Origin of the sequence: Ascidiaceihabitans donghaensis, assembly GCF_900302465.1 — a bacterium.
GTDB classification, from domain to species: domain Bacteria; phylum Pseudomonadota; class Alphaproteobacteria; order Rhodobacterales; family Rhodobacteraceae; genus Ascidiaceihabitans; species Ascidiaceihabitans donghaensis.
In genome coordinates this window covers 3,639,889-3,729,116 of record NZ_OMOR01000001.1, presented here as the reverse complement: position 1 = coordinate 3,729,116, position 89,228 = coordinate 3,639,889, and the positions used below count along the sequence as shown (strand labels likewise).

At 54.8% G+C, this 89,228-nt stretch carries 86 protein-coding genes and 1 pseudogene; 41 read left to right on the top strand and 46 right to left on the bottom strand.

The features are described from left to right. Positions 1-145 (top strand): annotated as a pseudogene (locus tag ASD8599_RS20465) (S41 family peptidase); the annotation flags it as partial. 134 nt (positions 146-279) lie between these two features. Here ASD8599_RS20465 and ASD8599_RS18545 read toward each other — a convergent pair. The 4 genes from ASD8599_RS18545 to ilvD form a co-directional block, all read right to left on the bottom strand. Continuing rightward, positions 280-645, bottom strand: a complete 366-nt coding sequence (locus ASD8599_RS18545; RefSeq protein WP_108829922.1) for a hypothetical protein — start codon at positions 643-645, stop codon at positions 280-282. 10 nt (positions 646-655) lie between these two features. Continuing rightward, positions 656-1,429 carry a DUF6478 family protein gene (locus ASD8599_RS18540; protein ID WP_245926100.1) on the bottom strand — a complete coding sequence of 258 codons (774 nt, stop codon included), beginning with the start codon at positions 1,427-1,429 and terminating at the stop codon, positions 656-658. Between the two features lie 128 nt (positions 1,430-1,557). Continuing rightward, positions 1,558-2,202: a hypothetical protein gene (locus tag ASD8599_RS18535; protein ID WP_108829921.1), complete on the bottom strand. Its 645-nt coding sequence runs from the start codon at positions 2,200-2,202 to the stop codon at positions 1,558-1,560. Then, positions 2,183-3,946 carry a dihydroxy-acid dehydratase gene (ilvD, locus tag ASD8599_RS18530; protein ID WP_108829920.1) on the bottom strand — a complete coding sequence of 588 codons (1,764 nt, stop codon included), beginning with the start codon at positions 3,944-3,946 and terminating at the stop codon, positions 2,183-2,185. The genes ASD8599_RS18535 and ilvD overlap by 20 nt, the downstream gene beginning before the upstream one ends. 150 nt (positions 3,947-4,096) lie before the next feature. On the opposite strand from ilvD, the gene ASD8599_RS18525 reads away from it, so the two are divergent. The 5 genes from ASD8599_RS18525 (at position 4,097) to ASD8599_RS18505 (ending at position 11,080) form a co-directional block, all read left to right on the top strand. Further along, a complete protein-coding gene (locus tag ASD8599_RS18525; protein ID WP_108829919.1) occupies positions 4,097-7,186 on the top strand; it encodes an ABC transporter transmembrane domain-containing protein in 3,090 nt (1,029 codons plus the stop codon). Between the two features lie 3 nt (positions 7,187-7,189). Beyond that, positions 7,190-8,092 carry a CPBP family intramembrane glutamic endopeptidase gene (locus ASD8599_RS18520; protein ID WP_108829918.1) on the top strand — a complete coding sequence of 301 codons (903 nt, stop codon included), beginning with the start codon at positions 7,190-7,192 and terminating at the stop codon, positions 8,090-8,092. A gap of 60 nt (positions 8,093-8,152) precedes the next feature. Further along, positions 8,153-9,076, top strand: a complete 924-nt coding sequence (gene accD, locus ASD8599_RS18515) for an acetyl-CoA carboxylase, carboxyltransferase subunit beta (protein WP_108829917.1) — start codon at positions 8,153-8,155, stop codon at positions 9,074-9,076. Continuing rightward, on the top strand, positions 9,073-10,347 hold the full coding sequence (locus tag ASD8599_RS18510; protein WP_108829916.1) for a bifunctional folylpolyglutamate synthase/dihydrofolate synthase: 1,275 nt from the start codon (positions 9,073-9,075) through the stop codon (positions 10,345-10,347). Before accD ends, ASD8599_RS18510 begins: the two co-directional genes overlap by 4 nt. A 94-nt stretch (positions 10,348-10,441) precedes the next feature. Beyond that, the gene (locus ASD8599_RS18505; protein ID WP_108829915.1) at positions 10,442-11,080 is read left to right on the top strand and encodes a hypothetical protein; all 639 of its coding nucleotides are present in this window, start codon (positions 10,442-10,444) and stop codon (positions 11,078-11,080) included. Between the two features lie 10 nt (positions 11,081-11,090). Here ASD8599_RS18505 and zapE read toward each other — a convergent pair whose 3' ends face one another. Continuing rightward, on the bottom strand, positions 11,091-12,152 hold the full coding sequence (gene zapE, locus ASD8599_RS18500) for a cell division protein ZapE (RefSeq protein WP_108829914.1): 1,062 nt from the start codon (positions 12,150-12,152) through the stop codon (positions 11,091-11,093). 126 nt (positions 12,153-12,278) lie between these two features. On the opposite strand from zapE, the gene ASD8599_RS18495 reads away from it, so the two are divergent. Then, the gene (locus ASD8599_RS18495; protein ID WP_108829913.1) at positions 12,279-13,520 is read left to right on the top strand and encodes an MFS transporter; all 1,242 of its coding nucleotides are present in this window, start codon (positions 12,279-12,281) and stop codon (positions 13,518-13,520) included. Here ASD8599_RS18495 and ASD8599_RS18490 read toward each other — a convergent pair. The 7 genes from ASD8599_RS18490 to ASD8599_RS18460 form a co-directional block, all read right to left on the bottom strand. Further along, the gene (locus tag ASD8599_RS18490) at positions 13,517-14,443 is read right to left on the bottom strand and encodes an alpha/beta fold hydrolase (RefSeq protein WP_108829912.1); all 927 of its coding nucleotides are present in this window, start codon (positions 14,441-14,443) and stop codon (positions 13,517-13,519) included. The genes ASD8599_RS18495 and ASD8599_RS18490 overlap by 4 nt on opposite strands. Beyond that, the gene (locus ASD8599_RS18485; RefSeq protein WP_108829911.1) at positions 14,440-15,357 is read right to left on the bottom strand and encodes an ornithine cyclodeaminase family protein; all 918 of its coding nucleotides are present in this window, start codon (positions 15,355-15,357) and stop codon (positions 14,440-14,442) included. The genes ASD8599_RS18490 and ASD8599_RS18485 overlap by 4 nt, the downstream gene beginning before the upstream one ends. Further along, positions 15,354-15,974 (bottom strand): HAD family hydrolase, encoded by a 621-nt coding sequence (locus ASD8599_RS18480; protein WP_108829910.1) that lies wholly within the window; start codon positions 15,972-15,974, stop codon positions 15,354-15,356. Before ASD8599_RS18480 ends, ASD8599_RS18485 begins: the two co-directional genes overlap by 4 nt. 38 nt (positions 15,975-16,012) lie before the next feature. Then, positions 16,013-16,462 (bottom strand): YaiI/YqxD family protein, encoded by a 450-nt coding sequence (locus ASD8599_RS18475; protein ID WP_108829909.1) that lies wholly within the window; start codon positions 16,460-16,462, stop codon positions 16,013-16,015. Next, positions 16,459-17,889: a Si-specific NAD(P)(+) transhydrogenase gene (gene sthA, locus ASD8599_RS18470; protein ID WP_108829908.1), complete on the bottom strand. Its 1,431-nt coding sequence runs from the start codon at positions 17,887-17,889 to the stop codon at positions 16,459-16,461. Before sthA ends, ASD8599_RS18475 begins: the two co-directional genes overlap by 4 nt. A 3-nt stretch (positions 17,890-17,892) precedes the next feature. After that, positions 17,893-18,726: an S-formylglutathione hydrolase gene (gene fghA, locus ASD8599_RS18465; protein ID WP_108829907.1), complete on the bottom strand. Its 834-nt coding sequence runs from the start codon at positions 18,724-18,726 to the stop codon at positions 17,893-17,895. Positions 18,727-18,820: 94 nt separating this feature from the next. Next, the gene (locus ASD8599_RS18460; RefSeq protein ID WP_108829906.1) at positions 18,821-19,750 is read right to left on the bottom strand and encodes an AEC family transporter; all 930 of its coding nucleotides are present in this window, start codon (positions 19,748-19,750) and stop codon (positions 18,821-18,823) included. A gap of 164 nt (positions 19,751-19,914) precedes the next feature. On the opposite strand from ASD8599_RS18460, the gene ASD8599_RS18455 reads away from it, so the two are divergent. Continuing rightward, positions 19,915-20,535 carry a TetR/AcrR family transcriptional regulator gene (locus ASD8599_RS18455; RefSeq protein WP_108829905.1) on the top strand — a complete coding sequence of 207 codons (621 nt, stop codon included), beginning with the start codon at positions 19,915-19,917 and terminating at the stop codon, positions 20,533-20,535. Between the two features lie 82 nt (positions 20,536-20,617). Next, on the top strand, positions 20,618-22,279 hold the full coding sequence (locus ASD8599_RS18450; RefSeq protein WP_108829904.1) for a Y-family DNA polymerase: 1,662 nt from the start codon (positions 20,618-20,620) through the stop codon (positions 22,277-22,279). Positions 22,280-22,333: 54 nt separating this feature from the next. Here the strand turns inward: ASD8599_RS18450 and ASD8599_RS18445 are convergent, their stop codons facing one another. Then, complete coding sequence (locus tag ASD8599_RS18445) at positions 22,334-24,355, bottom strand: putative bifunctional diguanylate cyclase/phosphodiesterase (RefSeq protein ID WP_181364536.1); 2,022 nt, start codon at positions 24,353-24,355, stop codon at positions 22,334-22,336. Between the two features lie 308 nt (positions 24,356-24,663). Between ASD8599_RS18445 and ASD8599_RS18440 the strand changes: the two genes are divergently transcribed. Further along, entirely contained in the window at positions 24,664-25,011 is a 348-nt protein-coding gene (locus ASD8599_RS18440) for a DUF2794 domain-containing protein (protein WP_108829902.1), read from the top strand. Between the two features lie 31 nt (positions 25,012-25,042). Here ASD8599_RS18440 and ASD8599_RS18435 read toward each other — a convergent pair whose 3' ends face one another. The 3 genes from ASD8599_RS18435 to ASD8599_RS18425 form a co-directional block, all read right to left on the bottom strand. Continuing rightward, positions 25,043-25,825: a C40 family peptidase gene (locus tag ASD8599_RS18435; protein ID WP_108829901.1), complete on the bottom strand. Its 783-nt coding sequence runs from the start codon at positions 25,823-25,825 to the stop codon at positions 25,043-25,045. Continuing rightward, on the bottom strand, positions 25,822-27,204 hold the full coding sequence (locus ASD8599_RS18430) for a leucyl aminopeptidase family protein (RefSeq protein ID WP_108829900.1): 1,383 nt from the start codon (positions 27,202-27,204) through the stop codon (positions 25,822-25,824). The genes ASD8599_RS18435 and ASD8599_RS18430 overlap by 4 nt, the downstream gene beginning before the upstream one ends. A 70-nt stretch (positions 27,205-27,274) precedes the next feature. Further along, the gene (locus tag ASD8599_RS18425; protein WP_181364535.1) at positions 27,275-27,655 is read right to left on the bottom strand and encodes a hypothetical protein; all 381 of its coding nucleotides are present in this window, start codon (positions 27,653-27,655) and stop codon (positions 27,275-27,277) included. Positions 27,656-27,809: 154 nt separating this feature from the next. Between ASD8599_RS18425 and ASD8599_RS18420 the strand changes: the two genes are divergently transcribed. Together ASD8599_RS18420 and ASD8599_RS18415 are read left to right on the top strand one after the other, a co-directional pair. Continuing rightward, positions 27,810-28,460, top strand: coding sequence for a carbonic anhydrase (locus tag ASD8599_RS18420; protein ID WP_108829898.1), 651 nt, complete (start codon positions 27,810-27,812; stop codon positions 28,458-28,460). A gap of 125 nt (positions 28,461-28,585) precedes the next feature. Then, entirely contained in the window at positions 28,586-29,143 is a 558-nt protein-coding gene (locus tag ASD8599_RS18415; RefSeq protein WP_108829897.1) for a hypothetical protein, read from the top strand. Here ASD8599_RS18415 and ASD8599_RS18410 read toward each other — a convergent pair. Then, positions 29,120-29,995: a LysR family transcriptional regulator gene (locus ASD8599_RS18410; protein WP_108829896.1), complete on the bottom strand. Its 876-nt coding sequence runs from the start codon at positions 29,993-29,995 to the stop codon at positions 29,120-29,122. The two genes, ASD8599_RS18415 and ASD8599_RS18410, sit on opposite strands and share 24 nt — an antisense overlap. A 96-nt stretch (positions 29,996-30,091) precedes the next feature. Here ASD8599_RS18410 and ASD8599_RS18405 point away from each other — a divergent pair, with 96 nt between their 5' ends. Further along, positions 30,092-31,066, top strand: coding sequence for a sodium-dependent bicarbonate transport family permease (locus ASD8599_RS18405; protein WP_108829895.1), 975 nt, complete (start codon positions 30,092-30,094; stop codon positions 31,064-31,066). A 3-nt stretch (positions 31,067-31,069) separates the two neighbouring features. Further along, positions 31,070-31,381, top strand: coding sequence for a P-II family nitrogen regulator (locus tag ASD8599_RS18400; protein WP_108829894.1), 312 nt, complete (start codon positions 31,070-31,072; stop codon positions 31,379-31,381). 328 nt (positions 31,382-31,709) lie between these two features. Here the strand turns inward: ASD8599_RS18400 and ASD8599_RS18390 are convergent, their stop codons facing one another. The 3 genes from ASD8599_RS18390 to ASD8599_RS18380 form a co-directional block, all read right to left on the bottom strand. Beyond that, the gene (locus ASD8599_RS18390) at positions 31,710-33,338 is read right to left on the bottom strand and encodes a DUF4139 domain-containing protein (protein ID WP_108829892.1); all 1,629 of its coding nucleotides are present in this window, start codon (positions 33,336-33,338) and stop codon (positions 31,710-31,712) included. A gap of 105 nt (positions 33,339-33,443) precedes the next feature. Then, the gene (locus ASD8599_RS18385; protein WP_108829891.1) at positions 33,444-34,466 is read right to left on the bottom strand and encodes an aspartate-semialdehyde dehydrogenase; all 1,023 of its coding nucleotides are present in this window, start codon (positions 34,464-34,466) and stop codon (positions 33,444-33,446) included. Between the two features lie 121 nt (positions 34,467-34,587). Next, positions 34,588-35,760, bottom strand: coding sequence for an MFS transporter (locus tag ASD8599_RS18380; RefSeq protein ID WP_108829890.1), 1,173 nt, complete (start codon positions 35,758-35,760; stop codon positions 34,588-34,590). Between the two features lie 120 nt (positions 35,761-35,880). Here ASD8599_RS18380 and ASD8599_RS18375 point away from each other — a divergent pair, with 120 nt between their 5' ends. Then, a complete protein-coding gene (locus ASD8599_RS18375) occupies positions 35,881-37,023 on the top strand; it encodes a DUF3095 domain-containing protein (RefSeq protein ID WP_108829889.1) in 1,143 nt (380 codons plus the stop codon). Between the two features lie 4 nt (positions 37,024-37,027). Here the strand turns inward: ASD8599_RS18375 and ASD8599_RS18370 are convergent, their stop codons facing one another. The 3 genes from ASD8599_RS18370 to ASD8599_RS18360 form a co-directional block, all read right to left on the bottom strand. Further along, positions 37,028-37,795 (bottom strand): HpcH/HpaI aldolase family protein, encoded by a 768-nt coding sequence (locus ASD8599_RS18370; RefSeq protein ID WP_108829888.1) that lies wholly within the window; start codon positions 37,793-37,795, stop codon positions 37,028-37,030. Between the two features lie 155 nt (positions 37,796-37,950). Continuing rightward, complete coding sequence (locus ASD8599_RS18365) at positions 37,951-38,652, bottom strand: winged helix-turn-helix domain-containing protein (RefSeq protein ID WP_108829887.1); 702 nt, start codon at positions 38,650-38,652, stop codon at positions 37,951-37,953. Next, positions 38,624-38,908: a hypothetical protein gene (locus tag ASD8599_RS18360; protein ID WP_108829886.1), complete on the bottom strand. Its 285-nt coding sequence runs from the start codon at positions 38,906-38,908 to the stop codon at positions 38,624-38,626. The genes ASD8599_RS18365 and ASD8599_RS18360 overlap by 29 nt, the downstream gene beginning before the upstream one ends. Before the next feature lie 168 nt (positions 38,909-39,076). Here ASD8599_RS18360 and ASD8599_RS18355 point away from each other — a divergent pair, with 168 nt between their 5' ends. The 4 genes from ASD8599_RS18355 (at position 39,077) to ASD8599_RS18340 (ending at position 43,047) form a co-directional block, all read left to right on the top strand. Beyond that, positions 39,077-39,553: a hypothetical protein gene (locus tag ASD8599_RS18355; RefSeq protein ID WP_108829885.1), complete on the top strand. Its 477-nt coding sequence runs from the start codon at positions 39,077-39,079 to the stop codon at positions 39,551-39,553. 134 nt (positions 39,554-39,687) lie between these two features. Beyond that, positions 39,688-40,305: a ribonuclease HII gene (locus ASD8599_RS18350; RefSeq protein ID WP_422664770.1), complete on the top strand. Its 618-nt coding sequence runs from the start codon at positions 39,688-39,690 to the stop codon at positions 40,303-40,305. Positions 40,306-40,407: 102 nt separating this feature from the next. Then, on the top strand, positions 40,408-41,508 hold the full coding sequence (locus ASD8599_RS18345) for a site-specific DNA-methyltransferase (protein ID WP_108829883.1): 1,101 nt from the start codon (positions 40,408-40,410) through the stop codon (positions 41,506-41,508). 192 nt (positions 41,509-41,700) lie between these two features. Then, a complete protein-coding gene (locus ASD8599_RS18340) occupies positions 41,701-43,047 on the top strand; it encodes an adenylate/guanylate cyclase domain-containing protein (protein ID WP_108829882.1) in 1,347 nt (448 codons plus the stop codon). 21 nt (positions 43,048-43,068) lie between these two features. Here ASD8599_RS18340 and ASD8599_RS18335 read toward each other — a convergent pair whose 3' ends face one another. From ASD8599_RS18335 to mutY, 3 genes are read right to left on the bottom strand one after another with little or no spacing between them, the layout of a single operon-like run. After that, a complete protein-coding gene (locus tag ASD8599_RS18335; RefSeq protein WP_108829881.1) occupies positions 43,069-43,485 on the bottom strand; it encodes a response regulator in 417 nt (138 codons plus the stop codon). 59 nt (positions 43,486-43,544) lie between these two features. Continuing rightward, positions 43,545-44,681 carry an alkane 1-monooxygenase gene (locus tag ASD8599_RS18330; protein ID WP_108829880.1) on the bottom strand — a complete coding sequence of 379 codons (1,137 nt, stop codon included), beginning with the start codon at positions 44,679-44,681 and terminating at the stop codon, positions 43,545-43,547. A gap of 52 nt (positions 44,682-44,733) precedes the next feature. Next, a complete protein-coding gene (mutY, locus tag ASD8599_RS18325; protein WP_281261561.1) occupies positions 44,734-45,786 on the bottom strand; it encodes an A/G-specific adenine glycosylase in 1,053 nt (350 codons plus the stop codon). A 95-nt stretch (positions 45,787-45,881) separates the two neighbouring features. Between mutY and ASD8599_RS18320 the strand changes: the two genes are divergently transcribed. The 3 genes from ASD8599_RS18320 to ASD8599_RS18310 are packed head-to-tail and all read left to right on the top strand — an operon-like array spanning position 45,882 to position 48,213. Beyond that, positions 45,882-46,394 (top strand): DUF721 domain-containing protein, encoded by a 513-nt coding sequence (locus ASD8599_RS18320; protein ID WP_108829879.1) that lies wholly within the window; start codon positions 45,882-45,884, stop codon positions 46,392-46,394. Positions 46,395-46,411: 17 nt separating this feature from the next. Beyond that, complete coding sequence (locus tag ASD8599_RS18315; RefSeq protein ID WP_108829878.1) at positions 46,412-47,101, top strand: thioredoxin domain-containing protein; 690 nt, start codon at positions 46,412-46,414, stop codon at positions 47,099-47,101. Beyond that, on the top strand, positions 47,101-48,213 hold the full coding sequence (locus tag ASD8599_RS18310) for a CaiB/BaiF CoA transferase family protein (RefSeq protein ID WP_108829877.1): 1,113 nt from the start codon (positions 47,101-47,103) through the stop codon (positions 48,211-48,213). The genes ASD8599_RS18315 and ASD8599_RS18310 overlap by 1 nt, the downstream gene beginning before the upstream one ends. A gap of 55 nt (positions 48,214-48,268) precedes the next feature. Here the strand turns inward: ASD8599_RS18310 and lpxK are convergent, their stop codons facing one another. The 5 genes from lpxK to ASD8599_RS18285 form a co-directional block, all read right to left on the bottom strand. Then, a complete protein-coding gene (gene lpxK / locus ASD8599_RS18305; protein ID WP_108829876.1) occupies positions 48,269-49,252 on the bottom strand; it encodes a tetraacyldisaccharide 4'-kinase in 984 nt (327 codons plus the stop codon). Positions 49,253-49,255: 3 nt separating this feature from the next. After that, a complete protein-coding gene (locus tag ASD8599_RS18300) occupies positions 49,256-50,473 on the bottom strand; it encodes a 3-deoxy-D-manno-octulosonic acid transferase (RefSeq protein WP_108829875.1) in 1,218 nt (405 codons plus the stop codon). Between the two features lie 128 nt (positions 50,474-50,601). Further along, positions 50,602-51,381, bottom strand: coding sequence for an inositol monophosphatase family protein (locus tag ASD8599_RS18295; protein ID WP_108829874.1), 780 nt, complete (start codon positions 51,379-51,381; stop codon positions 50,602-50,604). Continuing rightward, positions 51,368-52,714: a TldD/PmbA family protein gene (locus ASD8599_RS18290; protein WP_108829873.1), complete on the bottom strand. Its 1,347-nt coding sequence runs from the start codon at positions 52,712-52,714 to the stop codon at positions 51,368-51,370. The genes ASD8599_RS18295 and ASD8599_RS18290 overlap by 14 nt, the downstream gene beginning before the upstream one ends. 145 nt (positions 52,715-52,859) lie before the next feature. Next, the gene (locus ASD8599_RS18285) at positions 52,860-54,398 is read right to left on the bottom strand and encodes a DUF2125 domain-containing protein (RefSeq protein WP_181364534.1); all 1,539 of its coding nucleotides are present in this window, start codon (positions 54,396-54,398) and stop codon (positions 52,860-52,862) included. 155 nt (positions 54,399-54,553) lie between these two features. On the opposite strand from ASD8599_RS18285, the gene ASD8599_RS18280 reads away from it, so the two are divergent. From ASD8599_RS18280 to ASD8599_RS18255, 6 genes are all read left to right on the top strand, one after another. Further along, entirely contained in the window at positions 54,554-55,303 is a 750-nt protein-coding gene (locus ASD8599_RS18280) for an SDR family oxidoreductase (protein ID WP_108829871.1), read from the top strand. Beyond that, positions 55,300-55,911: an enoyl-CoA hydratase/isomerase family protein gene (locus tag ASD8599_RS18275; RefSeq protein ID WP_108829870.1), complete on the top strand. Its 612-nt coding sequence runs from the start codon at positions 55,300-55,302 to the stop codon at positions 55,909-55,911. The genes ASD8599_RS18280 and ASD8599_RS18275 overlap by 4 nt, the downstream gene beginning before the upstream one ends. Continuing rightward, positions 55,908-56,399 carry a hypothetical protein gene (locus tag ASD8599_RS18270; RefSeq protein WP_108829869.1) on the top strand — a complete coding sequence of 164 codons (492 nt, stop codon included), beginning with the start codon at positions 55,908-55,910 and terminating at the stop codon, positions 56,397-56,399. The genes ASD8599_RS18275 and ASD8599_RS18270 overlap by 4 nt, the downstream gene beginning before the upstream one ends. Before the next feature lie 67 nt (positions 56,400-56,466). Continuing rightward, on the top strand, positions 56,467-57,801 hold the full coding sequence (locus ASD8599_RS18265; protein ID WP_108829868.1) for a mechanosensitive ion channel family protein: 1,335 nt from the start codon (positions 56,467-56,469) through the stop codon (positions 57,799-57,801). Then, positions 57,798-58,985: a TIGR03862 family flavoprotein gene (locus tag ASD8599_RS18260; protein ID WP_108829867.1), complete on the top strand. Its 1,188-nt coding sequence runs from the start codon at positions 57,798-57,800 to the stop codon at positions 58,983-58,985. The genes ASD8599_RS18265 and ASD8599_RS18260 overlap by 4 nt, the downstream gene beginning before the upstream one ends. Positions 58,986-59,074: 89 nt before the next feature. Further along, a complete protein-coding gene (locus ASD8599_RS18255; RefSeq protein ID WP_108829866.1) occupies positions 59,075-59,503 on the top strand; it encodes a GFA family protein in 429 nt (142 codons plus the stop codon). Positions 59,504-59,613: 110 nt separating this feature from the next. On the opposite strand, the gene holA is transcribed toward ASD8599_RS18255, so the two are convergent. The 4 genes from holA to ASD8599_RS18235 form a co-directional block, all read right to left on the bottom strand. Continuing rightward, positions 59,614-60,615: a DNA polymerase III subunit delta gene (gene holA / locus ASD8599_RS18250; RefSeq protein WP_108829865.1), complete on the bottom strand. Its 1,002-nt coding sequence runs from the start codon at positions 60,613-60,615 to the stop codon at positions 59,614-59,616. Further along, positions 60,612-61,094 carry an LPS assembly lipoprotein LptE gene (gene lptE, locus ASD8599_RS18245; RefSeq protein WP_108829864.1) on the bottom strand — a complete coding sequence of 161 codons (483 nt, stop codon included), beginning with the start codon at positions 61,092-61,094 and terminating at the stop codon, positions 60,612-60,614. Before lptE ends, holA begins: the two co-directional genes overlap by 4 nt. Next, positions 61,081-63,729 (bottom strand): leucine--tRNA ligase, encoded by a 2,649-nt coding sequence (gene leuS / locus ASD8599_RS18240; RefSeq protein ID WP_108829863.1) that lies wholly within the window; start codon positions 63,727-63,729, stop codon positions 61,081-61,083. The genes lptE and leuS overlap by 14 nt, the downstream gene beginning before the upstream one ends. Before the next feature lie 87 nt (positions 63,730-63,816). Continuing rightward, on the bottom strand, positions 63,817-64,314 hold the full coding sequence (locus ASD8599_RS18235) for a DUF3576 domain-containing protein (protein ID WP_108829862.1): 498 nt from the start codon (positions 64,312-64,314) through the stop codon (positions 63,817-63,819). Between the two features lie 280 nt (positions 64,315-64,594). Here ASD8599_RS18235 and ASD8599_RS18230 point away from each other — a divergent pair, with 280 nt between their 5' ends. After that, the gene (locus ASD8599_RS18230) at positions 64,595-65,569 is read left to right on the top strand and encodes a porin (protein ID WP_108829861.1); all 975 of its coding nucleotides are present in this window, start codon (positions 64,595-64,597) and stop codon (positions 65,567-65,569) included. 137 nt (positions 65,570-65,706) lie between these two features. Further along, entirely contained in the window at positions 65,707-66,357 is a 651-nt protein-coding gene (locus ASD8599_RS18225; RefSeq protein ID WP_108829860.1) for a YggS family pyridoxal phosphate-dependent enzyme, read from the top strand. On the opposite strand, the gene ASD8599_RS18220 is transcribed toward ASD8599_RS18225, so the two are convergent. From ASD8599_RS18220 to ribA, 3 genes are read right to left on the bottom strand one after another with little or no spacing between them, the layout of a single operon-like run. Next, positions 66,354-66,848, bottom strand: coding sequence for a L,D-transpeptidase family protein (locus ASD8599_RS18220; RefSeq protein WP_108829859.1), 495 nt, complete (start codon positions 66,846-66,848; stop codon positions 66,354-66,356). The genes ASD8599_RS18225 and ASD8599_RS18220 overlap by 4 nt on opposite strands. Beyond that, positions 66,845-67,462 carry a LysE family translocator gene (locus tag ASD8599_RS18215; RefSeq protein WP_108829858.1) on the bottom strand — a complete coding sequence of 206 codons (618 nt, stop codon included), beginning with the start codon at positions 67,460-67,462 and terminating at the stop codon, positions 66,845-66,847. Before ASD8599_RS18215 ends, ASD8599_RS18220 begins: the two co-directional genes overlap by 4 nt. Next, on the bottom strand, positions 67,462-68,550 hold the full coding sequence (ribA, locus tag ASD8599_RS18210) for a GTP cyclohydrolase II (RefSeq protein ID WP_108829857.1): 1,089 nt from the start codon (positions 68,548-68,550) through the stop codon (positions 67,462-67,464). The genes ASD8599_RS18215 and ribA overlap by 1 nt, the downstream gene beginning before the upstream one ends. Before the next feature lie 158 nt (positions 68,551-68,708). Here ribA and ASD8599_RS18205 point away from each other — a divergent pair, with 158 nt between their 5' ends. After that, positions 68,709-69,395 (top strand): response regulator transcription factor, encoded by a 687-nt coding sequence (locus tag ASD8599_RS18205; RefSeq protein ID WP_108829856.1) that lies wholly within the window; start codon positions 68,709-68,711, stop codon positions 69,393-69,395. 248 nt (positions 69,396-69,643) lie between these two features. Here ASD8599_RS18205 and ASD8599_RS18200 read toward each other — a convergent pair whose 3' ends face one another. Further along, the gene (locus tag ASD8599_RS18200; protein ID WP_108829855.1) at positions 69,644-71,836 is read right to left on the bottom strand and encodes a methyl-accepting chemotaxis protein; all 2,193 of its coding nucleotides are present in this window, start codon (positions 71,834-71,836) and stop codon (positions 69,644-69,646) included. A gap of 260 nt (positions 71,837-72,096) precedes the next feature. Here ASD8599_RS18200 and ASD8599_RS18195 point away from each other — a divergent pair, with 260 nt between their 5' ends. Both ASD8599_RS18195 and ASD8599_RS18190 read left to right on the top strand, forming a co-directional pair. Then, positions 72,097-73,071, top strand: coding sequence for a zinc-dependent alcohol dehydrogenase family protein (locus ASD8599_RS18195; protein WP_108829854.1), 975 nt, complete (start codon positions 72,097-72,099; stop codon positions 73,069-73,071). Between the two features lie 111 nt (positions 73,072-73,182). After that, positions 73,183-73,971, top strand: coding sequence for an exodeoxyribonuclease III (locus tag ASD8599_RS18190; RefSeq protein WP_108829853.1), 789 nt, complete (start codon positions 73,183-73,185; stop codon positions 73,969-73,971). Between the two features lie 11 nt (positions 73,972-73,982). Here the strand turns inward: ASD8599_RS18190 and ASD8599_RS18185 are convergent, their stop codons facing one another. Together ASD8599_RS18185 and ASD8599_RS18180 are read right to left on the bottom strand one after the other, a co-directional pair. Further along, positions 73,983-74,498, bottom strand: a complete 516-nt coding sequence (locus ASD8599_RS18185; protein WP_108829852.1) for a DUF4334 domain-containing protein — start codon at positions 74,496-74,498, stop codon at positions 73,983-73,985. Between the two features lie 48 nt (positions 74,499-74,546). After that, the gene (locus ASD8599_RS18180) at positions 74,547-75,068 is read right to left on the bottom strand and encodes a DUF6653 family protein (RefSeq protein ID WP_108829851.1); all 522 of its coding nucleotides are present in this window, start codon (positions 75,066-75,068) and stop codon (positions 74,547-74,549) included. A gap of 84 nt (positions 75,069-75,152) precedes the next feature. On the opposite strand from ASD8599_RS18180, the gene trxA reads away from it, so the two are divergent. The 3 genes from trxA to ASD8599_RS18165 are packed head-to-tail and all read left to right on the top strand — an operon-like array spanning position 75,153 to position 76,927. Continuing rightward, the gene (trxA, locus tag ASD8599_RS18175) at positions 75,153-76,067 is read left to right on the top strand and encodes a thioredoxin (protein WP_108829850.1); all 915 of its coding nucleotides are present in this window, start codon (positions 75,153-75,155) and stop codon (positions 76,065-76,067) included. 27 nt (positions 76,068-76,094) lie between these two features. Beyond that, a complete protein-coding gene (locus tag ASD8599_RS18170; RefSeq protein WP_108829849.1) occupies positions 76,095-76,739 on the top strand; it encodes an LON peptidase substrate-binding domain-containing protein in 645 nt (214 codons plus the stop codon). Then, positions 76,736-76,927: a Trm112 family protein gene (locus tag ASD8599_RS18165; protein ID WP_108829848.1), complete on the top strand. Its 192-nt coding sequence runs from the start codon at positions 76,736-76,738 to the stop codon at positions 76,925-76,927. Before ASD8599_RS18170 ends, ASD8599_RS18165 begins: the two co-directional genes overlap by 4 nt. 11 nt (positions 76,928-76,938) lie before the next feature. Here ASD8599_RS18165 and trhA read toward each other — a convergent pair whose 3' ends face one another. Then, complete coding sequence (gene trhA / locus ASD8599_RS18160) at positions 76,939-77,595, bottom strand: PAQR family membrane homeostasis protein TrhA (RefSeq protein WP_108829847.1); 657 nt, start codon at positions 77,593-77,595, stop codon at positions 76,939-76,941. Positions 77,596-77,702: 107 nt separating this feature from the next. Beyond that, on the bottom strand, positions 77,703-78,953 hold the full coding sequence (locus tag ASD8599_RS18155) for a UbiH/UbiF/VisC/COQ6 family ubiquinone biosynthesis hydroxylase (protein ID WP_108829846.1): 1,251 nt from the start codon (positions 78,951-78,953) through the stop codon (positions 77,703-77,705). Between the two features lie 55 nt (positions 78,954-79,008). Between ASD8599_RS18155 and ASD8599_RS18150 the strand changes: the two genes are divergently transcribed. The 4 genes from ASD8599_RS18150 (at position 79,009) to ASD8599_RS18135 (ending at position 85,368) form a co-directional block, all read left to right on the top strand. After that, positions 79,009-80,337 carry an amidase gene (locus ASD8599_RS18150; protein ID WP_108829845.1) on the top strand — a complete coding sequence of 443 codons (1,329 nt, stop codon included), beginning with the start codon at positions 79,009-79,011 and terminating at the stop codon, positions 80,335-80,337. 184 nt (positions 80,338-80,521) lie between these two features. Continuing rightward, positions 80,522-81,724 carry an aminotransferase class I/II-fold pyridoxal phosphate-dependent enzyme gene (locus ASD8599_RS18145; protein ID WP_108829844.1) on the top strand — a complete coding sequence of 401 codons (1,203 nt, stop codon included), beginning with the start codon at positions 80,522-80,524 and terminating at the stop codon, positions 81,722-81,724. Positions 81,725-81,729: 5 nt separating this feature from the next. After that, positions 81,730-84,639: a DNA translocase FtsK 4TM domain-containing protein gene (locus ASD8599_RS18140; protein WP_108829843.1), complete on the top strand. Its 2,910-nt coding sequence runs from the start codon at positions 81,730-81,732 to the stop codon at positions 84,637-84,639. 129 nt (positions 84,640-84,768) lie between these two features. After that, positions 84,769-85,368, top strand: coding sequence for a LolA family protein (locus tag ASD8599_RS18135; RefSeq protein WP_181364533.1), 600 nt, complete (start codon positions 84,769-84,771; stop codon positions 85,366-85,368). Between the two features lie 3 nt (positions 85,369-85,371). Here the strand turns inward: ASD8599_RS18135 and ASD8599_RS18130 are convergent, their stop codons facing one another. Next, the gene (locus ASD8599_RS18130) at positions 85,372-85,962 is read right to left on the bottom strand and encodes a transglycosylase SLT domain-containing protein (protein ID WP_108829842.1); all 591 of its coding nucleotides are present in this window, start codon (positions 85,960-85,962) and stop codon (positions 85,372-85,374) included. 87 nt (positions 85,963-86,049) lie between these two features. Continuing rightward, entirely contained in the window at positions 86,050-86,931 is an 882-nt protein-coding gene (locus tag ASD8599_RS18125; protein ID WP_108829841.1) for an AEC family transporter, read from the bottom strand. An 85-nt stretch (positions 86,932-87,016) separates the two neighbouring features. Here ASD8599_RS18125 and hspQ point away from each other — a divergent pair, with 85 nt between their 5' ends. Further along, positions 87,017-87,343, top strand: coding sequence for a heat shock protein HspQ (gene hspQ / locus ASD8599_RS18120; protein ID WP_108829840.1), 327 nt, complete (start codon positions 87,017-87,019; stop codon positions 87,341-87,343). 13 nt (positions 87,344-87,356) lie between these two features. Here hspQ and ASD8599_RS18115 read toward each other — a convergent pair whose 3' ends face one another. Beyond that, positions 87,357-88,934 carry a gamma-glutamyltransferase family protein gene (locus ASD8599_RS18115; protein WP_108829839.1) on the bottom strand — a complete coding sequence of 526 codons (1,578 nt, stop codon included), beginning with the start codon at positions 88,932-88,934 and terminating at the stop codon, positions 87,357-87,359. Positions 88,935-89,228 lie beyond the last annotated feature (294 nt).

Genomic DNA, 89,228 nt, shown 5'->3' with positions numbered 1-89,228 from the left:
CAGCCTGACAGAAGACGAGATCCGCCAGATTGAAGCGGATCGTGAAAAGGCAGAAGCTGCGGCGGCGTTGCGTGAAGACGATTATCAACTGGCCTATGCCATTGATATTCTTAAAGGTCTCAGCGCTTTGGGGCCAAAGGATTAAGGTGCGCCAAGGCACACCTTACAAAAGGATGTGCCACTTCTAGTGCCCATAAAAAGCAAAGGCGGGGATTTATCCCCGCCTTACGTGTTCTGAAGAAATCCGGTCACGTGTTGCCCGGCAGCCAGACCAAACGTCTATGATGTTTCAATGCAATGGCGCCGAAACGCACGTTTCAACATATCGAGTTCCGCCCGCAACAGCTCCATTTCGGCGCGCATATCATCCCCTAGCGCTTCACCTGCGATCAGGGTGAAATTCCCAATCCGGCTGCCGTCGCTGGTGTCGGTGATCAAAAAGGTCTGCACGCCGTCAGCAATTGCATCCGCGGGGATCGTCACACGCAAAACCCAGGTTTCACCGTTTTCCTGCAGGTCGATATCGGGCACCGGTTTGTCCAAATGCGTGACGGCAATCTGCGGCACACCTTGTCCTGTTTGTGTGATGACGCCTTCCCATACGCCGCGGCGCATTTTGGTGGCTGTCAGGGTCAATGTGGTCATGGTGTGGTCCTTACAGCTGGGCGCGGGGGCGGCGCGAGAACGTCAAATCACGCAGCACGACCTGGTTCATTTCGGGGCCTTCAAAGATCAGATCAATCCAGGCTTTTTCAACCCGCTTTTCGTTCAAATTTGAATACGCCAGATCGAATTCTACAAGAATATCCTCTTCGTGAAGGGGCAATTCACGCACGATTTGTTCAGTGTTAGGACCATTTTTGATGTTGAGCCGCGCAAAAATTTCCAGTGGCTTTTCCATCTCGACGATGCAATTCATTCCAAGCAAATGGGTTTTTTTCAGCCCGCGTGTCGCGTCTGTCGGCAGGTCCACGACAAGAGACAAAAAAGAGCCGTCGAATTTGAAAACATCCATCCGTAGGCCGTAAGGCGCAAGATCCTGTTCACGCAAATTGCGCAATTGCCGCAAAGTAAGCTCGCTTAGGCGGCAATCATGAAACAAAGTGACTTCATCGCCCAGCATCGACTTGGTGCTCACCGAGGACATGCCCGGTTTAGACAATGGGCCGCGCCACAGTTCCGGGCGCCATGCCCAGTCGGCATTGTGAGGTTTTGGAAAGCTGGTGGACCCGATGGCGGGCAAAGCCAACCGTTCGTCTGCTTTGTGGATCAAACGATCCAGATGCGTCCGCAGCAGGCGGGCTGCGGCCCTGTTCTGGCGCAGGATCGGCAGCTTCAAATCTTTCGCATTCCGCGCAGCGCGGGCCCAACGACGCATCGCACGCCTATGCGTTAGCTTGTCGACTAGCCCAATTGATTTGTCACCCATTCGCTCGGTTCGCCTTTGTTTTTATGGCACAATTCATAGGCGGCCTTACGTTTTGGCTGCCAGAGGTGCTTCAGACTTGTGTACTATCTAACGAAAACCTTGCGCACAGATAAACCTGTAATTGAATTTCAGAACAGCTTTTTTGGTTTGGCCTTAGGTCGTAGCGTACGGGTGGCGACATCATTGGCCACAGACGCACCTTCCGAACCATCAAGCAATTGCTGCAAAATGCGGGGTCCGCGGGTGCCCAACGCGGGGCTGCCATCGGGTGCATAAAGGGCGACGGCCACATCGTATCCGTTCAATTGATCCACCGCATGCCAATGCACATCCGACAACCCGTCAGACGGAGCTTGCGCCCTGACACGCAAATAGGACAAACCGCCCAGTGTTTCGGTTGCGGTGACTTTACCGCCTTCGATGTTGTCGCCAAAGACGCTTGCAGAAATGGTGTCTGGCGTTGTCGCTTTGGCAAAGCTGATCGTGACGACACTTAGGGGGGCATCCAGTGCGCCATCGCGCCCGCCAAGAACGTCACAACGCGCGAGAATTGCAAAGGTTTGTGTAAGACTGGCGGGGTCCACACAAAAACCCGCAGGGGGCACCAGTGTGACATCGCCCTGAACCATCTCGACTTGCGTGAATGGTTTCGCAGGCGTCTCCGACTGAGGGGCAAGCCCATCTTGGAGAAACCCCAATGCGGCGCCGTCGCTGCACCCCGAAAGGGCAACAGCACCGGCAAGTACCAGACCTTTACAGATCCCAGTATTCATGACCCTCGTCTTTCGCACCGGGATGCGTGACCGCACCTTTGTAAGTTGATCCGACAAGCTGCGCATATTTCCATAGCGCACCCGCGCCATAGATTGTGTCGCGTGCGCCTTTCCATTCGGCCTTGCGCGCCGCTAGTTCGTCGTCGGTCAACGCCACATTCAACGTACCTTCGATTGCGTTCAACGTGATGACATCCCCGTTTTGCAACAAGGCAATGGGGCCACCGTGCGCGGCTTCAGGCCCGACGTGCCCCACACAGAACCCGCGAGTCGCACCCGAAAAACGACCGTCGGTGATCAGCGCAACTTTCTTGCCCATCCCTTGACCTGACAAGGCCGCCGTGGTCGCCAGCATCTCGCGCATACCGGGGCCGCCGGATGGACCTTCGTTGCGGATTACAAAGACGTCGCCTTCTTCATAGGTGCGGTTTTGGACTGCATCGAAAGCATCCTGTTCGCATTCAAACACACGTGCCGGGCCTGTGAAAATCTGGTGCTGCGCTTCCATGCCAGCGACTTTCACAATGGCACCTTCAGGTGCGATATTGCCTTTCAGACCCACAACGCCGCCCGTCTTAGTCAGTGGTGTTTCGATGGGGTAGATGACTTTGCCGTCTGCTTCCAAGCTGACCTTGTCCATCTCTTCGCCGATGGAATAGCCTGTTGCGGTGATGCAGTCTTCGTGGATCAGACCCGCTTTGCGCAGCTCTTTCATCACAACATAAATGCCGCCCGCCTCATAAAGGTCCTTTGCCACATATTGCCCGCCGGGCTTGAGGTCGACAAAGTAAGGCGTGTCGCGGAAGATCTCGCAGACGTCTTCGAGGAAGAAGTCGATGCCGGCCTCATGCGCCATGGCGGGCAGGTGCAGGCCTGCGTTGGTAGAGCCGCCGGTGCAGGCAACCACGCGCGCTGCGTTTTCAAACGCTTCGCGTGTGCAGATGTCGCGGGCGCGGATGTTCTTTTCGATCAGGTTCATCACGGCGGCGCCGGATGCTTCGGCGTATTGATCGCGGGATTCGTAGGGTGCTGGCATACCGGCGGAGTTCGGGATCGCAAGTCCAATCGCCTCGGACACGCAGGCCATGGTGTTGGCCGTGAACTGGCCGCCGCAGGCACCTGCTGATGGGCACGCAACGCGTTCCAACACATCCAATTCGGCTTCGGTCATTGTCCCGTTTTGCTGATGGCCCACGGCTTCGAACATGTCTTGAACAGTCAGATCGCGGTCGCGGTACTCTTCTGGCACCTGCGCGCCCTTCTGGACACGACCGGGCAGGATGGACCCACCATATAGGAACACAGACGGTACGTTCAGGCGGATCATCGCCATCATCATGCCGGGCAAGGATTTGTCGCAACCCGCAAGGCCCACAATCGCGTCGTAGCAGTGGCCGCGCATGGTCAGCTCAACCGTGTCAGCAATCGCTTCGCGTGATGCCAAAGATGAACGCATTCCTTCGTGGCCCATCGCGATGCCGTCGGTGACGGTGATCGTAGTGAATTCGCGGGGTGTGCCATAGGCAGATTTGACACCCATTTTCACGGCTTGGGCCTGACGGTTCAACGCGATGTTGCAGGGGGCTGCTTCGTTCCAGCAGGTGGCGACACCGACCAAGGGCTGGTGAATTTCCTGCTCTGTCATGCCCATAGCGTAGTAATAGGACCGGTGCGGGGCGCGTTCCGGCCCTTCGGTCACATGTCGGCTTGGCAGCTTGGATTTGTCAAATTTACCCTTAAGCATGGCTATCTCCCGCGAAAACAATTTCAACACGGATACCCAAGGGCCTGACGCCGCGCAAGAAGCGATGCTTGAAATGAAGCGCTTTGGGGCCTAAATCTTTGGGCCTGTGCCAGTATTCCCTGACCGTACAGGAATTTGAGACGCCCCATTATGGATCGCACACTTTTTACCTTCATTTGGAAACACTCCAAACGAGAGCAGTTTACGCTGCTTTTGGTGACATTGATCACCTTCCCGTTTTTGTACGCGACACTGGAACTGCCCAAGCGGATCATCAACGATGCGATAGGGGCCGAGAAGGCAGTTTTGGATGTGTTCGGTTATGAGCTAAGCCAGACGCAGTTTCTTTTGGCGCTTTGCGTTGGGTATCTGTTGGCTGTGCTGTGCCATGGGCTGCTGAAAATGCGCCTGAACACAATGAAGGGTATCACGTCCGAGCGGCTGCTGCGGCGGTTCCGCTATTCGCTGATCTCGCGCATGATGCGGTTCCCACGCAGTTATTTCCAACAAACCAGTCAGGGCGAATTGGTGGCGATGGTCACATCCGAAGCGGAACCAATGGGCGGCTTGATGGGTGACGCGGTGGCGCAGCCATTGTTTCAAGCGGGACAGATGTTGCTGATCGTGACGTTCTTGTTTTTGCAATCCGTTTGGTTCGGCTTGGCCGGTATCGCGCTGATCCCGTTGCAGGCCTGGCTGATCCCGATGATCCAACGCCAGATCAATCAATTGAACAAACAGCGCATCACGCAAGTTCGGGCGCTGGCATCTGAAATCGGGGAAAGTGCGGCAGGTATCACGGATTTGCGCACGAATGGTGGCGTTCGCTATCGTTTGGCAGGGTTTACAGATCGTTTGGGCCAGCTTTTCGAAATCCGTTACAAAATTTATAACAAAAAATTCTTCATGAAGTTTCTCAACAACTTCATCACCCAGCTGACGCCGTTCTTTTTCTATGCCGTGGGCGGTTACCTTGCCATCCAAGGCGAGATTACGGTGGGCGCTTTGGTCGCTGCACTTGCCGCTTACAAAGATCTGTCGAACCCGTGGAAAGAACTGTTGACCTACTACAACCAAGTTCAGGACATGTCCTTGCGGTGGGAAATCGTTGTCGACCGGTTTAACCCAAAGGGCATTATCGACGAGACACTGTTTGAAGGTGAACCTTCTTCGATTCCGCATCTGCGCGGCACAATTGAACTGGATCATGTGACGGTGCGCAGCGCGTCTGGGAACCCGGTGCTGGAAGACATCAATCTGACGATTCAGCCAGGTGCGCGGGTTGCGATCAAAGTGCCGAACGGGACGGAACGCACCGCGCTTGCAGAGCTGTTGACCCGCGAGATATTGCCGGTGCGCGGCAACGTGCGTGTGGATGGACAAAAGCTGTCCGAACTGCACCAAGCGGTGATTGCAGCGCGTATCGGTTATGCCCATTCGCGGCCGTATCTGTTTGATGGCACACTGGGCAGCAATTTGATGATGCCCCTGATGACCAGCCCGAAAACTGTGTTGTGGGATCCAAGCAAACGGGACCGTTTCACCAATGAGGCCGCGCGATCGGGCAACAGCGCTGATAGCCTTCGCGCCGACTGGGTGGATCCGGCCCTTGCCGATTTGAAAGACGGTGATGATATCCGCAGCTGGTGGTTTGAATTGGTGCAGGCCATGGGCATCGACGAATTCATGTTCCAGCGCATGCTGACAAGTCGCGTTGACCCCAAAATGCACCCCGAGTTGGCCAAGGCCGTGGTTGGGCTTCGAGACGAGGTGTTCGACAGGTTGAAGGCAAAAGGGCTGGATAAGGCAATCAACCGGTTTGACCCTGACAAGTTCAACCCGTCGGTGCCTTTGGGGGGCAACTTGTTGTTTGCGGCACCTGCCCGCGAATTGAGCCCGGAAGAACTGGTGGCCGAAAAGAGCTTTCTGGCGCTGATTATGGAACAGGGCTTGGCCGAAGAAGGCATCGCCATTTCGCAAACCGTTGTTGAAACGCTGCACCAGACTTTTGGTCGCGATGGCACAAACCACCCGCTTTTCACGGCTTTGGGCATTGAAGAAACGCTGTATGAACAATTGGTGGATATCGCAGCAAGGCGTCGTGAAGTTGGTGACAAAGCCCTGAATGCGGAAGAATTCGCACTGTTTTTGACGGTTCCGTTTGCCTTCACAGCCGAACAAATTGGTCCAGCCTTTCCGGACAGCTTTAAACAAGAAATTTTGAACATCCGCCGTACCAAAGCTGCCGAATTGCGGGAACGATCGGGGGATTTGTTTGTGCCTTTGGCCCCGGAAAATTATTTGCCGCGGCTGACGCTGATGGAAAATCTGATGTACGGCCTGGTATCTGCCATGGCGGGGGCCAAGGCGGAGAAAGTACGTGAAGTGATTTCTGATCTGCTGACAGAAAAAGGTCTGCGCAGACTTGTGGCTGAAACGATTTTCGACATTCCCGCGGGCCTTGCTGGATCACAGCTGCCGCCCGTGTTTCAAGAACGCGCGGCCTTCAGCAGGGCCGGGATCAAAAAACCGGATATCTTGGTGTTGGATAAAGCGCTGGCCAGCCATGACGCAGACAGCCGGCGTAAAACACGCACGGCGTTGCGCAAATTGATGCCTGATACAACGCTGATATTCATGGAAGACAACTTCGAAAACCCAAGTGAATATGACCTTTTTGTCGAAATCAAAAACGGCAGAATAGACGGCATTCAAAAGCAAGAAATCGATTTGCTCCCTGACGGTGGATCGGACGATCTGCGCAGCAAAATGCGCGAGATTTCCCGCACCGATACCTTTGCAAAACTGGACGTTCGCAACCAAAGATTGCTGGCGTTTGCCGCGCGTTGGTACACGGCCCCTGCGGGTCAGAAAATTTTCAGCAAAGGTGATGTAGCAGATGCCGCTTGGCTTTGTGTCAAAGGCAGCGCGCGCATGTTCTTTGATGACGGGGAAGGGGCTCGGCGTGTTGTATCGACGGTACTGCCGGGGCGTTTGATCGGCGATTTGGCCGTGCTTTTGGACGAAACCCGACAAGTCGATTTGATCGCCGAGGAAGAAACGGTATTCTTGCGGATCGGGGCACGGGAATTCAAGGCAGTGATTGAAAGTGACACCACCGCTTTGCTGACGTTGTTGCAAACCGTCGGGGGGCATTTGCAGGGTGCTGCGGAATTGTTGGCAAAGGCGCAAGTCGATGTGCCAGAAGATTTCGGTGATCCAGAGCCAGAGGCGAAATAGGAAATGCGCCGAGACTTTGCTTATCGTGCGCATAGGTCTTTTGTGGCACCCGCCAAAAGCCACATGCAGCTGTGGCGATTGGCCTTTGGTATTTTGCTGGTTGTGGTTGTCTTCTCGGCGCTTGGGCAATTGTTTGCAGGGCTGATCATGGTAGCGGCAGAGGCCACGGGCTTGGACGTTGGCCAGTTGCAGATGGGTACAGGCGAAACGCCGGGCGCAATTCTGACAACGCTGTTTGCTTACGGACTGCTGGTGCCCTCTGTCTTTTTGGTGTTGTGGGTCCTTCATGAGCGATCTGGCATGACCGTGTTTGGTGATCTGAAGGCGATGAAGGGTCAATTTATCATCGTCGTGCTGGCGCTTGTGATTGTGAATGTCGCGTTGGAAATTCTGCCGCCTTGGGGATACGGTGCAGACCTTGTGTCCAATGTTCCATTGTCTCAATGGTTGGTTCTGTTGCCGCTGTCTTTGGTGGCAATTCTGGCCCAGACCAGTGCAGAAGAGGTGGTGTTTCGCGGCTATATCCAGCAGCAACTGGGTGCACGGTTTCAATCCCCTTGGGTCTGGATGGTGCTACCATCGGTGCTGTTTGGTCTTTTGCACTACGATACGGCGTCAGCCGGGGAAAACGCCTGGTACATTGCGCTTTGGGCGATGCTGTTTGGCATGGCGGCGGCGGACTTAACGGCGCGGTCTGGCACGCTGGGACCCGCCATCGCGTTGCATTTTGTGAACAATGTGATTGCGATGCTGTTCGTGACACTGCCCGACAACTGGCATGCGCTGGCGCTTTATGTGACGCCCTTTGATGCATCCAATACCGAAATCGTCCGCGCTTGGTTGTGGGTGGATCTTGGGTTTTTGGGGGTCAGTTGGCTGACAGCGCGTTTGGCGTTGCAGCGTTGATTGCAATTGTGGTCCACGCAGATTATCTGAGACAGAACCAAAGACAGTAGGGAACCGGTAATGAACTGGATCACAAATTACGTCCGCCCACGTATCAACTCCATCTTCTCGCGCCGCGAGACGCCGGACAACCTGTGGACCAAGTGTACCGAATGCGGCACGATGCTGTTCCATCGTGAGCTTTCGGACAACCTGAACGTCTGCACAAACTGCAACCACCACATGGCAATCACGCCACGTGACCGGTTCGTTTCCCTATTTGATGGCGGCATTTTTACGGAAGTTGATGTGCCTGCACCCATCGCGGATCCGCTCAGCTTTCGGGACCAGAAGAAATATCCCGATCGTATGAAAACCGCGCAAAAGACGACGGGCGAAAAGGATGCGATGTTGGTGGGGCGTGGCGAAATCGGCCGTACGCCGATCATTGCAGCGGCTCAGGATTTTTCGTTCATGGGTGGATCCATGGGCATGTATGTCGGCAACGCCATCATCGCGGCGGCTGAAGAAGCAGTGAAACTGAAACGCCCGCTGGTCCTGTTTTCCGCCGCAGGGGGCGCGCGTATGCAAGAAGGCATTTTGTCTTTGATGCAAATGCCGCGCACCACGGTTGCGATCCAGATGCTGAAAGAAGCCAACCTGCCTTACATCGTTGTTTTGACGCATCCCACCACAGGCGGAGTGACTGCCAGTTATGCGATGCTGGGCGATGTGCATATTGCGGAACCCAATGCCTTGATCTGTTTTGCGGGTCCACGTGTGATTGAACAAACCATTCGTGAACAGCTGCCGGAAGGTTTCCAACGCGCCGAGTACCTGCTGGATCACGGGATGTTGGACCGTGTGACATCACGCACGGAAATGCGCGACGAGTTGATTACAATCACGCGCATGTTGATGGGGCTGACGCCGCCGGTGAAAGGTGATCTGCCGGCGCCGGACACAAGCCCTGATGCAGAATCCGAAGCAGCCGACGCAACATGAGCGCCCAAACATCGGACGCGGTGTTGGCGCGGATGATGGCGCTGCATCCCAAGATCATCGATCTGACGCTGGATCGTGTGTGGCGATTGCTGGAGGCTTTGGGCAATCCGCAGAACGATTTGCCGCCTGTGATCCATATCGCGGGAACAAACGGCAAAGGGTCAACGCAGGCAATGATCCGGGCAGGGCTTGAGGCAGAAGGCAAGCGTGTGCATGCCTACACCTCACCGCACTTGGCCCGTTTTCATGAACGCATTCGGCTTGCAGGTGAATTGATTTCCGAACAGGCGCTGACGGACATTCTGGACGAATGTTATGCGGCAAATGATGGTGGCAATATCACGTATTTCGAGATCACGACCTGCGCGGCATTGCTGGCTTTTGCGCGGACTCCTGCTGATTACACGTTGCTTGAAGTTGGTTTGGGCGGGCGTTTGGATGCAACCAACGTCGTGGCAACACCCGCGTTGACGGTGATCACGCCTGTGTCGATCGACCACGAACAGTTTCTGGGTGATACGCTGACAAAAATCGCAGGCGAGAAGGCGGGGATCATCAAGCGATCCGTACCGTGCATTGTAGGCCCGCAACCGGAAGAAGCGCTTGAGGTCATCGAAGATGTTGCTGCACGCCACGGGGCACCGTTGATGGCTTATGGGCAACAGTGGCGCATTGAACCTGACGCAGGGCGTATCGCGTTTCAGGACGACAACGGGCTGCTTGATTTACCTGTTCCAAATTTGCCTGGGGCGCATCAAATACAGAACGCGGGTGCTGCAGTGATGGCGCTGCGCCATCTGGGGTTTGGGGAAACGGCGTGCGAAGGCGCAGTCACGCAAGCCGATTGGCCTGCACGTATGCAACGGTTGAAATCGGGGCCATTGATAGACTTGGCAAATGGCGCAGAGCTTTGGTTGGATGGTGGTCACAACCCTGCAGCGGGCCTTGCCTTGGCAGCGGTTTTGAAAAGCTTACCCAAGCGGAAAACCTACCTGATCTGCGGTATGCTTAACACCAAAGACGTTAGCGGTTACCTTGCGCCTTTGGCTGACCACGCAGAGCATCTGACGGCCGTGTCTATTCCGGGCGAGGCCAACACGCTCAGCGCTGCGGACACGGCGAAAGCCGCGCAAGGCGTAGGGATGCAAGCACAAACGGCAGAAGACGTGGCAGGGGCTTTGACGCAAATTCTGACGACGGCGCCTGATGCACGCGTCCTGATTTGCGGATCGTTGTATCTGGCGGGGGCCATTTTACGCGAAAACGGCTAACTCAAGCTGCTATGATCCGGTCTGCACCGCATCATGTTGACGGGGCTTGGACCTTGCGCGTATATGTTGCGGTAATCAACAAAGGGTAGGATGCGTGGCATCACTGCCTTCGTATCTTGGGGGATGCAGCATGTTCGGGCGCATGGATTTTGCGGCTTTGGTGAAAGGGTTGAAAGACCCTGAAACGGGCGAATTTTCTTCAAATGTTCAACTGACGGCCATTGGATCGGCGTTTATGGCGATTACCATAGGTCTTATCGTGTTGCAGCCGGGCTATCCTGCAGATCAATTTGCAAATGGTGAATTATTGCCACAAGACTTGACGGACGCGCCATCGGCAGTCGTGATTTCCGCAGACAGGGCGGCCCATAACGGGGCCGACGATGGGGTTGTGACGCGGTCCAATACGTCGCTGTTTTCTGTTGGCCCGGACCCTGTGCAACGTGATCCGATCCGTCTGAGCAGCGGCGATATCATCACCTATGATTTGCGTGGGCTGACAGCGACTGTTCTGACTGATTTTGGGCATGTGACGCGTCCTGGCGACCGGCTGCATAGCTTGCTTGTGGAAACTCTTTCGGCGCAAGAACCCGAAAGCTATATCGATACGGTTTTGAACGCAGCCGCCGGGCGCGGAGAGTTTCTGGTGCCTGTGTCTTTGCAAACTGCTGATGGTGGCTTGGACACGGAAACGCTTTTGCAAGCCATCAAAGTACGATCAAAATTGAATTGAGGTCGCCTCGCTAAGATTGCGCCCAATCGCTGGACTGCATTTCGCGCAAACGTGACGCGGTGCGTTCGAATTCAAACGTCCCTTCGCCTTCAAGATACAACATTTCCGGCTGCGCTGCGGCCGAGCAAATCAGGCGTACTTTGGCTTCGTAAAGCGCATCGATCAGTGTGACAAAGCGTTTTGCTTCGTTGAAATTCGAGCGCGACAAAGTGGGGATATCATCTACCAAAAGTACTTTCACAGCCTCGGCTATCGCAAGGTAGTCGGCGGGGCCCAAGAACGCACCACACAGGTCAAAAAAGTTGGCACGTGCGACGCCGTTGCGAAACTTGGGCAGCACAACATCACGCCCTTTGACGTTTAGCGTCAAAGGGTCTGCAGGGCCGCCGCTTAGGTCTGTCCACACGGCGTCCATGGCCGCACGGGCATCAGGCCCTACGGGGCTGAAATACACCGGTGTGCCTGACAGCCGGTCTTGACGGTAATCGGTGGGGCTGACCAATTCCCACAGCTGCATCTTGTCTTCAATCAAGGCGATGAAGGGCAAAAACGCTTCGCGGTTCAGCCCGTGTTTGTACAAGTCCGATGGAACGCGGTTCGAGGTTGTGACAACCACCACTCCGCCTTCGAATAAGGCCTCGAAGAGGCGGCCAACAATCATGGCATCCGTGATGTCCGTGATTTGCATTTCATCGAATGCCAACACTTTGACCGACGCCACAATATCGGCGGCCACAGGTGCGACCGGGTCTTTCACCCCTTGGGCGCGCGCTGCGTGCATGGCGGCCTGGACCTCTTGCATGAAGGCGTGAAAATGGACGCGGCGGGCGGGAATGTCGCCAAGGTTCTGAGCGAACAAATCCATCAGCATGGATTTTCCACGGCCGACACCGCCCCACAGATACAAGCCCTTTGGCGGTTCCGGTGCTTTGCGAAACCATCCGCTTTTGACAGGTTCTGCCAAAGCCGCCCGAATGCGTTCGAACTGCGGCAGAACTGCTTCTTGCGCGGGATCTGCCGTCAATGCGCCTGAAGCCACAAGATCAGCATAGATGCGGGTTAAGTCGGTCATAGGTTTGGCATATCTCGCGCGATGCGTGGTGAAAAGATCAGTCTTTGTGATGGATTATGAATAAACGCTGAATTGACCAACAGATATTTGCAGTTAATGTGCCCGAATACCACGGGGAAGGCGATCATGGGCCAGCGCAGCACGATATTCACTCCGGTTTTGATCGTGGGGTGCGCAATCATCATGGTCAGCTTCGCGATACGAGCGTCCTTTGGTGTTTTTCAGATCCCGATTGCTGAGGAATTTGGATGGTTGCGTGCAGAGTTTTCTCTGGCCATAGCCATTCAAAATCTGGCGTGGGGTGTGGGGCAACCGATTTTTGGTGCGGTTGCGGAAAAAGTTGGCGACCGCAAAGCCATCGTGATCGGCGCTGCGACCTATGCGTTGGGTATGGTATTATCTGCCAATGGAACGTCCCCGATTGAACATCAGACCTATGCCTGGCTGGTGGGCTTTGGAATTGCAGGCACCGGCTTTGGCGTCATTCTGGCTGTTGTCGGACGTGCGTCCAGCGACGAGAACAGGTCGATGTCGTTGGCTATTGCAACGGCTGCGGGCAGTGCAGGACAGGTATTTGGGGCACCTTTGGCAGAATGGTTGTTGACCATGATGACATGGCAATCCGTCTTTTTGGTGTTTGCCGGTGCGGTATTGGCGATGATCTTTACGTTGCCGTTCATGCGCGTGCCACACATGGCCAGTAAAGCGGAACTTGAGGAAAGCATGGGCCAAATTCTGGTCAAGGCGTTCAAAGATCCATCATACACGCTGATCTTCTTGGGCTTCTTTTCTTGCGGCTATCAATTGGCGTTTATCACGGCCCACTTTCCCGCCTTCGTCACCGAAGTCTGCGGCCCGATCCTGCCCGGAGGTGCGCTGCATAGCATCGGAATCACCACAACATCAGCTTTGGGTGCCGTTGCCATTTCGCTTATCGGGCTTGCCAATATAGCAGGCACTTTGATCGCGGGATGGGCCGGCAAACACTATTCCAAAAAGTACCTGCTGGCGGGTATTTACGTCGCTCGTACTGTTGTGGCTGCCTTGTTTATTATGTTCCCCATGACGCCTGCGACGGTTTTGCTTTTCTCTGTTGCCATGGGGTCGCTTTGGTTGGCCACTGTGCCGCTGACCTCGGGCCTTGTCGCGCATATTTACGGGCTGCGGTATATGGGAACGCTGTATGGCATCGTATTTTTCAGCCACCAACTGGGCAGTTTTCTGGGTGTGTGGCTTGGCGGGCGGATGTACGATTTGTATGGCAGCTATGAAACGGTTTGGTGGATTGGTGTCGGTGTCGGCGCCTTCAGCGCGATCGTGCATTTGCCGATCCGTGAAAAACCGTTGAGGCAGGCGCAGGCGGCTTAACGGGCCCCGGGCAGGTTGTCATGGATCAGACGCAACACGGCATCTGTGTGTGTATAGGTCAATCCGTGCCCCGCACCGTCCACAATTTCCTGGGTCGCATTGCGGGACCATTCTGCCAAAGTTCCTACAGCGGCGATCGGGATCACGGTATCTTCGCGGCCCCAGATGGCCAGCACGGGAATGCCGGCGCGGTGAATGATCTGATGTTCTTCTTTCAAAGCCCGCCACAACACACCGCGTAAACTTGCCAGAACGGCGGGCAGATAGCCCCGAAACTTCAGTTCGTTTTCTTGCAAATCCGCCATGCCTTCGATGCTTTTGGGCAAATCCGCTTCTGCTTTGATGCCTTTGCGCAATTGTCCGGGGTAAAATGCCAGCATCAGCCAGTCGCCAATAACAGGCGTTTTGACGATGAAGTTCCCAAGTCGCCCGGCCACGATGCCCATACCTGCAGGCGCCAACAAAATTAATTGCCGCACACGCGAAGGGTTTTGGGCCGCAAACAAAGTCGAGATCGCACCACCCATCGAGTATCCGACAATGGTGATATCATCCGAAACACCTTGGTCGGAAAGAAGTTCGTTCAGTTGGGTCAGGAAGAAGTCTGCATCCTGCTTGCCTTTTGGTTTGTCTGAATAGCCGCGCCCGTACAAATCATATGTCAGACACCGAAAGCCCATAACAGCCAAACCCCGAACCATGCTGCGCCAAACAAAAGAGGGCGTCGTCAAGCCATGCACACACACGACCACGGGGCCGCGCGCGGGGCCATACCAATTGTAATGCGTCACGCCCTTCGACAACTGCGCAAATTCACCGGGCGCCGTATTGCGTGTGTCTTGCGCCATAACGCTACGCGATTTTTCTATAACCAAGGGGATGGCAATCAACGCGATCAGAATGAGAACGGCAAAAACAGTCATCGGGTGCGCCAGCGTTCAAGAATGTAACGGCTGGTCATCAGATCAAGATGGGCGCCACCGCCATTTTTGAACAAGGTGATTTCGTCGTCAGAGCCGCGTTTGAACGTTTCAATATCGTAGTAGTCGGCGACGATATCACTTTGGGCAAACTGACCCTGTTCGATGGGAATTTTGATTTCGCCGATGTGGCCCACAGTTGTGTCGTAGCTGTCGACAAACACGCGCGCACGGTGCAGTGCGTCATCGTCCACTTCGCGCATGTCCGGGCGGTATGCACCGATAAGGTCGACGTGCTGTCCGGGCCGCAGCCACGCGCCTTTGATCAAGGGGCTGGTGGACATGGTGGCCGAGGTGATGATGTCTGCGGCGCCAACTGCGGTTTCCAGATCGTCAGCGATGCGCAGGCCCGGCAAAGCATCTGCCATGGCTTGCGCGTTGGCAGGGGTACGGTTCCATACAGTGAAGTGCGCGTCTGGAAATGCAGCGGAATAGGCGCTGTGCAGATTGCGCCCCACGGTGCCAGCGCCCACAATCAGGATGTTGCGACTGTCCGGGCGGGCCAGGCGTCGCGCGGCTGTCAGGCTGTCCCCTGCCGTTTTCCATTTTGTCACCAGATGGAAATCGACGATGGCTTCCAGCGTGCCATCAGCATCCGAATACAGATTAACGCCACCGTTTATCATTGGCGCATCTTTGGCGGGGTTGCCGGGGAATACGGTTGCGGTCTTCACAGCCATTCCAAGGCCATCAATCCACGCTGCACGGCTTAGCAATGTATCGGGGTCGCGGTACAAAAACGTGTCGCCAATTTCGGCTTTGGGCAGGGCGTGACCCGCCGCCAATGCGTCTGTCAGGCCGATCCAGTCCAGCAGGGCTTCGCCTTCGGCAAATGGAATGAAGGGGATCTGTGTCATGTGGCCTCTTGTGCCGTCAGCAGGCCTTCCGCCACAAGCCTGTCCGCCCAGCCCTTGGGGTGCTCAAATACATGGGTTCGCCAGCCGCGGGCCTTTGCCGCGTCGATGTTGTCCTGACGATCGTCTGCAAAGATCAAAGCATCCCCTGACAACCCGCTGCCGTCTTCCAGCATCTGGTAAATGGTAGGGTCTGGCTTGATTACACCCATGTGGCCCGAGATGAAATCGCGATCAAATTTGCGCATAAAGGGATAGACTTCGGCAGCGATGTCGTAGGTCTGGATGCCAAAGTTTGTCAGGGAAAACACCGGAATGCCTTTGGCTTGCAATGCATACATAAGGCGTTCTGAATGGTCGATCAGAGGGGCAGCCAAATCAATCCAACGATCATGCCAGATGTTAATCTCTGTGGCCCAATCGGGATTGTCCTGCGCGGTTTGACGCAAGACATCGTGAAAGTTTTCGCCTGCATCAATGCCATCGTTCATGCCATGCAGATCCACGGCCGCAAAGAACGCGCGTCTGCGATCTGCCCCAATCACGCTGTCGAAAAACTGTTCTGGCTGCCAGCCGATGAGGACGTTGCCTATGTCGAAAACAACAGCTTTGATAGTCATTCGATGTTCCTTGTCATTCTGCTTTTCGCGCCTTTAAGTCACTGCCGCGCTGCGGCCCGCATTTCACGTTCTAACGCTTCCAGAAAACGCGACCTGTCGGCTTTGGTAAACCCTTTTCCTCCGCCTTGGCGAAAAGGGTCAGCTGCCCGCAAGTCTGTCATCAGGTCGCGCGTGGCCAAGACGTTGCCGATGTTTGCTGCTGTAAGCGCTTCGCCATTGTGTTTCAGGACGCGTGCACCCGCCTCGACGCATTTCGCGGCCAGTGGGATGTCACCAGTCACCACCACATCGCCGCGGCCACAACGATCCGCGATCCACATGTCAGCCACGTCTGGCCCTGCATCAACGATGATGTTTTCCACCAGCGGGTTTTGCGAAGGCCGCAAACCGCCGTTGGACACCACAAACATCTGGCATTTGTGCCGGGTTGCGACGCGTTCCGCTTCCTCTTTGACAGGGCAGGCGTCGGCGTCGATATAAAGGCTCACTTCTTTTTCTTCATTTTGTCCGGCGCTTTGAATTCTTCGGGGATCGGCATGCGGTTGAACGCATCCAACCCTGCGATTTTATAGGCCTCGGCCAACGTGGGGTAATTGAAGGTGTTCTGCACGAAATAATCCACCGTGCCTTTGAGGTTCAGCACGGCTTGCGCGATGTGGATCAGTTCTGTCGCCCCTTCACCGACGATTTGCACACCCAGCACGCGGCGGGTTTTCAAAGACACCAGCATTTTGAGCATGCCGTGTTCCAGCCCCATGATGTGCCCGCGTGACGTTTCGCGAAAGCGTGCCTCGCCCACTTCATATGGGATTTCGCGTTCCTGCATTTCCTCTTCGGACATGCCGCATGTCGAAATTTCGGGGACGGAATAGATGCCGTATGGGAACCACGCGCTTTCGCCCAGTGTTGGCGTATCCAGCGCATGGCAGGCCGCGACGCGACCCTGTTGGGTTGAGGTCGAGGCCAGCGACGGGTGCCCGATTACGTCGCCTGTGGCATAGATGTGTTTGACGGAGGTTTGGTAAGATTTGCGGTCCACGTCCAGCCGACCACGATGATCCGTTTCAAGACCCGCTGCTTTGGGATTTAGCTTGTCAGTGGCCCCCATGCGCCCTGCCGCGAACAATAGCATTTCGGCGCGTACATGGCGGCCATTGTCCAACGCGACTTCAACGTGTTCGCCTGCGTCTTCGACTTTTTCGATGGACGATCCCAACCGCAGATCAACACCGTTTTCTTTGATCTGATGGGTGAAGTCGCTGATGATGCCTTTGTCGATGAAATCAAGGAAGCTGTCGCGTGGTTCGATCAGGGTCACGTTGATGTCAAGGGCGGCAAACATCGACGCATATTCAACCCCGATGACGCCTGCGCCGACAACGATCAGGCTGCGCGGTAGGTGATCCATTTCGAGGAATTCGTCGCTGTCCACAATCGTTGTGCCATTGAACGGCATATAGTCGGGGCGGTAGGTTTTGGTGCCTGTGGCGATCAGGAATTTGTCTGCCGTAATCGTGGTCGTTTCACCCGCTTCAGTTTCGACTTCAACGGTTTGCGCGTCAATGAAATGGGCGGTGCCGTTCAGGGTTTCCACATGGTTGCGGTTGAATTGGTGTTCCAGCACGTCGACCTCATGATCGAGGGTTTGGTGCAAACGACCTTTCAGGTCATCGGCGCTGATTTCCTGTTTCACGCGGTAGCTGCGGCCATAAAAAGACCGTTCGCGCCAGCCGGACAGGTTCAGCACGGTTTCGCGCAGGGTTTTGGAGGGAATTGTGCCGGTGTGCACCGAGACGCCGCCAAGGCGGTCCTTGCGGTCGATGACCAGAACCTTGCGTTTCAGCTTGCCAGCCTGGATCGCGGCGCTGCGGCCAGAGGGGCCGGAGCCAATGATGATCAGATCGTAATGGGCCATGGATTACTCCGCATAAAGGGCGTCGGCGTGGAAGGCGACGTGGTCTTCCATGAAGGTGGATACAAAGAAATAGCTGTGGTCGTAGCCCGGTTGCAGGCGCACGGTGGCTTGTTGGCGTTTGGTGGCGATGGCGGCTGCCAGTGCTTCGGGTTTCAGCAGGTCGATGAATTGGTCATTGGTGCCTGTATCGATCAGGATGGGGCCGTCGAACCCTTTTTCTGCCATCATAAGTGTCGCGTCGTGGGCGGCCCATTTGGTTTCATCATCGCCAAGGTAGGCGGCCAGCTGTTTGCGGCCCCAGTCGGCGGCGGTGGGATTGCTGATAGGTGCAAAGGCGGAAACCGATTTGAAACGACCGGGCAGGCCCATGGCCATGGTCAACGCGCCGTGCCCGCCCATTGAGTGGCCTGTGATGCCTTGGCGGTCCATATCTATGGCGAAGTTTTCACCGATCAGGGCGGGGAGCTCGTCGGTGATATAGGTCCACATCTGGAAGTTGGGGGCCCAAGGATCTTGGGTCGCGTCCACATAAAAGCCTGCCCCTTTGCCAAGGTCGTACGCCTCATCATCTGCCACATCATCGCCACGTGGGGAGGTGTCGGGGAAGATCAGCGCAATTCCGTGCTCTGCCGCCCATGCCTGTGCACCGGCTTTTGTCATGGCGTTTTCGTGGGTGCATGTGAGGCCCGAAAGATACCACAGCACCGGCACCGGGCCGTCTTTTGCTTCTTCCGGCAAGAAAACCGCAAATGTCATGTCGCAGGCGCATGAGGTCGACGCATGACTGTAGACGCCTTGTGTGCCGCCAAAGCAGGCATTTTCGGATAGGGTTTTCATCGCGGATCTCCTTTGTTGTTTCATCGCTAGCGCCCGTCGGGGCATGCGTAAAGGGGGGGAGCCTCTGGCGGGGATTTTTTTAGGAAAAAGACACCTAACCGGGGCTGACCCATGCGATTACAAAACTGACTGTCAAAATGCTTATGGCCGTTGAAACAAGGATGGCCGCTGATACCCTTTGTGGTGCGGCGCCATAGTGTTGCGCCAGCATGTAAACATTTCCTGCCACAGGTAAGGCCGCGGCGGCGATCATCACGCTTGCGGCGTAGGGTTCGACTGAAAAAAGATACAGTGCCCCAAAGGCCACAAATGCCGGGTGCAGCACAAGTTTGCAGAAGGTGAGCCAGCCTGCCACTTCGAGACGTTCAGCGGATTTTGATGCCAATGATGCGCCGATCGCAAACAGTGCCCCTGGCGTTGCGGCCCCGCCCAGGATTGCAAGAAATTCGTTGGCTGGCGTGGGCACCGGAATACTAAAGCCAGACACCAAAAGCCCCAATGTCATCGCCACAATCATCGGATTTTTGAGCAACCCGATCCCGACGGTTTTGAGCATCTCTATGGATACACGGCCATCCCGTGATGCCGTTATCAAGATGACAATCAGGGATGAGAATACAATCAGATCCACCGCAAGCATCATCATGATTGGTCCAACGGCGGCCTCGCCCATCAGCAGTGTCAGCATTGGAATACCTAGAAAGCCGATATTTCCGATGACAGCACATTGTGCTTCGATGGCGGCGGTGGGCACGTCAAGCTTGCGAAAGAATGCCACCAGTGTCGCTATGCCATATACGAATGTGGTTCCCCAGAGGTAGGCCGCAATCAATCGCGTGTCCCAGACTTCGCTTAGGGACAGGTTGGCTGCAAATCGGAAGATCATTGCGGAAAGTGCAAAATAGAAGACGAACTTTGTGAGATAAGCTGTGGCTTCTTCGGAAAAAAACTTGGTGCGTCCCGCCATGTACCCAAGCGCAATGATCGCAAAGAAGGGCAGTGTTTTGAGGAAGATAGCCAGCATGCTTTCTCGATAGCCCTGTAAAGGACGCCAATCAAGCCGCCCGAGGGCACAAAAGGCGCCCCGATGCGGTGTTACGCCATACGACAAGTTTTGGGTTTGGGTTATTTTTGCTGTGGAAAGTGAACCAATCGGTTTATGTTACTCATCTGAAGGTTGGAGACCATATGACTGAAACTGTTCAAATCGTGCGCAAAGGCCGCAAATTTACCCAAGTGCTAGAGGGTGCGCGCGATGTCTTTATGGCGGACGGCTTTGAGGGCGCAAGTGTTGACGATATTGCTAAGGCGGCAGGTGTCAGCAAAGCTACGTTGTACAGCTATTTCCCAGATAAACGGTTTTTGTTCGTGGAGGTAGCAACGACTGAATGCTTGCGTCAGGCGGATGATGCCATTCACAACATCGATAGATCTGCACCACCGCGTCAGGTGCTGTTTCAGGTGGGAATGCATTTTTTGCGGTTTATCACATCCACTTTGGGGCAACAGATTTTCCGGATTTGCGTTGCTGAATCGGACCGGTTTCCAGATATTGGCCAAGCCTTCTATGCGTCTGGCCCTGCTGTGATGCGGCGCGAGATGGCGGAGTATTTCGAGCAGGCCGTGGGGCGCGGCGAATTGCAGATAGATGATTTGACTTTGGCCGCCGACCAATTTGGCGAATTGTGTAAAGCCGATGTCTGGCCGCGTCTGATGTTTGGGGTGAGTAAAACTGTGACAGATGCAGAAGTCACCCGCGTCGTTGAAAGTGCGGTGGACATGTTCATGGCACGGTATGGCGCACAATAGGGTCTCGACTCGGGCGTCCGACTCACGCTAATTGAATAAGAACAAATAAAGAACATTTAGAAGGTGGGGAAGTGGTCCGGCGATGGCAGATCGACGTATCCTATCGTTGTGGTTTCCAAGACTTGGGGCGGAACGGATGATCCGTTTGGAGCCAGAGCTTGGGGATCAGGCTTTGGTCATTGTGGCTGAAGAAGGAAATACACAAACCGTTTGTTCTGTGAATGTTGAAGCACAAGGTCGTGGGGTACATGTGGGACAGCCGATACGGGACGCACATGCCATGTGCGACGGCTTGGTTGCGAAATCTCGTAACGTTTTGGCAGAAAAGAGATTCTTATCTATTTTACGACGCTGGGCAGGTAAGTTCAGCCCTTGGGTGTCTGAAGAAGGCCGGGACGCTTTGGTGGTGGATCTGACTGGATGCGCCCACCTTTTTGGCGGCGAAGACGCGCTGGTTGCGGTGGTGCAGGATGACTGCACGGATCTTGGATTAAGCGTGCATTTGGGATTGGCAGACACACGCGGGGCGGCTTGGGCTTTGGCACGGTATGCAGGGCAAGCAGCGCAATCAAACCGGTCCGGAGACGCCATCGATCAAGAGGCGCGTGCGACCAGATCGCGCGCTGGCAAGCGACGACATTGGACCAAAGGCGGTGCTGCGCCTGTGGCCGACATGTCGCGAGAGACGCGGCAGAATAGGATCGCAGGAGCAGGGCAGACGTATTCTGCTTTAAGCCCTTTGCCGGTTGCCGCGTTGCGTCTAGATGCCGAAACCACGGCACAATTGGGGCGTTTGGGGTTGCGTTGTGTGGGGGATGTTCTGGGGCAACCGCGCGCAGCTTTGGCCCGTCGGTTTGGGCGCGGTTTGGTGCTGCGTCTGGATCAGGCGATGGGCAGTGCGCCTGAGCCGATTTCTCCTGCTCGTCCTGCACATCACTTTGCAGTCCGCATGAGCTTGCCTGAACCAATTGGGTTGGCAGATGATGTAATGGCGGGTGTGGACCGGCTTTTGCCGAATTTATGTCAGTCACTTAAGGACAAAGGACGCGGTATGCGTTGTCTTCAGGTGCAGGCATTTCGCACTGACCATGCGGCGGAAATGATTGAAGTTGGTTTGGCCCGCCCCACCCATGATCCTGTACGAATACGCCCGCTTATTGCCTTGAAGGTCGGTGATATTGATGCGGGGTTTGGAATTGATATGTTGCGTTTGGAAGCGGTGCAGCACGAACCCTTGCATGAAAGAACTGCGGTCGGGCATTTGGGAGCCGGCGCACAGGCGCGTGCACGACATACCAAAGCGCAAGATATAGAAGATCTTATTGGGCGTTTGGGCGCACGTGTGGGGTTGGACAGCATCACGCGTTTGCACCCCGCGTCTAGCCATATTCCTGAAAAATCAGCCCAGATTATGTCGGCGGCTTGGTCGGGGACTTACGATGGCCCTTGGCCCAAAGCACAAGGGCCGCGTCCTGTGTTGATGTGGAAACCCGAACCTCTTGGCGCACAAGACAGTCCTCAACTACCACATGTCTTCCGGTGGCGAGGTCGTGAGCATCGCCGTATCCGTGCATTCGGCCCCGAACGTGTGGCTCCCGAATGGTGGTTGGACGATCCGAATTGGCGCAGTGGACAACGCGATTATTGGGTAACAGAAACCGACCGGGGAGACAGGCTTTGGTTGTTCTTCGGCCATGGGGCCACGATGTCAGCGGGGTGGTTCTGCCAAGGGCATTTTTTGTAACTTACCCTGCATCCATGCATCGAAATGTCTGTTTCCAACACATTTAGAACTGCTTTAACCCGCCTTGTCGCCAAGGGTGTACATTGCATTTTGGCGTAAAACCAATGCAGGCACCTGTGCTGCAGATACAGGTTTGCTGAAATAATATCCTTGGGCCAACACGAAGCCCATATCTTTCAGGAAATTCACTTGATCGACGGTTTCCATGCCTTCCAAAACAAGCTTGAAATTCATGGAATGACTCATGCCAAGCAATGCGCGGATGATTGATTTATCATCTTCGTTGTCTAGAATATTTTCCACAAACGACTTGTCGATCTTTACCGAGGATACCGGCAATTCTTTCAGTTGTGTAATTGACGAATACCCAGTTCCAAAATCATCCAGGGCAATAGAACAACCCGCTTCGCGCAGGGTTTCAAGATGAACAAGAAACGCAGCCTTGTCGCGGCCGAACAAGCAGTTTTCGGTGACTTCAATAACCAAATTTGAAGGAGACAATCCGCGCTGGGCCAGACCGGTTAGCAAAGAATGTGCAAATTCTTCCTGTTTGAGATCGCCGTTTACGACGTTCAGGCCGACCTTGTGAAAAGGGATGCCATTGGCCTTCCAGATTTCCATGTCATCAGCAATTTTGTTAAACATTTGCTGCCCCAGCAACGCACTTAATTCGCCGTCTTCAAATATATCTTCAAAGACCAACGGGGTCAGAATACCTTTTTTTGGATGATCCCACCGCGCAAGAGCTTCAAAAGCCACAACTTGTCCGGTCCGCATGTTTACGATCGGTTGATAGAAGGGAACCAATTCGGAGCGGTCCAAAGCCATTCGAAATTCATCGCGTAATGTCAGGCGACTTAGAAAATTTTCTTTCATTTCGGATTGGTAGATCTGAACTTCGCCGGCGCGGTTGGGCTTTGCAGCGTAAAGCGCGAGATCCGCCATCTGCATCAGATCGGATGTGCGTTGGGCGTCTTTTGGAAACTGTACAACCCCCCCTGAAATTGTTGCACTTACATATTGCTGCCCTCTGTTGATGTGCAGCCCAACGGAGTTTGGTAGACGCAGATGTGCTAAAGGATCGGTGATGGTCAAAGGTAGACCTGAAAGGACCACCACAAATTCGTCACCGCCCAAACGGGCAACATATCCGCCGTCTGGCACATGCTTTTTCAACATTTCCGCAAAGGCGCATAGCAGGCTGTCACCGACGTGGTGGCCATAGTAATCATTCACTTCTTTGAAGCCGTTCAAATCAAAAAGGAAAACCAAAGCGCCAGTTTTCTCTTCCTGACATTTCCAAAGAATGTCTGACACGGATTCCTGAAAGTCGTTTCTATTGTGCAAATTGGTCAGCACGTCATGAGACGCAAGAAATTTTGCACGCCTATCTGCGGATTGTTGTCGCTTTAAGCTGCGCAGATATTGGCGTGCAGGATACCCTATCGCAAACAGCAAAACCAAAGCGCTGAACATGAAAGCGATAGCAATTGTGCTTTTGTATTGCGCCGCCTCTTCTTCCAGATCGACCATTGCACGCAGAACATAAACCACTTCGCCGTCCATAGTTACAGGATGGAAGACTTCACCAAAAGTTTTGGGGAATCCCGGCGTGTTTGTTGTTCGGATGTAGACGTCATCCGATACATTTTTCGCAGCGGACGTCACCAGTGCACGATCTATCGGATACTTGTAGATTTTCGCAGTCGCCGAAAGACCCGGAGCATGTGGCTTGCTGCTTTTGAGGACGTGGTTCAACACACGTGGCTTCAATTTCTCCGTGTTATGATCGCTTCCTTCGTGATCTGCGTGATCGTGATCATCAGAGCCTTGTCCGACAAGCATACGGGGTGCGCTTAAACTGATGTCACACAGGCACAAAAGGTTAACATAGTCGATTTGATAGACGTGCCCAACTTCGAATACATTCGTTAGAATTTCACGAAACCTTTGAACATCAGGCAACTGCTTCGGATCAAAACTGCCGTCAGGTTTATGAAGACCGGGTAGCTTGAACAACTGGTTTTCAATGTAATGCGTCCAGTCCGTCCCTTGCGTGTAGGCTTCACGTTGCATTACCCGCTCAAGAAAGTGCTGCGCCATAAACGAGCTAACGGATATTGCGCAGAATGCCAAAACAGCGGCAGTAACCCAAAATTTTCGCAAACTTGGCACGAGAGGATCCCCAAAAAATACTATGGGTTCTTCCCTAAAGAAGAAGTCTTAAAGTCAGAGGATCGATTTGTGTCTTTTCGAAGAATTGCCGCTAAAATTTTGCACATTTTGAGCTGACACCCGGCAGCATTGGCATCGGGCCCCGCCTGCAAAGGCTTTGACTGACTGGCCACTTGATTTGCGTGACGAACAGCGCAACTGTAAGGCCTATGACCTTGCACACGCCTCCACCGTCAAACATACGCGAAATGCCCCCGCTTCAGGTTGCATTCCACCGCACGGAACTGTCCGTGATCCTGTCGCTATACGGCCGTTTCGTAGCAGCCGGAGAATGGCGCGACTACGGTATTTCGTGCTTGCGTGAAGTCGCTGTGTTTTCTGTGTTCCGGCGCACGGCTGAAAATCCGATGTACCGTATTGAAAAACGGCCAAAACTGCGTGGCAAACAAGGAATGTATGCGGTGATTGGCATGGATGGTCAGGTGCTGCGCCGCGGGTCTGAATTGCGTACGGTGCTACGCGTTTTGGAACGCAAGTTGATCCGTAGTGTGGAGTAGCACCACCAAAACCAGCCCGCACAACAAGCCCCTATAGGCGAATGTGAGACGTCACAGGGCCATCGCCATTTTCGGCGATGCGTCGCTTCGCTGCTTCGATGTTTTCAAAAGCCACGGCCATATGATGTGCATTGGCGTGCAGGATGTCTTGATCGTTTGCCACCCAAGCAACGTGACCTTTCCAGAACAGCAAATCCCCGCGCCTTGGCGTTTCCCCAAACGATAGCTTGCGGCCCAATGTGCCTTCTTGTTGATCGCTGTCGCCCGGGCAGTCTTGGCCACATGCCAGAAGCGCTGCTTGAACCAACCCGGAACAATCTATGCCCAAGCGGCTGTTGCCCCCCCAAAGATAAGGCGTTCCAAGATAAAGAGTTGCGACCGCAACAGGGTCCGTCATTTTGACGTCGCTTGGGCTGAGGTGTTGCTGTGGGATAAACCCGAATTCTGTTTCCAAAAACCCGGTTCCGGTCTCAGTGCCGGACACTGCACTGTTGTGGCTGAGCGACATTAAATCGGGGGATTTCATATCGGCTTTTGTGTAGCAGTGTGTGGCTAAAGCACTGACGCGATGTGTGCAGGCTTTGGGTGATTTCAAAGCGCTTGATGCAATGAAACCGATGTAGCCGTCTTTGCGCAACCTGATGTAGCTATGTGCGCCTTGAACGCCAAGAACAGTAGCGTGATCGCCCATAAGTGCTTGTCGATCGCGTGGTCCGTCAGGCCGCCGCAATACATCTGTTATTGGCACGCATACTTGGGTGGGACGGTCTTCCACTACCCATTCCGGGTTGGGAACGCTACGGTCGTCAGTCATGTGCCGATCATGGCATGTAGGGCTTTGACCAAAGCGCGTGTGCCTTGCCCTACGCCGCCTTTCGGGCGTGCAGGCGCAGCGGTGGGCTGCCACCCGTAAATGTCGAAATGCATGTAGCGCGGGCATTGTGTCACAAAGCGGCGCAAGAAAAGTGCTGCGGTGATTGATCCAGCGAACCCGCCCTTCGGGGCGTTGTCGAGATCCGAAATACCAGGTTCGATTGTGGCTTCGTATGGGGCGTGAAACGGCATCCGCCAGACGGGATCAGCAACGGATTTTGCGGCGTCTTCCAATGCGGCGGCCGCTGTTTCATCATCCGTGTAATACGGCGCGAGATCCGGTCCCACGGCCACGCGGGCAGCACCTGTCAAAGTCGCCATGGAAATGATCATGTCAGGGTTACCTTCATCCGCCAAGGCAAGTGCGTCCGCCAATACCAAACGGCCTTCAGCGTCGGTGTTGTTGATTTCCACGGTCAGCCCCTTGCGTGAGGTCAGGATATCTTGTGGTCGGAACGCGTTTGAAGAAACTGAATTCTCGACTGCAGGGATCAAAACGCGCAGTTGGATTTGCTGACCTGTGGCCATTATCATCCGGGCCAAGCCAAGAACAGCTGCCGCACCGCCCATGTCCTTTTTCATCAAGCCCATAGAGCCGCCGGGTTTCAGGTTCAGTCCACCTGTATCGAAACATACACCTTTGCCGACAAGGGTGATTTTTGGGCCATCGGTACCCCAAGCCATGTCGATCAGACGGGGTGCGCGGTCGGCCGCGCGGCCCACAGTATGGATCATAGGAAAATTCTGTTCCAAAAGATCACCACCAGCAACAACAGAAATACGGGCACCAAATTCATCGGCCAGTGCGCGGGCTGCGTTCTCCAAATCAGGGGGGCCCATGTCCGAGGCCGGGGTGTTGATGAGATCGCGGGTCAAGGCCTCTGCGTTGGCGATGGCTTCGACTTCGGATGCGTTGACATCCTCGGGGCACACAAGTTGCGCTTTCATGTGCGACCCTTCGCGGTAGGCGTGGAAACGGTAGGCCGCAAGCAGCCAACCCAGGCTTTCCGATGCCAGCTGATCTGTCGGTATGCCAGATGCGATACGGTAGTGACCTTCGGGCAGATTAACTGCGCCAGCCGCAAGATGGAAACGACCCCGGCGACGGGTCGCGTCAGAACCATATCCGATCAATGCCATTCCCGGTGCGCCTGCCCCGTCGGGAAGAGCGATGGTTTGGCCAAGCGCCCCTTTGAACCCATGGGCGGCACACCAGGTCCGCACGGCGTCCCCTTGCCCTGACAGCCAGGTTTCGCAATTGTCTTCAGAAATGACGTGAAGGGGAATTGCCGCGTCGGCGTTCGAAAAATGCAAGGACATGGCAAAACCTTTTGTAGGGTGAGAGTGCCATGTCACAGTAGCGTTTGAATGTTGGACCGCAAGCCGAAGATCAGATGGTGATATCCTGACTGTCCCAGATTGCTGTTAACGACCCTTCGCCGGTGCGCATCAGCCGTTGCAAGGTCGCGGCCAGTGCCACGTCGTCTTCAGTGTCGATACATTCCGTCACATGCCCTGCAACGCGCGAAACGTCTGACATGCCGATCTGATCTGCGATCGCAATCAGGGACCTGGCACTTTTGCGCAGCTCTACCCAATCAGACTTACGGAACAAGCGGTCGCAGTGCGACAAGCGCAACGCCAGCTCCTCCATGGCGCGGCAAACCACGTCTTCTGCACTTGCTTCCCCCAATTGCGTATACAATGCGCCCAATCGTTCATGATCGACGCGCACCGCCTCAAGCGGTTTTATCTGTGTTATTTGTCTCATTGCACTCACCCTTTGCAATTTGCCCCCACGGCTTAGGCATCAGGTATCGCACCGGTTTCCTTCCCAAATGGTTATGATAGCTGTGCATTTTCCCTCGAATTCGACGCAAATTCAGGGTAATGGCGAAGGTAATACACGTCCAAGGAATGACATCATGCACAACGTAAAGCCGTTGCCCGCCTATTTGCTTCAACGCTATCACGGCTGGAAAGCCACAGGATACAAAGAGAACCAGCAATGGTATCGCCGCCTTGCCACCGAGGGGCAACGTCCACGTGCTATGGTGATTTCATGCTGCGACAGCCGGGTACATGTGACCTCGATCTTTGGGGCAGACCAAGGCGAGTTCTTTATTCACCGAAACATTGCCAACCTTGTGCCGGAATACCTGCCGGACGGCGATCACCATGGCACAAGCGCTGCCATCGAATACGCCGTCACGGTGCTAAATGTCGCGCATTTGATTGTTTTAGGGCATTCCAGTTGCGGTGGCGTGCAAGGATGTATCGACATGTGTCAGGGGCACGCGCCTGAATTGGAAGCAAAGGAAAGCTTTGTGGGGCGTTGGATGGATATTTTGCGTCCAAAGTACGACCTTGTGGCCGATGAACCGGACCCCGCGCAGCAAAGCCGCTTGTTGGAAAAACACGCCGTTGTTGCGTCTTTGGAAAACCTGCTGACCTTTCCGTTCATCCGGTCACGCGTTGATAAGGGTGATCTAAGTATTCATGGTCTTTGGACAGACATTGGTGAAGGTGGTCTGGAGCATTACGATCACGAAACCCAGTCATTTTACGCAGTGTAAGGTTTCTATTTAAGCAGTTTTGCACAGGCGTCTGTGATCTCACGTTCCCGCGAGACTCGCGCGGAACGCTGGTGTAAAATCGGTCCTCAGAGTAGCGTTGTCTTCACATTGTGAAGGCAAACGAAATGAAAACGATACTGGGCATTATCATGTGTTTTGGCATCTTTGATGCAGCGCATGCCACTGTTTTGGATGGTGAAATTTTACGCCAAAATGGACAAGGACAGTTCGTTAAGCTGGACACCGACACATCCTTTGCTGTTGGCGCAGATACGTTTGACGACGACAATTTGTATGCTTTTGATGAAGATCAGAACATCGAACTGCAAACATCTATAGGCGTCGATATCGGCGGCGTAAACGGCGCTATCACAGCGGGCACGGTTGTGGCCAGTCACTATGTTTTCTTTGACAGCTTGTCGGGTATTCACATCGGAACCGTACTGTTTGATGCGCCCATTTTGGGAATTGCAGCGTTTCAGGACACGATGGGGGCTACCGATTTTCTTGCGAACACATCTGTCAAATACATCTCGACCGAACTGCGAGGGCTTGAGCAAGGCGACATGGTTTGGGTGGACGATGAAGATCCGAACCGGTTGTGGGTCTATTGGGCGGGGTCATCACCCGGCGATTACATTCGTGTGTTTACGGAAAAGTCACCCGGTGCCTTCATGATGTAGCAATTGCGTCAATGCAGGATGTGGAAAGCTACGCGGCAGAGTTACGGCGTAAAAAGGCTCCGAAATGTTCAAGTCGAACGGGGCCGTTGCCAGCAATCCGTTCGCAATTTCATCAGCAAAAACAACGGCCGGGGCGATGGCGACACCAAGACCTTCGCGCGTCAGCAAGCGCACCATTGCCATGTCGTCAACGTCCGCCGCGATGTTGGGCGTGATACCCATCTGGACGATCAGATTTTCAAATGCAGCGCGAATGGCGCTGTCTGTTGGCAAGATCAAAGGTTCATGGTTCAGAAGCGACTTAAGATCGGGATACTTAAGCCTTTCGGCTGGGCCATGGACGCCTACGATCTGTTCATCAATACGTTGCGCAGCGAAGTGGGTTGTGGTCGTGCCTGATGGTAAGGCGGTTGTTAAGACGACATCCAACGCAAGGGCTTGCAAATCATTCAGCAACAGATCGATATTGCCTGATTTCAATGTAATAGGCGTATCATTCGACGCCAGAATGGGGCTCAAAAATTGCAGCTGAAAGTTGCGCGACAAGGTTGATAGCGCCCCGACCCGCAAAGGTGGACGGGCGGTGCTGCTTTGACGCAAAGCGGCCAACAATTCGCTGCCCGCCCCAAAGATGCGTTCAGAGTGGTCCAATGCGATGCGTCCGGCTTCGGTTAGAACCAGTTTACGGCCCACACGGTCGAACAGGTCATGCCCCAGACGGTCTTCCAGTTGACGGATCTGGATCGAAAGGGCGGATTGGGACACGTTAAGCCGTGCAGCGGCGTGGCCAAGATGTCCTTCGTTGGCGACCTCACGGAAATACCGCAGATGGTGATAATTCAAAGTATCCATATTCTGTTTCATAGAACAATTTGGTCGCAAATATATATTTATTATTATCTTCATAGTCCTTTAGGGAAGCAGCACCATCAGCAAAGGATCCGCGCAATGGATATTTTCACGCTCGCTGCCAACAATCTGTTGTCCCCTATCATTTTGTCCTTTGCCTTGGGGGTCGCAGCGTCTTTGGCCCGTTCAGACCTGACAATTCCCGAAGCGGTGGCCAAGGGCATGTCGATCTACCTGTTGTTTGCCATCGGCTTCAAAGGCGGGGTCAGCGTGGCAGATCATGGAATAGACCTGACACTGGGCCTGTCCTTGTTGGCTGGCATCGTTTTGTCGTTTGCCTTGCCCTTGATCGCTTTTGCGCTTTTGCAGGTGATGTCGGGCCTGTCCCGTCTGGATGCTGCCGCAGTCGCCGCGCACTACGGGTCGATTTCGATTGTGACCTTTGTGGCCGGCACCAGCGTGCTTGAAAGCGCGGGTTTAACCTACGAAGGGTATATGGTCGCGGTGGCGGCCGCGATGGAAGCACCTGCTATCTTGTCTGCCCTTTGGCTGGTGTCGCGCGGTGCAGGTGGGCGTAAAATGGAAAGCGATTTGTGGCGGGAGATTCTGTTAAACGGGTCCATCGTTTTACTGGTGGGATCGTTCTTTATCGGCATGGCGACCGGCAAAGAGGGATTGGCCGAAATTGAAAGCTTCATCGTAGCGCCCTTCAAAGGTGTGTTGTGTCTGTTCTTGCTTGATATGGGCCTGGTTGCTGGACGCGGGTTGCGGCAGGGGGGGCGCGTGATGCGCCCGGGCTTGCTGGCTTTTGGTGTGGTGATGCCATTGATCGGCAGTGTCGCGGGCTTGGGATTTGGTGTTTTGTTGGGCCTGTCCACGGGTGGCGTTTTGCTGATGATGGTCCTAAGCGCATCGGCCAGTTACATCGCGGTGCCCGCGGCCATGCGTGTCGCCTTGCCAGAGGCGGAACCGTCTATTTATCTTACTCTTTCTCTTGGGGTTACTTTCCCCTTTAATCTGACCTTGGGCATTCCGCTGTATCTGGCGGTAGCCCAAATGGTGACCGGAGGCTGACCCATGCAAATGCACAACGCAAAACGGATCGAGATTACCATCGAAGCGATCATGCAAAAACGGCTGACGCAGGCATTGGAAAATGCGGGGGTGACGGGATACACAATTTTGCCGGTGCTGGGTGGCTCAGGCCGATCTGGCGCGTGGTCGCGTGAAGGCCAGGTCAGTCGGGCGAGCGGGATGGTGCAAGTCGTATGCATCCGCAGGCCTAACGAGGTCGATGCACTGCTGCAAGCGGCCTTCGCAGTGGTCGAAACCCACATCGGTGTGGTCAGTGTGACCAACTGTCAGGTCCTGCGTGCAGAGCGGTTTTGACCTATTGGATGCGGTTCCTGAGAACGTGGGCCACCATCACACGCGCCTTGAATTTGGACCATGATCCAACAGGGGGCGGCGTATTCTGTCGTTCGCCCCGCTGCAATTCTTGTGAAAAAATGCGAAGCATTTCCTGTTTGGTTACTTTTTCGGGCAACCCGTCCTGTTTGCCTCTGCCATAGTTATGCGTCGGCTCAAATAGCGTAAACATTCACCTATCTCCACTCACCCTTACGAACCGGCCCCACACCGGATTACAGGCAAGTTCGCACAGATTGATTGCAATGCCCTTTAAGAATTGGATCGGGTTTTGTTCAAATGAAACGGATCAGCGCAATTCCAGACCTTCAGGCCACGTGATTTTTGTTTTGATGGAGATGCTTTGCTTTGATCCTGACGCGGCGTTCAGGTCCCACCGCAAGATACCGCGACGGTCGTCGTCGTTGATCTGGTCCGGCTTCGGAGAGGCCGTCCAGTCAATCACAAGGTCCTCTTGTTCGCCATATGGCACGCCGTCAAACACAGCCACATCCCAGGCGCGGTCCGTGAGGTTCTCGATGTCGATGCGGATGTCTTCGCTGTTCTCGTTAGACCGCGTGACAAAGCCCCGGTCCCCTTCGTTGCGATCCAGAACGGTGCGCGACACCAGCAACCCGTCGATGGGGCCAAAGAACAGGTCGGCCTCTTGGGTGGGTTCGATTGTCTCAATTTCAGTGTCGCCCATCAGACGTCCATCCACATAAAGAACGGCGTACTGTGATTGCAGCAGCCGCTCGGTGCTGTCGTTTGTAAACAGCACTTTTCTAAAGGCGGTGGCGTCGACACGCGGAGTGGCTTCAGCGCTGAGTTCGGGCGTAAACGTCAGAGTGCCTAATGCCAGCTGCGCTTGCGTGAAACCGGACAACAACGACACCTTTTGCGGAAATTCGTAAAGCGTTCCGGGGCCTGCCATAGAGGGCGTGCTGCCTTGGGCTTCTTCGATGATCACAGGGGCTTCCATAATGCCGTCCGCGAGGGCACCTGCATCAAGTGACCGGGAACTTACGCTTAACTTTTGCGCAGGGGCCTGGATGCGAAGCCGTTGGGCAAAGGGACGCGATGGAGATGTTTCGCTGAGCGGTGAAAGCGTTGAGAGCGACAGTGTCACGTTGTTCCAGTTTTCACCTGTGCGTTGCTGTATCGTGGCAAAGCGGTCCACGCTCAGCGATGGGGTGTCTCCGGTGGCGAGGTCCATACGGTAGTTCGGGAACCACTGGGCAGACGCCATAATGTAGGTAATGTTGGCCGTGACAGAACCAGCTGCTGGGACATTGGCACTTAAGGACATTTGCATTGCGTCTTCGCGTGGTGTTTTTGCGGTATCAACCAAGACGGCGGCGTTGTCTACCGCAAGCCCCAGCCGGTCTAGGTCGTCTTTGAGGCGCCGGATGTCTGCCTGCGCCTGAATGATAGCCGACTGTGCCTTGGCCGTTTCCTCAAAGACCATCCGCGAAAGCTCGCGCAGAGTGTCTACGCCATTTGGCAACCCTTCGTTTTTGGACAGTCCATTGAGGAAACTGACTTGGCCGTTTGCAGCAGTGACTTGCGCTTCGGCTGTTTTGATTTGATCTTGTACCGCTTCATAGCGCGCAAGTGCCGTATCATAGTCGGCTTGGGCAGCAAGGTAGCGTTCCGATGTGTCTGGCAGAACCACCGCTTCAGAAGACTCGATAAAGCTGCGGCCTGTGATTTGCGCACCTTCCAAGCGCACTTCTACCAAACTTGGCGCTACATCTTGGGGCAAATCTGGGAAAAGTATACTGTGTTGGCCCGCAGGCATCTCAAACGTGACAACACGCGTGACCTGTGTTGCCCCTGGGAAAATGCGTACTGCATTGGGCTGGCTGTAAACCGTCATTGTGTCGGCCATCGCAAATCCGGGCAAAGCGACGAGGGCGGCAATCGTTATCATACGCATGGGGGCAACCTTTGGTAATTTCTGCCCTAAGGTGGCGGGAACACAGACAAAAGAAAAGGGGCACGGCGTGGGCACCCCTTTGAAAGTTTCAAGCGTCGGCAGGTTTCAGCCTTTTTTCAAAACCCGCGTACCGAGCGTTTCCGCGATTTGCACCGCGTTCAGGGCTGCACCCTTGCGCAGGTTGTCCGACACGCACCACATATTCAGGCCGTTGTCGATTGTACTGTCCTGGCGGATGCGGCTGATAAACGTCGCATATTCGCCAACACATTCGATGGGCGAGACATAGCCGCCGTCTTCGCGCTTATCGATCACCATGACGCCGGGGGCCTGACGCAGGATGTCGCGGGCTTCGTCTTCGTCGAGGAAATCCTCAAACTCGATGTTGATGGCTTCGCAATGGCCTACAAACACAGGAACGCGCACACAAGTCGCCGTGACTTTGATGGAGGGATCGACGATTTTCTTCGTCTCGACCATCATTTTCCATTCTTCTTTGGTGGTGCCGTCTTCCATGAAGGAATCAATATGCGGGATCACGTTGAAGGCGATCTGCTTGGTGAACTTTTTTGCCGGCTTGTCATCCACAGGATTATAGATGGACTTGGTCTGATCCCAAAGCTCGTCAGCGCCTTCTTTGCCGGCACCAGACACCGCCTGATAGGTCGACACCACCACCCGTTTGATCGGCGTGCGGTCATGCAAAGGCTTCAGCGCCACAACCATCTGTGCAGTGGAACAGTTGGGGTTGGCGATGATGTTTTTCTTGGAATAGTCCATGATCGCTTCGGGGTTCACTTCTGGCACGATCAACGGCACATCGGGGTCGTAGCGATACAGCGACGAGTTATCGATGACGATGCAGCCATCAGCTGCCGCCTTTGGGGCGTATTTCTTCGTGGCGTCTGAGCCGATGGCGAAGAGCGCAATGTCCCAGCCCGTGAAATCAAATGTGTCCAGGTCCTTCGTCTTCAGTGTTTTGTCGCCAAACGTGACTTCCGTGCCGAGAGAACGGCGGGACGCCAAAACGGCGATTTCGTCTACGGGGAACTGGCGTTCAGCCAGAATGTTCAGCATTTCGCGGCCCACATTGCCTGTGGCACCCGCGACAACGACGCGGTAACCCATCTGATTTACTCCAATATAATAGGGATGGTGAGCGCCCTTTACACGGGATTCCCCATAGGGGGAAGGGGAGCCGAAAAATTCAATTTTTCGGGCCCGGTTTCTTTCAAAGAAAACGGCGCATTCAGCCAGTGTTGTCTTTGGAAAACAGATACAGAACCAGACCCACTGCCAGCATCAACCCAAGGAACCCGAACACTGCTGTGTAGGGCGCCGTCACGTCGCTGCCTTGATAGGCCGTGTGCAAGCGCCCGGTTGCAAATTGCGCCAATCCGACCCCGCCGATGCCAAACAGGTTCAACAAGGTGACACCCCGCCCTGCCAGATGCGCCGGGAAAAAGCTTTTGCCGTGCGCCATGATCACCGGGAAAGTTGCCCCAAAGAACCCGACGCCAGACATCATTGCAATGGATACGACAGGCGATGCGGCTGGAAACATCCAAAGCCAGCCGATGCAAGCCAGCGTCAGTGCGGACCCCGCAACGATGACCCATTTGCGTGTTCCAAAGATGCGATCAAGCGGACCATACAGCAAAACGCCTCCGATCATTGCTGCGCTCATGACCATAGACGCGATGCCCACTTGCGCTGTGTCATATCCAAAAACGTCTTGTAGATACGGCCCAATCCAGATCCCACGTATCGCGCCGGGAGGCATGTAATTGACCAAGGCAATCGGCAAGATCAACCAGATCACAGGCATGCGCAACAGGTCCAGCAACGACCCCTTTGTGGTTGCTTGTGTTTTGGCCGGATCGCGGACGGTGAATTGCACGCCAACAGCGACCAGGGCACTTAGGCCCGCCAGCGCAAGCATTGATGTGCGCCAACCGACAAGATCTTCGGCCAAAGCCATTGGATAGGACGAGATCAGATTGCCCAAGGTCCCGATCCCGATGATCAACCCCGCCAATGTTGCAAATTTTTGCGGCGAAAACTCGCGGGCAAAAATATAGAAAGACGCCATAAGGACAGGTGAGCAGCCGATCCCGATCAGAATCATGGCCAGGTTGATGTGCAAGGCCGATCCGGCCGCAGCAAACAGCATAGCGCCGCCGCCACATCCCACCAGCATAAGCGCTGACGCTGTACGTTTGGGGCCGATTGTATCCAAGGCCCATCCTACTGGAATTTGCATGGCTGCAAAGCTGATAAACCAAAGTCCCGATGCAAAGGCCAACGCTTCGGCATCAACGCCCAGATCCTGTTGCAAAGGCCCGCTGAGCACGGCAAGAAACGCCCTGAAAAATTGGCTAAGTACATATGCGACTGTCAGAAGGATAAGGCCGATTTGCATGCTGGATTCCCCTTTTGCCTTTGTCGTTTTTGACGGGCACTGCGCCTGACTGACATGGGATATGACCGTGTACAAGTGTTTGCAGTTGGTTTCATGGGGATGCCGCGCTAGCTATGATGCATGGAAAAAGAATTTGAATTCTACGGTATGTTGCCGACCCGAGACACTTTTGTGGAGTTCGCAAGTGCCGAAGTTTACACAGCGCTGCCGGACGATTGGATGGTCGGCACGTCGGATATTGTGGGCTCCACCGGTGAAATCGCCAAAGGCCGTTACAAAACAGTGAATATGGTCGGGGCGGCTGTGATCTCGGCGCAGGTCAACGCCGCCAAAGGGCGCGCATTGCCATATGTGTTTGGCGGAGACGGGGCTGCCTTTGCATGCCCCGCGTCCCACGCCGAAACAGCCGCAAAGGCGTTGGCCGCTGTGCAGGTTTGGGCGCAAGAGATGTTTGGCATTGAGTTGCGTGTGGCTATGGTTTCGGTGGGCGACATTCGCCGCGCGGGATACGATGTTGCGGTGGCGCGGTATCAAGCGTCGGAGGGCGTGGATTATGCGATGTTTTCCGGTGGCGGAATATCGTGGGCCGAAGCGGAAATGAAAGCGGGCGCACATAATATTCCGGCGGCACCCAGTGGTACTTTGCCGGATTTGGAGGGGCTTTCATGCCGTTGGAGCCATATGAAGGCGCGATCCGGCACTATATTATCAGTCGTCATTCAGCCTGCTGCAGGCATTGATCCAAAGGCATTTTCGGATGTGTGCACCACCGTACTGACACGGGCTGGCCAACTTGATCGGGGAGGGCACCCATCCCCCGAGATTGGCCCCGGTACCAAATGGCCGCCGCAGAATTACGAGCTGGACGCGAAAGTCAGCCAAAAAGATATGCCTTTGGCCAAACGGAAACGACAGGTTTTGTTTGAAACAGCAATCGCGTGGCTTTTGTTGAACCTAGGCCTGTCCATTGGTGGCTTTGATCCCAAAAAGTACCGTCGCGAGGTTGCCAGCAATGCGGACTATCGAAAATTCGATGATGGTCTGAAAATGACTATTGATTGTGATGCTGCCACGCAGGCCGATTTACAGGCCATTCTTGATGGTGCCCGTGCGGATGGTATTCTGAATTATGGTCTGCACACCCAAGACGAAGCCATGATGACGTGCATTGTGCCGTCCCCCATGGTCAACACACATGTGCATTTCATCGACGGTGCTTCAGGGGGATATACCCAAGCCGCTGCGCAAATCAAAAGTGGCTAGGCACCTAAGATTTCCACTTTTTGACCAGATCTTTGGATGCGTTGACCAGTGTCAGCATGTCCACCCCGACGGCAACAAAACGCGCCCCTGCGTCCATGGCTTTGGTGGTCATTTCATCGTTCAGGCTTAAGATGCCGGGTGCAACGCCTGCGGCCGCGATTTTTGCGATGCTGTTATAGATCAGGTGTTGCATATCGGGGTGCATGGCATCCCCCATGTGACCCATATCAGCGGCCAGATCTGCGGGTCCGACAAAGACGCCATCAATGCCATCGACCTTTAGAATATCGTCCAGCGCGTCGATCCCTTTGCGGTTTTCGACCTGCACCAGCAGGCATGTCTGGTCATCTGCCGTTGTACCGTAGTCGGGGATCGTTCCAAATTTCCCGGCCCGCGTCACGGCATATCCCACACCGCGCACGCCAGTTGGTGGATAACGGCAGGCTTTGACCAATGCGCGCGCTTCATCAGCGCTTTCGACCATGGGTACAAGAATAGTTTGTGCCCCAATGTCGAGCACCTGTTTCACCATATAGGTTTCGCCGATGGGCAACCGTACAATCGCATGGGACGGGCTGCTGTCGAGCGCGATAATTTGTTCGCGCATGGATCTAATGTCGTTTGGGGCATGTTCGCCGTCAATCAGGAGCCAGTCAAAACCAGCGACCCCCATTGCCTCAGCCGAGTGGCTGTTGGCAAGACTAAGCCAGCATCCGATCAATGTGTCCCCGTTCAAAAGCGCTGCTTTAAAGGTGTTTTTAGGGGCTGGCATTTGCTGATCTCCAAAGACGTTTTTTGCACCCTAGTGGGCTGGCATGGTCTTTGGCCAGCCGAAACCTTGGTTGTATTTGTCGTCGGCTCAAGGTGCTCTGCCCCCGGTGCTTGTGCATCTCCCCCTGGGTTTTTGCAGGAAAGGGCAATCAGGCGTCAGACAACTTTGATCACGTCTTTTCCCACTGCCAGCATGTATCCACGCCGCGCGATGTTTTTGACCAAAAGTTCGCTGACCATCTGGTTGCCCAATGTGTCGCGCAATCGTTTGATCCGCGTGGCCCCTGCCGCTTCTTCGCAGTCTGCGGCACTGCGTCCTGATATCATGCCTTCGATCTCGGATCCTGTCAGAACATCGTCGTCCATGCGGGCTTCGGCAAGAATGGACATCGTCTCCATTGCGGCCGCTGTCAGTTTGAATCCCATGTCATTCAGATAGACGGTGTTCTCTTCGCGGCTGATCAAAAGCGAGTTCACCTCGATGCCTGCCCGTTCAATTTGAGCCATGCGGCGGTTCAGGATCACCAACATCACCAGAAACACCAGTGAGGCTATCAGCAAGGCTGTGGCGAACACCAGCAAAACGAAAATGATGGTTCGGTAGGACACAAGAACGTCTGAAAACGCCGTGCCGGACTGTGCAAGAATCTCGAGCAGTTTGATTTCTGCCTGCGTGGTCAGATCGTTTTCTACAAAGATCGTTTCCACTTTGGCATTGAACGCATTGGCATCCGGTAAGTTGTAGAACAACACAAAGGCAGCTGCGCCCAGAACCAACACGATTGCCGCAAGCCCAAACCCGACAAGCCGCGTCCCAGAGCGTCGTGCCTCAGAAGCGGAGGTAGTTTGATCCAGCACGTTGCTTCCTTTCATTCAGGCCGTCTGCCCCGAAGGTGGAGACAATTGTAAGCAAGGTCCACCCCTGGGCAGCCAGTCGGGGGCCCAATTGGGCCTGTGCTGCGCCGGGTGAACAGGCACCGGATATCTGCGCAACACCGTAGTGTAGTCGCAAGGGATCATCTTGCTTTGCCTTGTAGTCGGCATAGCAGTTTTGGGCCTGCGCAGGACTGCTGAATGTCAGCAGGGCGGCAAGGATAAGAAATGCGTGTTTCATGATGTAACTGTGGGGGGAAATACGTGGTTATTCAATAACAACAAAGGCTTTTGGGACATGATATGCGATAACACCGCGCCGTTATTGCCTGTCGGACGGGGTTGCCCCCAGTTTGATTGCACAAACACCGCACAGCCCGTTGCGGACCAATCAAAAGGATCACACGCCATGACAAGCATTCCCTTCCATAAGAAATTTATCAGCACCGTTGCAGCAGTTTCCATTGCCTTGACGGCCTTTTCTGCGGCACCTGCCCGTGCGGGGGATGATGATGTGGCCAAAGTGCTGGGTGCCCTTGTCGGTCTGGCCGTGTTGGGTGCGATCATCAACGACAAGCGCCATGATGCAGAAGCGCAGCATCAGCCAAAACCCCGGGTTCACAATCCGCGTCGCCCTTACACCGATCCCGCCCCGCGTCCGTTGCCGCGTCGGTTTGTGTTGCCCAACCGCTGCCTGCGCACTGTGCCATTGCGCAACGGTAACCGCATCAACGCTTTTGGGCAGGGGTGCCTGAACAAACATTACCGTCATGTGAACAGCCTGCCGCGTCATTGTGAGCGCGCTGATCGTGGCAAACACCGTGTGATTTACAGCTATGGCGCACGGTGCCTGCAGAAAGCCGGTTACAAATTGGCACGCCACTAAGAGTGTGCCTGCAGCGCAACCTTTCGAGGTCGCGTGAACTGGGGAAGGTGTTCGGGCACCTTCCCCTTTTTCGTGGTTGCGGTTGAAGCCGCACAAGTGGCGTGTGTACTTGGGGCGAAGCGGGCGGGGGATTTATTGTGCCGGATTTTACTTTCGAGATGCAGATAAGCGGACGGGTTGCGGGCGTTGATGAAGTGGGGCGCGGGCCATTGGCAGGGCCTGTGACTGCGGCAGCAGTTGTTTTAAGGTCGGGGTTCATTCCAGAAGGCTTGAACGATTCAAAAGCTTTAACAGCCAAGAAACGCGAACAGCTTTATCCGCTTATTCTGGCCAATGCGGATGTTTCCGTGGCGCATGCCAGCGTGGACGAGATTGACAGGTTGAATATTCTGCGGGCCTCTCATCTTGCGATGGTGCGCGCGATTGCGGGGCTGCAAAGTCCTGCGGATCATGCGTTGATCGACGGTAATATGATTCCTCGCGACCTTGATATTCCAGCAACCACGTTGGTGAAGGGGGACAGCCGGTCTTTGTCCATCGCGGCGGCCTCAATTGTGGCCAAAATATGTCGAGATCGTGTCCTAGTGGATTTGGCGCAACAGCACCCCGGATATGGCTGGGAAACGAACATGGGTTATGGATCAAAAAGCCACATGTCGGCGTTGGAAAATCTTGGGGTAACCCCACACCATAGACGATCTTTCAAACCCATACACAACATCTTGTATCAAGAAAAAATCGTAAGTGATTGATTCAAAAAGAATTTGACCGCGAATCGCCTTTGACTCACATTGGTACTCAACCAACGAGGTCAAAATGACCCGGGCCAAAACGGCTAGGACAGAGGCAGTCAAATGACGAAACATATGAAAAGCGCCGAGGCGCTTCCGCTAAACACGATTCTTGCTGGCGATTGCATCGATGTGATGAATGCGCTGCCTGCGAATTCAGTCGATCTGATCTTTGCAGACCCGCCGTATAACCTTCAGCTGAAGGGCGAATTGCATCGCCCCGACAACTCTAAGGTTGATGCGGTTGATGATCATTGGGACCAGTTTTCCAGCTTCAAAGCCTATGATGATTTCACCAATGCTTGGCTCAAAGCGGCCCGGCGTTTGTTGAAGCCAAATGGCGCAATTTGGGTCATCGGATCTTATCATAATATCTTCCGTGTTGGTGCGGCGTTGCAGGACCAAGGATATTGGATTTTGAACGACGTGGTGTGGCGCAAGTCCAACCCGATGCCGAACTTCCGCGGCAAACGCTTTACCAATGCCCATGAAACAATGATTTGGGCGGGCAAAGAAGAATCCAGCAAATACACCTTCAACTACGAAGCTCTGAAGTCGTTGAACGAAGGCATTCAGATGAGATCTGATTGGGTCTTGCCGATCTGCAATGGCCACGAGCGTCTGAAGAACAAAGACGGTGAAAAAGCGCATCCAACGCAAAAACCACACAGCCTATTGCATCGTGTTCTGGTGGGGTCCACCAATCCGGGCGACGTCGTGTTGGACCCTTTCTTTGGAACGGGAACAACAGGGGCCGTGGCGAAAATGCTGGGCCGTGAATACATCGGGATCGAACGCGAAGCTGAGTACCGCGAAGTCGCCGAAAAACGCATTGCTGATGTGCGCAAATTTGACCGCGAAGCGTTGCAAGTCAGTGCCTCTAAGCGGGCTGAACCCCGTGTGCCGTTTGGCCAATTGGTTGAACGCGGCATGCTGCGCCCGGGCGAAGAGCTATATTCCTTGAACCAACGTCACAAAGCCAAAGTGCGCGCAGATGGCACGTTGATCGGGGATGACATCAAAGGATCGATCCATCAGGTCGGCGCTCATCTTGAGGGCGCCCCAAGCTGCAATGGCTGGACCTATTGGTGCTACAAGAAAGATGGAAAGAAAGTGCCCATCGATCTTTTGCGCCAGCAAATCCGCGCAGAGATGATCAACTGAGTTATTAAAGTTTTACGAACACCGCCGGTGCCTGCGGCCTTTACCCAAGGCTATAACCATAGGCACTTACCTATACCCCGCCCTCGTTGGCGGGGTTTTTTTGTGAACAGTGCTATTCTATGTCCCCATGAGGTTGAATTTCGCGCTGTGCAGTGTGAATGTCTTTAACATTGCAGGAACCAGGCGAACACTATGGCGGACGTTCAATCGATAGACACATCTTTGGAAGATGCTCCGGGAAAATTTGCGCAAGTCGCTTTAGAGCGGCACAAGCAAGAAGGCTTGAATTTGGCGGTGCGTGCGCGTTGGGCCGCCATCGCGGTGATTGCAGTTTTGTTGCCATTCCTCAATCCGCGCATCGAGGTCCTGTATTCTTTGGCGCTGCTTGCTTTGGTGGCGTTGAATGGTTGGTTTTTGCGTCGCGTCGGGCGGGTTGGCCGATCCGGCGCTGAGCTGTTTTTCATAGCGTTTGATGTGCTTTTGTTGACCTTTGCGTTGCTTTTTCCCAACCCGTTCAACTCTGATCCGTGGCCGACGTCCGTCGTGTATGAATTCCAGACGTTTATGTATTATTTTGTGTTTCTGACCTTGGGAACGCTGTCTTATTCGTGGCGTACTATTCTTGCGCTTGGTCATTGGTCCGTTGCGTCGTGGCTTGTCGGTACAGCTTTGATCTGGTGGCTTGGGGTCACCTATCCACAGATCAGCGCGGGCATTGCCCAAGCTTTTCCAAGCGACACCCTCATGGCGCAATTTGTCGATCCCAACAATGTGAACTGGGATCGCCGCATCCAAGAGGTCGTTGTACTTTTGATCTGTTGCTACACCCTTGCCCTGACCGTGCGCAGGTTTGAAACGCTTTTGTTGGGCAACGCAGGTCTTGAACGGGAACGTGCGAACTTGTCACGCTATTTCTCGCCGAATGTCGTGCATGAACTGTCTCATAACGATGAACCGCTTAAACAAATTCGCAACCAGGACATCGCAGTCCTGTTTGTGGACATCGTGGGGTTTACAGCGCTATCGGCCAACCGCCCCCCAGAAGAGGTCATTCGCCTGCTGCGGCAATTCCACGGGCGCATGGAGGCTGAAGTTTTTGCGCATGATGGAACATTGGACAAATATCTGGGGGATGGGCTGATGGCGACTTTTGGCACCCCTGTCGCAGGCCCCTGTGATGCAAGCAATGCCTTGCGCTGCGCACGCGCCATGATGCGTGCGATGGAAGGTTGGAACGACGCCCGTGAAAGCGAAGGTTTGCCTGCAATTCACGCAAGTTTCGGTATCCACTATGGGCCGGTCGTTGTGGGCGATATCGGGGCAAACCGGCTGGAATTTGCGGTCATCGGCAACACGGTCAACGTGGCCAGCCGCCTTGAGGCCTTAACGCGGCCTTTGGGTGTGTCATTGATTGTCAGCGACGACGCCTACGCAAAAGCCTTGTCGGAAAAAGTGACCAAACCACACGACCCGTTGGACGCCGTGGGCGAACATGTCATCCGGGGTCTGGATGCCCCAATGGTGATCTGGACGGCCTAGGGGCAAAAAAGGCGCAATCCGTTAATGCACCCGTTGTTGCGACTTTTCCAACGCGGACTGCACATATCCGGAATGGAAGTCGTCTTTGCTGACGATGTAATGGACACCGGCCTTGGTGGCTTTGGCCCACATAAAAGGCGACGGCCAATCGCTGACCATAACGACGGGTGTTTTGCTATAGGTCGGATGTTTGGATAATTCCACGGCAAAATCCGCGCCCATACCGTCCGGCAGGTTGTTGTCCAGTAAGATCATCATAAATGGATTTTCAGCGATTTTTGCGCGTGCTTTTGCCAAAGTGTCTGTGAACACGAGGCTGATGTCCCGGCACCCGTGTGACATGGCCCGCGAGATACGCGTTTGGTCAAACTTGTTGTCTTCTACGACTAGGCACACCCGTTCGGGACGGGGTTTCGACGCTACTGTTTGAGCTTGCATTACATATCCACTTTTCACATCTGCGCCGACACGTTTGACAGCAAATGTTTAAGAAGTGGTCAGCGTGGAAGCGGGTTTTGCGCTTTGTTGTAGGGCTTCCAGTCGGTGATTTCTGGATAATACATTTCGCGCCACTTGCGTACGCGCGGGTGCATGACTTTGCGCCAAAGCGGTGGAAACATCGCAGCGACCGTCATGACCGGATACCCATAGGGCAGTTGCGGTGCCTGTGCGTCGGTGTAATTTTGCAGCACTGGAAAACGGCGATCGGGTTTGTAATGGTGATCCGAGTGGCGTTGCAGATTGATCAACAACCAGTTCGACGCCTTATGCGCAGCGTTCCATGAATGGTGCGGATGCACATGTTCATATTTGCCATCACCCAAGTGTTTCCGTGTCAAACCGTAGTGTTCGACATAGTTGACCAGTTCCAATTGCCAGATCGCCACGCTGGCTTGGATCAAAAACAATGCAAGGCCCGTCCAGCCCCCCAAGATAACAGCAAGCCCGATACAACCGCCTTGCATCGCCCAATATTTGAAAAACGGGTTCGACCGATCTGACCATGGCAAATCTTTACGCGCCAGCATCCCCTTTTCGGCATTCCACGCAGACAGAAGGGACTGTCGCAAAACGCGGGGGTAAAATCGGTAAAAGCTTTCGTTCCAACGTGCTGTTACGGGATCTTTTGGGGTTGCGACATAGCGATGGTGCACAAGCAGGTGTTCAGACCGGAAGTGCGAATACAGGACCATCGCCAGCAAGGCGTCGCCCATAAAGCGTTCCAGTTTGTTTTTTTGATGCATCAGTTCATGGCTATAGTTGATGCCCACAGTGCCCGTAATCACGCCCACGCCAAAGAAAAGCACGACTTTTTCTAAAGAAGACAGGTGTTCGGCAGGGGCCACATACCAAATCATCCCGAACAGGGTCAGAAATTGCAAAGGCACCCAAGCGATGGTGATGGCGCTGTACCAAAACAGATCATCGTCTGTTGCATCCAGATCGCCGTTTTCGGTGTTCAGACCGATGGCGGCGTCCAGAAACGAAAACATGTACCACGTAACGAGAGGCAGCAAAACAACCGTCCATCCCCCGTAAAATGCACCGATCCATGCCAAGGGGATAAGTGCTAGGGAAATGGCAAAGGGCAGGGCCCGTGTCAGCTTTGACAATTCTGCGGCAGGTAAGGTCATGACGGAGTCCTTGGCTGTTCTTGGCGAAGACTACGCTGAAACGGAACGCGTCTCAATGCGGCGGATTGGCGATCAAGTCGAAGGCTTTGCGAAAGACTGTGGGCAAATCGGAAGGGCGGAATGCCTCGCGTGGAACAAATGTGCCTTGCGTGGGCGTGTTGTCGGTGTCTGCATGCAAAACGGTTAAGATCAGATGGAAATGCGTAAACGTATGGCGCACCTCACCTGCAAGCGGGGACCATTGGGCTTCGATCGGGGGCATACCGGCCGGACGGTTATCTGCCACATCAACCCAATCTGATCCGGGCCACCCAAGCATGCCACCCAAAAGCCCCTTGTCGGGGCGGGTTTCCAACAGCCAAGCGCCATCGCTGCGCCGGGCCAGATACACCGTGCCATGACGGACGGGTTTGGGTTTCTTAGGTGTTTTCTTGGGAAGGTCCTGCGCGGTGCCTGCTTGTCTTGCCAGACAGGGCATGCGCCACGGGCATATGCCGCAGGCGGGGGATTTCGGGGTGCAAAGGGTGGCGCCCAAATCCATCACGGCTTGGGCGTAATCGCCAGGGCGGCTGTTTGGTGTCAACGCCTCGGCAAGGGTGGTCAATTCAGGTTTGGCGGCTGGCAGTGGCGTGTGCACGTTGTACAACCGCGCCATGACGCGCTCGACGTTGCCATCCACAACGACATGGCGCAGATCAAATGCGATGGAGCTGATGGCCGCCGCCGTGTAGGGGCCGATGCCGGGCAGCTTTAGCAACGCGGCATGATCGGCAGGGAAAATGCCGCCATGGTCGGCCACGATGGCGCGGGCGCATTTCAACAAATTGCGGGCGCGGGCATAATATCCAAGACCCGCCCATTCGCCCATCACATCTGCGTCATCTGCTGCGGCAAGAGCGCTGACGGTGGGCCAGCGTTTGGTAAAGCGATTGAAGTATTCGGTGACAGCAGCGACTGTCGTTTGCTGCAACATGACCTCTGATAGCCATATTCTATAGGGGTCTGGACGAACGCCGGCTTGTTTTTCGGCGGGGGGCGTGCGCCACGGCATGGCGCGAGCATGCAGGTCATACCAATCCAGCAATTCTGTGCTCAGGTCACACAATGTTTATGATCCTTAACCAATCGTTTCGCTGGCAGTGCTGTGGGCATACGCTATGATGCTTCCAAAGTTATTGTCGTTCTGAAGGGAACATAGCCGTGGCGCAGCGCCGTGCCAGTACAAAAGGGTTCAAACGCACCAGTTCTTTGCTGGGCGACCGTATCCGCACGGCCTCTGAGAGCCGGGGATTCGCCCAAAGTCGCCTTTTGACGCATTGGGCCGAAATTGCCGGACCATCGGTGGCTGAAATCGCGCGCCCCGTCGAGGTGTCCTATACCCGCGGGGGCATGGGGGCGACGCTGACACTGCTGACCACCGGGGCGCAAGCCACGATGCTGGAAATGCAAAAGGAACAAATTCGCGCTAAGGTAAACGCCGTTTACGGCTACAATGCGATTGCGCGTGTTCGGATCACACAGACCGCGCCAACCGGCTTTGCAGAAGGGCAAGTGGCATTTGCGGCACGCAAAGCGGATACGGCCCCGGCACGTTTGGATCCGAAGGACGTGGCGCAGGCAGTGCAAACTGTCGCACCTGTCGCCGACGATGGTTTGCGCCAGGCGCTTGAGCGCTTGGGCACCAACATTCTAACCCGTAAAACACATCCCTGAATTAAGGACCTTTTTCTATGAAACGTATCATTCCTCTTGTCGTGGCCGCCTTGGTGGGCGTCGGCGCATACTTTGTCTTTGTGGCGCCATCGGGCCAAGACACCCCTGTCGCCGCCTCAACGGTGGTAGAACCTGTTGCAACGGCCGCGGACAACGCCGACGAAAATGCGGATCTCGATACATCTGTGATCCCGGATATGTCATTGGGGAATGCAGATGCGCCCGTTACGGTTATCGAATACGCATCCTATACCTGCCCACACTGCGCCAACTTCCACAGCGGTGTTTTCAAGGATTTGAAACGCGATTACATCGACACTGGCAAAATCAACTTTGTGTACCGTGAAGTATATTTCGACCGTTACGGCCTGTGGGCATCTATGATTGCGCGCTGTGCCGGACCCGACAAATTCTTCGGCCTGACAGACTTGATCTATTCCGGGCAAAGCACATGGTCGCGTGCGGGTGAACCATCAGCCATCATCGGCGAGCTGCGCAAAATTGGTCGCTTGGCCGGCTTAAGCGACGAAACCCTGCAGGCATGTCTTGAAGATGATACCAAAGCGCGGACACTGGTGGCGTGGTATCAGGAAAATGCGGAAGAAGACGGGGTTCGTTCGACACCCAGCTTCGTGATCAACGGCACAACCTACAACAACATGTCCTTTGAGGAGATGTCCAAGCTGATCGACGAGGCGGCCGAGTAATGGCAGCACCCCTTGAAGGACTGCGCGTCGTTGAATTGGCGCGTGTTTTGGCGGGGCCTTGGGCTGGTCAAACGCTGTCGGATCTTGGGGCAACAGTCACCAAAGTAGAAAGCCCCGCTGGCGACGATACGCGCCAGTGGGGACCGCCTTTTGTAACGCGCGACGACGATGTCTCTGCGGCGTACTTCCATTCCACAAATCGTGGAAAAGCGTCTGTCGTGGCAGATTTTAAAACCGCAGAGGGGCAGGCGCGGGTCAAAGCGCTTTTGCAAGACGCGGATATTTTGATCGAAAACTTCAAAGTTGGTGGATTGGCGAAGTACGGGTTGGACTACGACAGCCTCAAAGCGGATTTCCCCGAACTGATTTACTGTTCGATCACTGGGTTCGGGCAAACCGGCCCCTACGCCCATCGCGCAGGATATGATTTCATCATCCAAGGCATGTCGGGGCTTATGTCAATTACGGGCGATCCGGACGGCCAGCCGCAAAAATCAGGGGTCGCCATTACGGATATTTTCACCGGAGTATATGCCACAACGGCGATCTTGGCCGCTGTGCATCAACGCCATCAAACCGGCCGTGGGCAACATATTGATATGGCGCTTTTGGATGTGGCGGTGGGGATCACATCAAACCAGGCCATGAACTACCTGACAACGGGCAAGGCACCGGGACGGATGGGCAATGCCCATATGAACCTGACGCCGTATCAAGTGTTTGATTGTGCGGACGGGCATATCATTATCGCCACCGGCAACGACGGTCAGTATCAACGTTTGTGCCGGCTGTTGGGGCTGGACTGGATGGTAATGGACAGGAAATTCCTGAAGAATGCCGACCGCATTGCCAACCGTGATGAAATGACCAAACTGCTGACGGCAGCCACAGTTTTGCGCGACCGCGATGATCTTTTGGCGGCGTGCGAAGCCGAAGGTGTGCCTGCCGGTCCAATCAACGACATGGCGGATGTCATGGCCGATCCACAGGTCAAAGCACGAGAGATACAGATCGCGTTGGACGGGGTCCCGGGAATACGGACACCCATCCGGTTTTCGGATGCGGAGCTTGCCTTGCATCGTCCCGCCCCCAAGCTAAACGAAGACGGCTGACGTGACCCAAAGGAAGCCCTAACGGGCTACGACATGTTTTGTTTGGAATGTGTGGCTAAAGGTGCGGCAAGTCTTGAAGCCGCGTGCGCAGCCCGTCTTCGTCGCCAAAGGTCAACCGAACGGGCAGGGTGATCACCTTGCCACGATATGACGGCGGCAAACGTGCTGCATCTTTTTCCGTCGTGACCAATTGTGCGCCCTGCGCCTTGGCTTCGGCCTCCATCCGCGACAACAAAGTCGTTGAAAGCGTTTGGTGGTCGTCAAGCGCTTGTGTCGCCACCAGATCCGCACCTAGGCCGCGTAGGGTTTCAAAAAATTTCTCGGGATGACCGATGCCTGCGAAGGCGTAAAACGGCGTGTCCGTCCAGGTCATTCCGGTTTGCAGCGCGTCCAGTGACGCAGTGACATGGGGCGGGTGCGTGTCGGGCAATTTGGCGGCAAAGTCTTGCTGCGCTTGAATTGATCCGATGGACAGCAGCAGATCGGCCCGCGCCAGTCCCGTGTCCACGGGTTCGCGCAGTGGTCCCGCCGGAATACAACGCCCGTTTCCAAACCCGCGTTCGGCATCCACAACCACAATTGCCAAATCCTGCACCAAAGCGGGATTTTGGAACCCATCATCCAAAACGATGACAGTCGCGCCATCTGCCTGTGCGGCTTTGGCCCCGGCAGCGCGGTCCTTGGCCACCCAAACATCTGCGAATGCAGCCAATAACAAAGGTTCATCACCAACCTGAGCCGCTGTGTGCCGGTTGGGATCGACACGAACCGGTCCAGCAAGCAATCCACCATAGCCGCGGCTGACAACATGAGGGGTGTGGAACATGTCCCGCAGGCGCTCAACGCAGGCAATTACAGTAGGGGTTTTGCCGGTGCCGCCTGCATTCAGGTTGCCGACACACACCACCGGAACGTCCAGTTGTAGCGGTGTGCCCTGCGCCAAACGTCGTGCAGTGGCTACTGCGTATAGCTTGCCCAAAGGCGCCAGCAGCATGGATTGCCAGCTGTTTCCCTTACCCCAAAATGCAGGTTCGCGCATGGCCTAGCCCTTTCGTTGACGTGCATCTAGCGCGTCTTGGACTAAATCTACAATCCGGTCTGTGACAGCTGCACTTTCCGAAGCCACGTCCCATCCCGCCAACGCCATGGTTGCCGCATGATCCGGCGCCATCAACCGTGTGACAGCCACGCCCAGTGCATTGGCGTCATTCACGATGCGCGCCGCGCCGACTGTTGCAAGGCGCGTGTAGACGTTCAGATGGTTCCGCACGTTGGGGCCATACAAAACGGCGCTGCCCAAGGCCGCAGCCTGCATCGGGTCCAGCCCGCCTTTGCCAGCAACTAAGGAGCTTCCCAAAAAGGACACCGGCGCACAGCGATACCACAGACCCAATTCGCCCTGGGATGGTGCCAAAAGGACCTGACAGTTGTCATCGGGAAATGCGCCTTCGTCCCAATTTGCAAACCGCATGTTCTGGTCTTTCAGAATTGCGATGCAGTCGTTTTCCTGCGCGGGATCGGCAGGGTTTAGAACCAACAGCAAGCGATGGGACATACGCGATGCATGGCGGTGTGCTTCCAGGACAACGGCAACCTCTTCGGGCTGCACGGCAGCGGCATGCCATACGGGGCGCCCCTTTAAAACATCCGCCATTTCGTCAAAATCGGTTTGTGCAAAAGGCAATGCGATTGAGCTGGTCTGTAATGGGGCGGTTTGTTCCAAAACCTCATCGGAACAGCCCAACATGGCCAATCGCGTTGCTGCGGCATCAGACCGCGCGATCACTTTGTCAAACAAACCAAACATCCGGCGCGCAACATCGCGTCGCCAGCGGCTTCCAAGTTCGTCAAATCCGTTCTGACCTGCGTTCACCAAGAACAATGCAGCCCCTGAATGCGCTGCGGCGTCGATGAAAGACTGTTGCAGATTGCCCCAAAGCCACAGCGCAACATCAGGTTTCCAATGATCAATGAACTGACGGGCCGTGTCGGGGTGATCCTGCGGCAAGGTTTCACAGATCAGGTCTTTGCCGGCGCAAAGAGGTCTGGTTTTCCCGGCAACGGTCACGATGACGGTCAAATCCGGCAACGTTGCGGCCAACCGCCGGGCCAATGTCGCTGCGGTGTCTGCGCTGCCTTCTTCGGGGGCATGCATCCAGACCAAAGCGCCTGAAGGGCGCACCGCAGAAGTGGTGTAGGGGGTAGAGGCCCTGCGCCGCGATAGGGCGCGATATGCTGATAGTCCCAAACCAGTGACCATATTTGTCCTACCCCAAAGCCCATAAGGCGTGGCTTTGGCAGCGGAACGCGAATGAATATGTGACGCTGTGCGTCATCGGCCTGATCCTTTCGGCTGCGCGTGTCAGTTTGCCCAATTGTGCCAACGGGTCAAGCCGGGTGCAATGCATCCAGCGTGTCGCGATGCACCAGGGGGGTGCCTGCGATAACGCCATTCAGTTGGGGCGTCGGATTGTTAAACGTCAAAGGGCGACCGGTACGATCGCTGACGGCCCCCCCGGCTTCGGCAATGATCAATTCGCCCGCCGCAATGTCCCATTCCCACGTGGGCCGGAAGGTAAACATAACATCAAATCGCCCCTCGGCGATGCAGGCCATGCGGTAGGCCAATGACGGGCGGTAATTGAAATCAACATCTGGTGCGCCGTTCTTCCAATTGCTGTCCTTCATCGCGGGTCGCGTTGTCAAAACGGACGATTTGTGCAGCGTTTTCTGCGAAGACACCCGCATGTGTGTGCCGTTCAGCGTGGCCCCTCCACCTTTGCGGGCGGCGTATAATTTGTCGCGTAAAGGCAAATAAACCACGGCCGCAGTCACATGCCCTTTATGTGCCACAGCAACGGAATGCGCCCATGTCGGTTCGCCTGCAGCAAAACTGCGGGTGCCATCGATAGGATCCACGATAAACACCGTGTCACAGTCCTGCCGCGCCCTAGAATCCTCCGTTTCCTCCGAAAGCCAACCGTAGTCGGGTCGGGCCTGACGCAACACTGCATGAAACATGTCGTTGACGGCCAGATCGGCCTCGGTCACGGGGCCCGCGTCTTCGGGCTTGTCCCAGCGTTTGGCGGTTTTGCCTGCGTAGCTTGTCGCAATGCGCCCCGCAATCCGGCAGGCATCGATCAGCAGGTCCAGATCATGATCCTGCAAGCGTCATCCCCGGCACCAAAAGTGATGGCACAACGCGACTAAGATGCGTGCGTGCATCATTGGCTGGCACAATTGAACGCAGCATGTCGCGCAAATTACCCGCGATGGTACATTCGTTGACTGCATAAGAGATTTCGCCGTTTTCAACCCACAGGCCTGCTGCGCCTCGTGAGTAGTCACCGGTGTTGGGGTTGATGGTTGAGCCGATCATTGACGTGACCAGCAACCCGGTGCCCATCTCGCGGATCAGGTCCGCGCGGCTTGCGTCCCCTTGGGTCAACGCCACATTCCATGTGGCCGGGGACGGACCCGAAGACGGCCCGCGTGCGGCGTTGCCTGTTGACGGCATGTCTAGTTTGCGGGCGTTGGCCAGATCCAGTGTCCAGCCTGTCAGTGTGCCGTTGTCGATGATCTTGCGCATCTTCGTGGGCAAGCCTTCGGCATCAAAGGGGCGTGAACCGCCCGCGCGCTTGCGGTGCGGGTCTTCAATGACGTCCAGCCCTTTGGGCAAAAGGTCTTCGCCCAATGCGTCGCGCAGCCATGTGGCACCACGCGCCACTGCGGCTCCGTTCGCGGCAGCCAGCATATGACCAATCAAACTGGCGGAAATGCGTTCGTCAAATAAAACGGGGTAGGTTCCGGTTTTGGGTTGGCGGGCATCCATGCGTTCCAGCACGCGCATGCCTGCTTCGGTGCCGATGTCTTGGGCGCTGCGCAAGTCGCCTTGAAAGATGCGGCTGTCACCGGAATAATCGCGTTCCATCTGTGTGCCAGAGCCTGCAATGGCCACGCAGCTTATGGCGCGGTCGGTTCGGCTGTAGCCACCTTCAAAGCCATTGGAGGCGGCCAAATAGACGTCGCGCGCACCATAGGCTGCGGTGGCCCCTTGCGCTTGGGTGACGCCTTTCACAGCCAATGCTGCGGCTTCGGCCTGCATCGCGTCATCTTGCAAGGTTTCGGCGGTGGGCTCCGGGGTTGGATCGTACAGCTCAAGACCATCGGCGTTGCGCGTTTGGGTCAGCTGATCGGGGTCCGCAAGGCCGGCATAGGGGTCTTCCGGGGCTTCTTGTGCCATGGCCACGGCACGGACTGCCATTTCTTCGATGGTCCGGTCAGAGGTGTCTGAAGCGGACACATTGGCCACTTTCTGGCCTACAAAAACCCGCAACCCCAGATCGACACCTTCGCTGCGTTCGGCATGTTCCAATGCGCCCGCCCGCACGTCGATGGAAACGGATGTGCCTTGCACCGCCATAGCGTCGGCTGCGTCCGCGCCGGCAGTTTTAGCAGCCTTTAACAAGGCTTGGGTCAGCACGTTCAGGGGCATTGGCATCGCAGTCTCCGCATTAGAGTTGTAGGTGAGGTAACGGTGCAGGGGGCAGGCTGCAAGGGTCGCGGGTGCAAAAGCGATGTGGCGCGCCGTGTAAACGCAAAAGGCCGCACCATGAAGCGCGGCCTTGGATGATTTTAGAGATGGGTTACTGGATGCGTTGACCGTTGGCCAGAATGTGACCTTGGTCGTTGAATTCGATTTTGGAATTCAACGTGTCGTCCCCTTCGCCTGGAACCGCGAACAGACCCATCATCATGCGTGCGCCCATAGCCTGCTGTTCAGGCAAAAGGCCCATGGCGACCAGTTTGTCGATCAGCCCGTTGCCGCCCACAAGTTCCAGATCAACCGCGCCTTCGGGTTTCGGAATGCCGCCAAAGCTTACCAAATCGGTGTTGTCGAATACAAAGTCACCTTTGCCTGACAACCGTGCACCTACGGCATCGACCACAAGGTTTTGCAAGGTAAGGGCATTCAGCTCACCCGGCACCGCGCCGCTGCTTTCCAAGGCGGCAGCTTGCGCTGGGTCAAGAAAATCGAAAAGCACCTTCGCTTTGCCCGTCAAGTCGATGGCAATGGTGGCTGGATCGCGTGGCAATTGGCCTGTCGGATCAAAGATGCCCCAGATCATATCAGACATGGTGAAATCGCCCATTTTGAACCCAAAGGCGAAATCTTGTTCTTCGTCCGATTTTTGCACGGGCATCGTCAAATTGAACTTGGATTGCTGCATTTTGAAGCTGATGGGCAAAGGCACGTCAGGCATCAGCATATTCACATCCAGCCCGTTCTGGGTCACGTCATAGCGCAGACCTTCTTGGCCCATCGCAACGCCAATGTTCCCGCCTTGGGAAGAGGTGCTGGCCGTGCCTGCGCCATCTGGCCCGTCGAAGTTCAGGTTCATGTTGCCTGCCAGAAATCCGAAGGTGCCAGAAAAATCAAATCCCGCAGCCAGCAAGGCGCCGACATCCGTTGTCTGGCCGTCGGTTGGCAAATCGCCCACGCCGCCAAATGTCATGCCTTGGGTCCCGCCTTTTAGCGCAAAGCGGCCTTGACCTTCAGGATCTACAAAGGCGGCGTCATAGGTCACCGCGCCGGATGTCATGGTTTGGTCGTAGGTGCGTTTGTCTGCAACCGTGATGTCGGTGGTGCCTTTTATATCGGCCACGGACATCACAAAGCGCGCGGCGTCGGCAGGCAAGGCCGTGCCGTTCATGGCGACCCTATCTAGGGTGATGTCCATTGTATCGGCGCTGTATGTATACGTCAGTGCAGACGGATTGCCCGACGCGACCATTTGGAAGTTTGCTGTGTCGTAGGACGCCGCGATATCAACAGTTTCGCCGGTTTCGGTTTTGGTTTGCATCGTCATGTCGGATTGCGGAGCCATCACAACATTCACGGTTCCATCGGCGTTGGTGACAAAATCAAGCGTTGGAATGGTGTAGACAAAAGTGCCTGCCTGACCCTCCAGAGGCAAAGACATAACCACATTGGAAACCGTCAGCGTATTGCCGGACACCGCTTCATCGGCGGTCAGGCCATAACCGAACCCTTCCATGTACCCGCGCCAATCGGCCCAAACATCTGCACCTGTCAGATCAGCAAAAGCGGCAGGGGCACCAAGAAAAAGTGCAACAGCTGTTGTGCAAGACAGCGTGCAAAAACGTGAGGAAGAAAGAGGCATGGGGCAAATTCCTGTAAAACTGGGATGCACCATGGTTTCGCACTGCAGCAGCATGGTCAAGGGGGGGAATTACCCACCTTGAAAGCCGGTGCTCTGGACGCGCGGAGTGTCGCCCATTACCAATGCGCTTAAGCATGACAAAGGAAAGACCCGTTATGGATATGACAGGAAAAACAGTGATGATCACCGGCGCAAGCCGTGGCATCGGGGCAGAAGCTGCGCGTGTGTTCGCAGGCGCCGGGGCCAATGTGGCCCTGTTGGCGCGCAGTGCAGATGCCATTGGCGAAGTCGCGGGTGAAATCGGGGCGCAGGCCATCGCCATTCCATGCGACGTATCGCGCTACTGGGAAGTCGAAGCGGCTGTGAATGCCACGATCGCAGCCTTTGGTGGTTTGGACGTGTTGATCAATAATGCGGGCGTCATTGAACCGGTGGCCCATCTGGCCAATGCCGATCCAGATGCATGGTCCCATGTCATCGATATCAATCTGAAAGGTGTGTTCAACGGCATGCGGGCGGCTTTGCCTGTGATGCAAAAGGCCGGTGGTGGCAGCATTTTGACCATCAGTTCGGGTGCAGCCCATGGTCCGGTTGAAGCCTGGAGCCATTATTGCGCATCCAAAGCGGCGGTTGCGATGCTGACGCAATGCGTGGACAAGGAAAACGGTGCGGAAGGTATTCGTGCGATCGGGCTGTCCCCGGGCACTGTCGCCACGCAAATGCAGCGCGAAATCAAAGCATCGGGAATCAATCCAGTCAGCCAATTGGCATGGGAAGATCACATTCCGGCAGATTGGCCAGCTAAAGCGTTGCTATGGATGTGCAGCACACAAGCTGACGCATATTGCGGACAGGAAATATCGTTGCGCGATGATGCCATTCGGGACGCGGTGGGCTTGGCATGATCGAGCTTCAAAAAGATGGTGGCATTTGGATCGTTAAGATCAACCGCCCTGAAAAAGCCAATTCATTGACCCTTGCGATGTTGACCGAACTGGCTGAAATCGCCGAAAGCGCCCAAGACGCGCAGGCCTTTGTTCTGACGGGTGAAGGGCGCGTGTTCAGCGCCGGCGCCGATCTGGATGAAGCGCGGGCGGGGCTGGCTGTTTCGGATGTATGGGAACGCTTGTCAGGGGCGATTGCACGTTTGCCTGGCCTGACGATTGCCGCGTTGAACGGCACGTTGGCGGGCGGTGCGATGGGGATGGCCTTGGCCTGTGATATGCGGATCGCCGTGCCGGGGGCCAAGTTTTTCTATCCCGTGATGAAGCTGGGCTTTCTGCCGCAACCTTCTGATCCCAAGCGCATGGCGGCGTTGATCGGGCCTGCACGCACCAAGCTGATCTTGATGGGTGGGCAAAAAATCGAAGCGCCCGAAGCTTTGTCCTTTGGCCTGATCGACCGGATCATAGATGGTGATGTGCTGGAAGCGGCCCAAGCCCTGTGCGCGGATACGGTTGCGGCCAAACCCGAAATTGCGAAGGGGATCAAAGACATGTGTCAGGGGGCATGACCCTTGAGGACGCCATAGCCGCATGGGACTGCAAGTCGCGTGACGCTATTTTGGCGGTGCACGGGACGTTTTGCAGCCGTGCCACTTACATGCTGGATTTGATCCGTATTGCGCAGAACCCGGAACGGGCAGACGGGGCCACGTGGTTGATCAAACACGCATTGGAACAGGGGCATGGCGTCGTTGATCCAATTGGAGTGATCCGTGCGGGGTCCCGTGCGACCACTTGGCCCGCACAGCTGCATGTTTTGCAAATGTTGCCGCGTCTTGGGATACCCGTCGGTGGCGTTGGATATACGGAAACCCTTGTGATGGCCGCTGTTGCCTCGCCAAAGTCAATGGTTCGGGCATGGGGGTACGCTGGGTGTGATTTGTTGGGAATGTCTGTCACAGCGCTTGGCCCAAAGATGGCCCTTGTTCTGGCCAAAGCACGCGGTACAGAAACCTCCGCGTCTGTGCTGGCACGTCTCAAGCGCTGCGAGCTTTAACTTGCGCTAAAGCTGCGTCTTCTGCATGACAGATCGAACACTTCCGTAGGATAACAAAAGGTGCACCATGTTTGGGATTGATCTGTCGGGGCAACCTGAAATCGTCGTGCAAGTGGCAGGATACATCGAAGCAGGGTGGGAATTGGCGGCGTCGTGGTTGCTTAGTCCGGCGGCCTGGTCCCAGTTCGGTTTACTGGTGGTTGCGTATTTTGCAGCGCTTATGGTCACACGAAAATTGCGGCCATTGTTGGTGCGTGTTCTGGACCCCGGCGATAGCACACATTTGCTTGCGACGCCGCGCCGCTTTGTTATGGGATTTTTGCCGCTTTTACTGCCATTGATGGCGTATGTGTTCACCGGAATCGGTGAAAGCATTGTGCGATCGTTGTTCGACAGCGGTGCTGTGATTGCCTTCGGAAAGCGTGTGTTTTTGTTCTTGGCGGTGCGGGCCCTTGTGCGCGACATCATCACAGATTCCTTCCTGAAGCTGATCGGGAAATATGTCTTTTTGCCCATCGCAGGTCTGTACGCTTTGGGAATGCTGGATGTGGCGCAGACACAATTATCGGCTATGACCGTGCAGCTGGGAAATATCTCGTTTTCGGTCATGGCGCTTGTGCGTGGGTTGATCGCGGGGGCCTTGTTGTTCTGGTTGGGCCGTTGGTCAAACGAGCAGTCCACCAACTTCATTTCCAAACAAGAGGAAATGCGGCCATCTATTCGGCAACTGGCTGTAAAATCAGTAGAGTTCATTATCTTTGGTGTCGCCTTCCTGCTGTTGATGAACATCATGGGGATCAACTTAAGCGCCTTGGCCGTCCTTGGAGGGGCCATTGGTGTGGGTCTTGGGTTTGGTCTGCAAAAGATCGCGTCCAACTTCATTTCCGGCGTGATTTTGTTGGTGGAAGGGCAAGCCACCGTCGGTGACTACGTGGAATTGGACGGCGGCGAAGCTGGCACGATTGTGCGTATGACAGCCCGGGCCGCGATCTTGGAAACCTTCGATGGGCGCTGGATTGTCGTGCCAAACGAAGATTTCATTACGACGCGGGTGGTGAATTATTCGGATTCAGGGTCAGCCAACCGCTATGAGGCGCCGTTTTCCGTCAGCTACGACACAGACATCAACATAGTGCCCGACATCATCAACGCCGCTGTGGCGGCGCATCCCGATGTGTTGAATGAGCCCTATCCCGCAGACTGCGAATTGGTCGGCTTTGGCGACAGCGGCATCGACTTTACGGTCGAGTTTTGGGTCAATGGCATCGACGACGGGCAGCATAAATACAAATCCCAAGTACTGTTCATTGTGTGGAATGCTTTGAAAGACAACGGCATCCAAATTCCTTACCCGCACCGTGTTGTAGAATTCAAAGGCGCTGTGCCGAAGATCGAGACATGAGCGTGCGCGCCAGCATCATTGGCGGCGGTCCTGCGGGGTTAATGGCTGCCGAAGTGTTGGCGCAGGCCGGCGCACAGGTGACTGTTTTTGATGCGAAACCTTCCATGGGGCGCAAATTCTTGATGGCGGGCAAGTCGGGATTGAACCTGACAACGGATGCGCCTTTGGAAAGGCTGTTGCCACGGTTCTACGAGGCTGCAGATCGCTTGGAACCTATGATTGCGGACTTTGATTCCAAGGCCATTCAGGCGTGGGCCAAACGTTTGCAACAACCAGTTTTCACGGGCAGTTCGGGGCGGGTGTTTCCTGAGGCGATGAAGGCATCACCGCTGTTGCGGGCGTGGTTCGCGCGTTTGGATGCGCTTGGGGTGCGGCGTGTCACACGGGCGCGGTGGCAGGGCTGGGATGACGCAGGAGCGCTTGTTTTTGACCCTCCGCAGGAGGCGCAATTTATGCAGCCTGATGTCACAATTTTGGCGCTGGGCGGGGCCAGTTGGGCGCGATTGGGGTCGGACGGTGCCTGGGCAAACATGCTGAAGGATCGTGATGTTCCTGTGATACCCTTCGGTGCATCCAATGTTGGCGTTTCGGTTGATTGGTCCACGCACATGCAGCGCCACTTCGGCGCACCAATAAAGGCTGTCAAATGGACAGTAAACGGAACCCATAGCCGCGGTGAAGCTGTTGTGTCTGCTCATGGACTTGAAGGTGGGGGCCTGTATCCTTTGGCGCGGCACATTGATGCGTCTACGTCGCTGTTTGTCGACCTGATACCTGATATGGATGCTGCGCAAATTGCAGAACGTCTGTCCAAAAAGCGTGGAAAGGCCAGCCTTTCAAACCATCTGCGCAAAGCGCTGCGGTTGTCTTCCGTCAAGATTGCGATGTTGCAGGAATGGTCTAGGCCAGTGCCACAGAATGCTGTTGCTTTGGCGGCGTTGATCAAGAATTTGCCAGTGGCCCACGCGGGCTTGCGCCCCATGGATCAAGCTATTTCCACACATGGCGGTATTGCATGGAACGCCTTGGATAACGGTCTGATGCTAAAGTCCATGCCAGGTGTCTTTTGTGCTGGTGAAATGGTTGATTGGGATGCTCCGACGGGCGGATACCTTTTGACCGGATGCTTTGCGACAGGCCGTTGGGCCGGGCAAGCCGCCGCACAGCGGCTGGGGCTGTTGTAAACCTTGTTTCTGGGGTGATCCTGTCAGAAATTGGCAAGATGGTGGGATATGTCTTACCGTGACCATGATCCAAAACAGGAGTTACGCTAATGTCTCGATCCGGAAGCTGCTTATGCGGCGCTGTCACTTTTAAAATTGCCTCTGACGTTACGGACACAGGGGCATGTCATTGCGACATGTGCCGTAAATGGTCCGGCGGCGTATATCTTGGCATCGAAGTTGCCCCTGACAACATGTCCATCGAAGGTGCGGGAAACATCACGCATTTTGCATCGTCAGAGTGGGCTGAGCGCGGGTTTTGTCGCACATGTGGCAGCAGCTTGTTCTATCGAATCACATCCCCCGGCCCACACAGCGGCACCTACCACGTGGCCATGGGGGCGTTGGATGATACATCTGGTATCGATCTGAAGGGCGAAGTTTTCATTGATAGCAAACCGGATGGATACAGTTTTGCGGAAAAAACCGAACAATTCACAGGCGCAGAATTGATGGCGATGTTTGCACCGCCTGCTTGAAAATGCTTCTCTGGTGTAGCTATATTTGCGTCGTTCAATTTGGGGCTTTGCCCTCGGTGCGGCGCATCTGCCCCGGAACTTTTCGGGAAAAAGTTTAACGGGTTCTGAGCCTAGCGCGCGCCCAACATAGCCAAGCGGATGAAAGCGCGTTCCACCAGCGCCATGGCCGGCGCATTTTGGCCCGCGGACCTAAGTTGCAGGTCGGTGTCTGTCAGCACAGTCAGCGCCGTCTCCAGCTTGAAAGGCCCCCATCGCCGGGCTTGCGCGATGATCCGGTCCTTGTTTGGCCCCCAGATGTTGGGGCGCCCTGTCGTGTCACAAACCACTTTGTGCATTGAACGGAAATGACGCATAGCGCCGATGCACAGTGAAACGGCGTTCACCCCCTGCGCTTGTAGCTTTGCCAAAACCGGGCCGATCTGATCTGCTTTTGCATCGGCCACCACCATCAGGATGTCGTCGATGTCTGCTTCTGTCGACGTAGGGGCGCACGCCGCCACGTCATCCGCGCTGAGTGGTTCGGGGTCGTTCCATTTATACAGAGTGATTTTTTCCAGCGTTTGGCGGAAATCGCCCGGATCCAAAGCCTGCGCCAGATCACTCAGCACCGCCATTACGTCACCTTGAGGCACTTGCAGGCCAGAGGCTTGCAAGGCCGCTTCAATTTCTTGCCGCGTGGGCGGGTTGTCGTAGATGCCGACAGCATAGGCGTTGCGGTGGCTTTCAAACGCTTTGCGTGTCTTTGACGTTGGCTTCAGCGCCCCCGCTGTCACGACGATTTGCGCGTCCCCCGACTGCCAGTTGTCCAAAGCGTCAATGATTGTGGCATCCACATAGCTGTTGGCGTCTTCGACAAATGCGACGCGGGGGCCCGGGAAAAAGCCAATAGCCTTGATCGCGTCCATCAACAGGGCAGGCTCTTTGCGCAAGTCGCCTGCAGGGATTCGCGTCAGCCGCATTTCCTCTTCGCCTTGGGGACCGATCAGCGCCGCGATCACCTCTTGGCGCTTCAAAGCCACACGCATGGGGTCTGATCCGTAAATCAGCAATCCCGTTTTGTCGGTTTCGGGCTTTGAGAAATAACCGGTTGCCTGTCCGCCGTTCAGCTTCACAAGGAGGCCTGTGTTTGCAATTCGGCTACAAGCTTGTCGCCTAAAATCACCATCAATCGTTCACTGGCGTCCCGTTCCGCAGCCAAAGCCGCCACAGGCGTGCCTGTCGCAGAATACCCTGTGAAACTTTCGACTTGCCCGGATGCTGCAATCGCGCCCGTGCTTTTGTTGATCAACGTATAATCTGCCGTCCCGATCAGGTTGTAGCGTTCAATCACGCCATCGGCGTCAATGGCCAGCGACACTTCTTGCGTTTTGACTGTCACGGATAGGGCAAAAGCCGCGTCATTTGTGCGCCCCAACCGCGTTTCCAGTTGCCGGGTGATCAGATAGCCGTTGCGCGTCAGGGGTTCATCGACCAGCACCCGGTTTTGTAACTGAGTACCGACCCCGTCCGGCCCATACACGGGCGTGAACCCGCAAGACGCCAATGGCAAAGCTGCGACAAGCAATATCTGCGCTGTTTTAAACGACCACATTCACAATCCGTCCCGGCACAACGATCACCTTTTTGGGCTGTCCACCGTCTAAGGCCTTTTGCACAGCTTGGCTGGCCAAGGCGATCTTTTCAACCTCGTCTTTGGGCATGTCTGCGGGCACTTCGATTTCGCCGCGCCGTTTGCCGTTCACTTGGATCGGCAGGGTCACGGTGTCATCGACCAACATTTTTTCGTCGGCTTTGGGCCATGGGGCGGTTGTGACCAGCCCTTCACCACCTTGATGTGCCCAGATGTCTTCCGCAAGATGCGGCGTCATGGGGGCCATCAGTTGCGCCAACGTCATGACCGCTTCGCGTTGTGCCGCGTGGCTGGCTTTGGACTTTTGCAAGGCTGCGGTGAACGCGTAAAGTTTCGCGATGGCCGCATTAAACCCGAAGCTTTCGACGCCCATCGTCACATCGTGGATGGTTTTGTGCATGGTTTTCAGCAGATCTTCGTCGCCTTTCCCTGCCGCATCCTTGTCCATCGCGCCGATCCGGTCGCAGATGTTCCAGACGCGGTTGAGATGTTTGTAGGCGGCTTCCGCCCCCGATGCTGTCCATTCAACGTCCCGTTCTGGGGGCGAATCGGACAAAACGAACCAACGCGCGGTGTCGGCGCCATAGCTTGCGATAATGCCAAGCGGGTCGACCACGTTCTTCTTGGATTTGGACATTTTGGCGGAGGGGGTGATTTTCACCTCGGTGCCGTCGGCCAGTTTGCCGTCTGTGACGTCTTCGGGCAGGTGATAAACGGGACGATCTTTGTCGTCGCGTGTCTCGTATATCTCGTGTGTCACCATGCCTTGGGTGAACAGCGCGTCGAAGGGTTCAATCGCGCTTTGCGGCAGGTGTCCCGTGATCTGCATCGCACGCGCGAAGAAGCGGGAATAGAGCAGGTGCAAGATCGCGTGCTCAATCCCGCCGATATATTGATCGACGTTCATCCAATAGGCGGCGTCCTCTGCCACGGTTGGTGTGTCGGCGCGTGGCGACGTGAAACGGGCGAAATACCACGACGAATCGACAAATGTGTCCATCGTGTCGGTTTCGCGCTTGGCAGGCGCACCGCAAGACGGACACGACACGTCGCGCCATGTGGGGTGGCGGTCAAGCGGGTTGCCCGGCGTGTCGAATTCCACGTCATAAGGCAGTTCGACCGGCAGGTTTTCTTTCTTTTCCGGCACGACGCCGCAAGCATCGCAATGCACCACAGGAATCGGCGCGCCCCAATAGCGTTGGCGCGACAGGCCCCAATCGCGCAGGCGGTATTTGGTGACGCCTTGGCCCACGCCTTTGGCCTCGCAGAAATCAATGGCGGCTGCGATCGCCTCTTCGCCTGTTTGCAATTCTTCCCCAGCGAATCCTCGAAGGTACAGCACCTCTTCTGTTTTCGCTGGTGTAAATGCGGTTCCAACTATGCGTTCATAAAGCTCATATGATGGCGGATGGCTTTCCGACGGACTACGAATTTCTTTTTCATACCAACTGGAGTCTTCGAATAGCTCATCAGGAAGATCGTGGTCACGAGCAGCTTCAGGAATCCCAAACACTGGAAGCACTGGCAACTCGTACTTCCGTGCAAATTCAATATCGCGTTGATCATGCGCGGGACAGCCAAAGATCGCGCCGGTGCCGTAATCCATCAGGATAAAGTTGGCGACATAGACGGGCAATTCCCAATCGGTATCAAAGGGATGGCGCACGCGCAGGCCTGTATCGAAACCCATTTTCTCGGCGGTTTCGATTTCAGCGGCGGTGGTGCCACCCTTGCGACATTCAGCGTTGAAGGCCGCGAGGTCGGCGTTGTCTTTTTCAAGCTGTTTGGCCAGCGGGTGGTCCGGCGATATGCCCACAAAGGACGCGCCCATCAGTGTGTCTGGGCGTGTCGTGTAGACTTCGACCCGGTCAAAGCCGTCCGGAGCATCGATGGTCGAAAAGGCAAATTGCAACCCGCGCGATTCGCCGATCCAGTTTTCCTGCATCAAACGGACTTTGGCCGGCCAGTTTTCAAGACCTTGCAAGGCTTCGTTCAGCTCACCTGCATAATCAGAGATTTTGAAAAACCACTGTGTGAGGTCGCGCTTTTCGACCTCGGCACCCGATCGCCAGCCCTTGCCGTCGATAACTTGTTCGTTGGCCAGAACAGTCATGTCGACAGGGTCCCAATTCACTTGGGCGTTCTTGCGGTGAATCAGGCCTGCCTCGAGGAAATCAAGGAACAGGGCCTGCTGTTGGCCGTAGTATTCGGGGTCACATGTGGCAAATTCGCGGGACCAGTCGATGGACAGGCCCAGCGGTTTCATTTGCCCGCGCATGTCTTTGATGTTGCCGTATGTCCAGTCTTTGGGGTGGCCGCCAATGGCCATGGCGGCGTTTTCGGCGGGCATCCCGAAAGCGTCCCAGCCCATGGGGTGCAACACGTTGTGACCTGTGGACATCTTATACCGCGCGATCACGTCGCCCATTGTATAATTGCGCACGTGGCCCATGTGGATGCGACCCGAGGGGTAGGGGAACATTTCCAGCACGTAATACTTGGGCTTGGTTTCGTCGCGCTTGGCGGTGAAAATGCCAGCTTTGTCCCAGGCGGTTTGCCAACGGGCTTCGATGTCTGCGGGTGTGTAAGTGGCCATGTGGGTCGTCCCATATACGTGTGGGGTGGAAAGCAAAACGCCGGGCGAAAGGGCCCGGCGCATCGTGTAAGGTGAAACAGCTTTGATTTAAAGCTTGTTGTCCGCGATGCGCAGTTGCCGCGCACGCGATAGAATAGCGTCTTCGATGGCGCGGGTTGTCGCCGCAGGGGCTGTGCCTCCGCGTGTTTGCAGTGCCACGTTCAAAGACCGCGCATCCAACGCCGGATCTTTGATCAAAACGGTGGCGCGGTAAGACCGACCACCATTCGGCGGTGTGCCATAGCCTGTGACGATGACGCCGGTGTATGGGTCAATGGTTTGGATCGGCAGGAAATCGAGAACTTCAATCGTTGCAGCCCAGATGTATTTGTTCACAAGAACATTGGTTTCTGTGCTTTTGCGGTTGAAGGCATTCCAGATGGTGTTTTCCGTATCCAGATTGTTGGGGTTGGTTGGATCGGTGTATTGATTTGGGCGCTCTGTGGCGGGTTTGCCGCGCAGGATGCTATTGTTGCCCCCACAGGCCACCAACGACCCCAAGGCCGCTACCGCTACTGTGCATTTGATCAAGGTGAGTGCCCGCATGTGCCCTGTCCCATTGCTTGTTTCCCTTTGATCTACAGAAGCAGGGCAGTTGGGGCAAGCGCCTTATCATGTGTATAACAAGCCGTATGGAATGGTATTTTCGCAGGCAGGGGAATTGTGGCGAAAGGAAGTGTGGCAAAGCTGCACCATTATTTGGCACTTTGCATCAAGGGCGTGTGCAATGCTTGCAAACAGAGGGGCGAAAAGGTGAAACACCATTCATACCCTTTCCGGATTCCCCGGTTTGGGCATTGTGAATAGAAAAACCGAGGGAAAACTCATGAAAAAAGTTCTCTTCGCTACGACAGCTCTGGTGGCAACAGCCGGCGTCGCAGCAGCAGACGTAACATTCGGCGGCTACGGTCGCTTTGGTATCCTGTACGTAGACACAGCAGCTGGTGACTCCACAGACATCACAAGCCGTTTCCGCCTGCAGATCGACGCAACAGCAGAATCTGACGCTGGCGTCACATTCGGTGCACGCGTTCGTATCCAACAGGACAACGACGGTTCCGCAGACGGTACAACAACTGGCGGCGTAGGCGTTGATGCTGACGGCGACGGCGACAACGACTTCCGCGGTCGTCAAGAAACAGGCATCAACGGCGTTCGTTTCTTCGCACGTTCCGGTGGTCTTGAAGTTGGTGTTGGTAACATCTTTGGCGCGTTGGAATTCATGCCAGGCATGTACCCAATCGACTTGGGTCTGACAGGTCACTCCTATGACTACACAGCCTACAACTTCCGCGGCGACGCGTACGACTCCGACACAGGCGGCGCAGCTGGCCTGAACGGCGTTGAAGTAATGTACTCTGCTGGTGACTTCTCCATGCACGTGTCTGCGTCTGACGTAAACGACCGTTTGGCAGCGCACTTCGCGTACACATTCTCCGGTTGGACAGTTGCTTTGGGTCTGCAAGACTCTGACGCAGCAGGCGACACAGAGTGGGCCGTTTCTGTTGGTGGTTCCGTTGGTATCGCAGACCTGTCATTCGCTTACGCGAAAAACGGCGACGACAACAACATCGTTGGCGCTGGCGGCAATGGCGACCACTGGGTTCTGGCAGCTCGCTTCGACGTAGGCGCAGCCACAAACATCGAAGCATATGTTGCTGACGCGGATTACTTCGCTGAAACATCCTACGGTGTTGACTTCAACCACGATCTCGGTGGCGGCACATCTTTGCGCGGTGGTATCTCTTCCACTGGCCAAGACGTCACATTGGTTGACTTGGGTGTTCGCTTCAACTTCTAAGTTGAACGTCACTTAATCGAATTGAGGCGGCCTTTTGGGGTCGCCTCTTTTCGTTTGGGTCCTCTTTTTTCGCGGCGTTCCCTTTCATTTTCCCGCGAAGTATTATTTGAGTGCGTTAGAATTCAGGCGAGGGCGCTATGGGACTGACCGATATTCAACACAGCATCGCTGCGGCGGAAGAAAAATGGGATTGCACAGGGCGCACCCAATTGATCGCAGTGTCCAAGGTGCAACCCGATGATCGGGTCGCTGCCGTTCTAGATCAGGGCCATCGTTGTTTTGGGGAAAATAAGGTGCAAGAGGCCGCTGGCAAATGGCCTGCCTTTCGGGACAAATACGGCGCCATTGATCTGCATTTGATTGGCCCGCTTCAAACCAACAAAGCGCGCCAAGCGTTTGAATTATTTGACGTTATTCATACGCTAGACCGTCCCAAGCTGGCGAACACCTTTGCGCGTCTGGCTGATGAAATGGGCAAATGCCCTGACTTGACTGTTCAGGTAAACACTGGCCGTGAGCCACAAAAAGCGGGTGTGTTGCCTGAAGATTTGGACGATTTTATCGAGCAATGTCAGTCGCTTGACCTTCCTGTCAAAGGATTGATGTGCATCCCCCCCATTGATGAAGAAGCCAGCCTGCATTTTGCGTTGCTGAACAAAATGGCCGAACACCACGGGCTGGAATGGCGATCGATGGGGATGAGCGCGGATTTCGAAGTTGCCATTTCCTTGGGGGCCACGCATGTGCGTGTGGGGTCCGCCATTTTCGGAGACCGCGTGCCAGCTTAGGAAGCAATCAGCCGGGTCTGGAAGGTGATTTTGCGCGCGATCCATGCCAGATGATCACGCCTGAATGCGACACAGCCTTCGGTTGGAAACCCAGGCCTGCGATACTGGTGAATGAAAATCGCAGAGCCCCGTCCGCCTACCGCATAAGGCCAATTCCAATCTGTTAAAATCACCAGATCATACAATGGATCAGGGCGCCGCAGTTTTTCATGGCTGTGGGAATATGGCGCACGCACCATCATATTGTAGTCTTCATGCCCGGAGGCATCGGACCACAGATCGGATGGACCGATCGGTTTTGCCCAAGATGTTGGCCGTTTCATACGATCCGGGCGATACAGCATCCCCACAATCCGGTGCACACCGTGCGGGGTTGCACCGTCGCCCTCGCGTTTGTGGTCTGACAGGCCAGACCGGCCAATTGTGCAGGGAAACAAGCGGCCCAAAAACCGAACACCTTTGGTCGTCAAAACCAGATCATGTGATTTCATGGCGGCGTTAACGCTTTGTATCCCTTGTAGATCAACAAGGAACCGACCCCGAATAACCCTATTCCGCTTAAGGTAGACACACTGATTTTGCGTCCCAAGGGCGACTGGAAACTGCGCAATGTCAGAAGCGCGTATAGAATAATGGATGCGGCATCCAAAGAGACAAAAATGAACCCGTAAATCAACGATTGAAGCCAAATGCTGTGGTCCGGCGAAATGAAACCTGGAAACAGTGCGGCAAAGAAAACAATCGCTTTCGGGTTGGTGACACAGGCGAAAAAACCGGACAAGAAAGATGCGCGCTGCGCACCTGCAAGATCAAGTCGCGCCTCATTCTCTGTCATTGCCTGCCATGCAAGATATAGAATGTAAGCGCCACCAGCCATCTGAAGCCAAGGCAAAACATAACCAGCCAAAGCAACCAGATACTGCAGGCTGGCTGTGGCCACGATGATATGGACCACGGACCCCAACGCATCACCCGCCACGCAAATCATCGCGGATTCTGGGCCGTAGCGAACAGCCTGACTGCTGGCCAATGCAACCGACGGACCTGGCGTACAGACAATGATCGCGGTTGCAGTCAAAAAGCTAAGAAACAGTGTCAGATCCATTAGAAAAGATGTCCTGATTTCGCAGCCTTTGTGGCCAAATATGCTGTGTTAAATTTGTTTTCCCCAACCTTTAACGGCACTCTTTCTGCAACATCCACCCCCGATTTTTTCATCATATCGACTTTGGCAGGATTGTTGGTCAGCAACCGTACCGAGGAAAACCCCATTGATTTCAAGATGTAAGCGCCCAGTTTGAAATCGCGTTCGTCATCCTCGAACCCAAGGCGATGGTTCGCTTCCACGGTGTCGAAACCTTGATCCTGAAGGGAATATGCCCGCATTTTGTTGGCCAGCCCAATACCACGACCTTCTTGGTTTAAGTACAACAGGACGCCCGCTCCTTCGGTTCCCATCTGCGCCAAAGCTCCACGCAATTGCGGACCGCAGTCACATTTCAAACTGCCTAAAACGTCGCCGGTGAAACATGCGGAATGCAGTCGTGCCAGTACCGGTTTAGTTCGATCAGCCCGCCCGATTTCGATCGCATAGTGTTCTTCCGCGCCGTCTTCAGGCCGAAACAGATGAAGCCGGCCCGCCTCTGCTGCCTCAATAGGCAGCCGTGCTTGAACCACGGGATGCAGCATGCTGGACCCGGCCAAGTGTGGGGCTGCCTCTGTCATTTGCACAGAAGTTAGACCGTTCTGTGCCGCAAATCTCTCCCCGTTTGGTATGTTGATGACCACTGTGGATGGCAAAAGGCGCGCCGCTTTGGCCAGTGCAATGGCCATGCGGTGCCCCTCTGCGTCGCCCTCACGTTTCGTGTTTAAAGGGCCTTTCATCGGGTTTTGTAAATCGTCCGCGGGATCTGCGATGGCCTGTATCCAAGCCAGTTTGGCATCATTAGGAAGCAAAATCCGGGCCACATCACCATCATAGGCGCGTGCTTTTAAGGTGGTGGCACGGCGTTCGGTGATGGCTAAAACCGGATCTCCATCAAGTGAAAGAATATCGTTCAGACGTAGGACATCCAGAGTTTCTGTTGCAAAAACCAAATTGGATTGCTGCCCCAATAGTACGACGGGCACGCCCATTCGAAGGTCCGCTCGGGCGCGTGCTAGCCGTTCGACTATGGTTGGGGCAAAGTTCATGTTACACTTTTGGGGTGATTGATGTGGATATTCTAGGTGAAAGTGATCCGAAATGAAATATTTCCGCTCATTCTGACACGAGGCTGTGAAACATCGATAGGAAAGCTTGTTCTGCACCCCTTCAAGGCGCATTTATGATGTAGAGAACGGAGAACACCATGGCGCAATTGAAGAAAATTTTGTTGGTTGATGACGATGACGATCTGCGCGAGGCGCTGTCGGAACAATTGATCATGACGGAAGATTTCGATGTATTCGAGGCAGCGAACGGTCATGATGCGATGGATCGTGCCAAGGAAGCTTTGTACGATTTGGTGATTCTTGATGTCGGACTGCCTGATACGGACGGTCGAGAACTGTGCCGTTTGATGCGCAAACAAGGCGTTAAGTCCCCGATTTTGATGCTAACGGGCCATGATAGTGATGCAGATACAATTCTTGGTTTGGATGCCGGAGCCAATGATTACGTCAGCAAACCTTTCAAGTTTCCGGTTCTTTTGGCCCGTATCCGCGCCCAATTGCGTCAGCATGAGCAATCCGAGGACGCTGTATTCACGCTTGGGCCATACACATTCAAGCCGTCGATGAAGATGTTAATCACTGAAGACGAAAAGAAAATCCGGCTGACAGAAAAAGAAACCAACATTCTCAAGTTTCTGCACAGATCAACAGATGGCGTGGTCGCCCGCGATATACTGTTGCATGAGGTTTGGGGTTACAACGCAGGTGTCACTACGCATACGTTGGAAACACATATATATCGGTTGCGTCAAAAAATTGAACCAGATCCGTCAAATGCACGCCTTCTTGTTACCGAATCTGGTGGTTACAGATTAATGGCCTAGTGGGCTTGATCCACGTAAACACAATCTTAAGTCTGCATAAGATATAAGTTTGTTGAAGTTCCCGCCGTACGTCCGGGTTATGACGTACACCTCCCTGTTGGACTTGGCCGGGCCTTGCGCCCGGTCTTTTTTTGCATTGAACAAAAGTAAGGGTTTCGTCTGTTCAATATCAAAAGGTTCAAGGTCTGATTTAGATGAACCTAAGGGGCTGTTGGCACATTCGACTTTTTCAAAAAGGTACCGGCCAATTAGAATTCTTCCCAACCATCTGAAGGTGTAAGTCGGGTTTGAACCTTTGAAACAGACGATTGAGACACATCACCCACTGCCACATCCAGAGATGTTAGTGCTGAAGCTCTCGTTTCGATGGGCCGGTCCTCGACGACTTCAACGGTATTGATGTCTTGGAGTGGGCCATGGCCAAAGAAGCTGACCAATTCGCGTAGGTTGGCAGCCCGTTCCGCCAGTTGTTTTGCTGCGGTCGCACTTTTGTCAGCCAAACCTGCAGTATGCTGCGTGGTTTGGTCAATTTGAAGCATCGCCTGGGTCACTTCAGTGATGCCTGCGGCTTGTTCCTGGCTCGCTTCAAGGATTTCGTTGATGTTATCGACGACGGCAGTCACCCCGGAGACAATCTTTGTCAGCGCTTCGCCGCTGCTGTTGACCAATTCTGACCCCTCAAGAACTTCCTCATTGCTTTTGGTGATCAATTCATTGATTTCGCGGGCTGAATCAGATGAACGGTGTGCAAGTGCGCGAACTTCGGATGCGACAACTGCAAAGCCACGGCCTGCGTCACCCGCCCGCGCTGCTTCTACACCTGCATTCAAGGCCAATAGATTGGTCTGGAATGCAATCCCGTCAATGACTTCTACGATTTTGCTGATCTCTTGTGTGCTTGTCTCGATACGGGACATAGCCTCAACTGCATTCGTGACGATGTCTCCACCGGACTGCGCTTGTTGTGCTGCAGTTTTCGCGGCTTGCGTGGCAATCTTCGCGTTGTCGACCGTGTTGCTAACTGTCGCCGAGATCTCTTCCATAGAGGCGGAGGTTTCTTCAACTGTGGCAGCTTGTTGTTCGCCGCGCAACGACAGGTTTGAGGCATTTTCGGCAATTGAATTCGTTTCAGTCGCAATAGCCTGAGACGCGATCAGGATACCGCTTACCAGTTCTTCAAGGCGCACGAGTGTATTGTTGAATGTGTCGCGCAAACCTTCAAATGGCCCGCTTAAATCCGCCGGGAGACGGGCGGTCAGATCGCCTTCAGACAAAGATGCCAATCCGGCGACAAGCGCATTCATAGCGCTAATATTTTCAGTGACTTCGAAGGCGTATTCAACGACTTTGTAAGGCTTGCCTTGAAGGTCAAAAATTGGATTGTAGCTTGCCTGAATCCAGACTTCTGCACCATCACCTGCAATGCGCTTGTATTGTCCCGAATGAAATTTACCCCGCGCAAGGTCTTGCCAAAAGGCCGCGTATTCAGGCGTTTCTGCGTCTTGTTTGTCCACGAAAATCCGGTGATGCTTGCCTATAACGCCGTCGGCCGAGTGGCCAAATTTGGCTAAAAAATTGTCGTTTGCGCAAATCACTTTCCCGTCCAAATCGAATTCCACCACGATTTGAGATCTCGAAATGGCAGACAATTTCCCATCCGCATCGGTGGCTGCAATCTTGCTTTCTGTGACGTCAGCGGCCAGTGCAACGACTTTGACAGGGCGGCCTGTGGTGTCCACAATTGGATTGTAGATGGCCCGAACCCAGATTTTTGAGCCATCACTTGAAATGCGCATAAAATCATCCAGGACGGATTTTCCATCACGGAGGTCGTCCCACAATGCTTTGTGTACGTTTCTCTCGTGTTCTGAGTCTTCCACAAACATGTTGTGGTTTTTCCCTTGAACTTGCTCGAGTGAATATCCGGTACAGTTCAGAAAGTTGTCGTTTGCGGTCAAAATCGTACCGTCCAGATCAAACTCGATCACAACAAGGGATTTTGAAATAGCTTCCAACTGCGTTGTGGCATCAAATTCCGCAATCTTACTTGCAGTGACATCTGTGGCGATTTCTACAATTCTGTTTGGCACACCGGATGGATCACTCAGGTGGTGATAAGACGCGTCAATCCAGATGTCTTTGCCGTTTTTGGTTTTTCTGGAAAATGAGCCACTTTGCGGCTTACCATTACGCAGACTTTCCCAAAATGCCGAATAGTCTGGACCGTCCAAGTCATCGGGGGCAACGAGAATCCGGTGATTTTGGCCTTTCAATTCCTCAAGAGTATACCCCGTAGCGTCCAATGTGACCTGATTGGCATCCAGTACAGTTCCATCAAGATCCAACGTCATCATTCCATGCGATTGATGCAGGGCGGCGTGCAACGCCAAGGCGTCTGCTGTTTCCGGGTTATGTTGTGGAGCACGTTTGCCAAAGATCATTCTGAAAGCCTTTCATCAGGTCTTGCGCACTGCACAGCGATTCAAATCGCGCAGCGCACTTTGACAGACCTTCACCACGAAACTCTTTAGAAATGCCTAAATCACATTCATTTTGCGCACCTCTGTCACCCAGCAAAATATTTTATGCGATGTGGCTTCGAATGACGTGCGACGGGACGTTGCAATTTAACTGACGTCGGGTTCTAGGTGCAATTCAATCGGTCTAAAGCCATCCTAAATCCAACAAATTGGAGAAAAACATGAAAAAAGTCGTGTACGAAGAGTTCGGAGACCCGGTCACCGTCTTGCAGGTCGTCGAGGCTGAAAGTCAGACGTTGGAAGCTGGTCAAGCCCGTGTCGAGGTATTGCGCGCCCCTATAAATCCAAGTGATTTGATACAAATTGCGGGAAATTATGGCGTGCGTCCTCCGTTGCCTGCCGTCGCCGGGAACGAAGGCATAGGTCGCGTCACAGAAGTAAACGGCGCGGGCGTCGAAGTCGGCCAGCTTGTTCTGGTACCGGCAGGGGCGGGGACATGGGTTACGGAAATTGTCGCCGGTATCCACCAATTGGTGCCGATGCCCGAAGGTGACGTCGACCAGTTGTGCATGATGATGGTCAATCCGGCTACCGCCCAACTGCTGCTGACGGAATACGTCGAATTGAAGCCGGGCGATTGGATCATTCAATCCGCGGCAAACTCTGCCGTGGGTGGCTACATTGTGCAACTTGCCAAGGCGCGCGGCGTGAATGTCGTAAATGTTGTGCGTCGTGACAGTGCGGTCGAAGACGTGAAAGCCTTGGGGGGTGATGTTGTTTTGGTGGATGGGCCTGATCTGGCTGCTGAAGTCAAAAAGGCCACCGGAGCCAAAATGAAGCTGGCTATTGATGCGGTTGCAGGGGCCACTGCAGGGCGTTTGGCAGATACGCTTGAACGGGGCGGTACGCTGGTGAACTACGGTGGAATGTCAAACGAGCCATCTGCTTTGGGGGCTGCCGCGCTGATCTTTAACGACATTGTAGTGCGTGGCTTTTGGTTGGTGCTGTGGTTTGAAAAAGCGTCACGCGACGAACGTATGGCTGTGTACGGTGCATTGACGGCGGCGGTTGCCAAAGGCGAACTGCACGCCCCCATCGACAAGGTCTTTACCTTGGACGAAGTCACAGAAGCGGCGCGGTATTCCTGGGCGGGCAGCCGCAAAGGCAAAGTTCTGATGGCCCCCAACGGCATCTGACCCTTTCAAAATACATTCGATCGGAAGAAACCAAGACACCGTCGCAATTGCGATGGTGTCTTTTCATTCGTGGCCATAGGTTAAGGTTCAAACAACCTTCGGAGATCCGCTATGTCCTTTTCGCTTGCCACTTGGAACATCAACTCGGTTCGTTTGCGTGAGCCGATTGTTTTGAAGCTGTTGGGAGAAGAGGCCCCTGATGTTCTGTGTCTGCAAGAATGCAAAAGCCCCGTCGACAAAATTCCGTTGGAAGGGTTTCAAGCGCTTGGATACACCCACATGGTTGCACGAGGGCAAAAGGGGTACAACGGCGTGGCGATCCTGTCAAAAATCCCCATGATCGAAGCCGGGGCCGAAGACTTTGCGCAATTGGGCCACGCCCGCCATATCGCAGGTCGGCTTGAAAACGGTGTCACGATCCACAATCACTACGTGCCCGCAGGGGGGGATGTGCCTGATCGTGATGTGAACGAAAAATTCGGCCAAAAACTGGATTACCTGACCGATATGCGTGATGCCTTTCGTGCCTCCGCCCCTGAAAAATCCATTCTGGTGGGTGATTTGAACATTGCCCCCCGCGAAGACGACGTGTGGGACCACAAAAAGCTGTTGAAGATCGTCAGCCATACACCGATTGAGGTCGATCACTTCAACCAGGTGATGGAAGCCGGCGATTGGCATGATGTGACCCGCGCCGATATTCCCGAAGGGCTGCTGTATTCGTGGTGGTCTTACCGCGCCAAGGATTGGGATGCCGCCGACAAAGGGCGCCGTTTAGACCATGTTTGGGCAACGGGTGACATCAAGGCGGCGGCGCACAGCAGCCGCGTTTTGCGTCACGCACGCGGGTGGGAAAAACCATCGGACCATGCACCAGTTTTTGCGACATTCGATTTGTAGCAAAGCGGCGTTCACGGCACTTTGGTGAGCTTGAAAAAGAACGGGGCCTGCGCGCCTTTGTGATCCATCAATCCCAGCACATTTCGCGCGTCAATCTTGCGAAAGACATCGTTTATGGGGCGTGCGTCATATTGCATTGTGGCGCTTACTTTTCCGCGAAACTCTGTCATGCGCAGGCGCGCTTTTGGTTTGCCGGTGCTTAAAAACGGACCGAGAAGCGGAAACAGTACTTTGATGAGCGGGTCGCGCATAGGCAGATGTGTCGCCAGCCCCAAGGGCAATAGGGCGGGGTTCACAAAGAAATCCCGCCCGAACAGCCCTTTATGCACAAGCGGATAAACCGCGTCCGGCCCATCAAATCGTTTTCCGATCCAACGGGATGCTTCTAGTAGGCCGTCCATAGGGTGGTCTGTGTCGATACCTTGCCCGTGCCACGTCCCGATCATCATCGGCGCATCCACGGGTTCAAGGCTGTCGAAATAAGTCAGTGCCTCTTGGGACGTCATTTTTTGATTTGTTGCGGCCATGACAGTCTCCGGTGGGGTGGGCAAAGACTGCCCCGTTTGAATATTGGGTTAGACCCGTTGCCAATCACTATAGGCTGGATTGGTGTCTTTCATATCCTGATATAGCCATGCCATGCGATCTACGAACCAAATCTTTCCGCCGACAATCAGTACCATTCCAAGCGCAGCGGCCCATAGATTTATAGCCCAAAGACCAAAAAGCCACGGCAGGACCCCGGAAGCCGAAACCCATGTCAGCCCATACGCCCAAGCGGCGTGGTGATCGGGGATGGGCACGGAGCGGCGGTTTAGAAAGACGCGTTCGCCAAAGACGCCATGCGCGGCCCAGTGGTTGGTGTGTGATGGTGCGGTAAAAGCGCGTGGATTCCACCAAATACATAGGACAACCAGTGCGAACGCGGCCAAAGCCCACCACCCGATCCAAACCCGCGACAGGACCGCAAGGGTCAACAACGGCATTGCTGTCATGCGTGAATAGACCGACCACGGGTTGGCGTGTCGCGTCCATGTCGCGTCGTCCATGCGCATGATCTTTTCGGATGCAGCGAAGATATCGAAGGATTTTGCCATTTCTCACCTGTCTGCTTTGGCCTGCCCCTTGGTTTTTGGGCGCTTAGGTTTCATATAGGGGCCAACCTCGATGGAGAACACGACATGATGGATATTATCGGCCAACCGGCAGCGGATGCAGATCTGATCAAGGACGTATCAGAAGCAACTTTTATGCAAGACGTGGTGGAGGCTTCGCAAGACACGCCTGTCATCGTTGATTTTTGGGCGCCCTGGTGCGGGCCATGCAAAACATTGGGGCCACAGCTGGAAGCGGCAGTGACGGCTGCCAAAGGCGCTGTCAAAATGGCCAAGGTCAATGTGGACGAAGCGCAAATGATTGCAGGTCAGCTGCAAATCCAGTCTATCCCGACGGTATATGCCTTTTATAAAGGACAACCTGTGGACGGGTTCCAAGGGGCTGTGCCGCAATCCGAAATTGAAGATTTTGTGGCGCGTGTCATTAAAGCTGGGGGCGGTACGTCTCCGGCAGAAGATCTGAATTCTGCGGTTGAAGCGGCTGAAGAAATGCTGGCCGAGGGCGCAGCAGACGATGCGGCACAGACCTTTGCGGCGATACTCGAGGAAGACCCAAACCATGCAGGGGCTTACAGTGGTTTGGTTCGTGCGCATATCGCGTTGGACGATCTGGAACAAGCAGAGGGCATACTGAACGGCGCACCTGCCGAAATTTCGTCATCGCCCGAATTGGACGCGGCTGCGGCGCAATTGGAACTGGCCAAACAAGCAGCCAACACCGGACCTTTGGCTGAATTGGAAGCGGCTGTGGCAGCCGATGAAAACGACCACCAAGCGCGCCTGGATCTGGCACAGGCCATGTATGCGGCTGGTGATGGCGAAGGGGCTGTGGAACACCTGTTGACGATTTTCCGCAAAGACCGCGAATGGAATGATGGCGCGGCCAAAGCGCAATTGTTTACGATTTTCGAAGCCTTGAAGCCGGACGATCCGGTGGCGCTGAATGGGCGGCGCAAACTTAGCTCAATGATATTTGCCTGAACGCCTTTGCGGGCTAGGTAGCATCACATGAAAAAGATAACTGATCTGCCGGATGTAATCCCGGTTTTCCCTTTGCCCGGTGCGCTGCTTTTGCCGCGTGCCCGGCTGCCGTTGCATCTGTTTGAACCGCGCTATCTGCAAATGTTCGACGATGCGTTGAAAACCGAGGCACGCCTGATCGGCATGGTGCAACCCAACGAGGTGCCGGGGCGCGAAGGGCCGGGGCTGCACACAATCGGGTGCGCCGGGCGGATCACGCAGTTTTCAGAAACTGAAGACAACCGCTATATGATCACTTTGGGGGGCGTATCGCGGTTCAGAGTGGTCAAAGAAATAGATGGCTTTACACCGTACCGCCGGTGCGAGGTGAATTGGGACGGCTTTGATCGTGATCTTGGCGACACAGAGGAAGACGTCGTATTTGACCGCGATCCCTTCCTGAACAAGTTGTCAAAATACTTCACAGCGCAAGGGCTGTCGGCCGACTGGGAAACCCTGCAAGATGCAGATGATGAATTGCTGATCAATTCGCTGTCCATGATGCTGGACTTTGAACCCGAAGACAAACAAGCACTGCTTGAAGCCCCAAGCCTAAGCACACGCCGCGAAACGCTTTTGACATTGATCGAATTCAATCTTGCGGGCGGCCCGGACGGAGACATGCTGCAATGAGTGACGACACAACAACAGACACAGACCGCCGCATGCTGGAAGCTTTGATTTGCCCCCGCAGCCATGAAACCTTGCGGTATGATGCGGCTGCACAAGAGCTGATTTCGGAAGGGGCCGGGCTTGCGTATCCGATCAGAAACGGGATTCCTGTGATGCTTGTGGATGAAGCGCGGGTGCTAGATAGCTAAGATTGCGGGCGTCAGGGCAGCATCACGGCTTGGGCATAAGCGATGCCTGCGAAAAAGCACGCAGATGCGACCAGAACAAAGCCGTGCCAGATGGCATTGGAAAACCGCAAGCCTTCCCATTTGTAAAAAATCGTGCCTACCGAATAGGTCAGGCCGCCGATGGTCACAAGCCAGATGGTGGGTGTGGGCAAATAGGTGATGACGGGTTTCGCCAAACTGACGCTAAGCCACCCCATGCCAAGATACAGCAACAAAGACCCCGGTCCGGGGCTTTGCCAGAAGAACATCTTTCGGGCTGCCCCGTACAAACCGATGCTCCATACCACAGCCAACACAACATAACTGAAGGGTGTGTTGATTAAAGCGACAAGCGGGGTGTAGGTGGCGGCGATTTTCAGGAAGATAGCAGCATGATCCAGACGACGGCGGGCAGGTCGTACGGTTTCGTTCGGTGCAAAGTGATATGCCGCTGAAGCTGCAAAGCTGAACACCATAATCGCGCCGTAAAGCAATGTGGCAGGCAGGTGAAAGCCCGGCAAAGTGGATGCCAAGACCAGATACACGGCCGCAAATGCGGAGGCGGCAATAGCCACACCATGCACAAGGGCGTCAGCGCGCCGTTCAAAGGGACTATAGGTCGGGTAGTGATCTGCGGAACTTTGAGCCATGTCGCAGATTTGGTTGCCGCTTGGTCAATAGGCAAGCCGAACGTCGCGGAAAGCAAAATCCGCGCGTCCTGCCTTTGACCCAAGTTCTTCGCCTAGGGGCGCCGCGTTTACTGCATCAACTTTGGCAAATCGCCTGTAAGACCAGCGGCTTCGCGAATGAACCCGCGACGCAGGCCAGGCATGGCGTTGATCAAACCCATACCCAGATCACGGCCAATGCGCAGCAATGGGTTATCGTTGGAAAACAATTTGTTAAACGCATCCGTCGCCATGGCAAGGGCTGCGTTGTCGAATCGGCGCCATTCTTCGTACCGTTTGAGAACCTGAATAGACCCGATGTCTTCGCCGCGCTGCTTTGCTTCGGTTAGAATTTGGGCCAAGGCCGCGATGTCGCGCATACCGGCGTTCAGTCCTTGACCGGCAATTGGATGGACGCCGTGGGCCGCATCGCCCACCAGCGCCACGCGGTCAGCGACAAGGTTTTGCGCCAAAGTCAGGTTCAGAGGATATGTGAACCGTTCGCCTTCCAACGCAATCTCGCCCAGAAAATCGCCAAAGCGTGGGCGCAACATGTCAAGATATGCCGCTTCGGGCAGGGCGTTGAAGGCTTGCGCGTTCTCATCTGTTTCGGACCACACAATCGAACTGCGATTGCCGGGCAAGGGTAAAATTGCCAACGGCCCGGCAGGCATGAAAAATTGATGCGCAACACCGTGGTGCGGTTTTTCGTGTTGGATGGCGCAGACCAATGCCGTTTGCGCATATCCCCACCCAACGCGCTTGATGCCTGCGCGTTCGCATGTGCCGCTGCTGCGCCCATCACATCCGATAAGGGCTTTGGCGGTGAGTGTCTTTCCTGTGCTAAGCGACACAGAAACGCCGCTCGGTTGGGCAGATTGTCCGGTGACGGTTGTGTCCGGCAGGTGCGTTACAAGGGGATTTGACGCGATTGCATCTAACAGAACTGGTCGCAAATGACGGTCTTGCACCATATAGCCCATGGGCCCTTCTTCGATTTCGGCGTGGTCGAAGTGCATGAAAAACGGTGAGGGCCCTTCGCCGGCACGGCCGTCGGTGACTGTGATTTCCAACATGGGTTGGGCGTTGTCCGCAAGGGCATCCCAAAGCCCCAAACGCGCCAAAAGCCGCTGAGAAGTCAGTGCCACGGCATAGGATTTACCGTTAAACCCCTCATCCTTGAAGATTTTCGTTTTCTGGGCATCGATCACGGTGGATGTGATTCCTGATTGCGCCAAGGCCAAAGCCAGTATTGGCCCGTTCAACCCGCCGCCTACGATGGCGATTTCTGTTTCTTGTGTCATGCTGTTGATATGGGCTGCGTGTCGGGGATTGTCCATGTGCGCAAGCGTCGCTACCGTTTGGTGGAAATCGACAATATGGAGAGACGGCGCAATGCAGACATGGTTGAAGATGACCGCCAGTGATTTGGGACGTGGCATTGGTGCTGGTACGATCGATCCGGTTGCGTTGGTTCAAACCTATCTGGAGGCCATTGACGCACATCCTTTGCACGACCGGATTTATGCACGCGTCACCCGCGACCGTGCTTTGGCAGAAGCCCGTGCGGCCGCGACGCGTGCGAAAGCGGGTCAGCGATTGTCTTTGTTGGATGGTGTGCCGATCAGCTGGAAGGATCTGTTTGATACAGCAGGGACAGGGACCGAGGCTGGGTCCGAATTGTTATCAGGTCGCGTGCCGGACCAAGATGCGGTTGTATTGGCAAATGCGACCGCTATGGGTTTGGTTTGCTTGGGAAAAACCCACATGAGTGAGCTGGCATTTTCTGGGTTGGGCTACAATCCTTCCACGGCCACGCCGCCATGTGTGAATGATGCGGATGCGGTGCCGGGGGGGTCGTCATCGGGGGCCGCGGCCTCTGTGGCCTTTGATTTGGCGCCAGCGGCAATCGGGTCTGACACGGGTGGCTCTGTGCGTATTCCTGCGGCATGGAATGATCTTGTTGGTTTGAAAACCACAGCGGGGCGATTGACCCTTGAGGGTGTCGTTCCATTGGCGTTGAAATTCGACACCATAGGCCCGCTGACCCGTTCGGTCGAAGATGCGGCGCAGCTTTTGGGCTTGTTGGAAGGTGCCGCGGTTGCGGATTTGCGTGGCGCATCCTTGGACGGGCGGCGGTTTGCGATTTTGCGCACTTCGATGCTGGATGGTACGCGTGCCCAGCCTTTGGCCGCATTCGAAGCCGCAGTTGACCGGCTTGTCGCTGCGGGTGCTGTCGTTGAACATATTGATGTCCCTGAAGTGCAAGAGGCCGTTGATCTGGCCGCACTTTTGATCACATCAGAAGCATATGGCCTTTGGAAAGACGTTATCGAGGCCAACCCGGACGCAATGTACGATGAGATCTTGGCGCGTTTTCGCCTTGGTGCAGCGCATGGCGCCGCGGACTACGTGGCGGGATGGGCCAAATTGGACGCATTGCGTGCAGCATACGATGCTGCCACCGCAGGCTTTGATGCTGTGCTTGGCCCGTCGTCTGCGATTATGCCGCCCAATCTGGATCGATTGAACAGCGAAGAAGACTATTACGTGTCCGAAAACCTTCTGGCTTTGCGCAACACCCGTGTGGGTAACATGCTGGGCTTGTGTGGTTTGACCTTGCCCACGGGTGTGCCAAGCTGCGGCATCATGTTTTTATGCGCCCCGGATCTGGAAGAGCATTTGTTGCGTGTTGGTGCGGCTGCAGAAGCCGCTTTGATCTGATCGAAAAGGGGCTCTGCCCCCGGCCTGCGGCCTCCCCCGAGGTTTATTTTGCGAGATGAAGCGCGGGATCGACTCAAAAGCCACAATTGTTTTGGGTTCGGGTTGTTTTTCTGGACGAAACAGGACCGCTTGCGTAAGTTGGGGGAAACGGGACGCTAATGATCCCGATCCTGAGGCAGTTTTGATGAAGTTTCCCGAGCGGTTTTCGAACCTTCCGGCTTATGCGTTTCCACGTTTGCGTGCGCTTTTAGATGTGCATCCTGCGGGCGGTGACGTAGTGCATATGACCATTGGTGAACCCAAGCACGTTTTCCCGGCGTGGGTTACAGATGTGATTTCCGAACATGCCGCGGGCTTTAACCGTTACCCGCCCAATGAAGGTGCGCCCGAATTGCGAAGGGCTTTTTCCGATTGGGCGAACCGCCGCTATAGTTTGTCGCTTGATCCGGACGTCAATGTAATGCCGTTGAACGGCACACGCGAAGGGCTGTATAACGCGCCCATGGCGTTGTGCCCCGAAACCAAGAATGGCCAGCGCCCTACAGTTTTGATGCCGAACCCGTTTTATCAGGTTTACATGTTGGCCAGCATTTCCTCGGGTGCAGAACCTGTGTTTGTTGCGGCTACGGCAGACACCAACCACTTGCCCGATTATGCCGCGCAGCCGGAAGACGTTTTGCAACGTTGTGTGGGAGTGTACATTTGTTCCCCCGCCAATCCGCAAGGCGCTGTAGCAGATCGTGCCTATTGGACTGACCTGCTGGCCTTGGCAGAAAAGTACGATTTCCGCATTTTTGCAGACGAATGTTACTCCGAGATCTACCGCGATGCCCCCCCTGTTGGTGCTTTGCAAGTTGCGCACGAAATTGGCGCCGACCCAGAGCGGGTTGTGGCGTTTCATTCCTTGTCCAAACGGTCCAATTTGCCGGGCTTGCGGTCCGGTTTTGTAACTGGCGGACCGAAGACTATGGATGAAATTCGTCAATTGCGCACCTACGCAGGGTCGCCTTTGCCGTTGCCTTTGCAGATGGCTGCAGCAGCCGTTTGGGCGGATGAAACGCATGTGAATGAGAACCGCGCTTTGTATGCGGAAAAATACGCGATTGCGGATCGCATCCTTGGCAATGTGCCCGGATACTCCAGTCCGGAGGCCGGTTTTTTCCTATGGTTGAAAGTTGAAGACGGCGAAGCGGCAGCATTGAAATTGTGGAAAGAGACGGGCGTTCGTGTGCTTCCGGGGGCCTATTTGGCACAGGATGTGGACGGCAAGAACCCGGGACATGAATACATCAGGGTCGCCATGGTGGCCCCAAAAGCGGAAATGACGCGCGGGTTGGAAGCCATTCGCGACTGTCTTTATCCAGCTCAGAACGACGAGGCGAGGTAGGTAAAATGGCATATCAAACACGTGGGCGTGACCCGTTGCTGGACAGCAATATGCAGGCAGCGATTGAGAAACGCAGCAAAGAGTTGATTGGTATCTCGTTGATTGTACTTGGCCTTTTGTGTGCGGCTATGATTGGCAGCTATTCGCCGGACGATCCCAATTGGTTGGTCTCTACGGATGCACAAGTGCAAAACTGGCTGGGTCGGTCCGGGGCGTCATTGGCGGCACCATTGATGATGGTTGTGGGACTTGGGGCTTGGGCGATTGCGATTGTCTTATTGACCTGGGGCGTGCGTTTTTTGCTTCATTGGGGCACAGACCGTGCACTGGGCCGTTTGATTTTTGCACCTATCGGTATCGCTTTGCTTGCGATCTATGCTGAGACCCTGCAGCCAGGGGCCGCATGGTCACAAACGCATAGTTTCGGTCTTGGTGGTATGTTCGGTTACACCGTCATGGGCTTTTCGCTGACGGTTCTACCTATCGGATCCGCCTTTGCGCTTAAGCTGATGTCCTTGCTGATGTTCGTGGCTGTCATCGCCATGAGCGCTTTTGTGTTGGGCTTCACACGCCCCGAAATCCACCGCGTCGGACGGTTTTTGCTGCTGGGCGTTGTGATTTTGTATGCAGGCTTGATGACGCTGTTGGGCAAAGGCGCCAGCAATGCAGTCCACGCTGCCCGCGAGATGCAAACACGCGCAGCTGAACGCAAGGAGCGCCAACGGGCAGAAGCCGCAGAGGCAGCGGCCTATGCCCATGCCGAAGCCAGTATTCCGGCACCTGACTATGCCGTTGAAGCAACTCCGGTCGCAGATGCGCCTGATTACGATATGGCCCCGGCAGAACCCAAAGCCGGTTTGTTGTCGCGGATGCCTTCGCTGATCAAACGCGCCGATCCGGTTCCTGACGCGATGCCGGAACCAGAATTGATCGAGACATATTCGGATGTGGAACTGGACCATGCCCCAAGTGATGACCGCATCAAGGCGAAAATCTCGGATGTGATCAAGTCGCGGGTACGTCAAACGCCGTCTTTGCAAGTCAGCTCTGTGGCCCCTTTGACCAAAGGGCGTGGCCGTGGGCCTGATCCTTTGGTGCTGAACTCAGAGCCAACGCCCGTCGAATTGCCGCCTGAACCGCCCTTGATGGCTTCGCCTGCTGCAGTACGCGCGGAACCGCCGCTTGTTGCCCCACGCGCTGATGTTGTGGCCCCGCCTGTGACGGCTGCACCTGAACCGGTCGCAGAACCTTTGCCACTGCAAGATGTCGCCCAACCGGCACCTGCTATCCCTGTGGCAACGCCCCGCGCCGTCGTGGAACAACCTGTGCGCAAGCCGGTGCAACCATCGACGCGCGCCAAAGCCGAAGCCCAACCGCAGCTTTCTTTTGAAGACACACACCCGGGATTTGAACTGCCCCCGCTGTCGTTGTTGGAAAGTCCGGATGTCGTGCAGCGTCACCATCTAAGCGATGAGGCGTTGGAAGAAAACGCGCGCATGTTGGAAAACGTGTTGGATGATTATGGCGTCAAAGGCGAAATCGTTGCTGTGCGCCCCGGTCCCGTTGTCACCATGTATGAACTGGAACCTGCCCCCGGTTTGAAGGCCAGCCGTGTCATCGGGCTGGCGGACGATATTGCGCGATCCATGGCCGCCTTGTCTGCGCGTGTGTCGACCGTTCCGGGCCGTTCTGTTATTGGCATCGAATTGCCAAACGAGAACCGCGAAAAAGTAGTTTTGCGGGAAATCCTTTCGGCTCGTGATTTTGGCGACAGCAATATGAAGTTGCCTTTGGCTTTGGGTAAAGACATCGGCGGCGATTCAGTTGTCGCCAACCTTGCCAAAATGCCCCACTTGTTGATTGCGGGGACGACAGGGTCCGGTAAGTCGGTCGCCATCAACACCATGATCCTGTCGTTGCTTTACAAGCTGACGCCGGAAGAATGCCGTTTGATTATGATTGACCCCAAGATGCTGGAACTGTCTGTCTATGACGGGATTCCGCACCTGCTGTCCCCTGTTGTGACCGATCCCAAAAAGGCGGTTGTGGCCCTTAAGTGGACCGTGGGCGAAATGGAAGAACGCTATCGCAAGATGTCCAAAATGGGCGTGCGCAACATCGACGGCTATAACGGACGCGTCAAAGAGGCGTTGTCCAAAGGCGAGATGTTCAGTCGCACAGTGCAAACCGGATTTGACGATGACACGGGCGAGCCTGTGTTTGAGACCGAGGAAATCACACCCGTTGCATTGCCCTATATCGTGGTGATTGTCGACGAGATGGCCGACCTGATGATGGTTGCGGGTAAAGAGATTGAAGCCTGCATTCAGCGCCTTGCGCAGATGGCGCGGGCGTCAGGCATCCACCTGATTATGGCGACGCAGCGGCCTTCGGTCGATGTGATCACCGGCACGATCAAGGCGAACTTCCCGACGCGGATTTCGTTCCAGGTAACGTCGAAAATCGATTCACGCACGATCCTTGGTGAAATGGGTGCCGAACAGCTTTTGGGTATGGGCGACATGCTTTACATGGCGGGCGGTGCAAAGATTACGCGCTGTCACGGGCCGTTTGTGTCCGATGAAGAAGTCGAAGAAATTGTGAACCACCTGAAAGCCTTTGGTGCGCCTGACTATGTGTCGGGCGTGGTTGAAGGGCCGGACGAAGACAAGGAAAGCAACATCGATCAGGTGCTTGGCCTTGGCGGCAACACAGACGGGGCAGACGCGCTTTATGATCAGGCCGTTGGCGTGGTGATCAAAGATCGCAAATGTTCGACCAGCTACATTCAACGCAAATTGGCGATTGGTTATAACAAAGCCGCGCGACTGGTTGAGCAAATGGAAGACGAGGGACTTGTCTCGGCGGCGAACCACGTGGGCAAACGCGAGATTCTGGTGCCCGAGCAGCAATAAGCATCTTTGCGGAACACTCAATCAATGCGCACTAACCGGCTGGTTTGGTGCGCATTTTTCTTTTGCTATCGTATAACATCGCGGGTCTGCCTATATCGGATACGAGGCAAGACAAAAGTGAGCAACGATATGAGTTTCCATTTTAAAGCAGTGATGATCGCGGGTTTCGCAAGCATGGCCACAATGGCCAGCGCCGACAAAATTCCGTTGGATACGATTTCGCAATACCTGAATGGGTTGAAAACGACTCAGGGCGATTTCACACAGATCAACGATGATGGATCCGTCAGTACGGGCAAAATCTACATCAAACGGCCCGGTCGTATGCGGTTTGAGTACAACGCCCCGGACAGCGCGATTGTGATTGCGGGATCGGGTGCTGTGGTTGTGGACGACAAGAAATCAAACCAGCCTCCCGAAACATATCCGCTGAAACGCACGCCGCTTTCGATCATTTTGGCGCGAAATGTGAACTTGGGGCAAGCGCGAATGGTGACGGGCCACAGCTTTGATGGCACGGCGACGGTGGTGACCGCGCAGGACCCGGACAACCCCGAGTACGGCAATATCCAGATGAAATTCACCGCGGACCCCGTGCAGCTGCGCCAATGGGTGATCAACGATGGATCGGGCAGTGCAACGACAGTTGTTCTGGGCGCAATGAAGGTGGGTGGAAATCTGCCCAACCGCCTGTTTGATACAGGGTCGCCCGGGCAGAAACTGGATTAAGTGTCAGCGGCGCACGCGGCAGGTCGCCAGTTGTTGACGGTAAATATCTGACCGTGCGCCGACTTCGCCAGACACGCGCAGCAGCCATGATTTTTTGTTATAGCTGCCACGCGCATACCCTGTATGGCCTTCGTGATAAGCCAGATATTGGTTGCGAGCGTCGCTAAGGCTGATGCCATTGCGGTCGCGGGTGGTGTTCATGTACCAGCCCATGAAGTCGCTTGCGTCTTTGATGCGTGTGCGCTTTGCGCCAAAGCGACCTTGGTCCTGTTGGTATTCTTTCCATGTTCCATCAAGGGCTTGGGAATACCCAAGTGCGCTGGACAAACGACCCATCGGGATTACGCCTGCCGCATAGCGAAACGGCGGGCGTGCATTGGAAACGAATTTGCTTTCTTGGTAAATGGTCGCCATCTGGACGTGCACAGGCACACCCCATTTGCGTTCTGCTGATTTGAACGCGCTAAGATATCCGGGGCGCTGTTTTAGAATGGAACATGCGTTATCAAGTTCCTTGGGGGCTTTGCCTGACCCACCACTGGAACATGACGCAAGGGCCAAAACCAACATTATCGCGCCAAGAGTTCTGCTCATCTGCCTCTTGCCTCATTTTTTGATCGCCTTTTCGGCGTTATTGCTTCGTATACTACCTGCTTTTTGCGCAGTTTGAAATCACGTTTTCTACAGAACAAGCGCCAAAATAAGCGGCAGTGCGCCGACAGACATCACCGTCGACACCACGACAAGGCCGGCAACAGCATCTGCGTCCGCGCCATACTTTTCAGCCAGCAAATAGGACGTGACAGCCACCGGCGTTGCGATTTGCAAAACCAAAACTCCAAATGCTACGGGCTCAAGATCGAAAAACAGCCCCGTTAACCATGCCACGCCAGTGCAAACGACAAGTTTGAACAGTGAAAGTGCAATCGCCCGCAGGAAACTTTGTGGTGTAAGCCGCGCGACAGCCACCCCAAGCGTGATCAGCATCAAAGGAATCGCCATTTGTCCGATAAGCGACAATGTGTTTGTTAAAAATAGGGGTGTCTGCCAGCCCATCCACAGAAATACAGCGCCTAGAAGCGTCGCGCCAACCATGGGTTCTGAAACCACTTTCCCCAAAGCGCCACGTCCGGACACCAGCCAAATTCCAAAGGTAAAAGATCCGACCGCCATGATTGCGAAGACAACGATGGCATTGCTTAAGCCTACATCACCAAAGGCAAATAACGCCAAAGGCAGCCCAAGGTTGCCGGTATTTCCAAAAATTAGCGGTGCCAGATATGTGCTGCGGTCCAGTCGCAACGCCAAAATTGTGCCCCACGTCAAAAGCGTGACACCCGCGTATGCCACCAATGTGGCCAGCGACAATTGAGTGATTGCAGACGGGTCCATTTTGGTTTGCATCAATGACACAAAGATCAAACATGGCACTGCCAAGGTCATAGCCAAGCGTGTCACGAATTGGATGCGATATTCGAAGCCCAATTTGACCCAAGTAAAGCCGATGCCTGCCAGCAAGAAAACCGGGGCCACAATTTCAAGGACGGTCAAGGCAAGGGTCAACAGTCTGTTTCCTTTTGTAGGATCGGTAAAATTGGACAAAGCCCTCTTGCAACGTCTACTAACGGGCGGTAGGGGCTGCAATGTTATGATGAAAACACTCGCGAAATATCACTTGGGGCAAGTTGTCCGTCACAAGAAACACCCCTTCCGGGGGGTTATTTTCGACGTGGACCCCGAGTTTTCCAATACAGATGAATGGTATGAGGCGATCCCAGAGGACAGCCGCCCCATCAAAGACCAGCCTTATTATCATTTGCTGGCGGAAAATGACCAAAGTTACTATGTGGCCTATGTTTCCGAGCAAAACCTAATAGCGGACTACTCTGGTGAGCCGGTCGATCATCCTGATATTCCAGACCTTTTCGGTCCTTTTCAGGATGGAACCTACCCACTGCATTTTCAGCTGAATTGATGGAACGCCGGGGTCAATACCCCAGCGCAATTCCGTCCTTACGCGCGTCACTTGCCCCTTCAAACACCCCGTCTTCGCGCATTCGAATAGCTTGTGCGCCGCCAATGGCTGTATCGGGAATGCTGACAGAATGCCCTAAATCACTTAGTTCTTGGCGCACTGCATCACTGTAACCACGCTCGACTTTCAGCGTACCTGCGTCGCTGAATGCGCGTGGCGCATCAATGGCGCTTTGTAAGTCCATGCCGAAATCCACGATATTTGACGTGAACCGCGCATGTCCGTTGGGTTGGTACGCTCCGCCCATGACCCCGAACGGAACTGTTGGCTTGCCGTTTTCGCGGATCATACCGGGAATGATCGTATGCATCGGGCGCTTCCCGCCAAGCAGTTCGTTGGGATGGTCTTTTTCCAAAGTGAAGCCTGCACCGCGGTTTTGCATCAAAATACCGAATTTGTCCGACGCAATGCCCGACCCGAAACCGTGGAAAATGGAATAGATCAGGGAAACGGCCATTCCATCGCGATCAACGACCGTAATGTAAATCGTATCTTTGTGAACGGCTTCTGTAAGTGGCGCCTCTGCTTTGATCGCACATTTCGGATCAATCAAAGCTGCCAGTTTTGCCGCTGTTTCAGGCGACGTCATAACATCAGCCCGTGTCGAAAAATCTGCATCGGCAACAATGCGATTGCGCACGTCATAGGCCAGCTTCGCAGCTTCCGCTTCGATGTGAACGCGCGTAGCACTGACTGGATCCATACCCGCAATGTCGAAATGTGACAGAATGTTCAGCATCAACAAGGCCGTTGTACCATGTGTGTTGGGGGGATGCTCTACCACTTCGATATCTTTGTATGGCCCAGCAACCGGTGTGGTGTGTGTGCAGGCAGCTTTGGCAAAATCGTCTGCGGTGTGCATGCCACCCATCGCATTCAAGGTGGCGATCATGTCATCTGCAATTTCGCCACTGTAAAAGGCATCGCGGCCATGTTTTGCAATGCGTCGCAACACTTCGGCTTGTCCGGGGGCCGCAAACATTTGTCCGACTCGCGGGGCTTTGCCACCAAACAGATACATATCACGCGCCGAGCCTTGCAGTGTTTCGGCGTCATTGGCCCAATCAAATGCGACACGCGGTGCAACGGGAATTCCGTGATCTGCATAGTGGATGGCTGGCGCCAACACCTTATCCAACCCTATGTTCCCGACGGTTTCCGACAAATGACAAAAGGCATCAATTGCGCCGGGAACCGTAACCGCATGCGCACTGCGCAAAGGGACTGTTGCTTCCCCCTGCTGGCGCAAAAGTTCAGCGTCAAGGCCCGAAGGTGCGCGTCCCGAACCGTTCAAAGCGTGGATTTCATCTGACCCGGCAGGAGAATAAAGAACAAAGCAGTCACCACCGATGCCTGTCATTTGTGGTTCGCAGAAACCCAATAACACCGCCCCGGCTATTGCTGCGTCCATCGCATTTCCACCTTGTTGCAATATGTCGATCGCTGTTTGAGCAGCCAAAGGGTGCGATGTTGCGCACATTCCATTGCTTGCGAAAACGGGGGAACGGCCAGGAAGGTGAAAGTCGCGCATGGAGAAGCCTTTGTGATTGGTTCTGGGCGAACCTAATCTTTACAGCCCGAATGTCCATGCATCCAAGCGCACACATGATGGATGCACTGGGTCGTAAAGGTCTGCTGGGGAAGTAGTTCCTCGGCACCGCGCACTGGGTGGGGGCTATCAAACGCGGCGCCGAGGGAAGCCATATGCAGCTACATGAACAGGTATGACGTGAAAAAGGGGCGGAAATGTGAACTTGCTGTGGTGCTTTTGGGAAGTATTCCCGACGGCGTGAATTTTGCAGGCAAACTGTGCCTAAGACCGGTT

Bases quoted from the DNA above. Each gene is read 5' to 3' on its own strand.
- ASD8599_RS18545 (WP_108829922.1), bottom strand. From the start codon at position 645: ATGACCACATTGACCCTGACAGCCACCAAAATGCGCCGCGGCGTATGG.
- ASD8599_RS18540 (WP_245926100.1), bottom strand. From the start codon at position 1,429: ATGGGTGACAAATCAATTGGGCTAGTCGACAAGCTAACGCATAGGCGT.
- ASD8599_RS18535 (WP_108829921.1), bottom strand. From the start codon at position 2,202: ATGAATACTGGGATCTGTAAAGGTCTGGTACTTGCCGGTGCTGTTGCC.
- ilvD (WP_108829920.1), bottom strand. From the start codon at position 3,946: ATGCTTAAGGGTAAATTTGACAAATCCAAGCTGCCAAGCCGACATGTG.
- ASD8599_RS18525 (WP_108829919.1), top strand. From the start codon at position 4,097: ATGGATCGCACACTTTTTACCTTCATTTGGAAACACTCCAAACGAGAG.
- ASD8599_RS18520 (WP_108829918.1), top strand. From the start codon at position 7,190: ATGCGCCGAGACTTTGCTTATCGTGCGCATAGGTCTTTTGTGGCACCC.
- accD (WP_108829917.1), top strand. From the start codon at position 8,153: ATGAACTGGATCACAAATTACGTCCGCCCACGTATCAACTCCATCTTC.
- ASD8599_RS18510 (WP_108829916.1), top strand. From the start codon at position 9,073: ATGAGCGCCCAAACATCGGACGCGGTGTTGGCGCGGATGATGGCGCTG.
- zapE (WP_108829914.1), bottom strand. From the start codon at position 12,152: ATGACCGACTTAACCCGCATCTATGCTGATCTTGTGGCTTCAGGCGCA.
- ASD8599_RS18495 (WP_108829913.1), top strand. From the start codon at position 12,279: ATGGGCCAGCGCAGCACGATATTCACTCCGGTTTTGATCGTGGGGTGC.
- ASD8599_RS18490 (WP_108829912.1), bottom strand. From the start codon at position 14,443: ATGACTGTTTTTGCCGTTCTCATTCTGATCGCGTTGATTGCCATCCCC.
- ASD8599_RS18485 (WP_108829911.1), bottom strand. From the start codon at position 15,357: ATGACACAGATCCCCTTCATTCCATTTGCCGAAGGCGAAGCCCTGCTG.
- ASD8599_RS18480 (WP_108829910.1), bottom strand. From the start codon at position 15,974: ATGACTATCAAAGCTGTTGTTTTCGACATAGGCAACGTCCTCATCGGC.
- sthA (WP_108829908.1), bottom strand. From the start codon at position 17,889: ATGGCCCATTACGATCTGATCATCATTGGCTCCGGCCCCTCTGGCCGC.
- fghA (WP_108829907.1), bottom strand. From the start codon at position 18,726: ATGAAAACCCTATCCGAAAATGCCTGCTTTGGCGGCACACAAGGCGTC.
- ASD8599_RS18460 (WP_108829906.1), bottom strand. From the start codon at position 19,750: ATGCTGGCTATCTTCCTCAAAACACTGCCCTTCTTTGCGATCATTGCG.
- ASD8599_RS18455 (WP_108829905.1), top strand. From the start codon at position 19,915: ATGACTGAAACTGTTCAAATCGTGCGCAAAGGCCGCAAATTTACCCAA.
- ASD8599_RS18450 (WP_108829904.1), top strand. From the start codon at position 20,618: ATGGCAGATCGACGTATCCTATCGTTGTGGTTTCCAAGACTTGGGGCG.
- ASD8599_RS18445 (WP_181364536.1), bottom strand. From the start codon at position 24,355: ATGCAACGTGAAGCCTACACGCAAGGGACGGACTGGACGCATTACATT.
- ASD8599_RS18440 (WP_108829902.1), top strand. From the start codon at position 24,664: ATGACCTTGCACACGCCTCCACCGTCAAACATACGCGAAATGCCCCCG.
- ASD8599_RS18435 (WP_108829901.1), bottom strand. From the start codon at position 25,825: ATGACTGACGACCGTAGCGTTCCCAACCCGGAATGGGTAGTGGAAGAC.
- ASD8599_RS18430 (WP_108829900.1), bottom strand. From the start codon at position 27,204: ATGTCCTTGCATTTTTCGAACGCCGACGCGGCAATTCCCCTTCACGTC.
- ASD8599_RS18425 (WP_181364535.1), bottom strand. From the start codon at position 27,655: ATGAGACAAATAACACAGATAAAACCGCTTGAGGCGGTGCGCGTCGAT.
- ASD8599_RS18420 (WP_108829898.1), top strand. From the start codon at position 27,810: ATGCACAACGTAAAGCCGTTGCCCGCCTATTTGCTTCAACGCTATCAC.
- ASD8599_RS18415 (WP_108829897.1), top strand. From the start codon at position 28,586: ATGAAAACGATACTGGGCATTATCATGTGTTTTGGCATCTTTGATGCA.
- ASD8599_RS18410 (WP_108829896.1), bottom strand. From the start codon at position 29,995: ATGGATACTTTGAATTATCACCATCTGCGGTATTTCCGTGAGGTCGCC.
- ASD8599_RS18405 (WP_108829895.1), top strand. From the start codon at position 30,092: ATGGATATTTTCACGCTCGCTGCCAACAATCTGTTGTCCCCTATCATT.
- ASD8599_RS18400 (WP_108829894.1), top strand. From the start codon at position 31,070: ATGCAAATGCACAACGCAAAACGGATCGAGATTACCATCGAAGCGATC.
- ASD8599_RS18390 (WP_108829892.1), bottom strand. From the start codon at position 33,338: ATGCGTATGATAACGATTGCCGCCCTCGTCGCTTTGCCCGGATTTGCG.
- ASD8599_RS18385 (WP_108829891.1), bottom strand. From the start codon at position 34,466: ATGGGTTACCGCGTCGTTGTCGCGGGTGCCACAGGCAATGTGGGCCGC.
- ASD8599_RS18380 (WP_108829890.1), bottom strand. From the start codon at position 35,760: ATGCAAATCGGCCTTATCCTTCTGACAGTCGCATATGTACTTAGCCAA.
- ASD8599_RS18375 (WP_108829889.1), top strand. From the start codon at position 35,881: ATGGAAAAAGAATTTGAATTCTACGGTATGTTGCCGACCCGAGACACT.
- ASD8599_RS18370 (WP_108829888.1), bottom strand. From the start codon at position 37,795: ATGCCAGCCCCTAAAAACACCTTTAAAGCAGCGCTTTTGAACGGGGAC.
- ASD8599_RS18360 (WP_108829886.1), bottom strand. From the start codon at position 38,908: ATGAAACACGCATTTCTTATCCTTGCCGCCCTGCTGACATTCAGCAGT.
- ASD8599_RS18355 (WP_108829885.1), top strand. From the start codon at position 39,077: ATGACAAGCATTCCCTTCCATAAGAAATTTATCAGCACCGTTGCAGCA.
- ASD8599_RS18345 (WP_108829883.1), top strand. From the start codon at position 40,408: ATGACGAAACATATGAAAAGCGCCGAGGCGCTTCCGCTAAACACGATT.
- ASD8599_RS18340 (WP_108829882.1), top strand. From the start codon at position 41,701: ATGGCGGACGTTCAATCGATAGACACATCTTTGGAAGATGCTCCGGGA.
- ASD8599_RS18335 (WP_108829881.1), bottom strand. From the start codon at position 43,485: ATGCAAGCTCAAACAGTAGCGTCGAAACCCCGTCCCGAACGGGTGTGC.
- ASD8599_RS18330 (WP_108829880.1), bottom strand. From the start codon at position 44,681: ATGACCTTACCTGCCGCAGAATTGTCAAAGCTGACACGGGCCCTGCCC.
- ASD8599_RS18315 (WP_108829878.1), top strand. From the start codon at position 46,412: ATGAAACGTATCATTCCTCTTGTCGTGGCCGCCTTGGTGGGCGTCGGC.
- ASD8599_RS18310 (WP_108829877.1), top strand. From the start codon at position 47,101: ATGGCAGCACCCCTTGAAGGACTGCGCGTCGTTGAATTGGCGCGTGTT.
- lpxK (WP_108829876.1), bottom strand. From the start codon at position 49,252: ATGCGCGAACCTGCATTTTGGGGTAAGGGAAACAGCTGGCAATCCATG.
- ASD8599_RS18300 (WP_108829875.1), bottom strand. From the start codon at position 50,473: ATGGTCACTGGTTTGGGACTATCAGCATATCGCGCCCTATCGCGGCGC.
- ASD8599_RS18290 (WP_108829873.1), bottom strand. From the start codon at position 52,714: ATGCCAATGCCCCTGAACGTGCTGACCCAAGCCTTGTTAAAGGCTGCT.
- ASD8599_RS18285 (WP_181364534.1), bottom strand. From the start codon at position 54,398: ATGCCTCTTTCTTCCTCACGTTTTTGCACGCTGTCTTGCACAACAGCT.
- ASD8599_RS18280 (WP_108829871.1), top strand. From the start codon at position 54,554: ATGGATATGACAGGAAAAACAGTGATGATCACCGGCGCAAGCCGTGGC.
- ASD8599_RS18275 (WP_108829870.1), top strand. From the start codon at position 55,300: ATGATCGAGCTTCAAAAAGATGGTGGCATTTGGATCGTTAAGATCAAC.
- ASD8599_RS18270 (WP_108829869.1), top strand. From the start codon at position 55,908: ATGACCCTTGAGGACGCCATAGCCGCATGGGACTGCAAGTCGCGTGAC.
- ASD8599_RS18265 (WP_108829868.1), top strand. From the start codon at position 56,467: ATGTTTGGGATTGATCTGTCGGGGCAACCTGAAATCGTCGTGCAAGTG.
- ASD8599_RS18260 (WP_108829867.1), top strand. From the start codon at position 57,798: ATGAGCGTGCGCGCCAGCATCATTGGCGGCGGTCCTGCGGGGTTAATG.
- ASD8599_RS18255 (WP_108829866.1), top strand. From the start codon at position 59,075: ATGTCTCGATCCGGAAGCTGCTTATGCGGCGCTGTCACTTTTAAAATT.
- lptE (WP_108829864.1), bottom strand. From the start codon at position 61,094: ATGTGGTCGTTTAAAACAGCGCAGATATTGCTTGTCGCAGCTTTGCCA.
- leuS (WP_108829863.1), bottom strand. From the start codon at position 63,729: ATGGCCACTTACACACCCGCAGACATCGAAGCCCGTTGGCAAACCGCC.
- ASD8599_RS18235 (WP_108829862.1), bottom strand. From the start codon at position 64,314: ATGCGGGCACTCACCTTGATCAAATGCACAGTAGCGGTAGCGGCCTTG.
- ASD8599_RS18230 (WP_108829861.1), top strand. From the start codon at position 64,595: ATGAAAAAAGTTCTCTTCGCTACGACAGCTCTGGTGGCAACAGCCGGC.
- ASD8599_RS18225 (WP_108829860.1), top strand. From the start codon at position 65,707: ATGGGACTGACCGATATTCAACACAGCATCGCTGCGGCGGAAGAAAAA.
- ASD8599_RS18220 (WP_108829859.1), bottom strand. From the start codon at position 66,848: ATGAAATCACATGATCTGGTTTTGACGACCAAAGGTGTTCGGTTTTTG.
- ASD8599_RS18215 (WP_108829858.1), bottom strand. From the start codon at position 67,462: ATGGATCTGACACTGTTTCTTAGCTTTTTGACTGCAACCGCGATCATT.
- ribA (WP_108829857.1), bottom strand. From the start codon at position 68,550: ATGAACTTTGCCCCAACCATAGTCGAACGGCTAGCACGCGCCCGAGCG.
- ASD8599_RS18205 (WP_108829856.1), top strand. From the start codon at position 68,709: ATGGCGCAATTGAAGAAAATTTTGTTGGTTGATGACGATGACGATCTG.
- ASD8599_RS18200 (WP_108829855.1), bottom strand. From the start codon at position 71,836: ATGATCTTTGGCAAACGTGCTCCACAACATAACCCGGAAACAGCAGAC.
- ASD8599_RS18195 (WP_108829854.1), top strand. From the start codon at position 72,097: ATGAAAAAAGTCGTGTACGAAGAGTTCGGAGACCCGGTCACCGTCTTG.
- ASD8599_RS18190 (WP_108829853.1), top strand. From the start codon at position 73,183: ATGTCCTTTTCGCTTGCCACTTGGAACATCAACTCGGTTCGTTTGCGT.
- ASD8599_RS18185 (WP_108829852.1), bottom strand. From the start codon at position 74,498: ATGGCCGCAACAAATCAAAAAATGACGTCCCAAGAGGCACTGACTTAT.
- ASD8599_RS18180 (WP_108829851.1), bottom strand. From the start codon at position 75,068: ATGGCAAAATCCTTCGATATCTTCGCTGCATCCGAAAAGATCATGCGC.
- trxA (WP_108829850.1), top strand. From the start codon at position 75,153: ATGATGGATATTATCGGCCAACCGGCAGCGGATGCAGATCTGATCAAG.
- ASD8599_RS18170 (WP_108829849.1), top strand. From the start codon at position 76,095: ATGAAAAAGATAACTGATCTGCCGGATGTAATCCCGGTTTTCCCTTTG.
- ASD8599_RS18165 (WP_108829848.1), top strand. From the start codon at position 76,736: ATGAGTGACGACACAACAACAGACACAGACCGCCGCATGCTGGAAGCT.
- trhA (WP_108829847.1), bottom strand. From the start codon at position 77,595: ATGGCTCAAAGTTCCGCAGATCACTACCCGACCTATAGTCCCTTTGAA.
- ASD8599_RS18155 (WP_108829846.1), bottom strand. From the start codon at position 78,953: ATGGACAATCCCCGACACGCAGCCCATATCAACAGCATGACACAAGAA.
- ASD8599_RS18150 (WP_108829845.1), top strand. From the start codon at position 79,009: ATGCAGACATGGTTGAAGATGACCGCCAGTGATTTGGGACGTGGCATT.
- ASD8599_RS18145 (WP_108829844.1), top strand. From the start codon at position 80,522: ATGAAGTTTCCCGAGCGGTTTTCGAACCTTCCGGCTTATGCGTTTCCA.
- ASD8599_RS18140 (WP_108829843.1), top strand. From the start codon at position 81,730: ATGGCATATCAAACACGTGGGCGTGACCCGTTGCTGGACAGCAATATG.
- ASD8599_RS18135 (WP_181364533.1), top strand. From the start codon at position 84,769: ATGAGTTTCCATTTTAAAGCAGTGATGATCGCGGGTTTCGCAAGCATG.
- ASD8599_RS18130 (WP_108829842.1), bottom strand. From the start codon at position 85,962: ATGAGCAGAACTCTTGGCGCGATAATGTTGGTTTTGGCCCTTGCGTCA.
- hspQ (WP_108829840.1), top strand. From the start codon at position 87,017: ATGATGAAAACACTCGCGAAATATCACTTGGGGCAAGTTGTCCGTCAC.
- ASD8599_RS18115 (WP_108829839.1), bottom strand. From the start codon at position 88,934: ATGCGCGACTTTCACCTTCCTGGCCGTTCCCCCGTTTTCGCAAGCAAT.